This is a genomic window from Aquibaculum sediminis, from assembly GCF_040712085.1.
GTDB classification, from domain to species: Bacteria; Pseudomonadota; Alphaproteobacteria; order Kiloniellales; family DSM-21159; genus Aquibaculum; species Aquibaculum sediminis.
On sequence record NZ_JBFCVK010000010.1, the window covers coordinates 57,672 to 141,521 of the forward strand.

98 protein-coding genes and 1 tRNA gene (1 of these 99 cut by a window edge) are annotated in these 83,850 nt (G+C 67.6%); 73 read left to right on the top strand and 26 right to left on the bottom strand.

Annotated elements, in window-relative coordinates; all coding sequences use genetic code 11:
- The 28 genes from rpsS to ABZ720_RS15330 form a co-directional block, all read left to right on the top strand.
- Positions 1 to 76, top strand: partial view of a 30S ribosomal protein S19 gene (gene rpsS / locus ABZ720_RS15195; protein ID WP_366556377.1) — the 3' end only. Its footprint begins 203 nt before the window's first position; the window shows 76 of its 279 coding nt (coding positions 204-279); the start codon falls outside the window, past its left edge; the stop codon is at positions 74 to 76.
- Between the two features lie 3 nt (positions 77 to 79).
- Positions 80 to 460 (top strand): 50S ribosomal protein L22, encoded by a 381-nt coding sequence (gene rplV / locus ABZ720_RS15200; RefSeq protein ID WP_366556378.1) that lies wholly within the window; start codon positions 80 to 82, stop codon positions 458 to 460.
- Between the two features lies 1 nt (position 461).
- Positions 462 to 1,157: a 30S ribosomal protein S3 gene (gene rpsC / locus ABZ720_RS15205; protein WP_366556379.1), complete on the top strand. Its 696-nt coding sequence runs from the start codon at positions 462 to 464 to the stop codon at positions 1,155 to 1,157.
- Between the two features lie 40 nt (positions 1,158 to 1,197).
- Positions 1,198 to 1,617, top strand: coding sequence for a 50S ribosomal protein L16 (rplP, locus tag ABZ720_RS15210; protein WP_366556380.1), 420 nt, complete (start codon positions 1,198 to 1,200; stop codon positions 1,615 to 1,617).
- Positions 1,618 to 1,621: 4 nt separating this feature from the next.
- Entirely contained in the window at positions 1,622 to 1,822 is a 201-nt protein-coding gene (gene rpmC / locus ABZ720_RS15215) for a 50S ribosomal protein L29 (RefSeq protein WP_275824036.1), read from the top strand.
- A gap of 12 nt (positions 1,823 to 1,834) precedes the next feature.
- Positions 1,835 to 2,092, top strand: a complete 258-nt coding sequence (rpsQ, locus tag ABZ720_RS15220) for a 30S ribosomal protein S17 (protein WP_366556381.1) — start codon at positions 1,835 to 1,837, stop codon at positions 2,090 to 2,092.
- Positions 2,093 to 2,104: 12 nt separating this feature from the next.
- Positions 2,105 to 2,473 carry a 50S ribosomal protein L14 gene (gene rplN / locus ABZ720_RS15225; RefSeq protein ID WP_275824038.1) on the top strand — a complete coding sequence of 123 codons (369 nt, stop codon included), beginning with the start codon at positions 2,105 to 2,107 and terminating at the stop codon, positions 2,471 to 2,473.
- A complete protein-coding gene (gene rplX, locus ABZ720_RS15230) occupies positions 2,473 to 2,793 on the top strand; it encodes a 50S ribosomal protein L24 (RefSeq protein WP_366556382.1) in 321 nt (106 codons plus the stop codon). The genes rplN and rplX overlap by 1 nt, the downstream gene beginning before the upstream one ends.
- A gap of 17 nt (positions 2,794 to 2,810) precedes the next feature.
- On the top strand, positions 2,811 to 3,353 hold the full coding sequence (gene rplE / locus ABZ720_RS15235) for a 50S ribosomal protein L5 (RefSeq protein ID WP_366556468.1): 543 nt from the start codon (positions 2,811 to 2,813) through the stop codon (positions 3,351 to 3,353).
- A 19-nt stretch (positions 3,354 to 3,372) separates the two neighbouring features.
- Positions 3,373 to 3,678, top strand: a complete 306-nt coding sequence (gene rpsN / locus ABZ720_RS15240) for a 30S ribosomal protein S14 (RefSeq protein WP_366556383.1) — start codon at positions 3,373 to 3,375, stop codon at positions 3,676 to 3,678.
- Positions 3,679 to 3,691: 13 nt separating this feature from the next.
- Positions 3,692 to 4,090 (top strand): 30S ribosomal protein S8, encoded by a 399-nt coding sequence (gene rpsH, locus ABZ720_RS15245; protein ID WP_366556384.1) that lies wholly within the window; start codon positions 3,692 to 3,694, stop codon positions 4,088 to 4,090.
- 14 nt (positions 4,091 to 4,104) lie between these two features.
- Entirely contained in the window at positions 4,105 to 4,638 is a 534-nt protein-coding gene (gene rplF / locus ABZ720_RS15250) for a 50S ribosomal protein L6 (protein ID WP_366556385.1), read from the top strand.
- Positions 4,638 to 5,000 (top strand): 50S ribosomal protein L18, encoded by a 363-nt coding sequence (gene rplR, locus ABZ720_RS15255; protein ID WP_366556386.1) that lies wholly within the window; start codon positions 4,638 to 4,640, stop codon positions 4,998 to 5,000. Before rplF ends, rplR begins: the two co-directional genes overlap by 1 nt.
- Before the next feature lie 20 nt (positions 5,001 to 5,020).
- Positions 5,021 to 5,584 (top strand): 30S ribosomal protein S5, encoded by a 564-nt coding sequence (gene rpsE, locus ABZ720_RS15260; RefSeq protein WP_275824045.1) that lies wholly within the window; start codon positions 5,021 to 5,023, stop codon positions 5,582 to 5,584.
- Positions 5,585 to 5,590: 6 nt separating this feature from the next.
- Positions 5,591 to 5,776 carry a 50S ribosomal protein L30 gene (rpmD, locus tag ABZ720_RS15265; protein ID WP_366556387.1) on the top strand — a complete coding sequence of 62 codons (186 nt, stop codon included), beginning with the start codon at positions 5,591 to 5,593 and terminating at the stop codon, positions 5,774 to 5,776.
- Between the two features lie 63 nt (positions 5,777 to 5,839).
- A complete protein-coding gene (gene rplO, locus ABZ720_RS15270) occupies positions 5,840 to 6,337 on the top strand; it encodes a 50S ribosomal protein L15 (RefSeq protein WP_366556388.1) in 498 nt (165 codons plus the stop codon).
- 41 nt (positions 6,338 to 6,378) lie between these two features.
- Positions 6,379 to 7,722 (top strand): preprotein translocase subunit SecY, encoded by a 1,344-nt coding sequence (gene secY, locus ABZ720_RS15275; RefSeq protein ID WP_366556389.1) that lies wholly within the window; start codon positions 6,379 to 6,381, stop codon positions 7,720 to 7,722.
- Entirely contained in the window at positions 7,719 to 8,321 is a 603-nt protein-coding gene (locus tag ABZ720_RS15280; RefSeq protein WP_366556390.1) for an adenylate kinase, read from the top strand. Before secY ends, ABZ720_RS15280 begins: the two co-directional genes overlap by 4 nt.
- Before the next feature lie 126 nt (positions 8,322 to 8,447).
- A complete protein-coding gene (gene rpsM, locus ABZ720_RS15285) occupies positions 8,448 to 8,825 on the top strand; it encodes a 30S ribosomal protein S13 (protein WP_366556391.1) in 378 nt (125 codons plus the stop codon).
- 15 nt (positions 8,826 to 8,840) lie between these two features.
- A complete protein-coding gene (gene rpsK, locus ABZ720_RS15290; RefSeq protein ID WP_275824052.1) occupies positions 8,841 to 9,233 on the top strand; it encodes a 30S ribosomal protein S11 in 393 nt (130 codons plus the stop codon).
- 165 nt (positions 9,234 to 9,398) lie between these two features.
- On the top strand, positions 9,399 to 10,415 hold the full coding sequence (locus ABZ720_RS15295) for a DNA-directed RNA polymerase subunit alpha (protein ID WP_366556392.1): 1,017 nt from the start codon (positions 9,399 to 9,401) through the stop codon (positions 10,413 to 10,415).
- 277 nt (positions 10,416 to 10,692) lie between these two features.
- A complete protein-coding gene (gene rplQ / locus ABZ720_RS15300; RefSeq protein ID WP_366556393.1) occupies positions 10,693 to 11,115 on the top strand; it encodes a 50S ribosomal protein L17 in 423 nt (140 codons plus the stop codon).
- A gap of 137 nt (positions 11,116 to 11,252) precedes the next feature.
- The gene (locus ABZ720_RS15305; RefSeq protein ID WP_366556394.1) at positions 11,253 to 11,669 is read left to right on the top strand and encodes a hypothetical protein; all 417 of its coding nucleotides are present in this window, start codon (positions 11,253 to 11,255) and stop codon (positions 11,667 to 11,669) included.
- Between the two features lie 51 nt (positions 11,670 to 11,720).
- A complete protein-coding gene (locus tag ABZ720_RS15310) occupies positions 11,721 to 12,485 on the top strand; it encodes an SDR family NAD(P)-dependent oxidoreductase (RefSeq protein WP_366556395.1) in 765 nt (254 codons plus the stop codon).
- A complete protein-coding gene (locus ABZ720_RS15315) occupies positions 12,485 to 12,766 on the top strand; it encodes an acylphosphatase (RefSeq protein ID WP_366556396.1) in 282 nt (93 codons plus the stop codon). The genes ABZ720_RS15310 and ABZ720_RS15315 overlap by 1 nt, the downstream gene beginning before the upstream one ends.
- Positions 12,767 to 12,773: 7 nt before the next feature.
- Complete coding sequence (locus ABZ720_RS15320) at positions 12,774 to 13,259, top strand: NUDIX domain-containing protein (protein WP_366556397.1); 486 nt, start codon at positions 12,774 to 12,776, stop codon at positions 13,257 to 13,259.
- A gap of 10 nt (positions 13,260 to 13,269) precedes the next feature.
- Entirely contained in the window at positions 13,270 to 13,578 is a 309-nt protein-coding gene (locus tag ABZ720_RS15325; RefSeq protein ID WP_366556398.1) for an ArsR/SmtB family transcription factor, read from the top strand.
- 51 nt (positions 13,579 to 13,629) lie between these two features.
- Entirely contained in the window at positions 13,630 to 14,697 is a 1,068-nt protein-coding gene (locus tag ABZ720_RS15330; protein ID WP_366556399.1) for a permease, read from the top strand.
- Here ABZ720_RS15330 and lipB read toward each other — a convergent pair.
- Entirely contained in the window at positions 14,674 to 15,384 is a 711-nt protein-coding gene (lipB, locus tag ABZ720_RS15335; protein WP_438264111.1) for a lipoyl(octanoyl) transferase LipB, read from the bottom strand. The two genes, ABZ720_RS15330 and lipB, sit on opposite strands and share 24 nt — an antisense overlap.
- Before the next feature lie 154 nt (positions 15,385 to 15,538).
- On the opposite strand from lipB, the gene ABZ720_RS15340 reads away from it, so the two are divergent.
- On the top strand, positions 15,539 to 17,857 hold the full coding sequence (locus ABZ720_RS15340) for an NADP-dependent malic enzyme (protein ID WP_366556400.1): 2,319 nt from the start codon (positions 15,539 to 15,541) through the stop codon (positions 17,855 to 17,857).
- Positions 17,854 to 19,236: a magnesium transporter gene (gene mgtE, locus ABZ720_RS15345; protein WP_366556401.1), complete on the top strand. Its 1,383-nt coding sequence runs from the start codon at positions 17,854 to 17,856 to the stop codon at positions 19,234 to 19,236. The genes ABZ720_RS15340 and mgtE overlap by 4 nt, the downstream gene beginning before the upstream one ends.
- A gap of 17 nt (positions 19,237 to 19,253) precedes the next feature.
- Here mgtE and ABZ720_RS15350 read toward each other — a convergent pair whose 3' ends face one another.
- The 4 genes from ABZ720_RS15350 to ABZ720_RS15365 all read right to left on the bottom strand — a co-directional run bounded on the left by ABZ720_RS15350 (position 19,254) and on the right by ABZ720_RS15365 (position 24,280).
- Positions 19,254 to 20,183, bottom strand: a complete 930-nt coding sequence (locus tag ABZ720_RS15350) for a DMT family transporter (RefSeq protein WP_366556402.1) — start codon at positions 20,181 to 20,183, stop codon at positions 19,254 to 19,256.
- On the bottom strand, positions 20,180 to 20,422 hold the full coding sequence (locus ABZ720_RS15355; RefSeq protein ID WP_366556403.1) for a DUF1289 domain-containing protein: 243 nt from the start codon (positions 20,420 to 20,422) through the stop codon (positions 20,180 to 20,182). Before ABZ720_RS15355 ends, ABZ720_RS15350 begins: the two co-directional genes overlap by 4 nt.
- Positions 20,423 to 20,450: 28 nt before the next feature.
- Positions 20,451 to 21,576, bottom strand: a protein-coding gene (gene prfB / locus ABZ720_RS15360) for a peptide chain release factor 2 (protein ID WP_366556404.1) whose coding sequence is annotated in 2 segments (ribosomal slippage) — positions 20,451 to 21,506 and positions 21,508 to 21,576 — 1,125 coding nt in all. Because the reading frame shifts where the segments join, the coding sequence is not laid out codon by codon here.
- Between the two features lie 148 nt (positions 21,577 to 21,724).
- Positions 21,725 to 24,280, bottom strand: coding sequence for a penicillin-binding protein 1A (locus ABZ720_RS15365; RefSeq protein WP_366556405.1), 2,556 nt, complete (start codon positions 24,278 to 24,280; stop codon positions 21,725 to 21,727).
- 389 nt (positions 24,281 to 24,669) lie between these two features.
- On the opposite strand from ABZ720_RS15365, the gene ABZ720_RS15370 reads away from it, so the two are divergent.
- Both ABZ720_RS15370 and hspQ read left to right on the top strand, forming a co-directional pair.
- Positions 24,670 to 25,152 (top strand): hypothetical protein, encoded by a 483-nt coding sequence (locus ABZ720_RS15370; RefSeq protein WP_366556406.1) that lies wholly within the window; start codon positions 24,670 to 24,672, stop codon positions 25,150 to 25,152.
- A 27-nt stretch (positions 25,153 to 25,179) separates the two neighbouring features.
- Positions 25,180 to 25,509, top strand: coding sequence for a heat shock protein HspQ (gene hspQ / locus ABZ720_RS15375; protein WP_366556407.1), 330 nt, complete (start codon positions 25,180 to 25,182; stop codon positions 25,507 to 25,509).
- 93 nt (positions 25,510 to 25,602) lie between these two features.
- Here hspQ and ABZ720_RS15380 read toward each other — a convergent pair whose 3' ends face one another.
- Positions 25,603 to 25,908 carry a cupin domain-containing protein gene (locus ABZ720_RS15380; protein WP_366556408.1) on the bottom strand — a complete coding sequence of 102 codons (306 nt, stop codon included), beginning with the start codon at positions 25,906 to 25,908 and terminating at the stop codon, positions 25,603 to 25,605.
- A 125-nt stretch (positions 25,909 to 26,033) separates the two neighbouring features.
- Here ABZ720_RS15380 and ABZ720_RS15385 point away from each other — a divergent pair, with 125 nt between their 5' ends.
- Genes ABZ720_RS15385 through ABZ720_RS15395 form a run of 3 tightly spaced genes read left to right on the top strand, consistent with a single transcriptional unit; the run spans position 26,034 to position 27,923 of the window.
- Positions 26,034 to 26,711: an energy-coupling factor ABC transporter ATP-binding protein gene (locus ABZ720_RS15385; RefSeq protein WP_366556409.1), complete on the top strand. Its 678-nt coding sequence runs from the start codon at positions 26,034 to 26,036 to the stop codon at positions 26,709 to 26,711.
- A gap of 19 nt (positions 26,712 to 26,730) precedes the next feature.
- Positions 26,731 to 27,375 carry an energy-coupling factor transporter transmembrane component T family protein gene (locus ABZ720_RS15390; RefSeq protein WP_366556410.1) on the top strand — a complete coding sequence of 215 codons (645 nt, stop codon included), beginning with the start codon at positions 26,731 to 26,733 and terminating at the stop codon, positions 27,373 to 27,375.
- Positions 27,372 to 27,923: a biotin transporter BioY gene (locus ABZ720_RS15395; protein ID WP_366556411.1), complete on the top strand. Its 552-nt coding sequence runs from the start codon at positions 27,372 to 27,374 to the stop codon at positions 27,921 to 27,923. Before ABZ720_RS15390 ends, ABZ720_RS15395 begins: the two co-directional genes overlap by 4 nt.
- A 16-nt stretch (positions 27,924 to 27,939) precedes the next feature.
- On the opposite strand, the gene ABZ720_RS15400 is transcribed toward ABZ720_RS15395, so the two are convergent.
- A complete protein-coding gene (locus ABZ720_RS15400) occupies positions 27,940 to 29,271 on the bottom strand; it encodes a dihydroorotase (RefSeq protein WP_366556412.1) in 1,332 nt (443 codons plus the stop codon).
- 162 nt (positions 29,272 to 29,433) lie between these two features.
- On the opposite strand from ABZ720_RS15400, the gene ygfZ reads away from it, so the two are divergent.
- Complete coding sequence (ygfZ, locus tag ABZ720_RS15405) at positions 29,434 to 30,330, top strand: CAF17-like 4Fe-4S cluster assembly/insertion protein YgfZ (RefSeq protein ID WP_366556413.1); 897 nt, start codon at positions 29,434 to 29,436, stop codon at positions 30,328 to 30,330.
- A gap of 72 nt (positions 30,331 to 30,402) precedes the next feature.
- On the opposite strand, the gene ABZ720_RS15410 is transcribed toward ygfZ, so the two are convergent.
- From ABZ720_RS15410 to ABZ720_RS15430, 5 genes are all read right to left on the bottom strand, one after another.
- The gene (locus tag ABZ720_RS15410) at positions 30,403 to 32,046 is read right to left on the bottom strand and encodes an ABC transporter ATP-binding protein (RefSeq protein ID WP_366556414.1); all 1,644 of its coding nucleotides are present in this window, start codon (positions 32,044 to 32,046) and stop codon (positions 30,403 to 30,405) included.
- Positions 32,047 to 32,048: 2 nt separating this feature from the next.
- Positions 32,049 to 32,936, bottom strand: a complete 888-nt coding sequence (locus tag ABZ720_RS15415; RefSeq protein ID WP_438264112.1) for an ABC transporter permease — start codon at positions 32,934 to 32,936, stop codon at positions 32,049 to 32,051.
- Positions 32,933 to 33,874, bottom strand: coding sequence for an ABC transporter permease (locus ABZ720_RS15420; RefSeq protein ID WP_366556415.1), 942 nt, complete (start codon positions 33,872 to 33,874; stop codon positions 32,933 to 32,935). The genes ABZ720_RS15415 and ABZ720_RS15420 overlap by 4 nt, the downstream gene beginning before the upstream one ends.
- A 113-nt stretch (positions 33,875 to 33,987) precedes the next feature.
- Positions 33,988 to 35,583 (bottom strand): ABC transporter substrate-binding protein, encoded by a 1,596-nt coding sequence (locus ABZ720_RS15425; protein WP_366556416.1) that lies wholly within the window; start codon positions 35,581 to 35,583, stop codon positions 33,988 to 33,990.
- A gap of 421 nt (positions 35,584 to 36,004) precedes the next feature.
- Complete coding sequence (locus tag ABZ720_RS15430; protein ID WP_366556417.1) at positions 36,005 to 36,715, bottom strand: GntR family transcriptional regulator; 711 nt, start codon at positions 36,713 to 36,715, stop codon at positions 36,005 to 36,007.
- A gap of 247 nt (positions 36,716 to 36,962) precedes the next feature.
- On the opposite strand from ABZ720_RS15430, the gene ABZ720_RS15435 reads away from it, so the two are divergent.
- From ABZ720_RS15435 to ABZ720_RS15540, 22 genes are all read left to right on the top strand, one after another.
- Complete coding sequence (locus tag ABZ720_RS15435) at positions 36,963 to 38,690, top strand: acetolactate synthase catalytic subunit (protein ID WP_366556418.1); 1,728 nt, start codon at positions 36,963 to 36,965, stop codon at positions 38,688 to 38,690.
- Between the two features lie 46 nt (positions 38,691 to 38,736).
- Complete coding sequence (locus ABZ720_RS15440) at positions 38,737 to 39,942, top strand: ABC transporter substrate-binding protein (protein ID WP_366556419.1); 1,206 nt, start codon at positions 38,737 to 38,739, stop codon at positions 39,940 to 39,942.
- Between the two features lie 74 nt (positions 39,943 to 40,016).
- Entirely contained in the window at positions 40,017 to 40,901 is an 885-nt protein-coding gene (locus ABZ720_RS15445) for a branched-chain amino acid ABC transporter permease (protein WP_366556420.1), read from the top strand.
- A gap of 11 nt (positions 40,902 to 40,912) precedes the next feature.
- On the top strand, positions 40,913 to 42,688 hold the full coding sequence (locus ABZ720_RS15450; RefSeq protein ID WP_366556421.1) for a branched-chain amino acid ABC transporter ATP-binding protein/permease: 1,776 nt from the start codon (positions 40,913 to 40,915) through the stop codon (positions 42,686 to 42,688).
- Positions 42,681 to 43,385, top strand: a complete 705-nt coding sequence (locus ABZ720_RS15455) for an ABC transporter ATP-binding protein (protein WP_366556422.1) — start codon at positions 42,681 to 42,683, stop codon at positions 43,383 to 43,385. Before ABZ720_RS15450 ends, ABZ720_RS15455 begins: the two co-directional genes overlap by 8 nt.
- 3 nt (positions 43,386 to 43,388) lie before the next feature.
- Positions 43,389 to 44,195 (top strand): 3-oxoacyl-ACP reductase FabG, encoded by an 807-nt coding sequence (fabG, locus tag ABZ720_RS15460; RefSeq protein WP_366556423.1) that lies wholly within the window; start codon positions 43,389 to 43,391, stop codon positions 44,193 to 44,195.
- Positions 44,196 to 44,212: 17 nt separating this feature from the next.
- Positions 44,213 to 45,004, top strand: a complete 792-nt coding sequence (locus ABZ720_RS15465) for a shikimate dehydrogenase family protein (RefSeq protein WP_366556424.1) — start codon at positions 44,213 to 44,215, stop codon at positions 45,002 to 45,004.
- Between the two features lie 83 nt (positions 45,005 to 45,087).
- Entirely contained in the window at positions 45,088 to 46,695 is a 1,608-nt protein-coding gene (locus tag ABZ720_RS15470) for a GMC family oxidoreductase (protein ID WP_366556425.1), read from the top strand.
- Positions 46,696 to 46,713: 18 nt separating this feature from the next.
- Positions 46,714 to 47,697: a heme-dependent oxidative N-demethylase family protein gene (locus ABZ720_RS15475; RefSeq protein WP_366556426.1), complete on the top strand. Its 984-nt coding sequence runs from the start codon at positions 46,714 to 46,716 to the stop codon at positions 47,695 to 47,697.
- A gap of 121 nt (positions 47,698 to 47,818) precedes the next feature.
- Positions 47,819 to 48,331: a terminase small subunit-like protein gene (locus ABZ720_RS15480; protein WP_366556427.1), complete on the top strand. Its 513-nt coding sequence runs from the start codon at positions 47,819 to 47,821 to the stop codon at positions 48,329 to 48,331.
- Positions 48,332 to 48,345: 14 nt separating this feature from the next.
- On the top strand, positions 48,346 to 49,818 hold the full coding sequence (gene terL / locus ABZ720_RS15485; RefSeq protein WP_366556428.1) for a phage terminase large subunit: 1,473 nt from the start codon (positions 48,346 to 48,348) through the stop codon (positions 49,816 to 49,818).
- A gap of 16 nt (positions 49,819 to 49,834) precedes the next feature.
- Positions 49,835 to 51,049, top strand: a complete 1,215-nt coding sequence (locus tag ABZ720_RS15490) for a phage portal protein (RefSeq protein WP_366556429.1) — start codon at positions 49,835 to 49,837, stop codon at positions 51,047 to 51,049.
- A gap of 108 nt (positions 51,050 to 51,157) precedes the next feature.
- Positions 51,158 to 51,334: a hypothetical protein gene (locus tag ABZ720_RS15495; RefSeq protein ID WP_366556430.1), complete on the top strand. Its 177-nt coding sequence runs from the start codon at positions 51,158 to 51,160 to the stop codon at positions 51,332 to 51,334.
- 20 nt (positions 51,335 to 51,354) lie between these two features.
- Positions 51,355 to 52,038, top strand: a complete 684-nt coding sequence (locus tag ABZ720_RS15500) for a Fic family protein (RefSeq protein WP_366556431.1) — start codon at positions 51,355 to 51,357, stop codon at positions 52,036 to 52,038.
- A 173-nt stretch (positions 52,039 to 52,211) separates the two neighbouring features.
- Positions 52,212 to 52,847, top strand: a complete 636-nt coding sequence (locus ABZ720_RS15505) for an HK97 family phage prohead protease (protein ID WP_366556432.1) — start codon at positions 52,212 to 52,214, stop codon at positions 52,845 to 52,847.
- Positions 52,844 to 54,088, top strand: a complete 1,245-nt coding sequence (locus ABZ720_RS15510; protein WP_366556433.1) for a hypothetical protein — start codon at positions 52,844 to 52,846, stop codon at positions 54,086 to 54,088. The genes ABZ720_RS15505 and ABZ720_RS15510 overlap by 4 nt, the downstream gene beginning before the upstream one ends.
- An 88-nt stretch (positions 54,089 to 54,176) precedes the next feature.
- Positions 54,177 to 54,710: a hypothetical protein gene (locus tag ABZ720_RS15515; protein WP_366556434.1), complete on the top strand. Its 534-nt coding sequence runs from the start codon at positions 54,177 to 54,179 to the stop codon at positions 54,708 to 54,710.
- Complete coding sequence (locus ABZ720_RS15520) at positions 54,707 to 55,033, top strand: head-tail adaptor protein (protein ID WP_366556435.1); 327 nt, start codon at positions 54,707 to 54,709, stop codon at positions 55,031 to 55,033. The genes ABZ720_RS15515 and ABZ720_RS15520 overlap by 4 nt, the downstream gene beginning before the upstream one ends.
- A gap of 37 nt (positions 55,034 to 55,070) precedes the next feature.
- Positions 55,071 to 55,490: a tail completion protein gp17 gene (gene gp17 / locus ABZ720_RS15525; RefSeq protein WP_366556436.1), complete on the top strand. Its 420-nt coding sequence runs from the start codon at positions 55,071 to 55,073 to the stop codon at positions 55,488 to 55,490.
- Between the two features lie 4 nt (positions 55,491 to 55,494).
- Positions 55,495 to 55,926 (top strand): phage tail tube protein, encoded by a 432-nt coding sequence (locus ABZ720_RS15530; RefSeq protein WP_366556437.1) that lies wholly within the window; start codon positions 55,495 to 55,497, stop codon positions 55,924 to 55,926.
- Positions 55,923 to 56,351, top strand: coding sequence for a GTA-gp10 family protein (locus ABZ720_RS15535; protein WP_366556438.1), 429 nt, complete (start codon positions 55,923 to 55,925; stop codon positions 56,349 to 56,351). Before ABZ720_RS15530 ends, ABZ720_RS15535 begins: the two co-directional genes overlap by 4 nt.
- On the top strand, positions 56,351 to 56,536 hold the full coding sequence (locus ABZ720_RS15540) for a phage tail assembly chaperone (protein ID WP_366556439.1): 186 nt from the start codon (positions 56,351 to 56,353) through the stop codon (positions 56,534 to 56,536). Before ABZ720_RS15535 ends, ABZ720_RS15540 begins: the two co-directional genes overlap by 1 nt.
- Positions 56,537 to 56,549: 13 nt before the next feature.
- Here the strand turns inward: ABZ720_RS15540 and ABZ720_RS15545 are convergent, their stop codons facing one another.
- Positions 56,550 to 56,996, bottom strand: coding sequence for a hypothetical protein (locus ABZ720_RS15545; RefSeq protein WP_366556440.1), 447 nt, complete (start codon positions 56,994 to 56,996; stop codon positions 56,550 to 56,552).
- A 94-nt stretch (positions 56,997 to 57,090) separates the two neighbouring features.
- Here ABZ720_RS15545 and ABZ720_RS15550 point away from each other — a divergent pair, with 94 nt between their 5' ends.
- Positions 57,091 to 57,573: a hypothetical protein gene (locus ABZ720_RS15550; RefSeq protein WP_366556441.1), complete on the top strand. Its 483-nt coding sequence runs from the start codon at positions 57,091 to 57,093 to the stop codon at positions 57,571 to 57,573.
- Between the two features lie 168 nt (positions 57,574 to 57,741).
- Here ABZ720_RS15550 and ABZ720_RS15555 read toward each other — a convergent pair whose 3' ends face one another.
- Positions 57,742 to 59,079 carry a glycine cleavage T C-terminal barrel domain-containing protein gene (locus ABZ720_RS15555; protein ID WP_366556442.1) on the bottom strand — a complete coding sequence of 446 codons (1,338 nt, stop codon included), beginning with the start codon at positions 59,077 to 59,079 and terminating at the stop codon, positions 57,742 to 57,744.
- A 267-nt stretch (positions 59,080 to 59,346) separates the two neighbouring features.
- On the opposite strand from ABZ720_RS15555, the gene ABZ720_RS15560 reads away from it, so the two are divergent.
- From ABZ720_RS15560 to ABZ720_RS15570, 3 genes are all read left to right on the top strand, one after another.
- Positions 59,347 to 60,054, top strand: a complete 708-nt coding sequence (locus ABZ720_RS15560; protein ID WP_366556443.1) for a DUF2460 domain-containing protein — start codon at positions 59,347 to 59,349, stop codon at positions 60,052 to 60,054.
- Between the two features lie 369 nt (positions 60,055 to 60,423).
- A complete protein-coding gene (locus ABZ720_RS15565) occupies positions 60,424 to 63,087 on the top strand; it encodes a phage/gene transfer agent baseplate hub protein (protein ID WP_366556444.1) in 2,664 nt (887 codons plus the stop codon).
- Between the two features lie 144 nt (positions 63,088 to 63,231).
- Complete coding sequence (locus tag ABZ720_RS15570; RefSeq protein ID WP_366556445.1) at positions 63,232 to 63,693, top strand: C40 family peptidase; 462 nt, start codon at positions 63,232 to 63,234, stop codon at positions 63,691 to 63,693.
- On the opposite strand, the gene ABZ720_RS15575 is transcribed toward ABZ720_RS15570, so the two are convergent.
- Genes ABZ720_RS15575 through ABZ720_RS15585 form a run of 3 tightly spaced genes read right to left on the bottom strand, consistent with a single transcriptional unit; the run spans position 63,671 to position 65,324 of the window.
- Positions 63,671 to 64,381 (bottom strand): RNA polymerase sigma factor, encoded by a 711-nt coding sequence (locus tag ABZ720_RS15575; protein WP_366556446.1) that lies wholly within the window; start codon positions 64,379 to 64,381, stop codon positions 63,671 to 63,673. The two genes, ABZ720_RS15570 and ABZ720_RS15575, sit on opposite strands and share 23 nt — an antisense overlap.
- Positions 64,378 to 64,908: a cupredoxin domain-containing protein gene (locus ABZ720_RS15580; RefSeq protein ID WP_366556447.1), complete on the bottom strand. Its 531-nt coding sequence runs from the start codon at positions 64,906 to 64,908 to the stop codon at positions 64,378 to 64,380. Before ABZ720_RS15580 ends, ABZ720_RS15575 begins: the two co-directional genes overlap by 4 nt.
- The gene (locus ABZ720_RS15585; protein ID WP_366556448.1) at positions 64,905 to 65,324 is read right to left on the bottom strand and encodes a hypothetical protein; all 420 of its coding nucleotides are present in this window, start codon (positions 65,322 to 65,324) and stop codon (positions 64,905 to 64,907) included. Before ABZ720_RS15585 ends, ABZ720_RS15580 begins: the two co-directional genes overlap by 4 nt.
- Before the next feature lie 189 nt (positions 65,325 to 65,513).
- Here ABZ720_RS15585 and ABZ720_RS15590 point away from each other — a divergent pair, with 189 nt between their 5' ends.
- Both ABZ720_RS15590 and ABZ720_RS15595 read left to right on the top strand, forming a co-directional pair.
- Positions 65,514 to 67,835 carry a phage tail protein gene (locus ABZ720_RS15590; RefSeq protein ID WP_366556449.1) on the top strand — a complete coding sequence of 774 codons (2,322 nt, stop codon included), beginning with the start codon at positions 65,514 to 65,516 and terminating at the stop codon, positions 67,833 to 67,835.
- Entirely contained in the window at positions 67,832 to 68,464 is a 633-nt protein-coding gene (locus ABZ720_RS15595; protein ID WP_366556450.1) for a DUF2793 domain-containing protein, read from the top strand. The genes ABZ720_RS15590 and ABZ720_RS15595 overlap by 4 nt, the downstream gene beginning before the upstream one ends.
- A 9-nt stretch (positions 68,465 to 68,473) precedes the next feature.
- Here the strand turns inward: ABZ720_RS15595 and ABZ720_RS15600 are convergent, their stop codons facing one another.
- Together ABZ720_RS15600 and ABZ720_RS15605 are read right to left on the bottom strand one after the other, a co-directional pair.
- Positions 68,474 to 68,839 (bottom strand): helix-turn-helix domain-containing protein, encoded by a 366-nt coding sequence (locus ABZ720_RS15600; protein WP_366556451.1) that lies wholly within the window; start codon positions 68,837 to 68,839, stop codon positions 68,474 to 68,476.
- 9 nt (positions 68,840 to 68,848) lie between these two features.
- Positions 68,849 to 69,100 (bottom strand): type II toxin-antitoxin system RelE family toxin, encoded by a 252-nt coding sequence (locus ABZ720_RS15605; protein ID WP_366556452.1) that lies wholly within the window; start codon positions 69,098 to 69,100, stop codon positions 68,849 to 68,851.
- Positions 69,101 to 69,190: 90 nt separating this feature from the next.
- Here ABZ720_RS15605 and ABZ720_RS15610 point away from each other — a divergent pair, with 90 nt between their 5' ends.
- Both ABZ720_RS15610 and ABZ720_RS15615 read left to right on the top strand, forming a co-directional pair.
- Positions 69,191 to 69,397, top strand: coding sequence for a hypothetical protein (locus tag ABZ720_RS15610; RefSeq protein ID WP_366556453.1), 207 nt, complete (start codon positions 69,191 to 69,193; stop codon positions 69,395 to 69,397).
- Positions 69,398 to 69,546: 149 nt separating this feature from the next.
- Positions 69,547 to 70,242, top strand: coding sequence for a structural protein (locus tag ABZ720_RS15615; RefSeq protein ID WP_366556454.1), 696 nt, complete (start codon positions 69,547 to 69,549; stop codon positions 70,240 to 70,242).
- A gap of 55 nt (positions 70,243 to 70,297) precedes the next feature.
- On the opposite strand, the gene ABZ720_RS15620 is transcribed toward ABZ720_RS15615, so the two are convergent.
- Both ABZ720_RS15620 and ABZ720_RS15625 read right to left on the bottom strand, forming a co-directional pair.
- A complete protein-coding gene (locus ABZ720_RS15620; RefSeq protein ID WP_366556455.1) occupies positions 70,298 to 71,014 on the bottom strand; it encodes a DUF5765 domain-containing protein in 717 nt (238 codons plus the stop codon).
- Between the two features lie 140 nt (positions 71,015 to 71,154).
- Positions 71,155 to 72,108 carry a pirin family protein gene (locus ABZ720_RS15625; protein ID WP_366556456.1) on the bottom strand — a complete coding sequence of 318 codons (954 nt, stop codon included), beginning with the start codon at positions 72,106 to 72,108 and terminating at the stop codon, positions 71,155 to 71,157.
- Positions 72,109 to 72,269: 161 nt separating this feature from the next.
- On the opposite strand from ABZ720_RS15625, the gene ABZ720_RS15630 reads away from it, so the two are divergent.
- Positions 72,270 to 72,503 (top strand): hypothetical protein, encoded by a 234-nt coding sequence (locus tag ABZ720_RS15630; protein WP_366556457.1) that lies wholly within the window; start codon positions 72,270 to 72,272, stop codon positions 72,501 to 72,503.
- A gap of 1,005 nt (positions 72,504 to 73,508) precedes the next feature.
- Here the strand turns inward: ABZ720_RS15630 and ABZ720_RS15635 are convergent.
- Positions 73,509 to 74,198, bottom strand: a complete 690-nt coding sequence (locus tag ABZ720_RS15635; protein WP_366556458.1) for an SOS response-associated peptidase — start codon at positions 74,196 to 74,198, stop codon at positions 73,509 to 73,511.
- A 145-nt stretch (positions 74,199 to 74,343) separates the two neighbouring features.
- Here ABZ720_RS15635 and ABZ720_RS15640 point away from each other — a divergent pair, with 145 nt between their 5' ends.
- Both ABZ720_RS15640 and ABZ720_RS15645 read left to right on the top strand, forming a co-directional pair.
- Complete coding sequence (locus tag ABZ720_RS15640) at positions 74,344 to 75,327, top strand: calcium/sodium antiporter (RefSeq protein ID WP_366556459.1); 984 nt, start codon at positions 74,344 to 74,346, stop codon at positions 75,325 to 75,327.
- A 92-nt stretch (positions 75,328 to 75,419) separates the two neighbouring features.
- On the top strand, positions 75,420 to 75,593 hold the full coding sequence (locus ABZ720_RS15645) for a hypothetical protein (protein ID WP_366556460.1): 174 nt from the start codon (positions 75,420 to 75,422) through the stop codon (positions 75,591 to 75,593).
- 84 nt (positions 75,594 to 75,677) lie between these two features.
- Here the strand turns inward: ABZ720_RS15645 and nirK are convergent, their stop codons facing one another.
- Positions 75,678 to 76,838, bottom strand: a complete 1,161-nt coding sequence (gene nirK, locus ABZ720_RS15650) for a copper-containing nitrite reductase (RefSeq protein ID WP_366556461.1) — start codon at positions 76,836 to 76,838, stop codon at positions 75,678 to 75,680.
- Positions 76,839 to 77,113: 275 nt separating this feature from the next.
- Between nirK and ABZ720_RS15655 the strand changes: the two genes are divergently transcribed.
- A complete protein-coding gene (locus tag ABZ720_RS15655; protein WP_366556462.1) occupies positions 77,114 to 77,629 on the top strand; it encodes an adenine phosphoribosyltransferase in 516 nt (171 codons plus the stop codon).
- 182 nt (positions 77,630 to 77,811) lie between these two features.
- A complete protein-coding gene (locus tag ABZ720_RS15660) occupies positions 77,812 to 79,854 on the top strand; it encodes a sensor histidine kinase (protein WP_366556463.1) in 2,043 nt (680 codons plus the stop codon).
- A gap of 7 nt (positions 79,855 to 79,861) precedes the next feature.
- Here ABZ720_RS15660 and ABZ720_RS15665 read toward each other — a convergent pair whose 3' ends face one another.
- Both ABZ720_RS15665 and ABZ720_RS15670 read right to left on the bottom strand, forming a co-directional pair.
- Complete coding sequence (locus ABZ720_RS15665) at positions 79,862 to 81,109, bottom strand: amidase (protein WP_366556464.1); 1,248 nt, start codon at positions 81,107 to 81,109, stop codon at positions 79,862 to 79,864.
- Complete coding sequence (locus ABZ720_RS15670; protein ID WP_366556465.1) at positions 81,109 to 81,489, bottom strand: hypothetical protein; 381 nt, start codon at positions 81,487 to 81,489, stop codon at positions 81,109 to 81,111. Before ABZ720_RS15670 ends, ABZ720_RS15665 begins: the two co-directional genes overlap by 1 nt.
- A gap of 235 nt (positions 81,490 to 81,724) precedes the next feature.
- Here ABZ720_RS15670 and ABZ720_RS15675 point away from each other — a divergent pair, with 235 nt between their 5' ends.
- Positions 81,725 to 83,155, top strand: coding sequence for an amidase (locus ABZ720_RS15675; RefSeq protein WP_366556466.1), 1,431 nt, complete (start codon positions 81,725 to 81,727; stop codon positions 83,153 to 83,155).
- 116 nt (positions 83,156 to 83,271) lie between these two features.
- Positions 83,272 to 83,347, top strand: a tRNA-Glu gene (locus ABZ720_RS15680).
- Positions 83,348 to 83,660: 313 nt separating this feature from the next.
- Here ABZ720_RS15680 and ABZ720_RS15685 read toward each other — a convergent pair.
- On the bottom strand, positions 83,661 to 83,850 hold a 190-nt coding region (locus ABZ720_RS15685; protein ID WP_366556467.1), incomplete at its 5' end, for a hypothetical protein.

Genomic DNA, 83,850 nt, shown 5'->3' on the forward strand with positions numbered 1-83,850 from the left:
TCACAAGTTTGGCGAGTTTGCGCCGACTCGGACCTTCTACGGCCACACGGTCGACAAGAAGGCGAAGCGGAGATAAGCGATGGGCAAGCCTAAGAGAGAGCGAGGCCTGGCAGACAACGAGGCGATGGCCTCGGCCAGCATGCTGCGCACCAGCCCGCAGAAGCTGAACCTTGTGGCGGCAATGATTCGCGGCAAGGCGGCTGACAAGGCGCTGGCGGAGCTGACCTTCTCCAAGCGTCGCATCGCACAGGACGTCAGGAAGGTCCTGCAGTCCGCGATCGCGAACGCCGAGAACAATCATCAGCTCGACGTCGACCGGCTCTATGTGGCCGAAGCGACGGTGGGCAAGGCGCTGACGATGAAGCGCTTCCGGCCCCGCGCCCGCGGTCGTGTCGGCAAGATCATCAAGCCCTGGAGCCGTCTGCGCCTGGTGGTTCGTGAGCGCGAGGAGACCGTTTAACATGGGTCACAAAGTCAATCCGATCGGCCTGCGCCTCGGCATCAACCGCACCTGGGATTCGCGGTGGTACGCCGGCAAGGACTACGGCACGCTGCTGCACGACGACCTCAAGCTGCGCGAGTTTCTCTCCAAGCGGCTGAAGCAGGCAGGCGTGTCGCGGGTCGTGATCGAGCGGCCGGCCAAGCGGGCCCGCGTGACGATCCACACGGCGCGGCCGGGGGTTGTTATTGGCAAGAAGGGCGCCGATATTGAGCGTCTGCGCCAGGACCTCGCCCGGATGACCGGCGGGGACGTGAGCCTCAACATCGTCGAAATCCGCAAGCCCGAGGTCGACGCCCAGCTGGTGGCCGATAACATCGCCCAGCAGCTCGAGCGCCGGGTCGCCTTCCGCCGCGCCATGAAGCGCGCAGTGCAGAACGCGATGCGACTGGGTGCCCAGGGCATTCGGATCAACTGCAGCGGCCGTCTTGGCGGTGCCGAGATCGCGCGGCTCGAGTGGTATCGCGAAGGCCGCGTGCCCTTGCACACCCTGCGCGCCGACATCGACTACGGCGAGGCCACGGGTCACACGACCTACGGCACCTGCGGTGTGAAGGTGTGGATCTTCAAGGGCGAAGTCATGGCCCACGATCCCATGGCACAGGACAAGCGTATGGCCGAAGCGCAGCCGGGAAGTTCCGGCGGCGGGCGCCAGTAAGGGCCGAACGGTCGGTCTATCAGGTTAGGGAACGGGAACGATGTTGTCTCCGAAGCGGACCAAGTACCGCAAGCAGCACAAGGGCCGGATCAAGGGCATGGCCAAGGGGGGCACCGAGCTCAACTTCGGTGCCTATGGCCTCAAGGCCACGACTCCGGGTCGGGTCTCGGCTCGCCAGATCGAAGCCGCGCGCCGGGCAATCACCCGCCACATGCGCCGCGTTGGCAAGCTGTGGATCCGCATCTTCCCGGACGTGCCGGTCTCTCAGAAGCCGCAGGAAGTGCGCATGGGCTCCGGCAAGGGTTCCCCGGAATGGTGGGCCGCGCGGGTCAAGCCCGGTCGCGTCATGTTTGAACTCGATGGCGTGAGCCGCGAGATGGCCGAGCAGGCCTTCGTTCTGGCCGCAGCGAAGCTGCCGGTGCAGACGCGCTTCGTCACCCGTATCGGCGAGGAGGGCTGACGCCATGAAGGTCGTCGATTTGCGAGCGAAGACGTCCGACCAGTTGAAGGACGAGCTGCTCAAGCTGCGGCGGGAATCGTTCAATTTGCGGTTCCAGCAGGCCAGCGGCCAGCTCGAGAATACTGCGCGTGTGCGCCAGGTGCGCCGCGACATCGCGCGTATCAAGACAGTTCTGCGCGATAAGACCGCGCAGAGCGCCCAGTAGGAGTAAGGTTCCATGCCGCGTCGCATGCTGCAGGGTGTCGTCGTGTCGAATAAAGCCGACAAGTCGGCCACCGTTCTCGTGGAGCGGCGGGTGATGCACCCGCTGTACAAGAAGTTCATCCGGTTGTCGAAGAAGTACCATGTCCACGATGAGCAGAATCGCTGCCGCGAAGGCGACGTGGTGCGGATCGTGGAGTGTCGCCCGATTTCCAAGACCAAGCGCTGGACGCTGGTCGAGGAAAACGGTGCTGCCGCTTCGACGCAGGCTTAAGGAGCGCGCGCCATGATCCAGATGCAAACCAATCTCGATGTGGCCGATAACTCCGGCGCGCGCCGGGTCCAGTGCATCAAAGTACTGGGCGGCAGCAACCGGCGCACCGCCGGCATCGGCGACGTGATTGTCGTGTCCGTCAAGGAAGCCATTCCGCGCGGACGCGTTAAAAAGGGCGATGTGCTGCGGGCCGTGATCGTACGCACCGCCAAGGATATCCGCCGCGACGACGGAACGGTGATTCGTTTCGACCGAAACGCCGCGGTGTTGATCAACAAGCAGGGTGAGCCGGTCGGTACGCGTATCTTCGGTCCGGTTACCCGCGAATTGCGCGCCAAGAAGTTCATGAAGATCATCTCCTTGGCGCCTGAGGTGTTGTGATGGCGAAGCAGATGAAGATCCGCAAAGGCGACCGGGTGGTCGTCCTGACCGGAAAAGACAAGGGCCGAAGCGGCGAAGTGTTGCGTGCGATTCCGAAAGAGGATCGCGTCGTTGTTCAGGGCGTGAACATGGTGACAAAGCACCAGCGCCCCACTGCGAGCAACCAGGGCGGCATCGTGCAGATCGAGGCGTCGATCCATGTTTCCAACGTGGCGATGGCTGATCCGCGTGACGGTGCAGCGAGCCGCATCGGCGTAAAGATTGACGGTGAGCGCAAGCTGCGCGTGGCCCGTCGCTCCGGCGAAGTGATCGACAGATAATGGGCGAGGCAATGAACATGACAGCCCGCTTCAAGGAGCGCTACGAAAGCGCGGTGAAGCCGAGCATGACCGAGGCGTTCGGCTACAAGAACCCGATGCAGATTCCGCGCCTGGACAAGATTGTCCTCAATATGGGCGTGGGTCAGGCGGTCGCCGACAGCAAGAAGCTCAACACTGCTGTCGAGGAGCTGGGACTCATCACGGGTCAGCGCCCGGTGGTAACGCGGGCCAAGCGGTCGATCGCCGGCTTTAAGCTGCGCGAGGGCATGGCCATTGGCTGCAAGGTGACGCTGCGCGGCGAGCGGATGTACGAGTTCCTCGACCGCCTGGTGACCATTGCGCTGCCGCGGGTGCGAGACTTCCGGGGGCTGAACCCCAAGTCCTTCGATGGTCATGGCAACTATGCCATGGGCCTGAAGGAGCAGCTGGTGTTCCCCGAAATCGACTATGACCGGATCGACGAGATCCGGGGCATGGACATCATCATCTGCACGACGGCGAAAACGGACGCGGAAGCGTTCACGCTGTTGAAGCAGTTCGACATGCCCTTCCGGAACTGACGGGCGCGAGGATTGAACGATGGCTAAGAAGAGCTCTGTCGAGACCAACAAGAATCGCGCACGGCTGGTGAAGCGTTATGCCGCCAAGCGTGCCGAGTTGAAGGCCCAGGCGACCGACCGGACGCTGCCGCCGGAGGAGCGCTTTCAGGCGTACCTCCAGCTGGCCGCGCTGCCACGAAATTCGGCCAGGAACCGCCTGCGCAATCGCTGTGAGCTGACGGGGCGTCCCCGCGGCTACTATCGCAAGCTGCGCTTGTCGCGCATCGCCCTGCGGGAGCTCGCCTCCCATGGGCAGATCCCCGGCATGACCAAAGCGAGCTGGTAAGGAGTACGACGGCATGTCGATGAGCGATCCCCTCGGGGATATGCTGACCCGGATTCGCAACGGGCAGCAGGCGGGCAAGACCCAGATCACCGCCCCGGCCTCCAAGCTGCGCTTCAATGTGCTGGAGGTTCTCAAGCGGGAAGGCTACATTCGCGACTATCGCACGGAGAAGGATGCGAAAGGCTTCGACCTGCTTGTGGTCGAGCTCAAGTATCACGACGGCACCCCCGTCATCCGTGAGATCGCGCGGGTCTCCCGTCCCGGTCGCCGGGTTTATTCGAAGATCAAGGAGCTGCCGCGCTTCTACAACGGCCTCGGCATCATGATCCTGTCGACCCCGCGCGGGGTGATGGCGGACCATGAGGCGCGCGCGGCCAACTTGGGCGGTGAAGTTCTCTGCCGCGTGTTCTGAGGGAGTTTTCGGTTATGTCGCGAGTGGGCAAGAACCCGGTGGCCGTTCCCGACGGCGTCGACGTCAAGATCGACGGCGTGCTGGTGAAGGCCAAGGGCAAGCTGGGCGAACTGCAGTACCGGGCGACCGAAGACGTGCAGATCGCTATGGAAGACGGCAAGGTGACAGTCTCGCCGGTCAACGAGGGCAAGCGGGCCCGGGCCATGTGGGGCACGGCACGTGCGCGCATCCAGAACATGGTGCGCGGGGTGTCCGAGGGCTTCAAGCGTGACCTTGAGATCACCGGCGTCGGCTACCGCGCCGCGGTGCAGGGCTCTACCCTGAACCTGCAGCTCGGCTACAGCCATGATATCAATTATCCGATCCCCGAGGGTCTGAAGGTGGTCTGCGAGCGGCAGAGCGCCATTTCGATCTCCGGCGCGGACAAGCAGCTCGTCGGCCAGTTTGCGGCCGAGGTGCGCGGCATGCGTGCTCCGGAACCCTACAAGGGCAAGGGCGTCCGCTATTCGGACGAGCAGATCATCCGCAAGGAAGGCAAGAAGAAGTAATGCTCACCGCCCGGCAAAAGCTGCGGAATCGCGCCATTCGGGTGCGCAGCGATCTCCGCCGCAAGTCGAATGGTCGGCCGCGTCTGTCGGTTTTCCGTTCGAGCAAGCACATCTACGCCCAGCTGATCGACGACGCCAAGGGTGCCACGCTGGTGGCGGCCTCGACGATCGATCCGGATCTGAAGGGCAAGTTGAAGTCCGGCGCGGACACCGCGGCCGCTGCCGAGGTGGGCAAGCTCATTGCCGAGCGTGCGAAGCAGGCGGGCGTCGCCGAGGTGGTTTTCGACCGCGGCGGCTACATTTACCACGGTCGGGTCAAGGCTCTCGCCGAAGCGGCGCGCGAAGCCGGCCTGTCGTTCTGAGCGTATAGGGACAGCGAAGCATGGCACGTCCGCAGAGAGAAGACCGGTCCCCGCGTGATCGCGAGGACTCGGAAATCGTCGACAAGCTGGTCGGCATCAACCGCGTGGCCAAGGTGGTCAAGGGCGGCCGCCGGTTCGGCTTTGCCGCCCTGGTCGTTGTCGGCGATCAGCGGGGCCGGGTCGGCTTCGGCCACGGCAAGGCCCGCGAGGTGCCTGAAGCGATCCGCAAGGCGACCGAATCGGCCAAGCGCGGCATGCGCCGGGTGCCCCTGCGCGAGGGTCGCACGCTGCATCATGACATCGACGGCCACTTCGGGGCCGGCAAGGTCGTGTTGCGCGCGGCACCGGCAGGTACCGGCATCATCGCCGGCGGCCCGATGCGCGCCATCTTCGAGTGCCTCGGGGTGCAGGACGTGGTCGCCAAGTCGCTGGGCACGCAGAACCCCTACAACATGATCCGCGCCACCTTCGATGCGCTCACTCGCGTGCAGAGCCCGCGGATGGTGGCACAGCGTCGCGGCCGCAAGGTCAGCGACATCCTGGGTCGGCGCGAGGACAGCGCTGGCGCGGCGGGCACGGAGTAAGGGTCGATGAGCGATAAAGCCACCGTCATCGTGCAGCAGGTGCGCAGTCCGCGCGGCCGCACGCAAGATCAGCATGCCACGCTGCGGGGCCTCGGCCTGGGCAAGATCAACCGGGTGCGCGAGCTGGAAGATACGCCAGCCGTGCGCGGGATGATCAACAAGGTCGCGCACCTGGTCAAAGTCGTGGAGTGATTCCGGCTCGCCAAGGCGAACCGGACCGGCGCTGCCGGCGCCGCGGTCAAAGGATGTGATGAGATGAAGCTGAATGAGCTGAGCGACAACCCCGGTGCGCGCCAGGCGCGCAAGCGCCTTGGGCGCGGCATCGGTTCCGGCCTGGGCAAGACCTCGGGCAAGGGCCACAAGGGTCAGAAGGCCCGGCGCGGCGTCGCCATCAAGGGCTTCGAAGGTGGCCAGATGCCACTGCATCGGCGTTTGCCGAAGCGGGGTTTCAACAATATTTTCCGCCGCGACTATGTCGAAGTGAACCTGCAGCGCCTGCAGGCGGCCATCGAATCCGGCAAGCTGGACGCCAGCAAGCCGATCGATGCAGAGACCATGCGCGCCGCCGGTCTGTTCAAGAAGACCCGCGACGGCGTTCGCCTCCTCGCCAGCGGGGAGCTCAGCAGCAAGGTCGAGATCACCGTGGCCGGCGCCACCAAGGGCGCGGTCGAGGCCGTGGAAAAGGCTGGCGGCAAGGTTACCGTGGTTGCGCCGAAGCCGGCCGCCGCGGAAAGCGCCGCCACGACCGAATGACGATCCGTCAGCAACGGGACGTTCCCGGGAAGGCCTGAGGTATGGCATCTGCCGCCGAACAGCTCGCAGCCAACGTGAATTTCGGCGCCTTTGCCAAGGCGACCGAACTGAAGAAGCGCATCTGGTTCACACTGGGTGCGCTCATCATCTACCGGCTGGGCAGCTACATCCCGGTGCCGGGGGTCGATCCGATGATTCTGGATCAGATCTTCGAGCAGCATGCCGGCGGTGTGCTGGGCGTGTTCGATATGTTCGCCGGCGGCGCACTGGGGCGCATGACGATCTTCGCCCTGTCGATCATGCCCTACATCTCCGCCTCCATCATCATGCAGCTGATGACGGCAGTCTCGCCGACGCTCAGCCAGCTGAAGAAGGAAGGCGAAAGCGGCCGGAAGAAGATCAACCAGTACACGCGCTACTTCACGGTGGTGCTGGCAGCCTTCCAGTCCTACGGCATGGCGGTCGGCCTCGAGGCGATGCAGGGCCCCGGCGGCTCGGCGGTCATCGATCCGGGCATGCTGTTCCGGATCACCACGGTCATCACCCTGACCGGCGGCACCATGTTCCTGCTGTGGCTGGGCGAACAGATCACGGCGCGTGGTGTCGGCAACGGCATCTCGCTGATCATCTTCGCCGGCATCGTGGCCAACCTGCCCATGGCGCTGGCCTCGACGCTGGAACTGGGACGCACGGGCGCGCTCTCGACGCTGTTCATCCTCTTCCTGCTGGCGATGGCTGTTGGCGTGATTGCCTTCATCGTTTTCGTCGAGCGGGCGCAGCGCCGCCTGATCGTGCAGTATCCCAAGCGCCAGCAGGGCAATCGCATGATGCAGGGCGAGTCTTCGCACCTGCCACTGAAGCTCAACCCTGCGGGCGTCATTCCGCCGATCTTTGCCTCCTCGCTGCTGCTCATGCCTCTGACCGTCGCCGGTTTCAGCGCCAACGAGGGGCCGGATTGGCTGATCTGGATCACGAGCAACCTGTCGCATGGCCAGCCCATCTACATGTTGCTCTACGTGGGCCTGATCGTGTTCTTCGCCTTCTTCTACACGGCCATTGTCTTCAATCCGGCCGACACGGCGGACAACCTCAAGAAGCACGGCGGCTTCATTCCGGGCATCCGTCCGGGCAAGAACACCGCCGACTACATCGACTATGTCACCACACGGCTTGTGACCGTTGGCGCGATCTACTTGGCGGTGGTCTGCCTGATCCCTGAGATCCTGATCTCGCAGTATTCGGTGCCCTTCTATTTTGGTGGCACGAGCCTGCTGATCGTCGTCAACGTGACCATGGACACTGTGGCCCAGATCCACGCCCATCTCCTGGCGCACCAGTACGAGGGGCTGATCAAGAAGGCGAAGCTGAAGGGGAGGCGCCGGTGAATATCATTCTGCTGGGCCCGCCGGGGGCGGGCAAAGGCACCCAGGCGGCGCGTCTGGAAGAGGTTCATGGGGTCAAGCAGCTCTCGACAGGCGACATGCTGCGTGCAGCGGTCGCGTCGGGCAGCGAGCTGGGCCAGCAGGCCAAGGACATCATGGATCGCGGCGCGCTGATGCCCGATGGGCTGATGATCGACATGATCTCCGAGCGCATCGAGCAGCCGGACTGCACCAAGGGCTTCATTCTGGACGGCTTCCCGCGCACCGTCGCCCAAGCCGAGGCGCTTGATGCGCTGCTGGCGCGCAAGGGCCTGCGACTGGACGCCGTCATCGAGATCAAGGTGGACGAAGAGGCGCTGGTCGGGCGCATCGAAAGCCGCATCGCGGAAGCGGGCGGCAGCAGCACCCGCTCCGACGACAACGTCGAAACGCTGCGCAAACGCCTTGAGGTCTACCGTCAGCAGACGGCGCCGATCCTGCCCTACTATCGGGACAAGGGCGCGCTGAAGACGGTCGACGGCATGCGTTCTATCGAAGAGGTGGCCCAGGCCATTGAGGCGCTGCTCGCCGAGGCGCGCAGCACGGCAAGCACAGGGGCGTGATCGAGGCTTGACCGCGAAGCATCGCCCTCTATAATCCGCGCGTCCTGGCGCGGGAGCGGTCCGGGCGTTTCGGGCTGTCTGAGTTTGAATCCGGTTATTCGGTTTTTGTCTTAAGGAGACCACGGCGTGGCACGTATCGCTGGCGTCAATATCCCGACGGGAAAGCGCGTTTCCATCTCGCTGACCTACATCCACGGGATCGGCCATACCAAGGCCAAGGATATCTGCGGGCGCGTCGGGATTCCCGACGACCGCCGGGTGCATGAGCTGACTGACGACGAGGTGGCGCGCGTTCGCGAGGCCATCGACAAGGACTTCGTCGTGGAAGGCGATCTGCGCCGCGAGGTGGCCATGAACATCAAGCGGCTCATGGATTTGGGCTGCTATCGTGGTCTGCGGCACCGCAAGGGTCTGCCGGTGCGCGGTCAGCGCACCCATACCAATGCGCGGACCCGCAAGGGCCCGGCCAAGCCGATTGCCGGTAAGAAGAAGGCTACGAAGTAAGGGGTTCCCAGAGCCATGGCCAAGGCACAAGCGGGTCGGCTTCGCCGCCGCGAGAAGAAGAACATTACGTCCGGCATCGCGCATGTTGCCGCGACCTTTAACAACACCGTGATCACCATCACCGACGTGCAGGGCAATGCCATCGCCTGGTCCACGGCGGGTGCTCAGGGCTTCAAGGGATCGCGCAAGTCGACCCCCTACGCTGCGCAGATGGCGGCTGAGAATGCCGGCAAGAAGGCGCAGGAGCACGGTATGCGCACCCTCGAGGTGAACGTGAAGGGCCCGGGTTCCGGCCGCGAGTCGGCCCTGCGCGCTCTTCAGGCGGTGGGCTTCCACATCACGGCGATTCGCGATGTGACCCCGATCCCGCACAACGGTTGCCGCCCGCGCAAGCGCCGGCGCGTTTAAGGTCATCATCGCCGTCTTCCGACGGATAGGGTCCGGCGCGGCGAGCGGCGTCGGCAGCCCGGGATAGGAAGACGTGCCGTAGAAGGAAAGGCGGTCCGACGCAGTTTATGCGTGGCCGTCCTTTCGCTTTCACGAAACCAGCTCGAATTCGCGAGGCAAACCACAGTGTTGCACAAAAATTGGACCGACCTGATCAAGCCGAACAAGCTGGATAGCCAGCCCGGCACCGATCCCCGGCGCCTGGCCAAGCTGGTCGCCGAACCGCTGGAGCGTGGCTTCGGCCTGACGCTGGGCAATGCGCTGCGCCGCGTGCTGCTCTCCTCCCTGCAGGGCGCAGCCGTCACCGCCATCCAGATCGATGGCGTTCTGCACGAGTTCTCCTCCGTACCGGGCGTGCGTGAGGATGTGACCGACATCGTGCTCAACGTGAAGGGTCTGGCGCTGCGCATGCACGCCGAGGGGCCGAAGCGGGTGCGCCTGCGCGCCGAAGGCCCGGGCGAAGTCACCGCCGGTCAGATCGAAAGCGGTGCCGACATCGAGGTGATGAACCCCGACCTGGTCATCTGCACCCTGGATGATGGCGCGCGCTTGGACATGGAAATGACCGTGGCGCACGGCAAGGGTTATGTCTCGGGCGCGCAGAACCGCGCCGAGGATGCGCCCATCGGGCTGATCCCGGTCGACTCCATCTTCTCGCCGGTGCGCCGGGTCTCCTACAAGGTGGAGAACACGCGTGTTGGTCAGGTGACGGACTACGACAAGCTCACCATGGAGGTGGAGACCAACGGCTCCATGTCGCCGGATGATGCGATGGCTCTGGCCGCGCGCATCCTGCAGGACCAGTTGCAGCTCTTCATCAACTTCGAGGAGCCGCAGGGCCGCGAGCTGCCGTCCGAGGAGGCCGAGCCGCCGTTCAATCGGAACCTGCTGCGCAAGGTGGACGAGCTGGAGCTCTCCGTGCGCTCGGCCAACTGCCTGAAGAACGACAACATCGTCTACATCGGCGATCTGGTGCAGAAGTCGGAGGGCGAGATGCTGCGCACCCCGAACTTCGGCCGCAAGTCGCTGAACGAGATCAAGGAGGTGCTGGCCAATATGGGTCTGCACCTCGGGATGGAGATTCCGAACTGGCCGCCGGACAACATCGAAGAGCTGTCCAAGCGGCTGGAAGAACCCTTCTGATCTTCTAGAGCGGATCGCGTTTGATCTGTAACGCGCAGCGTTCAGAACAAATGCGTGAATCCGCTCTGAATCAAGGGTGTAGAGCAGATTCACGACTCAAACCGGATCGCTTCGCGAACCCGATTTGAGTCGATCTGCTCTAGTGTTCGGCCGGCGCCTGAACGAGGCGCCGGCCATCCTACGGGTCATGCCGACCCACCTCGACGTACCGCTGCGGTAGGGCGTTGGGCAGACCGATCGGTCTCGCGCGCGAGACCCAGACACCAAGGAGGATGCGATGCGTCACGGAATGGCCATGCGGAAGCTGAATCGGACCAGCCAGCACCGCAAAGCGATGTTCGCCAACATGGCCCACGCGCTGATCAAGCACGAGCAGATCGTCACCACCCTGCCGAAGGCGAAGGAACTGCGGCGCATTGCCGACCGCCTGGTGACTCTGGGCAAGCGCGGCGACCTGCATGCGCGCCGGCAGGCCGCGGCTGTGATCCGCGACAATGTCATGGTGCAGAAGCTCTTCGGTGAACTGGCCGAGCGCTATCAGTCGCGCCCCGGCGGCTATACGCGGGTGCTCAAGGCCGGGTTCCGTCATGGCGACATGGCGCCGATGGCGGTGATCGAACTGGTCGACCGCAACCCCGATGCCAAGGGCCAGGACAGCGGCCCCACTGCCGATCGCGAGCAGGACGAGGACGAGAGCTGATCTCGCCCCTCTCCTGACGAACGTCAAGCAAACCCCCGAGCCGCGCGCCCGGGGGTTTGTTGTTTCTGCGCCTCCTGTACGGCCGATAGGCAGGCCGGCTCTTGCGAGAGGCGCCCCCTTCGGGGCATAGCGAAGTCATGGAGCATCTTGATCCACCCGATCCACTGATCTGGGATGAGCGGCGCCTCTGGTTCGAGGAGCGGCAGGCGGCCTATGCGCGGGCCGGCGCACGGGGCCGCTTGTCGGAACAGGGCACGGCCCTGCTGCTGGATCTGCAATCGGCGTTTTGCGCCGGCGCCTGGGCCGCGGTGGTTATACTGGCCGGCGCCATCGTGGAGATGCAGGCGGAGGCGTCGAAACAGGCCCGCGCCGTACCGGCCCGGGACCTGAGTTGGCTGCGCGGCATGCGCAACAGCCTGCTGCACGAGGATCGCGGACGCCCGGCGCTGACGGTCGAGGATCAGTGGGTTGGGCGCAAGGACTGGGAGCGCTACGCCCGGCGGGCGGTGGAGATTGTCTTTGCGCTCAGCTATGGGGAAAGCGACGATTACTGAGTGTGTCTGAAGGGTTTTGCCCGGCAGCGTTTGCACAGAAGGAGGTTTGGCATGGCGGAGTTACAGGGACAGGTCGCAGTGGTCACCGGGGCGAGCCGCGGTATTGGTGCCGCCGCCGCCCGTGCGCTGGCGGCCGAGGGGGCTGCCGTGGCCCTGTTGGCGCGCGATGAGGCGGCCTGCAAGGAACTGGCCGACAGCATTGTCGCTGAGGGGGGCAAGGCTGCGGCCTTTGCCTGCGACGTGACCTCGGCCAGCCAGGTGGCTGCTGCCTGTCGGGCTCTGCGGGAGGACCTGGGGCGGGTCGATATCCTGGTGAACAATGCCGGCGCCATCGAACCCATCGGCAAGCTGGCCGATTGCGAAACCGATGCCTGGATGACCAACATCGACGTCAATCTGGGCGGTCCCTTGCGTCTGCTGCATGCGCTGTTGCCGGATATGCTGGCCGGGGGCGGAACGGTGATCAACGTCTCGAGCGGTGCGGCGCATCGGCCGATGGAGGGCTGGAGCGCCTACTGCGCCGGCAAGGCCGGGCTGGCGATGGTCACGCGCAGCCTGCACCTGGAGTACGGCGAGGAGGGCCTGCGCGCCTTCGGCTTCATTCCGGGCGTGGTCGACACCGAGATGCAGGTGCTGATCCGCGGATCCGGCATCAATGAGGTCAGCCGCCTGCCGCGCGAGAGCCTGGCCAGCCCGGAGCGTCCAGGCCGGGTGATCGCCTGGCTCTGCAAGGCCGAAGCCGACGATCTCCTGGGGCAGGAGGTATCGATCCGCGAGGAGGAGATCCAGCGGCGGGCGGGCCTGGAGGTTGCCTGATGGCCGAGCGGCAGGTCCGGGTCGTGATTTCCGGCAAGGTCCAGGGCGTCTGGTTCCGAGCCTGGACACGTGAGCAGGCGGTGCAGCTGGGACTCGACGGCTGGGTGCGTAACCGACGCGACGGTTCGGTGGAAGCGGTCTTCTCCGGAGCGCCGGAGGCGGTGGAGTCGATGCTGACAGCCTGCCGCGCGGGGCCGGCGCGCGCGGAGGTGAATGATGTCGCGGTGAGCGCCTGGGACGAGGCGGTGGAGCCGGGGTTCCGGCAGTTGCCAACGGTATGACGCGCCTATGATTTTCTTTGGCGAGCGCGCAAACGGGCAGGCCTATCGCTGCCGGCCCGGCGCCTACGGTCTGGCCTGGCGGGCGCGGGCGGGCCAGGTGTTGCTGGTGGAGACAGCCGACGGACTGGAAATCCCCGGTGGGGGCATCGAGCCCGGCGAGACCGCCGAGGTGGCGCTGGCCCGGGAGTTTCTCGAGGAGACGGGCCACCGGGTGCTGCGCAGCCACGCGCTCTTCGGATTGCGGCAGTATCTGACCCGACCACTGTCGGGAAAGTACTACGACAAACACTGCACCTTCTTCGCTGTTGCCGTGGCGGAAGTGGGCGAGCCGCAGGAGGCGGGGCATCGTCCCTTCTGGTGCGCGCCGGCCCAGGCGCGTGGCCGGATGGCCGAGGAGTGCCAGGAGTGGCTGCTGGAATGCCTGATTGACCCGCAGCAGCATCAATTCGACATTTCCAGAAGAATTGTTGACTCCCTAAAAGAGGAGGTCTAACCTCGCCACCATGGAACTGGATCATGCCGCCCTTTGCCTGGAGAAGCTGGGCAATCCCACCCGGCTGCAGGTGTTCCGTCTGCTGGTGCGGGCGGGGCACGAAGGCTTGCCGGTGGGGGAGATCCAGGCCCAGTTGGGCGTACCGGCCTCGACCCTGTCGCACCATCTGGCGCAGTTGATGCAGGCCGAGCTGATCGCCCAGCAGCGTGAAGGCCGGGTGCTGCGATGTACCGCAAACTTCATGCTGATGGAGCGCCTGCTGGGCTATCTCACGGAAGAATGCTGCCGGGGGATCTCGACCACCCGCATGGCAGAGTAAGCCCTTTTTTTGTCTATATAGTTCGACATTACTGGAATAATGGAGGAAAAGATGACTGCCTGGGTTCGCAATCTTTCCGAACTCGACCTCCTCTGGACCCGGCGGCAGCTTCGCGCCCATGTGGTCTGGCTGGTCAGTCTGGCCCTGTTGCTGGTGCTCGCTGCAACGGTACCGCGGCAGGCCGTGGAGAGCCTTCGATTCACACTCGACTCGCTGCTCTGGATCGCGCCTTTCCTGGCCCTTTCGGTGGGCACGGCCGCCTGGCTCAAGGCGGCCGGCGCCGACAGCCTGATCGCCGGGGTGGTCAGCCGCGCGCCCGTGATCGCGATCGGCTTCGCCGCACTGCTGGGCGCCTTCTCGCCCTTCTGCTCCTGCGGGGTGGTGCCGCTCGTCGCCGCGCTCCTGGCCGCGGGCGTTCCCCTGCCGGCGGTCATGGCCTTCTGGGTGGCCTCGCCGATCATGGACCCGGAGATGTTTCTGCTGACCCTGCCGGTGCTGGGCCTGGATTTCGCGCTGGCCAAGACGGCCGCGGCCCTGCTCTTGGGCTCTCTGGCGGGCTTTGCCACGCTGGGACTGCAGCGCTTCGGCCTCTTCGGCCAGGTCTTGCGTGACGGTGTGGGCGGTGGCTGTGCCGCCAGTCGCCTGCGGCAAGGGCCGCAGGTGCAATGGGCGGTCTGGCGCGAGCCGCAGCGCCGCGCGCAGTTCGGGCGCGAAGCGCTGCGTGTGGGGCTCTTCCTGGCCAAGTGGCTCACCCTGGCCTTCCTGATCGAAAGCCTGATGGTGGCCTGGCTGCCGGCGGACCTGGTGGCGGCGAGCGTGGGCGGCGATCGGCCCTGGACCATCGCGTTGGCGGCAACGGTCGGGGCACCGGCCTACGTCAATGGCTATGCGGCGATCCCGCTTGCCGGAGAGCTGATCAATGCCGGCATGGCCCCCGGTGCGGCACTGGCCTTCATGCTCGCCGGCGGCATGACCTCGATCCCGGCGGCGATGGCGGTCTGGGCCGTGGCGCAGCGCGGCGTCTTTCTCTGGTACCTGCTGATTGCTTTCGCCGGCGCCATGCTAGCCGGCTACAGCTACCAGGGCCTGCTGCTGTTAAACGCCGGAGGAGCCCTCTGATCGCCCCATCGGCCCGCCGGGGCCGAAGATTTCCTCGAAGGTGTCGGCCAGGGCCTGATCCAGGTCGCCGAGCGTGACCGGCAGGCCCAGGTCCACCAGGGACGTCACGCCGTGCTCGCGGATGCCGCAGGGCACGATGCCCTGGAAGTGGGAGAGGTCGGGCTCGACGTTGATGGCAATGCCGTGCAGCGTCACCCAGCGGCGCACCCGCACCCCGATGGCGGCGATCTTGTCTTCCCGGCCGCCGCCGCGCGCCACCCAGATGCCGACCCGCCCCTCTCGGCGCTCGCCCTTCACCTGGAAGCGGGCCAGGCTGCGGATCACCCATTCCTCGAGACAGTGGACGTAGAGCCGGAGGTCCGGACGCCGCGCCTTGAGGTCGAGCTGCAGATAGGCCACCCGCTGGCCGGGACCGTGGTAGGTGTACTGTCCGCCGCGGCCGGCGTCGTAGACGGGAAAGCGCGCGTCCAGCAAGTCCTCGGCCCGTGCGCTGGTGCCCGCGGTGTAGAGCGGCGGGTGCTCCAGCAGCCAGACCAGTTCCGGCGCCGTGCCTGCGCGAATGGCGGCGGCGCGCGCCTCCATGGCTTGCAGCGCGTCGGGGTAGAGCAGCGGGCGCGGTTCGTGACGCCACTCGGGCGCCGCGATGTTCTCTGACTTGCCCGGTGGTGTGGAGGTTGGGCCGCTCACCGATCGATCTCGCTGCCTGCGGGGCGGCTGCTGGCGCGTGCCGAGACCCCTTGTGTTGCCAAGCCGTTAGAGTAGTTTCACCAGACCCCGTGGCGGCTAATCGTCAGCCGCCACGGACTGCCGTTTCAGCACTGCTGCCCAGGGGGAAACCACCATGGTCGACGATACCTTCGCCGCGGCCGCCCTGACCTATCACCGCACGCCGGTCCCCGGCAAGCTGGAGGTGGTTGCCACCAAGCCCCTGGGCAATCAGCGCGACCTGGCGCTCGCCTATTCTCCGGGCGTGGCAGCGGCCTGCCGTGCGATTGTACAGGATCCGGCGGAGGCTTCGACCCTGACCGCGCGGGCCAATCTCGTCGGCGTGGTGACCAATGGCACGGCCGTGCTGGGCCTGGGCGCCATAGGGCCCTTGGCCTCGAAGCCGGTGATGGAAGGCAAGGCGGTTCTCTTCAAGAAGTTCGCCGGCATCGACGTCTTCGACATCGAATTGGCGGAGCTTGATCCGGAACGGCTGATCGAGATCGTGGGCGCACTGGAGCCCACCTTCGGCGGCATCAACCTGGAAGACATCAAGGCGCCGGAATGCTTCATCGTGGAGCGGGAACTGCGCAAGCGCATGAACATCCCAGTCTTCCACGATGATCAGCACGGCACGGCAATCATCGTCAATGCGGCGATCTACAACGCCCTGCATCTGGTGGACAAGAAGCTCGAGGATGTGAAGGTGGTCTGCTCCGGCGCTGGGGCGGCGGCCATCGCCTGCCTCGACTTGCTGGTGGAGCAGGGGGCGCGGCGCGAGAACATTTTTGTCAGCGACATCGAGGGGGTGGTCTACGCCGGGCGCGAGACGCTGATGGACCCCTGGAAGGCGCGCTACGCTCAGGAGACTGAGGCGCGCAGCCTGGGAGACGTGATCGAGGACGCGGATGTTTTCCTCGGCGTCTCGGCGCCCAACGTGTTGAAGGCCGAAATGGTAAAGCGCATGGCACGTGATCCGGTGATCCTGGCCCTGGCCAACCCCGAGCCGGAAATCCTGCCCGAGGAGGCGCGTGCCGCGCGCCCCGACGCCATCATCGCCACCGGTCGCTCGGACTATCCGAACCAGGTCAACAACGTCCTCTGCTTTCCCTTCATCTTCCGCGGCGCGCTGGATGTCGGCGCGACCGAGATCAACGAGGAGATGAAGATCGCCTGCGTGCGCGCGCTGGCCGAACTGGCGCGCAGCGAGGTGTCCGAGGTGGTGATCCAGGCCTACGGCGGCGACAGCGCGCCTTTCGGGCGCGAGTACCTCATCCCCCGGCCCTTCGATCCGCGGCTCATCCTGCAGATCGCGCCGGCCGTGGCCGAGGCGGCGATGAAGAGCGGCGTGGCCACCCGACCTATCGAGGATCTGGGCGCCTATCGCCAGCGGCTGAACGAGTTCGTCTTCCGCTCCGGCCTGGCCATGAAGCCGGTGTTCGAACAGGCAAAGGCCGACCTCCAGCGCGTCTTCTTTGCCGAGGGCGAGGCGGAGCGGGTGCTGCGCGCCGTGCAGGCCGTGGTGGACGAGGGGCTGGCGCGCCCGATCATCTGTGGACGCCCCAAGGTGGTGGAAGACCGCATCGAGCGGCTGGGGCTGCGTATCCGCATCGACGAGGATTTCGAGCTGGTGAACCCGCTGTCGGATCCGCGCTACAATGACTATTGGCGGCTTTATCACAGTCTCATGGAGCGCAACGGCGTGTCGCCAGATCGTGCGCGTACGGTCGTACGCACGGATGCGACGGTGATCGGTGCCTTGGCCGTACGGCTCGGTGATGCCGACGCCCTGATCTGCGGCGTGGAAGGCCGCTACCGTGACCATCTGCGGCATATCGAAAACATCATCGGCAAGGCCGGCGGCGTACACGACTACTCCGCGCTCAGCCTGCTGATCACCGCCAAGGGCACCTTCTTCATCGCCGACACCTACGTCAGCGACAATCCCACCGCCCAAGAGCTCGTGGAGATGACGGTTTACGCTGCCGAGGCGGTGCAGCGCTTCGGCATCACGCCCAAGATCGCGCTGCTTTCCCACTCCAGTTTCGGCAGTCATCAGGACGGCACGGCGGAGAAGATGCGCGAGGCGGTCCGTATGCTGCACGAAACCCGCCCGGACCTGGAGGTCGAAGGCGAGATGCACGCCGACGCCGCGCTGTCCGAGGACATCCGCTCGCGCATCTTCCCCAACTCCCGTCTCAAGGGCGCGGCCAATCTGCTGATCATGCCGACGCTGGATGCGGCCAACATTTCCTTCAATCTGCTGAAGGTGCTGGGCGAAGGGCTGTCCGTGGGGCCGCTGCTCCTGGGCACGGCCTGCCCCGCGCACATTGCGACCCCCTCCATCACCGCGCGCGGCGTCATCAACCTCTGCGCCATCGCGGCAGTCGACGCCCAAAGCCGCACCGAATGCCACCCCCTGCCCAACTTCGCGCCCGGAGCCGATAGCGCATGAGCAATGCCGAGCCGATCCGCCCGGATGAGGGGGATGCGCTCGGCCTGGGTGAGGCTTTCGTGCGCGAGGTGGAGGAGGCGCTGACCGCCCAGGACTCCGAGCGGGTCAATGCGGTTATCGAGAACCTCCACCCCGCTGATGCCGCCGACCTGCTGGAAGCCCTGGGGGCTGAGGAGCGTCGGCTGCTGCTGGAGATGGTCGGCACCAACCTCGAGCCGGAGACGCTGACCTATCTGGAGGCCGGTCTGCGCGAGCCAGTGGCGGCCGCGCTGGGCCCCGGCAAGGTGGCACGCATCCTCGAATTGCTGGAAAGCGACGACGCGCTGGCCTTCTTCGAGGACCTGGATGAGGAGTTGCGGGCGCAGATCCTGGCGCGTGTGCCGGTGACGATCCGTCGCCTGCTGCAGGAGGGACTGACCTACCCCGAGTACTCGGCCGGGCGCTTGATGCAGCGCGAAATGGTCGTGGTGCCCTCAATCTGGACCGTGGGCGAGACCATCGATTACATGCGCGCGCATCGCAAGGAGATGCCCACGGACTTCTACGACCTCTATGTGGTGGATCCCCGCTACCGCCCCATCGGCAAGCTGCCGCTCTCGCGGGTGATGCGTCATACGCGGCCAGTGCGCATCCTCACGCTGATGGACGAGGAGATCCAGAGCGTGCCGGTGACCATGGACCAGGAGGAGGTGGCGTGGCTCTTCAAGCGCTACTCGCTGCTGTCCGCCCCAGTGGTGGATGACGCCGGCCGGCTGGTGGGTGTCATCACCGTCGACGACGTGCTGGAGGTGGTGGAAGAAGAGGCCGAGGACGACCTGCTCAAACTGGGCGGCGTCGGCGAGGCGGACATCAGCGAGGGCGCCATGGCCACGGCCAAGCGGCGCATTCGCTGGCTGGTCGTCACGCTGTTCAACACCATCGTCGCCTCCCTGGTGATCTCTCGCTTCGAGGGCACGATCGAGGAGATCGTCGCGCTGGCGATCCTCATGCCCATCGTCGCCGCCATGGGCGGCAATGCGGGCATGCAGGTGGTGACCGTCACCGTCCGCGCGCTGGCGACGCGCGCCCTCACTTCGCGCAACACCATGAGGATGGTGGGAAAGGAGGTGTTGGTGGGTCTGACCAATGGCCTGGTTTTTGCCACCATCATGGGAACCATTGCCGGCCTCTGGTTCGGTCGCGTCGACCTGGCACTGGTGCTGGCAACGGCGATGATCTTCAACATGGCCTGGGCCGGCCTGGCGGGGACTCTGATCCCCCTGTCGCTGGAGCGCTTCGGCTTCGACCCGGCGGTGGCCGCCGGGCCCTTCCTCACCACGACAACCGACGTGCTGGGCTTCTTCATTTTCCTGGGCCTGGCGACCACCTTCCTGCTGTAGGAGCGATCCGGTCCGACTCAGCCCCTGTCGCGCCGCAGGCCCGGCAGGACCAGAACGCAGAAGAGGCCGCTGATCACCAGGACGAGGGCGATCAGTTCCGCGGGGCCGATGCGCTCGCCCAGCAGCAGCCCGCCGGAGAAGACGCCGACCAGCGGGACCAGCATGGTGCCGATGGCCGCCACCGGCGCCGGAAAGATGCGCACGATCTGAAACCAGGCCCAGTGCCCGAAGGCGATCGCGATGGTGATGGCGTAGACCACGCCGATGAGCTGCCCAGTGCTCCAGTTCTCGGCCCAGGGGGCATCGCTCTGCACCGTGAGCGCGCCCGCCGAGACCACCAGTGCAGCGGTGAGAAGCTGCCAGCCGGAAAGGGTCGCCGCGGAGACCGACCAGGAAAAGCGCTTGGTCAGCACGGTGCCCAGGGCCCAGGACATGGCTGCACTCAGGATCGCAAGCACGCCGTAGGGTGCGGCCAGGATGGCATGCATTTCCGGCATGAGCAGCGCGGCCAGACCGCTCAACCCCAGCGCCAGCCCGGCCACACGGGTGGCGGTCAGGCGCTCGTTCAGCAGGAGTATGGACAAGAGCGATGCCCAGAGCGGCATGGTGAAGGCGATGATGGAGGCCCGGCCCGCATCCATCAGGGTCAGGCCATAGGCCGTCAGCAGCTGCCAGCCCACCATGTTGAAGCAGGCGCAGATGATGAGTGGCAGGATCTCTTTGCGTGGCACCCGAAGACGCGCGCCATAGACCCGCGCCAGGAACAGCGTGGTGAGCGCACCGAAGGTCAGGCAGGCCGCACGGAAGTGCCAGACCGGCAGGACCTCCACCGCGAGTTTCATGGCCGGCCAGTTGAGGCCCCAGCAGAGCCCCAGCGCCAGCAGCAGGCCATAGCCGATGGCTGGGGTCTCGAACCGGCTCCTGCTCTGCTGCCCGACAGCGCTCAAGCCTCTTGCTCCTGGTCTTCCGTCCCTCGGTCGTCGTCTTCAAGGGCGGCAAGGCGCGCCAGCACCGCCTGCTTCTCTTCGACAGTCATGATCGGCCAGTCCCGGATCTCGTCGAGGGTGCGCAGGCAGCCGATGCAGTGGGTGCTGTTGCGGTCGATCTGACAGATCTGGCGACAGGGAGAAGGGATGGAGGTGTCGAAGACCCGTCCCCTGGCCGCCCGCCGTTTCTGTCGTCTCACCTGCCGCTCGTCAGGATTCACATCGACCTCAGCCGGCGTCTGTGCGCTGGCTGCCACGGTCCAGGCGCGAGGCGAGCGAAGCTTCAAGGAAGGGATCGATGTCGCCGTCCAGCACACCATCGGCATTGCCCTTCTCCACGCCGGTACGCAGGTCCTTCACCATCTGATAGGGCTGCAGGACGTAGGAGCGGATCTGGTGGCCCCAGCCGATGTCGGTCTTGCTCTCCTCCTCGGCGGCCGCCGCTTCCTCACGCTTGCGTAACTCGTACTCGTAGAGCCTGGCCTTCAGCATGTTCATGGCATGGGCCCGGTTCTTGTGCTGAGAGCGTTCGTTCTGACACTGCACCACGATGTTGGTGGGCAGGTGAGTGATGCGGATGGCGGAATCGGTCTTGTTGACGTGCTGACCGCCGGCGCCCGAGGCGCGGTAGGTGTCGACCCGCAGATCCTTGTCCTGGATGTCCACCTCAATGGTCTCGTCCACCACCGGATAGACCCACACACTGGCGAAGGAGGTGTGGCGCCGTGCCTGGCTGTCGAAGGGGGAGATGCGCACCAGCCGGTGCACGCCGGCCTCGGCCTTGAGCCAGCCGTAGGCGTTGTGGCCCTTGACCACCAGGGTGGCGGACTTCAGGCCGGCCTCTTCGCCGGCGCTTTCCTCCAGCCACTCCACCTTGTAGCCGTGGGCCTCTGCCCAGCGGGTGTACATGCGCACCAGGATCTCGGCCCAGTCCTGTGCCTCGGTGCCGCCGGCGCCGGCATTGATTTCCAGATAGCAGTCGTTGGCATCGGCCTCCCCAGAGAGCATCGATTCCAGCTGACGCTTCTCCACCTCGGCCTTCAGCGCTGCCAGGCTGGCCTCGGCTTCGCGCACACTGTCTTCGTCACCCTCGGCCTCGCCGAGTTCGATCAGGGTGAGCGAATCCTCCAGTTCCTGCTCCAGCTTGCGGTATCCGCCGATCCCTGATTCCAGCGCACTGCGCTCGCGCATCAGCTTCTGCGCGGCGTCGGCGTTGTTCCAGAGCTCGGGATCCTCGGAAAGCGCGTTCAGCTCTTCCAGGCGCTTGAGGGCATTATCCCAGTCAAAGATGCCTCCTCAGCAGGGTCAACGACTCACGAATGTCGTCAACCGCCGCTTGGGTCTCTGCGCGCATTGGCCGGAACTCCTTGCGTCGTCGTTCGGATGGCGTGCCGTTTTCAGCACGAGCAGCCTTCACGTGGAGTCGCCGAGCGATCCACAGGCAGGCGCGAATCTGGTCTAGCAGAGCCGCCGGTCCGGGTACAGGCCGGCGAGAGGCAGCCTCAGTAGAGGCCGCCGGAGCCGCTGCCGCTGTCGTCCATGCCGCCCACGGCCGGCGGGGCTGCGGCTGCGCTGCCCAAGGGTGCGCCGTCCAGCAAGCCGGGCCCGTCACCCGGGCCGGTGCCCTCCTTGAAGGCCTCCCAGATCACGCCACGGCCCGATCCGCTGGCGGGCTCGCCGGTGTCACGCACCACGCGCACGAGCCGTACGCTGTCGGGCACGCGGAAGGGGGTGGCGGGCTCGTCTTCCAGGGCTGCCGTCATGAAGTCCCGGAAGATGGGCGCCGCCACGGCGCCGCCGGTCTGGCGCGGTCCGAGATAGGCCGGCTGGTCGAAGCCGATGTAGACGCCCACCGCAAGGTCGGGGGAGAAGCCGACGAACCAGGCGTCCTTGTGGTCGTTGGTGGTGCCCGTCTTGCCTGCGACGGGCTTGCCGACCGCGCGCACCGAAGTGGCGGTGCCGCGCTGGACCACGCCTTCCAGCATGGACACGATCTGGTAGGCCGAGGCGGAATCCACAATCTGCTCGCGGGTGTCGGTGAGGACGGGCGGCGGGCTGCCGTCGTAGTCGCCTTCCAGATTGCAGTCATCGCAACTGCGGCTTTCGTGGCGGTAGATCGTCTGGCCGTGACGGTCCTGCACCCGGTCGATCAGCGTCGGCATGATGCGCTTGCCGCCGTTGACCAGCATGGCATAGGCCGCGGTGATCCGCAGCGCCGTGGTCTCTCCGGCGCCCAGCGCCAGAGACAGCACTGGCGGCGGGTTGTCGAGCAGGTTGAAGCGCTCCGATATGTCCACGACCTTGTCCATGCCCACGTTCTGGGCCAGGCGCACGGTCATCAGGTTGCGCGAAAGCTCGACGCCGACGCGCAGCGGCGTCGGACCATAGTACTGGTTCGAATAGTTGGTCGGGCGCCACTGGCCCTGGCCGGGCCCCTGATTGATCACGAAAGGCGCATCGAGGATGATGCTCGACGGCGTGAAGCCATTCTCCAGCGCCGCCAGATAGACGAAGGGCTTGAAGGAGGAACCGGTCTGGCGGTTGGCCTGGGACGCGCGGTTGAACTCGCTGAGCTCGTAGGAGAAGCCGCCGCTCATGGCCAAGACCCGGCCGGTGTGGGGGTCGAGTGCAACCAGCGCCCCGTTGACCTCGGGGATCTGCCGCAGGATATAGCGCGGCGCCGGCGCGTCCTCCGCCGCCTCGCCGTTGTCCGCTTCGCCTGCTTCGGTTTCGCCGCTTTCGGTTTCACCCGCCTCGTCGTCTTCGGACTCCCCGTCGTCTGAGGCTTCGGCGTCCGCTTCCTCGCTTTCCAGGCGTTCCACCAGAATCACATCGCCGAGCGCGAGCACATCGGAGGGGTGGCTGGGCTCGTTGCCGACCCGGCGGTCCTCGAGCTGTGGCCGGGCCCAGCGCAGTTCCTCCATGGGAATACGCCCGCGGCTGCCGTCGGCCAGCCCGATGGGAACCTCCTCGGCGATCTCGTCGTCGAGCACGATGGCCAAGTCCCAGCCTTCGGCGCCTTCCGGGCGATCCACCCGGCGCAGCGGGATGAGCCAGCCTTCATCACCGATTTCGATGTTCTGCAGCGGCCCGCGCCAGCCGAAGCGCCGGTCGTAGGCCAGGACTCCGTTACGCAGCGCGTCGTCGGCGTAGTGTTGGAGCTCCGGCACCAGTGAGGTGCGCACGGACAGCCCGCCCTCGTAGAGGGCATCGGAGCCGAACTGACGCATGATCTCGCGGCGTACGTCTTCGGTGAAGTAGTCGGCGCGCGCCACCTCGGCTTCGGTGCGGCTGCGGGTTTCCAGCGACTGCTCCATGGCCGCGCGCGCTTCGTCCGGCGTGATGAAGCCGTCGTCGCGCATGCGGCCCAGGACCCAGTTGCGTCGGATGATGGCTTGCTCGGTGCGCCGCGTGGGGTGGTAGTTGTTGGGCGCCTTGGGCAGCGCCGCGAGGTAGGCCGCTTCGGCAAGGGTGAGATTGTCGAGCGATTTGTTGAAGTAGAGCAGCGCGGCTGCGGCCACGCCGTAGGCCCCGCCACCCAGATAGATCTCGTTCAGATAGAGCTCGAGAATCTGGTCCTTGTTCAGCGTCTGCTCGATACGGAACGCCAGCAAAGCCTCGCGAACCTTGCGCTCCAGGCTGACCTCGTTGGTCAGCAGGAAGTTCTTCGCCACCTGCTGGGTGATGGTCGAGGCGCCTTCCGGCCGGCGGTTCTGACCCAACTGAGAGAGGTTGGTCAGCGCCGCACGCGCAACGGAGCGGAAGTCGATGCCGGGGTGGCTGTAGAAGTTCTGGTCTTCCGCCGAGATGAAGGCGTTGCGCACGCGCAGGGGAATCGTCTCGATGGGCACGAAGACACGCTGCTGCACCGCGAACTCGGACAGCACCCGCCCGTCGCCTGCGTGAACACGCGTGGTGGTCGACGGCTGGTACTCTGCCAAATGGCTGTAGTCGGGGAGGTCGGCGCTGAAGTGCTGGAAGAGGTAGAATCCCACACCGGCGACGACGACAAGTCCGGCCGCGCCGAGTGTCACGATCCAGGACAGCAAGCGCATCATTCTCGAACAACCTCGATCAGGGGAGCCGCGGGCTCCCGGAACAGTTCATGGTTCTGATGGTGGAATATGGCACAAGCCCGGCAACTGGTAGCCCCTGACGTGTCCATCCTGCGACTTTTTGCAGTCGATCCGTGGCAGGGCACCCCGGAAGCCGTGCTGCGGCGGTGCCTGATCCTGCTGTGGCTGGAGTCCTGCAGAGGGGTGCCTTCCATAACTTGGGCCCGATAAACCCAGGCAAATGTATAATCGCTTCCACCCCTTGCGGCAATGTCGGCCGTGTTTCGCGCCGTCGGGTGCGGGTTTTGCCGCAGGCGGGGTTTTCTGGACCGGGTTGGGGCGGCATAGTAGCGCCGCGTCGGCGGAGGCGCGCGGGAGGAGGGTGATGAGAGATGCCAGTTAAGGGACTTGTTGCGGCCCTGTTGCTCGGGGGCGGTCTGTGGCTGCCGGCCGGCCAGGCGCTGGCCCAGGACGGGGAGTCGAGCGAGGGCGCCGAGGGTGGGCGCCTCGCGGCCGAGATTGCTGCCTGCCGTATGGTTCGGGATTCGACCGAGCGCTTGCGCTGCTACGACGCCGCGGCGGGCCTTGCGGACGAGGAATCGGTGGTCGAGGAAGGCGTCGTGATGCAGCTCGCCGGCGAGGACGATTTCGACAGCGACACCTTCGTCTCCGAGACGCCCTGGCATCTGCGCTGGAACAGCCGCGGCTCGATTTTCACCGTCGAGCTGCAGGACATTACGGGAGAGCTGGTCGCCATCATCGGCAACCAGATCGGCGCCGGCGAGGACCGCTCCGAGGTGCAGCCGCCCGGCGAGTACCAGGTGGCGGTGCGGGCCATCGGGTCCTGGCAGATCTGGGTCATGGAGGAAGATTGAGGTGATGGTGGACCGGAGCCAGGGGCGATGACCATGCGCACGGCCAAGTTCGCGATCGGCCAGATCGTGCGCCACCGCCTCTATCCCTTCCGCGGTGTGATCTTCGACGTCGACCCCGTCTTCGCCAACACCGAGGAATGGTGGCAGTCGATTCCGGAGGACGTGCGCCCGTCCAAGGACCAGCCCTTCTATCATCTCTACGCCGAGAACGAGGAGACCGCCTACGTGGCCTACGTCTCGGAACAGAATCTGGTCCCCGACGACAGCGGCCGACCCATCTCCCATCCCGATGTGCCCCGCCACTTCGAGGGGCCGGCCGACGGGCGCTATCAACTGCGCAATCCTGCCAACCACTGAGTCGGACTCACTGAGCCAGCCCATTGCGCCAACGCGAGGCAGGGCAGGGGACAAGAGGCCCGGGATGAGTCCCGGAGTCTCCGACCCGTGGGGTCAGCCCTTGGCGCGCGGCTCCTTCAGCTCGACCTCGACGAAGGCCACCGGTGCATCGCCTTCGTTGATCACGTTGTGCGAAGTGCCGGCGTCGCGGTTGTACGCGCCGCCCACGGTCAGCTCCGCCTCGTTGCGCTTGCCCTGGTCGTCCACCAGTACCAGGCGCCCGGGCACCACCGGCACCACCACGTAGTCGTATTCATGCACATGGTGACCGGTCTCGCTGTTGGGCGGGAAGTCCCAGCGTGTGACGCGCACGCGGTCGTTCTCCAGCAGTTCGGTCGGTTGGGCAGGGGCGAGGGCCATGGTCGTATTCCTTTTCGTGTCTTGGGTGCGCGCAGGATGCTGCGTCGGCGCATCTTCCGGCACCGGCCGCGCTTTGCAATGGTCACGTTGACAGCCCCGATGCCAGAGCGCAAAGCATGCCCGCCATGCGCATTGAGTTCAGCAACGTCGAGGTAACGAAGGAGGGGCACAGCCTGCTGCGCGCCCTCGATTTGGTCCTGGAGGAGCGGCGGCTGGCGGTGATCGGCGCCAACGGCTCGGGCAAGACCACCTTCGCCCGCCTGCTCAACGCTCTGGTGCTGCCGAGCGGCGGCAGCCTGCGTGTCGGGGGGCTGGACACGCGCCGCGCGGCGCGGGAGGTGCGCCAGCGCGTCGGTATGGTCTTCCAGTTTCCTGAGGCCCAGATCATCCAGCCCATCGTCGTCGAGGACGTGGCCTTCGGCTTGGAACTGCGCGGTGTTGCCAGTGGTGAGGCGCGGCGGCGCGCTCTGGCGCTCCTGGAGCAGCTGGGGCTCGAGGCCCTGGCCGAGCGGCCGGCGCACAGCCTCAGCGGCGGTGAGCGGCAGCTGGTCGCGCTGGCGGCGGTGCTGATCACCGAGCCGGAGCTGATCGTCTTCGACGAGCCCACCAACCAGCTCGACCTGGCCAACCGCAACGCGCTGCGCGCACGCCTGGCGGCGCTGGAGGCGCAGGTGCTGGTGGTGACCCACGACCTCGACTTCGTCGCGGATTTCGACAGGGCGCTGCTGCTCGACGCCGGGCGGCTTGCCTTCGACGGGCCGCCGCAGGCAGCGGCAACGCGCTACGTCGCCGCGGTCGGCTGAGCGGCGGAGTGAGCGACAGGTGATCTCTCTCTATCGGCCCGGCCGCACGCCGCTGCATCGCCTGCCGGCTGGGGCCAAGCTGCTGGGGCTTTTCGCGCTGGGCATCGGGCTGTTCCTGACTCGCGACGGCCTGCTGCTCGGCGTGGCAGCGCTGGCGGCGCTGGCGCTGCTGCTGTCGCTGCGGGTGCCGGCCGGGCTGCTGCTGCGTCAGCTTGGGGTGACCTTGGCGCTGCTGGCCTTTCTGGTGGCGGCCAACGCGTGGCTGGTCACGCCGGAGGAGGGGCTGGTGGTGGGCCTGCGCCTGCTGACCCTGGTGACGGCGGCCACCGCGGTGACCTACGCCACGCGCCCCGGCGCGCTGATCGCCGCCTTCCAGGGCGCGCTCTCGCCCCTCGGGCCCTGGGGACGACGCCTGGCCTTTCATCTCGGCCTGGCGCTGGCCCTGGTCTTGCGTTTCACCCCCGAGGTGCTTTATCGCATCCGCGAACTGCGCGAGGCCATGGCGGCGCGCGGCATCGCCGGGCGGCCGCTGCGCCTCGTGGTGCCGCTCGCGGTGCGGCTGCTGCGCTCCGCCGATGAGGTGGGGCTGGCGCTGGAGGCGCGGGGCTATCCCCCCGCCGAGGTGCCGCCGCCACCGGAACAGAGACAACAGGATCCTCCATGAACCCCCGTGATCTGGTCGCCGTCCCACTTTTTGCCGCGCTGATCGTGGCGCTGGGTGTCATGCCGCCCATCCCGCTCGGTTTTCTGCCGGTGCCGATCACGCTGCAGACCCTGGGCGTGATGCTGGCTGGCGCCATGCTGGGGCCCTGGCGCGGTGCGCTGGCACCGGCGCTGGTGGTGCTGCTGGTGATTCTCGGCCTGCCGGTGCTCTCGGGCGGGCGCGGCGGCCTGGGCGTGCTGGCGGGGCCGACGGCGGGTTTCCTGATCGGCTGGATCCCCGGTGCCCTGGTGACCGGTCTGCTGGCCCGGCCGGTGCTGCGGCGCGGCGGGCAGGACTGGCGGGTCCTGCTGGGCCTGCTGCTGGCCTGCGTGCTGGGCGGCATCGCAGTGATCTACGCGCTGGGCATCGCCTGGCTGGCGCTGGTGGGCGGCGTCGGGTTTGGCGCGGCGGCGCTGGGCTCGCTCGCCTTCCTGCCCGGCGACCTGGTCAAGGCGGTGATCGCCGCCGGCGCCACCCGCGCCGTGCAGCGGGTCTATCCCCTGCAGTGACCCCGGGCAATAAGCCTCAGTCGCCTTCCTGGAAGCGCAGCGGGCGGCCGCGTGGCGGGCCCTGCAGCTCGTCCTCGCGCATCACGATCTCGCCGCGGATCACCGTCATCACCGGCCAGCCGGTCACCTGCATGCCCTCGAAGGGCGACCAGCCGCATTTGGAGGCCAGCCAGGAAGCGGTGATGTCCCGCTTTGCGTCCAGGTCGACGATGGTGATGTCGGCGTCGTAGCCGAGCGCCAGCCGGCCCTTGCCCACCAGACCGAAGACGCGCTGCGGCCCGTGGGCGGTGAGGTCGACCAGCCGCTCCAGGGTGAGGCGCCCGGCGGCCACATGGTCCAGCATCAGCGGCAGCAGGGTCTGCACCCCCGGCATGCCCGAAGGCGTGCGGGGATACTGGCCCTGCTTCTCCGCCAGGGTGTGCGGCGCATGGTCGGAGCCCAGGACGTCGAAGAGACCCTGGCGCACCCCTTCCCAGAGCGCGGCGCGGTGGCGGGCCTCGCGGATCGGCGGGTTCATCTGCGCCAGGGTGCCCAGACGCTCATAACAGTCCGGCGCCTCCAGGGTCAGGTGCTGCGGCGTCACCTCGCAGGTGGCAACCTCGCGGGCATCGGCCAGCAGCGGCAGCTCCTCGGCCGTGGTGACGTGCAGCACGTGCACCCGACGCCGCGCCTCCCGCGCCAGGCGCAGCAGGCGTTCGGTGGCCAGGCGCGCCGTCTCGGCATCGCGCCAGTGCGGATGCTGCTCCGGCCCGGCGTCCTCCTGGATCAGCGCCAGGCGTTCGCGCAGCCGCGTCTCGTCCTCGGCGTGGACCGAGACCCGGCGCCGGCCGCGGCGCAGCACCTCGGCCAGCAGCATCTCGTCGTCCACCAGCAGGCTGCCGGTCGACGACCCCATGAAGACCTTGATGCCGGCGCAGCCGGGCAGGCGCTCCAGCGTGGCCAACTCCTCCAGGTTTTCCGCCGCCGCGCCGATGTAGAAGGCATGGTCGACCCAGGCCCGCTCGCGCGCGCGCTCGAACTTGGCTGCGAGGTCCGCGGCGGTCAGGGTCGAGGGGTTGGTGTTGGGCATCTCGAAGAGCGCCGTCACCCCGCCCAGCGCGGCGGCCCGGGTGCCGCTTTCCAGGTCCTCCTTGTGCTCCAGTCCCGGCTCGCGGAAGTGCACCTGGCTGTCGACCACGCCGGGCAGCAGGGTCAGCCCGCGGCAGTTGATGCTCTCCGCCGCCTGCGCGCCCTCAAGGTCGCCGATGGTGGCGATGCGGCCGTCGCGCAGTCCCAGGTCGGCCGCCTCGCGCCCGTTGGGGGTCATCAGCGTGCCGCCGCGCAGCAGCAAATCGTAAGGCTGGCTCATCTCTTCCCTCCGCTTGCGGTTTCGCTTCTTCTATGCGCTCCCAGAGGTGCTGCGTCGAGAGGGTGCCATGCCGTGGCTTGCAGGCGGCGACATGATCGCCCACCTTCTGGGGCGCCGGCACACCTGCCCATCGCGCCCCTCAGCCCCCGAGGAGTTTCCGCCATGACCGCCCACTACTGCCTTGCCCCCGACCGCGGCGTCCTGCGCGTCGCCGGGCCCGACGCCCGCAGCTTCCTCCAGGGCATCGTGACCAACGATGTGGAGCAGGCCGGCGCGCAGCGGGCCATCTGGTCCGCTTTCCTGACGCCCCAGGGCAAGTACCTGCACGACTTCTTCCTGATCGAGCAGGGGGACGCGCTGCTGCTGGAGATGGCGGCGGAGCGGCGCGAGGACCTGGCCCGGCGCCTCAAGCCCTACAAGCTGCGCACCAAGGTGGAGATCGTGCCGGCCGACGACGACTGGGTGGTGGCGCTGCTCTGGGGCGAAGCGGTGCCGGCGCGCCTGGGGCTGCCGGCGGAAGCCGGCGCGGCCGGACCGCTGGGCGCGGGCCTCGCCTTCATCGACCCGCGGCTGCCGGAAGCCGGCGCCCGGGCGCTGCTGCCCGCGGGCGAGGCGGAAGCAATTCTGGAGGCGGCCGGCTTCCAGGAGGCGCCGCGTGCTGACTGGGACGAGCAGCGCATCGCGCTCGGCCTGCCCGACGGCGCGCGCGACATGGAAGTGGAGAAGGCGATCCTGCTGGAGAACGGCTTCGACGAGCTGGGCGGGGTCGACTGGCGCAAGGGTTGCTTCCTGGGCCAGGAGCTGACCGCGCGCACCAAGTACCGCGGCCTGGTGAAAAAGCGCCTGCTGCCGCTGCGCTTCGACGGCCCGGCCCCCGAATCCGGCGCCACGGTCACGCGAGAGGGCAAAACCGTGGGCGACATCCACAGCGTTGGCCGACACCACGCCCTCGCCCTGCTGCGCCTGGAAGCCTTCGACGGCCCGCTTCAGAGCGGCGACACGGCGCTTACCCCGGCACGCCCCCCCTGGCTGCGCCTGCAGGCCGAGGAGAAGGCCTAGCGGCGGGCGGGGGCGGCCCTCTCCGCAATTGCGCAGGAGAGCCCCTCTCCGCAATTGCGCAGGAGAGCCCCCTCACGCGGCGCGGAAGTTGGCGAAGTCCCAGTGTTTGCCGGGGGCGGCGTCGAAGAGGGATTGGGTGTAGGGGTGCTGGGGGTTGGCGAAGAGGCCGGCGGTGGGGCCGTGCTCGACCACCTCGCCGCGGTGCATCACCGCCACCCGGTCGCAGATCTGGGCGGCCACGCGCAGGTCGTGGGTGATGAAGAGCACGGCAAGATCGAAGCGCTTGCGCACGTCGTCCAGCAGCTTGAGCACCTGGGCCTGCACCGAAACGTCCAGGGCGGAGACCGCCTCGTCGGCGATGAGCACCTCCGGCTCCATGGCCAGCGCCCGGGCGATGGCCACGCGCTGGCGCTGCCCGCCGGAGAACTGGTGCGGGAAGCGGTCCACCGCCGCCGGGTCGAGGCCGACCAGCCCCATGAGCTCGCGCGCCCGGGCCCAGGCCTCCTTGCTTGACAGGCCGAAGTTCATCGGCCCCTCGACGATGGACTGCCCCACCGTGCGGCGCGGGTTGAGGGAGCGGTAAGGGTCCTGGAAGACGATCTGGATGCGCCGGCGGTGCGGGCGGAGCTGCCGGGCCGAAAGCTGGCCGATCTCGTCCCGATCGATGAAGATCTCCCCGGCCGAGGGGTCGATGAGGCGCACGATGCAGCGCGCCACCGTGGACTTGCCGGAACCGGACTCGCCGACGATGCCCAGGGTCTCGCCCCGGCGCACCTCGATGTCCACGTCCCGGGCCGCGCGCACCTCGCGCGCCTTCTGCAGGATGCCGCCACCGCCGTAGATCTTGGCCAGTCCGCGGGTCGAGAGAACCACCGGCTGCTCCGATAAGGGCCTGCCCGCCGGTGGGCGTATGGAGGGGACCGAGGAGATCAGCATGCGGGTGTAGTCGTGCTGCGGCCGACTGAGCAGCTCGCGGGTCGGCCCCTGCTCGACGATCTTGCCCTTCTCCATGACGATCACCCGGTCGGCGATCTCGGCCACCACGCCGAAATCGTGGGTGATGAAGAGCACGCCGGTGTCATGCTCGGCCTGGATCTGCTTGATGAGCCGCAGGATCTGCGCCTGGGTGGTGACGTCGAGCGCCGTGGTGGGCTCGTCGGCGATCAGCAGCGCCGGCTCCAGCGCCAGGGCGGCGGCGATCATGATGCGCTGGCGCTGGCCGCCGGAGAGCTGGTGCGGGTAGGACTTGCGCAGGCGCTCCGGCTCCGGCAGGCGCACCGCGTCCATGACCTCCAGCACCCGGGCCAGGCGCTGGCGCGGGCCCATGTCGGTGTGGATCTGCAACACCTCCTCGATCTGCTCGCCGCAGGGCATGACCGGGTTGAGCGCGGTCATGGGCTCCTGGAAGATCATCGACATCTTGGCCCCGCGCAGGCGGCGAAGCGCGGCCGGGCTCTTGTGCAGGATGTCCTCGCCCTGCAACAGGATTTCGCCGGCGGTGGGCGTGAGCTGCTTGCGCGGCAGCAGGCCCATGACGGTGTGGGCGGTGACCGACTTGCCGGAGCCGGACTCGCCCACCACGCAGAGGATCTCGTTGCGGCCCACGGTGAGCGTCACGTCCTCCACCGCATTGACGCGGTCGCCGGTGGCGGGCAGACGCACGGTGAGGCCGCGCACTTCGAGCACCGGGCGGCTGCGGTCCTTGCTGTCGCTCATGCTCACATCTTCCTCGCAATGCGGGGGTCCAGGGTGTCGCGCAGGCCATCGCCCAGCACGTTGACGGCCAGCACCGTGAGCGCCAGGGCCAGGCCGGGGAAGAAGATGATCCAGGGCGAGATCTGGAAGTAGGTGCGGCCCTCACTCATGATGTTGCCCCACGAGGGGATCTCCGGCGGCGTGCCGACGCCGATGAAGGAGAGGATGGCCTCCGTCAGCATGGCCGAGCCGCAGACATAGGTCGCCTGCACGATCAGCGGCGGGATGGTGTTGGGCAGCACATGGCGGATCAGGATGCGCGGCAGGCGCGTGCCCGCGGCCACCGCCGCCTCGACATAGGGCTCCTCGCGCACCGAGAGCACGATGGAGCGCACCAGGCGCACCACCCGCGGCACCTCCGGCACGGTGATCGCCACGATCACGGTCACCAAGCTGGCGCCGGAGAGCGAGACCAGGGCAATCGCGAGCAGGATGCCGGGAATGGCCATGAGCCCGTCCATCAGCCGCATGATGATGGCGTCGAGCCAGCGGATGTAGCCGCTGATCAGGCCGATCAGCAGCCCGAAGCAGATGGAAAGCACCGCGGCGGAGAGCCCGACGATGAGCGAGACCCGGGCGCCGTAGACCGTGCGGCTGAAGATGTCGCGGCCGTACATGTCGGTGCCGAAAAGGTGCTCGGCCTCCGGCGGGCGCAGCCGCGCCACCGGATTGAGGCGAATCGGGTCCGCCGTGGCGATGTAGGGGGCAAGGATCGCCACCAGCGCCATGAAGACCAGCAGCAGGCCGCCGATCACCATGGTGGGGTAGCGCGCGAAGATGCGCCGCCGGAAGTCGCCGGCCCAGGAGGTCAGCTTGCCGCCCGGCGCGTCGCGATCGAACAGAACACTCAATAGCGAATCCTCGGATCGAGCAGGGTGTAGATGATGTCGACCAGCAGGTTGATCAGGATGTAGACCAAGCTGAACAGCAGGATCAGCGCCTGAATGATCGGGTAGTCGCGCTTGAGGATGGCATCGACCACGAGGCGCCCGAGACCGGGGATGTTGTAGACCGTCTCGGTGATCACCACGCCGCCGATCAGCAGCGCCACGCCGATGCCGATCACGGTGACGATGGGCACCGCCGCGTTGCGCAGGGCGTGTCGGAACAGCACCTTGCGCTCCGTCTGCCCCTTGGCCCGGGCGGTGCGGATGTAGTCCTCCTCCAGCACCTCGAGCACGCTGGCTCGGGTGATGCGGGCGATGAGCGCGATGTAGATGGCGCTCAACGTGATCGCCGGCAGGATGATGTGTTGCAGGAAGCCCACCGGATCCTCGGTGGGACTTCGAAAGCCCTGCACCGGCGCCCACTGCAGTTGCAGCGCGAAGATGTAGATCAGGATGTAGCCGACCACGAAGACCGGGACCGAGAAGCCGAAGACCGCGAAGATCATCACCAGGCGGTCGATCCAGGACCCGGCCTTCCAGGCCGCCAGCACGCCCATGGGCACGGCGAGGCTGACCGAGAGCACGATGCTGACCAAGGCCAGCAGCAGCGTCGGCTCAAGCCTTTGCCCGATCAGGCGCGAGACCGGCAGGTTGGAGAAGATCGAGATGCCGAGATCGCCGCGCAGCAGCGAGCCGAGCCAGGTGAAGAACTGGATGTGCAAGGGCTGATCGAGGCCGAGCTTCTCGCGGATGCGCTGAACATCGGCCGGACTGGCGTAGTCGCCGGCAATCACCGTGGCCGGATCGCCCGGAGAAAGGTGCAGCACGAGGAAGACGAAAAGGGCGACGATGCCCACGACGGGCACTGCGGCCAGGATGCGTTGTACGAGGAAAGCGTACATATGTCCCTTTCGGAAACGCTCTCAATCGGGGCTGAACAGGCGACCGCCCAGGCGATCACCCGCAGGCGGCTCCCGGTGCCGACCGCTGCCGGCGCCGGGAGCCTTGCCCGAGGTTACCGCTCGACCGAGACGTTCCAGAAGAACTGGACCGGCGATTCGATCAGGCCTGACACATAGTCGCGATAGGCCACGGGATTGAACCAGGTCCCGAAGTTGCCGTGCGTGCCGTACTCGATGGCCCGGGCCTGAACGGCGTCGGCGAGCTCGCGCTGCTTCTCCGGGTCGGTCTCCCGGGCGAAGGACCGGCGCAGATCCTCGATCTCCTCGTCCTCAGGCCAGCCAAACCAGGCCGCGTCGCCGCCGGCGCCGATGCCGGTGTGGACCACGGGGTTGGAGATGTCGCCGCCGATCCACCAGGTGTGGAAGATGTTCCAGCCGCCTTCCTCAGGCGGATCCTTCACCGCGCGCCGCGAGGTGATGGAGGCCCAGTCCATGGCCACCAGTTCCACGTTCATGCCGATGTCGCGCAGGGACTCGGCGGTCACCAGGCTGGCGGCATTGGTCACCGGGATGTCCGCCGGCTGCAGGATCACCACCGGGGTGCCGTCATAGCCGGCCTCCTCCAGCAGCGCCCGGGCCGCCTCCGGATCGTAGGTCATGCCCTCGACCCCGGCGTCGGTCTCCAGCGGTGCGCCGCAGGCATAGTAGGACATGCAGACCTGGTAGAACTCCGGATTGCCCACGGCCGCCTGCATGTAGCGTTCCTGGTCCATGGCCTTGAGCGCGGCCTGGCGAACCTGCTGGTTGTCGAAGGGCGGGTGCAGGTGGTTCATGCGCATCATGCCCTGGTTGCCCAGGGGATCGAGCACCTCGACCACCATGCCCTCCGAGCTCTCCAGCACCGGCACGAGGTCGGCCGGCGGCTGCTCGTAGTAGTCCACCTCGCCGCTGATCAGCGCGTTCATCGCCGTCGAGGGGTCGGGGATGTAGAGCCATTCCACGCGGTCGACCTTGGCGATCTTGCCGCCGGCGGCGCCGCTGGGCGGTTCGTCGCGGGGCACGTAGTCCTCGAACTTCTCGTAGACCACCTTGCTGCCCGGCACCCATTCGTCCGGATTGAACTTGAAGGGGCCGGAACCGATGACCTCGGGCACCTGCTCGAAGGGATCGGTCTCCGCCAGGCGCTTGGGCATCATGAAGGGGACGTTGGAGCTGATCTTGCCGATGGACTCCAGCACCAGGCCATAGGGCTCCGAAAGCTGCATCGTGAAAGTCTTCTCGTCGACCGCCTCGAAGGAGTCGATCACGCCCATGAGCTGCTGGCCCATGCCGTCGCGCGCACCCCAGCGCTCCAGCGAGGCGATGCAGTCCTCGGCGGTCACCGGCTCGCCGTCGTGCCACAGCAGGCCGTCGCGCAGGGTGAAGGTCCAGGTGAGATTGTCGTCGCTCACCTCCCAGCTCTCGACCATCTGGGGCTGTACCTCCAGGTTTTCGTCGAGGGCAAAGAGGGTGTCATAGACCATGTAGGCGTGGTTGCGGGTGATGTAGGCCGTGGTCCAGATCGGGTCGATGTTCTGGAGATCGGCATGCGGAATCACCCGCAGCACCGATTGGGCTGCGGCATCGCCGCTGCCTGCAGAAAGCAGAAGGGGCGCCGCCACGATGGCGCTTGCCAAGGCGAGAGTGCCACGCCGGGTTAATTTGATCATTTTTTGGAAACCTCCACTGTCAGCCAGTTGTCGGGTTACGGCCCGCTCTGTGCGGACCCCCGGTTTATGATGCTGCCCTGTGCGCGGCTCTGCGCGATCTTCCTGCCGGCATTGCCGCTGACCCCCGGCCGTCGTTCCGTCGATCGTTTTGGGGGCCGATGGCCTCCCAAGCCGCTCCCCCCAGGAAACGACGCCACGTGAGTCTCGACTATTGAAAGCCGGAACCGATCGAAATGTCGATGCCTGATATTATGGAAGGGCGAACAACTGCGCGCGGTTCTTGTGCCGTTGCGGAAGAGGAGTTTCCTATAGTTGAGTTTTCGGCAATCATAAGATGAGAAGTACGACTGCAGCATAGCCAGAGACTGCAGTGCGGCTCGAACGGGAACTTGCGCCGATGCTCAAATCGCGAATCGGCGACTCAGTCGCTGGAACGGCTTACGTGATCCAGCAGCCCCTGTCCGCCACGCTCGATGTCCTCGCGGATGGCCTTGCGGGCCGCTTCGGGATCGCGCTCCTCGAGCGCACGGATGACCCGCAGGTGCGGATGCGGCTCCCAGTCCGGCACGCCGGCGTCGTAGAGATGGGAGAGGATGGGCCCGCAGCGCACCCAGAGGCCCTCGACCAGTTCATGGACGATGGGCAGGCGGGCAAGCCGGCAGAGTTCCAGGTGGAACCCGGTGTTGAGGTCGACCGCGGTCGCGAAATCCGCGCGCTCGTGACAGGCGGAGATCTGGGCGTGAATCGCAGCAAGGCCCGCGATTTCGGCCGCGCTGGCCAGCCGTGCGGCCGTGGCGGCGCCGCGGCCCTCCAGGTCGACCCGGATTGCCCGGATCTCCAGCAGCTGGTCCAGGGTGAGCCGTGGCACCACCACGGTGCCGCGGCCGTCGAGGGTGAGTGCCTTTTCCGCCACAAGGCGCATCAGGGCTTCACGCATCGGCGTGGCGCTGATGCCGAAGCGCTGCGAGAGCGGGCGCAGGCGCAGCTTGGCGCCCGGGCGGAGCTGGCCGCGCATCAGCGCACTGCGCAGGGCCTGGTAGGCCTGCTCGCCCAGGCTTTCCTTCACCACCGGCTGCAGCCAATCGCCGCTGCCGTTTTCCTGCTGACCAGCGGTACTCAGCGTACTTGACATAACCCTGCCGGCGCTCGTTTATTTGTTATAACAAATTACACGGACAGGGCAGTTTCACCAAAGAAAATGTCGCCGGGTAAGTCTGTTGCGAAGCTTGGAGGACGCAGGATGGAGGACGCATGTTGGCCGGCCAGGGGCTGAACAGGTTGATGAGACTTCGCCGCGGCTTCCACGCTCCCTCGACACTTGCCAACGTCGGTTCCGCAGCCGGACCCTGGCAGGCCACACCACAGGAAGGACTGGCTCCATGACCGCCGCAGCTCCCCGCACCAACATCACCGGCGCTCACCTGCTGGCCGCTGCCCTGCAGCGCCACGGCGTGCGCGAGGTATTCGGGCAGAGCATTCCCTCGGCGCTCTTCCTGGCGGGACCGGACTACGGCATCCGCCAGATCGGCTACCGCACGGAGAACGCCGGGGCCGCCATGGCGGATGCCTATGCGCGCGTGTCCGGCAAGGTGGCCGTGGTGGCGGCCCAGAACGGCCCGGCGGCAACCCTGCTGGTCCCCGGACTGGGCGAGGCCTTGAAGGCCTCGATCCCGGTGGTGGCGATCGTGCAGGACGTGCACCGCAAGTTCACCGACAAGAACGCCTTCCAGGAGCTGGATCACTTCGCGCTGTTCGGCGGTGTGTCCAAGTGGGTGCGCCGGGTCTCCGACCCCGGCCGCCTGGACGACTATGTGGACATGGCCTTTGCGGCGGCTGCCTCGGGACGCTGCGGGCCAGCGGTGCTGCTGGTGCCGGTGGACGTGCTGGACGAGCACCCGCAGTTCGATCCCGACGCGCCGCGGCGCCAGGCCGCGCTGGGGCACTACCCCTTGGACCGCAGCGTTGCCGACCCGGCCCGGGTGCAGGAGGCGGCCGCATTGCTGGCCGAGGCCAAGGCGCCCATCGTGATCGCCGGCGGCGGCATCCATTCCTCCCAGGCCTGGGCCGAGCTGGAGGCGCTGCAGGCCCTGGGCCTGCCGGTGGCCACCACCGTCATGGGCAAGGGCGGCGTCGACGAGACCCACCCGCTCTCGGTGGGGGTGGTCGGCTACTTCATGGCGCCGCGCAGCCGAAGCTCGCATCTGCGCGAACTGGTCACCGAGGCCGACGTGGTGCTGCTGGTGGGCAACCGCACCAACCAGAACGGCACCGACAGCTGGAGTCTCTACCCCGAGGACGCGCGCTATATCCAGATCGACATCGACGGCGCGGAGATCGGGCGCAACTACGAGGCCCTGCGCCTAGCCGGCGATGCCAAGCTGACCTTGGCGGCGCTGGTCGAGGCCCTGAAGGCACAGCAGCCGGCCGGCTTGGACGCGCGCCGCGGGGCGCTGGAGGCGCGCATCGCCGCCGGCAAGGAGGCGCACAGCCAAGAGCTGGCGGAGCTGGTGGACATGCAGGCCGCGCCGCTGCGCCCGGAGCGCCTCATGGCCGACATCGACGCCGTGCTGACGCCGGAGATGCTGGCGATGGCCGATGCCAGCTATGCCTCGATCTGGATCGCCAACTTCCTGACCGCGCGCCGGGCCGGGCAGCGCTTCCTGACGCCACGCGGCCTGGCCGGGCTCGGCTGGGGCCTGCCCTTTGCCATCGGTGCCAAGACCGCCCGGCCCGAGGCGCCGGTGATCTGTGTCACCGGCGACGGCGGCTTCGGCCACGTCTGGGCCGAGCTCGAGACCGCGCGGCGCATGAAGACGCCCATCGTGGTCGTGGTGCTCAACAACCAGGTCCTGGGCTACCAGAAGCACGCCGAACTCAGCCTGTTCGGCGCCCACACCGATGTGTGCCACTTCGAGGCGGTGGACCATGCGGCCATCGCCCGGGCTTGTGGGTGCGAAGGGGTGCGCGTCGACGCCCCGGACGATTTCGCCCCCGCGCTCGCCGCCGCGCTGAAGCACGACGGCGTGACCGTCATCGACGCGATCACCGATCCGCGCGCCTATCCGCCCATCACCAGCTTCATGGGCAAGGACGCGTTGGAGGCCTGAGACCAACACAAGATCAACAAGCAACAAACCCACAGCGGAGGAAGACATGTCCTTTAAGAAGCTTTTGACGGCGACCGCAGCGGCCACCGCGCTGCTCGCGGCCGGCAACGCCGCGGCCGAAGTGAAGTTCGGCGCGCTCTATCCCTTCAGTGGCGATCTCGCGCTGCTGGGCGAGGAAAGCTACCGCGGACTCGAGATCGCGGTGCAGGAGATCAATGCCGACGGCGGCGTGCAGGGCGAAGAGGTGGTGCTGGAACGCGGCGATGCCGTCGACAACAACCAGGCCATCGGCGAGGCCCGGCGCCTGATCTCGCGCGAGAGCGTGGCAGGCATCTTCGGCACCTACGCCTCCTCGCGCTCGATCGCTGCCAGCCAGGTGGCGGAGCTCTCCGGCATTCCCTACTTCGAACTGGGCGGAGTGGCCGACGAGATCACCGGGCGCGGCCTGGAGTGGCTCTGGCGCACCAACCCGACCGCCGAGGACATGGGCAAGCTGATCGTCGAGATGGTGGTCGAGGCCGTCGCCCCGGGCATCGAACGGGATCCCGGCGACCTGCGCATCGGCATCATCCACGAAGACAGCAGCTACGGCACCTCGGTCGCCGGCCATCAGGAGCGCTATGGCGAAGAGGCCGGCCTCAACATCGTGACGGTGCAGGCCTATCCGGCCAACACGGTCGACATGTCCTCGCTGGTGCTCGATCTCCGGGACCGCGAGGTCGACGTGGTCTTCCAGACCTCCTACCAGAACGATTCGGTGCTCTTCCTGCAGCAGGCCAACGAGGCCGACTTCCGTCCGGCTGCCATCGTCGGCGGCGGCGGGGGTTACTCGCTGCAGCCGACCGCCGATGCGGTGGGTCACGACCTGATCGAGGGCGTGCTCAACGCCGACTTTACCCAGTATCTGGTCAACACCGAGTCGACCCCGGGTCTCGAGGCCTTCGTGGACGCCTATGAGGAAGCCTATGGCGAGTTCCCGCGCTCAGGCCATTCCCTGAACAACTACGTCGGCGCCAAGGCCATCCTGCAGGCGCTGGACGAGGCCGACGGCTTCGAGCCGGAGACCATCAAGGAGGCCCTGGCGGCCATCGACACTCCTTTCGGCGAGACCGCGGCCGGCTATGGCGTGAAGTTCGGTGAAAACAACCAGAACGAGCGGGCCTCCATGATGGGCCTACAGTGGCAGGACGGGAAGCTCGTGACCGTCTATCCCGAGGAAGCGGCCTACGCGCCGATGCGCCTCGGCGAGTGAGGCTTTGGGCCGGGGCGCTTCATCGTCCCGGCCTTCTTCTATCTCCCCACTGCACCGGCTGAGCGCGAGGCGTGATGGAAACCTTTCTGCAGGTGGTGACCAACGGTCTGATGCTTGGCGGTCTCTTCGCCATCGTCAGCGTCGGGCTGACCCTGATCTTCGGGATCGTCAAGGTGATCAACTTCGCCCATGGCGAGTATCTGATGATCGGCATGTACCTGACCTTCCTGTTGGCCACCGGACTCGACGTGCACCCCTATCTGACCGTTGCCGCCGTGGCCCCGCTGCTCTTCGTGCTGGGTGCGCTGACTCAGCGCTTCCTGATCCAGCCCTTGATGCACGCCCGAGACGAGCATGTGCAGATCTTCGCGACCGTCGGACTCTCGACCGCGCTGATGAACCTGGCGCTGCTGGTCTTCGGTGCGGACATCGCCTCCACGCCCGCCAGCGGCCTGCGGACGAGCCTGCACATCGGGCCGGTGCGCATCCTGGCGGGGCAGGCGGTGATCTTCTGCGTGTCGATCGCCCTGGTCGTCGGGCTGCACTATTACCTGCAACGCACTCAGACAGGGCGCGCGATCCGTGCCGTGGCCCAGAATCGCGATGCAGCCCAGCTCATGGGCATCAACGTGAACTGGATTTATGTCCTCACGTTTGGCATCGGCGCCGCCTGCGTCGGTCTGGCCGCCTCCCTGGTGGCGCCGCTCTATCCGACGCAGCCGACCAGCGGCACCTACTTCGTGCTGATCGCCTTCGTGGTGGTGGTGCTCGGCGGGCTGGGCTCCATCGGCGGCGCCTTCGTCGGCGCCATGGTCATCGGCCTGATCGACAGCCTCTCCGGCTTCTACATCGGCTCCGACCTGCGTGAGGTCGCGGTCTTCGGGGTCTTCCTGCTGATCCTGATCTTGAAGCCTTCGGGGCTCTTCGGCCGGCGCAGCCTCGCCCACGTGTCGCCTTGACGGAGACGGTCATGACGCAAGACAAGACAGCCTCCGCCCAGCGCCGCGGTGCGATCGCCCTGGCCCTGGTTCTCCTGGGCATCCTGGTGATCCCCATCGCCATGGACGACCAGTTCATCTACCACATCTTCGTGACGATCTGCATTTTCGCCGCGCTTTCCACGGCCTGGAACATCGTGGGCGGCTATGCAGGGCAGCTTTCGCTGGGTCACGCGATCTTCTACGGCATCGGCGCCTATGCGGCGGTGATGCTGACCAACCTCGGTATCACGCCCTGGATCGGCATGTTCGTGGGCGCCTTCTTCGCCGTGATTGCCGCCATCGTGGTCAGCTATCCCTGCTTCCGGCTGCACGGGCCCTTCTTCGCGCTGGCGACCATCGCTTTCCTGGAGGTCTTCCGGGTGCTGGCACTGCACTTCCGCAGCTTCACCGGCGGGGCAACGGGCATGATGATCCCGCTCAACGTCGGCTGGGAGTGGATGGTCTTTCGCGACCGCCTGCCGGCGCTGATCATCGCCTTCGGCCTTCTGCTCCTGGCTCTGGCGGTGGCCTGGTGGATCCGCAACCGGCGGCTTGGCTTCCAGTTGATTGCCACGCGCGAGCGGGAATCCGCTGCCCGGGCGGCCGGTGTCGGGACCGTGCGGGTGCGGCTGGTCGGCGTGTCGATCTCCGCGGCGCTCTGCGCCATGGTGGGGTCATTCCATGCCATGTACCTCACCTTCATCGAGCCGGAAGCGGTCTTCTCCCTGACCTTCTCGATCCAGATCGCGCTCTTCGCGCTCATCGGCGGCATTGGCACGATCTTCGGTCCCCTGCTGGGCGCGGTGATGCTGGTGCCGATCACCGAGTTCGCCCGCGGCTGGCTGGGTTCCGGCGCTCTGGGGCTGCACGGCTTCGTCTATGGCGTGGTGCTGGTCCTGGTGGTGCTCTTCATGCCCAACGGCATCATGGGACTGGTGCAGCGCTTCTTCGAGCCTGACCGCACCCCTCCCGAGGCCGAACCGGCCAGCGTCGCTCCCGAACCGCGCGCGAGCGAGGCCCGTAGCTTCGGCGAGGACGTTCTGCAGGTGGAGGGCCTGGACAAGCATTTCGGCGGCCTGCACGTCACCAACAATGTCAGCTTCAGCCTCAAGGAAGGCGAGGTCCTGGCGTTGATCGGGCCGAACGGGGCCGGGAAGACCACGGTCTTCAACATGATTTCCGGCTTCCTGAAGGCCGATGCCGGCAGCGTCGTCGTGCGCGGCGCCGACGGGCAGTTTCACAGCCCAACGACGCCGGGCGACTATGCGGCGATCGGTGTGGGCCGCACCTTCCAGATCGTGCAGCCCTTCGCCTCCATGACGGTGGAGGAAAACATCATGGTCGGCGCCTTCCACCGGCACCACAATGTCGTCGATGCCCGCGAAGCCGCGCGCGAGACGGCGCATCGCCTGGGACTGGGACGCTGGCTCCACGCCGAGGCCCGCGGCCTGACCATCGGCGGGCTGAAGCGTCTCGAGGTCGCCCGGGTCATGGCCATGGAGCCGCGCATCCTGCTGCTCGACGAGGTGATGGCCGGCATCAACCAGACCGATGTGCGCCGGGCGGTGGATCTCATGCTGTCGATCCGCGACAGCGGTGTCAGCATCATCGCCATCGAGCATGTCATGCAGGCGGTGATGTCGCTCTCCGACCGCGTGATCGTGCTGAACTCCGGGGAGATCATCGCCGAAGGCACGCCGCAGGAGGTGGTGCGCGACGCAACCGTGATCGAGGCCTATCTGGGCAAGGAGTTCGCCAATGCTTGAACTGAAGGCGGTGGATGCCGGATACGGCGCGACGACCATTCTGCATGGCGTGAGCCTGAACGTGCAGGCTGGCGAGTCGGTGACCATCATCGGCGGCAACGGCGCGGGCAAGACCACCACCCTGCGCACGATCATCGGTCTGCTCCGCCCCACCGCCGGCACGATCCACTTCGAAGGGCAGGACATCTCCCGCCTGCCGGCGCATGAGGTGGTGGAACTGGGGATCACCCTGGTGCCGGAGGGTCGCCAGCTCTTCCCCGACATGACGGTGCGCGAGAACCTCTACATGGGCGCCTTCCGGCGCGACGCACGTGCGCAGGCGGAAAAGACCCTGAAGGAGGTGCTGGAGCTCTTCCCCCGGGTTGCGGAACGGCTGGGCCAGCAGGCGGAGTCGCTGTCCGGCGGCGAGCAGCAGATGGTTGCTATCGCCCGCGGTCTGATGGCGCGGCCGCGGCTCTTGATGTTCGACGAGCCCTCGCTGGGCCTGGCGCCGATCATCGTCGAGCAGGTCTTCTCGGTGATCGACAGCATCGTGAAGACCGGCGTCACCGTCCTGATCGTCGAGCAGAACGTGCATCACACCTTGAATGCCGCCGATCGTGGCTATGTGCTGGAAAACGGGGAGGTCGTGCTGGAGGATGCGGCGCAGGCCCTTCTGACCAATGACCATGTTCGCCAAGCCTATCTGGGGATTTGAGCCATGACCTCCGAACTGGAACAGCGCCTGCAACAGGCCACACGGCCGAGCCACGCCGGCCGACGGGTCCTTGTGACCGGTGGCGGCAAGGGCATCGGCGAGGCCATTGCCCGGGGTTTCGGGGCACGCGGGGCAAGCGTGGGGGTGGCGGATATGGACAGTGCGGCGGCCGAAGCGACGGCGGCTGCGATCCGCGAGGCAGGTGGTTCGGCCATTGCCCTGGTGCTGGACGTAGCCGACTGGGCCGCGGTCTCGGCCAGCCTGGAGCGCGCGGCCGGTGAGATGGGCGGGCCCTTCGATACGGTGATCAACAACGCCGGCATCTCCCCCAAGCACGCGGGTGTTGCCCACAAGGTCTGGGAAATGGACCCCGAGGAATGGAACCGGGTGGTGGGCGTGAACCTGACCGGGGCCTTCAACACCATTCGTGCACTTTCGCCCTCCATGCGCGCGGCCGGGCGCGGCTGGATCGTCAACATGTCCTCGGTGGCGGGCAAGACCCACTCGCCGATCGTGGCCTGCCACTATGCAGCGAGCAAGTCGGCACTGATCGGCTTTACCAAGCACCTTGCCGCCGAGCTCGGCCCCTATAACATCCGGGTCAATGCCCTGGCGCCGGGTCGCATCGCCACGCCCATGGTGCGCGGCGTCGCCGAGGAGGTGAATGCCGAGCAGGTGCGCATGACGCCGCTGGGTCGCCTGGGCGAGCCGCTGGAGGTGGCCGACGCCGCGCTCTGGCTGACCGACGCGGAATCGAGCTTCGTCACCGGCCAGACGATCGACGTCGCCGGTGGCCTCTACATGACCTGAGGGACTTTAGGAGAACCATGAACATCACTGGCCGCACACGGGTCTACGGCATCATCGCCGACCCGATCCATCACGTGAAGGCCCCCGAGGTCATGCACCCCGTCTTCGAGCGCCACGGCGTCGACGGCGTGCTGGTGCCGATCCATGTCTCCCCCGAGGGACTGCCCGAGCTGATGCAGGGACTGCGCCGGATGCAGAACTTCGGCGGCTTCGTCGCGACGGTGCCGCACAAGCCGGCGATGGTCGAACTCTGCGACGAAGTGGACGAACAGGCGCGGCTGATCGGCGCGGCCAACATCGTGCGGCGCGAGCCGGACGGCCGCATGGTCGGCGCCATGCTCGATGGTATCGGGTTCGTCACTGGCCTGCGCCAGGCCGGGGTGGAGCCGGCCGGGATGCGGGTGTGGCTCTGCGGCGCCGGCGGCGCGGCCTCGGCGATTGCCTTCGCCCTGGCCAAGGCCGAGGTGGCGCAGATCACCATCGCCAACCGCAGCCGCGACAAGGCCGAGGATCTGGCCCGGCGGGTGCGCGACGCCTATCTGAAGGTGACCGCCAGCGCCGACACGGCGGACTTCGAGGGCCACGACCTGGTGGTGAACGGCACCTCGCTGGGCATGCGTGCCGAGGATCCCGCGCCGGTGGACTTTGCCCGCCTGCACGCCGGCCAGGTGGTGGCGGAGGTCATCATGGAGCCGGCGAAGACACCGCTGCTGCTCGCCGCCGAAGCCGCCGGCTGTCGCATTCAGCCCGGGGCCCCCATGCTCGCCTGTCAGATCGAGCTGATGGCCCGGCACATGGGCGCGATCTGACAGGATCGCGGCCCGAAGCGGCAGGCCAGAGCGGCAAGACAACGCGGCAGAGTAGAACTTCAGGATACCGGGGGTAGGTTAGAGTGACGGCGGCTTTCGACTACATCATCGTCGGCGGCGGAACGGCGGGCTGCGTGCTCGCCAACCGCCTCACCGCGTCCGGCAGGCATCGGGTGCTCTTGCTGGAGGCCGGCGGCGAACCGAGCGGCTTCTGGATCCCGATTCCCGCCGGTTTCAGCAAGCTGCTGGTCAACGATCGCTGGAATTGGCGCTTCTGGAGCGAGCCGGAGGCGGCCACCAACAACCGCACCATCGCCATTCCGCGCGGCCGCGGCCTGGGCGGCTCCACGCTCATCAACGGCATGATCTATGTGCGCGGCCAGCCGCAGGACTATGACGGCTGGGCCCAGCGCGGCTGCCCGGGCTGGAGCTTCGAGCAGGTTCTGCCCTATTTCCGCAAGCTGGAGGATTTCGACGGCCCGGCGCACCCCTTGCGCGCGCGCGGCGGCCCCCTGTCGCTGACCGAGGTGAAGGAGCGCCCGGAGGTGGCCGAGGCCTTCATTGCGGCGGCGGAAGCGGCCGGGCATGTGCGCAATCCCGACTACAACGCCGAAAGCCAGGACGGCTTTGGCTACTACCAGGTCAACCAGCGCGCCGGACGACGGGTCAGTGCCGCGGAAGCCTACCTGAAGCCGGCACGCAATCGCCCGAACCTCGAGGTGCACACCGACACCCAGGTGCTGGGCCTGGAATTGGAAGGCCGGCGCGTGGTGGGCGTGCGGGCGCGCCGCAACGGACAGGAGGAGGTTCTCCGCGCCGAGGGCGAAGTGATCCTCACCGCCGGCGCGGTGCAGAGCCCGCAGCTTCTCGAGCTTTCGGGCATAGGCGATCCGACCGTGCTGGAGGCTGCCGGCGTCCCAGTGCGTCACGCCGTCCCAGGTGTGGGCGCCAATTACATCGATCACTTCTGCACCCGCATGAACTGGCGGGTGAAGCTGCCGATCACCCTGAACGAGCAGTCCCGCGGCTGGCGCCTGGCCCGCTCGGTGGCGCAGTACTTCCTGACCCGCCGCGGCATCCTCACCCTGGGCACCGGGCTGGCGCATGGCTTCGTGCGCACCCGCCCGGGGCTGGAGGGGCCCGATGCCCAGTACTTCTTCATGCACGCCAGCTACGCCAACGCCGCCGAGCGCAAGTTGGACCGCCTGCCGGGCATGACCATCGGGGTGACCCAGTTGCGCCCGGAAAGCCGCGGCAGCATCCATCTGCGCAGCCCCGACCCCGACGCGCCGCCGGTGATCCGGCCCAACTTCCTGGACGCGGCCGAGGACCGGCGCTGCATGGTCGAAGCCATGAAGCTGGCTCGGCACATCGTCGATCAGGCGCCGCTGGACCGCTACCGCGCCGAGGAGATGAGCCCGGGTCCCGCCTGCCAGGAGGACGCCGACTGGCTCGCCTTCGCGCGGGAGAACGGCCAGACCATCTACCACGCCATCGGGACCTGCCGCATGGGCAGCGACGAGTCGGCGGTGGTCGACCCGCGCCTGCGGCTGCGCGGGCTGGAGGGGCTGCGCGTGGCCGATGCCTCGGTCATACCGGCCATGGTCTCCGGCAACACCCAGGCGGCGGTCTTCATGGTGGCGGAGAAGGCCGCGGACCTGATCCTGGAGGACAATCCAGGCGGCCGCTGAGCCGGTGTCTTCCCGGCCTTGGCAGGAGCGCTGCGCCTGGGCATGATCGCCGCCATGACGACGGAATGCCTGACGCAAACGGCGGCGGACCTGCCGCCCTACACCCCCTTCGAAGGCGGGCGCTATCGCATGGCCATGGGCCTGCAGGCGCTCAAGCCGGAGGACTGGATCGAGACCGGCGCGGACCGCCCGGTGCAACTGGCCGAACGCCGGCGCCTGTTGCGCGAGCGGCGCGAGGATGTCTTCGCGGTTCTGCCCGAGGCCGAGACGGCCTGCAGCGAACTGCTGGCCCGCCTGGCGGACTTCCTGCCCGGACGCTTCCCCGACTTCTATGAACGGCAGGGCGCGGAGATTCGATGCCGCGACGACGGTAGCGTCTTCCGCCTCGAACCGCCCGAAGACCATCCGCTGGCTCTGGCCGGCTCGCTGGTTCAGGAGGATTTCTGCCTGATGCAGAGCGACCCGCAGCGTGAGTCCGGGCGTGATGCCGGCGCCTACCGCCTGACTGCCGCGGTGCTCTGCTTTCCCGGACGCTGGCGCCTGGCGGACAAGATCGGCCGCCCAATGCTGGCGATCCATGAGCCGGTGCCGGGCTATGCCGAGAAGCTGGGGCGGCCGGTCGACCGCTTCCTCTCGATCCTCAAGCCGGAAAAGCCGGTCTGGCGGGTGAACTGGAGCCTGACCGAGGACCCGGCGCTCTTCCAGCCGGTGGGCCACGGCAAGGAATCCGAGGACCTCGCAATCACGCCGGAGACGGTGGGTGAGAAGGTCTTCCTGCGCTGCGAACGCCAGACCCTGCTGCGGCTGCCGGAGAGCGGTGCCGTGGTCTTCGGCATCCGCACCTACCAGCACCCGCTGTCCAGCCTGCAGGCCCTGCCGGAGGCCGCAGCCAACCTCGCCGGCGTTCTGCGCAGCGCGCCGCCGGAACTCGCGCGCTACAAGTCCCTGCCGGTCTTCGCTACCGCAGCCTGCACCTACCTGGACCGCATCGCCTCTTCGTAACGAGCCCGCTACCACCCCTTGACAGGCGGGGCATGTTCTGTTTATGTTCTCACATCCTCAAAAGGTGTAACCGAAACCCGCCCGGCAGTGCCGCGGCGGGTTTTGCTTTGCGGCGGAGGGTATGGCAGGGCAGCAGACGACAGGACGGCAGATCACAGGGCGGCCGCGCGGGCTCAATGCGGCGCTGCGTCGCGAGATCTGCGAGCGGGTGGCGGAAGGCGAGACCCTGACGCGCATCTGCCACGATCCGCACCTGCCGCCCAAGGCCGCGGTGCTGAAGGCCCTGGCGGCGGATGCCGGCTTTCGCCGCCGCTACGAGCAGGCGCGGCGCCTGCAGGCGGAGCACTGGGCCGAGGAGATTCTGGAAATCGTCGATGCCGGCGGCGGCAGCGAGGACGCCGAGGGCAAGCCGCTGGCCGAGAAGGACCTGCTGGCCCGGGCGAAGCTGCGCGTCGATGCCCGCAAGTGGCTGCTGGCCCGCCTGGGTGGCGGTGGTGAGGCGTCGCCGGCGGCTGAAGAGGAGGACGAGGAGGCCGATCCCGACCGCCTCTTTGCCCGCGAGGACCTGAGCGAAGAGGAGCGTTCGCTGCTGCGCGGACTGCTCGAACAGCGCCTGGCGCGGCATGAGGATTGACCCGGAACCCCGCGATGCCCTTGCCTTTGCCCCAGGCCCTGAACCGGGCGCTGGCCGACCCGAAGCGGGGCCTGCGCGCCTTGGAGCGGCTGGACTGCGAGGAAAGCCTGCTCGGTTTCATCGGGCATGCCTGGCCGCTGCTGGAGCCGGGGCGGCGCTTCGTGCCGGGCTGGCACCTGGAGGTGCTCTGCGGACACTTGGAGGCGGTGACCCGCGGCGAGATCACCCGCCTGCTGATCAACGTGCCGCCGGGGACCATGAAGAGCCTGACGGTCGCCGTGCTCTGGCCGGCCTGGGAGTGGGGACCGGCCGGGCGGCCGGAGTTGCGCACCATCGCTGCCTCCTATGCGGAGCGACTCTCGCTGCGCGACAACATGAAGTGCCGCCGGCTGGTTGCTTCCGACTGGTACCGCGGCCACTGGGGCAAGAGCGTGCGCCTGGTGGGCGACCAGAACGCCAAGGGCAAGTTCGAGAACGATCGCACCGGCTTCCGCCTGGCCACCTCGGTGGGTGGCCTGGGCACGGGCGAGCGCGGAGACCGCTTCGTGATCGACGATCCGCACAACGTGCAGCAGGCGGAATCGGCCGCGGTGCGCGAGGCGACGCTGCGCTGGTTTTCCGAGACCGTGCCGACCCGGCTCAACGACAGGGAGTCGGCCATCGTGGTGGTGATGCAGCGGGTGCATGAGCGCGACGTCTCGGGGCTGATCCTCTCGAAGGACCTGGGCTATGAGCATCTCATGCTGCCCATGCGCCATGAGCCGGAGCGGCGCTGTGTGACGCGCCTGGGCCCGGCGGACCGGCGGCGCAAGCCCGGCGAACTGCTCTGGCCCGAACGCTTTCCGGCGCCTGCGGTGACGGCGCTGGAATCCGCACTGGGCAGCTACGCGGCCGCCGGCCAGTTGCAGCAGCGCCCGGCACCGCGCGACGGCGGCCTGTTCCGGCGCCACTGGTTCGAGGTGGTGGAGGCGCTGCCGGCCGGCTGCCGCTGCCTGCGCGGCTGGGACCTGGCAGCGAGCCGGGCGCGCGCCGGCAGCGACCCGGACTGGACTGTCGGGCTGAAGCTCGCCCGCTCGCCCGAGGGTATCTTCTACATCGCCGATGTGGTGCGGCTGCGCGGCTCCGGCCTGGAGGTGGAGCGGGCGATCCGCACTTGCGCGCAGCAGGATGGTGCTGCGACCGCCATCTCCCTGCCGCGCGACCCCGGTCAGGCCGGCAAGGTGCAGGCGGACTATTTGCTGCGCCAGCTTGCGGGCTTTGCCGTCAGTGCCACGGCGGAAAGCGGCGACAAGACTACGCGCGCCGCACCGGTGGCGGCCCAGGCCGAAGCCGGCAACATCCGCCTGCTGCGCGGCGTCTGGAACGAGGCCTTCCTGGAGGAGGTCGCGCTCTTTCCCAACGGCGCGCACGACGACCAGATCGATGCCCTCTCCCGGGCCTTCGCCGGCCTGGTTGAGGGAGGCCGCGCCCCGCAGGTCTTTGCGTGAAGGAAGGAACTTGACGATGCTGCAACGCCTGCGCGGACTTTTGCGTGCGCCGCTGCCCCTGCCGCGGCCGGGGAGCGGCTTTACCTGGCGGCTGGAGGGGCCGGCGCCCGATACGCGGCCGGTGCGCAACAAGCGCCAGGCGCTGGAGCGTTACGCCGGCTGGGACTATGCCGCGGCCAGCACGCTGGCCCAAGATGTGCGGGCCGCGCCCTGGGAGCTCTGGCAGCGTGATGGAGCGGCCAAGGCCGGCTGGCGCCGCCTGCCGCCCGAGCGCATTCCCGGCCTGTTGCGCCGGCCCAACGGCCTGCAGTCCTGGCCCGACCTGGTTGAGCTGAGCCAGCTGCACCTGGAACTGACCGGCGAGGCCTATTGGCACCTGCTGCGCCGCGACGGCTGGCTGGAGGGACTTGAACTGCTGCATCCCCACTGGGTGGAAGCGCCGCTGCTGGACGAGGCCGGGCGGCAGCTTCGCGGCTGGCAGGTGCAGGTGCCGGGTCGCAGCCCGCAGGTTCTGCCCGCCGAGGAGGTGGTCTTCCTGCGCTATCCCCACCCGCTGGAGCCGCTGCGCGGCGCCTCGCCGGTGGAGGCCTTCGCGCTGAGCCACGACATGGACCTGCACGCCCGCGCCTATGGGGCGGCGCTGCTCAAGAACCGGGCGACGCCGGAACTGGTGATCACCAGCGAGGAGGAACTGACGCCGGAGCAGGCTGAGGTGCTGCGCGAACGCTGGCTCGAGCGCTATCGCGATCCGGCCCGGGGTCCGGCGGTCCTGGGCCGCGCGGCCAAGGTGCAGCAGCTGGGCTTCAACCTGAAGGATCTGGCCTTCCTGGAACTGGCGGAACTCAGCCGTGACCAGATCTTCGCGGTCTACAAGCTGCCGGCCAGCAAGGTGGGCCTGACCAGCGACGTGAACCGCGCCAATGCCGAGGCGGCGGACGCCACCTACCGCCGCAACGCCATCCTGCCGCGCCTGCGCCGGATTGAGGAGGCGGTCAACCTGCACCTCCTGCCGCAGCTCGGGCCCGGGGTGGCGAACCTCTGGTACGAGTACGAGAACCCGGTGGAGGAAGACCGCAGCTACACCCTGCGCCGGGCCGAGGCCATGCTGAAGGCCGGCGCCATTACCTTGAACCGCTACCGCGACCTGCTGGGCGAGGACCCGCTGCCCGACGGCGAGCTCTACCTGCAACCGCCCGGCGCCCGCTGGCGCCGCAAGGTGGGGGAGGGGTGAGAGGTCCAGGCGGGCTCTCTCGGCAACAAGACACGGTTTTCGTTACTGCCACTCGTCGTTATGGTAGGCTCAATGTCAGCCAGCCGGCGGCTTCCCTGGAGGTAAGTAATGAGCGAAGAGCTGGAAGCCCTGCTTGAAAGGGCACGCAAAGTCGAAATGAGCGCTCACGACTGGGAGCGGCAACGGCGAAGCTTCGCCTATGGCAACAGCAAAATAGAAAATGATCGAGTGACGCGATCCATGGTTGACGAGCAGGCGGAGCTGCTGGACAAGAAGAAAGGCTGAACGTCTGGCGGGGCGCGTCATTGGGGGACGAGTCCGAACGAAAAAGCGTCGCTCGCGATCCGCAACTTATTGCGGATGAGGAGGAGAGGGCGCGCGCAGAGGCGACAAACGCGCTGCGCCAGTTCGACCGTGTGCAAGAACTGATCGAGGTGTGGCTTTCCGCCGAGCAGCGCCGCCGCCTGCGTCCTTCACTGATCCTTGATCTTCAAAGGCTGGCTGTAGAGGGGCTCACCACCTACGCCGGGGTTTATCGGCCTGGCGGCATAGAGATTGGCGGCAGCCGCCATACACCGCCTCCCGCGCATCTCGTGCCTGAATTGGTGGAAGAGCTTTGCGACTACGTTAACGACAACTGGAGCCGACCCGCGGCTCATCTTGCCGCCTACGTCATGTGGCGGCTCAACTGGATCCATCCCTTTGTTGATGGCAATGGGCGAACCTCCCGGGCGCTCGGCTACTTCTTGCTGTGCGCGAAGCTGGAACTGCGCCTGCCTGGGCACAGCTCTCTTCCCGAACTGATCGCAAGAGACAAACGCCCCTATTATGCCGCCCTGGAGGCAGCGGACGAGGCGGCGCGCAAGGGCGACCTCGACGTTTCAGCTATGGAAGCACTCTTGGAGGGTCTGCTGGCACGCCAGTTCACGGAGATTATCGATCGCGCCCGACAAAGCAGCACCGACAGCAACCCAGCCAAGCTCCACTGAGCGGATCACAATTAAGTGTGAACGCTGTTAAGTGTGAACGCTGTCGCTGATGCGCCTGCGATGATGTTGAAACAACAGCGGACAGCCCGGCGACCGTCCGCATAGCTTGACCTTTATTTCCGGTCTCTCAGCCCGCGGCTTTCCCTTCTGCAATCCAATCCAGGAGCATCACCATGCACCGCCTGACTCGCGGCGGCGCGCTTTTGCGTGCCGCGGAGGAGGGGCGTGTGGCGCATTTCCGCGCCGCCACCCCGGCCCTCGACCGCCACGGCAGCCGCATCCGGCCCGAGGGCATCCGCACCGAGGCCTTCGAGCGCAATCCCGTCTTCCTCTGGGGGCACGACGGCTATGCCCGCGCCGGCGTGCCGCCGGATCCGCAGGCGGTGATCGGGCGGGTCGTCGATCACAGCAAGGGGCCGACGGCCTTCGACGTGACGGTGGAGTTCGCGCCCGCGGCGGCTAACCCTCGGGCGGAGCAGGCGCTGCGCCTGGTGCGGGCCGGGTTTCTCAACGCAGTCTCCATCGGTTTCCTGCCGCGCAAGCGCCACGAGGAGCGGCTGTCCGACGGGCGCAGCATTCCTGTCTTCGACGAGGTGGAATTGCTGGAGGTGAGTCTGGTGCCCGTCCCCTCCAATCCGGAAGCCCTGGCGCTGATGCGCGAGGTGGCGGCGCTGGCGGCCAACCACGCGCCGAGCTGCGCCGACGCGGCACGCGCCCTGCGCCACGGCTTTCGCGTCCTGCGCGGCCAGGCGGCCCTGCGCAGGGCCTTTCGAACTTTCAACACTGACAGCGAGGAACAGCAGCCATGAGTGACGACTTTGCCCAGCTCGGCGAGGAGCTGACCGCCGTGGTCCGCCAGGAGGTGGACGGCCTGCACCGCAGCCTGCAGCAGGAACTGCTGGCCGGCAGCGAGCCGACGGCCGCGCGGGTGGCGGACCTCGAGAAGCGCCTGGTCGATGCCGAGGCCCGCCTGGGCGAGAGCGAGGAGCGCCGGCGCCTGGAGCGGGCCGGGCCGACCCTGCCGGCGGCGGGCGGCGGCGAAACCGATTTCCGCGGCGCCTTCGTCAACGATGTGGGCGACCTGCGGCGACGTCTGCGCGAACTGCGCGTCGGCGATCCCGGCACCCGGGCCATCGATTCCTCGCTCTTCACCAGCGGCGGCAAGCTCTCGGCCGAGACGGCGGATCGCTTTCTCGACTTCCTGGTGGCGCAGCAGCCGGCACTCTCCCGGGTGCAGCTGCGGCGCATGGGCAGCCCGGAAGGCCACACCGACGAACTCACCGTGCAGAGCAGGCGGTTGCGCAAGGGTTCGGAAGGCCAGGCGCCCCAGGCCAGCGACGCCCTGGGCACCCGCCGACGCACGCTCTCCACGGTGGAGGTGGTCTGGGCGGAGGACATCACGCTCACCTTCCTGGAGGACAATGTGGAAAAGCGCGATGCGGAAGCGGCCATCGCGCGCCTGCTGGCCACGGCCTTTGGGAACGACCTGGACGACCTGGCCTGGAACGGCGACGAGAGTGAGACCGAGGACGACTTCCTCGCCATCAACGACGGCTGGCTCGCCCTGGCGGCCGCCGACAGCGACGTGAACGATCTCGACCTGTCCGACGAGGGACTGGGACTGGACGAGAGCACCACGGCCCGGGAGGTGCTGGGCCTTGCCCTGCGCCAGATGCCGCAGCGCTTCAAGGGCCGCACCGACCAGGTCTTCTTCGTGCCGGTGGCCTTTGCCGAGCGCTATGCCGAGGAGACGGCGGGCCGCCAGACCGGGCTGGGCGATCAGGTCCTGTTGGGCGGTTTCCCGGCCCTGCGCTACTTCGGCATTCCCGTGGTGCCCGAGCCGCATCTCAGCGGGGACAGCGGCGACAAGCTGCTGCTCAGCCCGAGCGGCAACCTCTTCTTCGGGGTGCAACGCCAACTCACGGTCGACGGCCAGTGGCAGCCACGCAAGCGGGTGGTCGAGTACACCCTGACCGGCCGCATCGACTACGAATATGCCACCGGGGCCGCCCTGGTCCTGGCCGAGGCCCTGCCGGCGCATCTGCGCTGAGGTTCGGACTTCCTGGCGGTGGTGCGGCGGATTGCCCGGCCGCACCACCGCAACCTTCTGCTCTGCTTCCTGATCTCGGAGAAAATCCATGACGCTGCTTGCGCCGGCGGCGCTTGCCGCCTTTGCGGGCGTCGCCCCCGACCATCCGCGCCTTGGCAGCGCGCTGGCGGCTGCCGAAGCCCTGGCCGCGGCGCGGATCGGCACCGCATCGCTGATCCGGCGCAGCGTGAGCTGCGAGGTGAACGTTCCGCACTTCCGGCGACGTATCGAACTACCGGAAGGACCGCTCAGCGACCTCACCGCCGTCGATCTGAATGGCGAGAATGTCGACCCCGCCACATTGGCGCCCGGTCCCTGGTGGCTGGGCCGGGCCGGTGGGTTTCCCGCCGGTGCCGAACTTTCGCTCGACTATGTCGTGGGCTGGGAGGCGGAGGGGACGCCGGCACTGCCGGCCTCGCTGCACCAGGCCCTGCTCCTGATTGCCGCCGACCAGCTGGCCCGCGGGCCCGAGCCGAGCGCGACGCAAAGCCGGCTGGGCGATTACGCCGTCACCTGGAGCGCTTCGGCCGCCGGCCTGCCGCAGGCGGCGGACCTGCTTCTGCAAGGCTGGCGTCGGCCATGATTGCCGCACGGCTCGACACGCCCCTGCGCCTCGAGCGCTCCCAGCCCGTGGCCGATGAGCGCGGCGGCTGGGTCGAGGACTGGGTGCTCCTGGAAGAGACCCACGGCCGGCTGCAGCCCCTGCGCAGCCGCACGCAATATGACGGCGGGCGGCTCCAGGCCGAGGTGACCCATGCCCTCTACCTGCCGCCTGAGACGGGGGCCGTCCCGGGCGACCGTGTGGTGATCGCCGGGCAAGACTATCGCGTGGTGGCCGCCGGCCTGGGCCGGGCCGGACGCTACGACAAGCTGCTGCTCCGGGAGCTGGAATCGGCAGCCGGCTGACGGCCTTCCCGCCCCCTTCGAGACAAGGACTTTGCCCATGGACGTGGTTGCCCAGCTCTACGACCGCCTGAGCGCCGATCTGCCGCTTGCCGCCCTGCTGTCGAACTATCGCGGCCAGCCGGCGGTCTTCTCCGAGAGCGTGCCCCCGGATGCCGAACCGCCCTGGATCCTGATCGAGGGGGTGACCGCCGATGCGCCGCAGGATGCCCGTGGCCTGCGCGTCCGGGAGCTGCGGCTGGCCCTGCGCTGCCTCGATACGACCGGCGCCGGCAGCGGGCGGCTGGAGGCGGTGGCGGCCCGGGCGCGGGCGCTGCTCCATGAGGATGATCTGGAGGCGGCCGGAGCTGTGCTCTTGGCCCAGTCCTGCCACGGGCCGATCCGGGCGCCGTCCGAGCGGGGCTTCCTGGAACGGCGCCTGGAACTACGCTTGCTGCTGAACGAAACCGAGGAGGCCTGACGCGATGCCAGCACAGGGATACAGCGGACGACTTCTGCGCCTTGCCATCGGCGATGGCGGCGAGCCCGAGAGCTTCCAGTTGATCGCCGGTTTGCGCACCACGGCGTTCCTCCTCGACAACGCGCCGCTGGACGTGACCACCGTGGCGAGCGAGGGCTTTCGCATGTTGATGTCCGACGGCGGGCTCCAGTCCCTGAGTGTCAGCGGCGAGGGACTGGTGACCGACGCCGCTGCCGACCGCCTGCTCTATCTGCAGGCGGTGAACCGGACGCTGGAGCGCTACCGCCTGACCTTCGGCAACGGTGACGTTTTCGAGGGGCCATTCGCCGTCAGTCGCTTTCAGCGCAGCGGCGCCCAGGCCGAGGCGGAGAGCTTTTCCATCACCCTGGAGAGCGCCGGCGCCGTCGACTTCACGGCGGGAGGAGAGGGCCCATGAGCAATCCGCAGCGCGGTGAGGTGAGCTTGCGCTTGGACGGCCGCGACCTGGCCCTGGCGCCGAGCTTTGCGCTCCTTGCCGAAGTAGAGGCCGAGCTGGGGCCGCTGCCGGGCCTGCTGCGCCGCCTGGCCGCCGAGGACTGGCCGGCGACAGAGCTTGCTCGGGTGCTGCGTCTGGCGGTGGCGCATGCCCCGGGCGCGCCGGCGGACGAGCGGGTCGAGTGCCTGCTGCTTGCCGCGGGCCTGGCCCGGCTGCGGCCGCTGGCGGTCGAGCTGCTGCTCAATGCCCTCGATGGGGTCGAGGGAGCGGCCGCGCCCGAATCCCGAGCCGAAGCCTCCTGGTCGGAGGATGTTGCCCAGGGAAAGCCGGTGAGAAATCCGGTGGGAAAGCCGGGGCGGGCGGCGGCTTCGACTGGCCGTGCCTGATGCAGGTCGGGCTCGGCTGGCTGCGCCTTCCGCCCGCCGCCTTCTGGCAGTTGACCCCACGGGAGTTCGCCGCTGCCCTGGAAGGCTGGATGGCGCTCAAGGGCCTGGGCGGGCAATCGGCCGGTCTGTCCCGCTCCGAAAGCGAGGCTGTGCGCGCCTTCCTGGCTGAGGATCCCTCAGCGTGACGCCCTGTCCGGGTCAGCGGTCGGCGCGCAGCACCGGGCCGCGGGCCGGACGGGGTTGCGCCGGGGCCGGGTCGGGGTCTGCCGGCTGGCTCTCGGTGGCCAGCCGCGGCTCGAAGCGTGGCTCGGGCGCGGGGCGACGTGGCGGCGGTTCGGCGGGCCGGCGTGGCGTCGCCTCGGCGCTGTCCAGTTTGCGGTCGAGCTGGCGGTAGAGTCGCAGCAGACGGCTCTGCTGGTCCAGGGCCGCTGCTGCCGCAATGCAGAGCAGGGCCAGGGTCACCCAGCCGGCGGCCCAGAAAGCCGAAACCACGAAATTGTTGTCCAGCAGCACCCGCGGCCCTTCGGCGCCGACGCCGCTGGCGCCGGGCGGGCTCATCAGGCGCACGCCGGCCAGGTCGCCGGCCAGCGGGATCATGGCAACGCCGAGCAGGGCCAGCGCGCAGAGCAGCAGCAGGGGTCGCATGATGACCTCTCCGGAAGTGGCTTCTCTTTCGGATCATAACGTGCTGCCCCTTTCGGTCCAGTGGCGGCCTTGTGTGAGCAGGAGGAGGAAAGCGATGCCCCAAGATAGCGAGGAGAGGATGGCGCTGCTGCAGCAAGAGTTGCCCGAGGACCTGGAAGCACGCCTACAGAACCTGGAGCGGCAAAGCGCTTTGACTGCCCGCGGGATGGAGGACATGGGGCGCCGCGGTGCGCGGGCGCTGGAACGCATCCTGTTGCAGGGCGCCGATGCCGAACGGCAGATGCAGCGCCTGGCCGCCTCGTTGCGCGACCAGGTCCTGCGGGAAACCCTGGTGCGGCCCCTGGGCGGTCTGGTTCAGCAGGCCACCGGCCGCCTGCTGCCCGGCGGCTCGATGGTGGAGCGGGCGGGGACGCAGGTGACGAGCGGTGTAGATGCGCCGGCCGGGTCAGCCGCGGCCTCGAACATCACCATCAACGTCTCGGCCCCCGGCGGCGATCCGGCGCAGGTGCGGCGCTCGATGGGCCGGGCGGCCTCGGAGCTGGCGCGGGTCGTGGCGCGGGGGCAGCGGCAGCTATGAGCGACAGCTTCTCGACCACAGCTCGGCTCTACCGGGTGCAGTGGACGGCACCTGCACGCCCGCCACGCCTGCGTCAGCGCCGGCTTCCGGGATGCAGGCGAGGCCGTGACTTCCGAGGGAAAGGTGCGGCTGCTGGTTTTCGACGGCTGACCGGTCGAGCGGGCTGGGCTAGTAAGCCCAGTCCCGGCCGTCGGCCGTCGCCCGCTCCCGTGCACTGGGATTCTTCGAGGTCCGGAAGGGCACCTCGGTCACGACCGCCTCGACTGGCTGACCGGAAATCTCCGTATAGGACTCGGGCAACTCGACCTTCAGCTCGCTGCCCAGTTCGGACAGCTCCCAAGGCACGTAGCCCAGCGCGATGTTGGTCTCCAGCTCCGGCGACCACCAGGGCGAGGTGACATAGCCGACGCGTTCACCATTACTCTTCTGGATCAACCAAAAGTCCGGGGCGTAGTCGATGATTGCCTGACCGCCCAGTTTCATGCCCACCATCTTCAGCGCGAAGGGATAGCGGCCCGCATCGATCTCGGCACGCTGGCGCTCCAGCTCGGTCTTGCCGATATACTCGGCGGTTTTCTTGCGCGGCACCTGATAGGCCAGGTTCACCTGGAAGGGCGAGGTTTCCGCGTCCATGTCCTGGCCCCACGACAGAATGCCGGCCGCAACACGCCGGTGGTGGGCCGGTGCGATCACCCGCAAGCCATAGCTGGCGCCGGTGCCGCGAATGGCGTACCAGACGGCTTCGGCCGCTTCCGTGGCATGGCGGACGTAGATCTCATAGCCCTTCTCGCCCGTGAAACCCGTCTGGCTGACCACCACGGGACAGCCGGCCAGGTCCGCTTCCATCAGGCCGTAGTAGGGCAGTTGACCGATGGAGCTGCCGAACAGCTCTGTCATCAGTTCCTCGGACAGGGGTCCCTGCACCTGCAGCGGCGCCACGTCGAGCTCAGCAATGTCCACATCCCAACGCCGGCCGATATTCACTCCCTGCAGCCAGAGCAGCAGGTCGGAGTCCGAGATGGAGAACCAGAACTCGTCCTCGGCCAGGCGCAACAGCACCGGATCGTTCAGGATACCGCCCTTCTCGTTGCACAGGATGCAGTACTTGCCCCGCATGGGCTGGATCTTGGTGGCATCGCGGGTGATGACGAAGTTGACGAAAGCCTCGGCGTCGGGCCCCTTGACCTGGATCTGGCGCTCCACGGCCACGTTCCACAGAGTGACCCGGTTGACCAGGGCGTCGTACTCCGCCATGGCGCCACCGTCTTCCGGCCGCACATAGCCGCGGGGATGGTACATGCGGTTGTATACGGTGGCCCGCCAGGCTCCGGCCTCGATGGACAGGTGCCAGAAGGGCGACTTGCGGACCCTTGTCGAGATCAGCATCTGCACCGGGGTCGGTCCGGACTGGCGCAGATTGCAGGGCACCACCCGGTCGGATTGGTCGACGGCCGGCACGTTCGGGTGGGTGCGATCCTTGTGGGTGGCGGGTGTGGTCGGAGACATGGGCTGCGCTCCTTATCATGTCCGCAATGACGCCGTTCGGCGCAAGAGGGCCCTCACTTCAAGGTCCTGCAGAACGGACTACCACCTCCACAACCGAAAAGGTGCCTGTGGAACGCCGCCCGAATGCTCAGGGGCGACGGAAAGTCAGGAAGCGATGCAGGACTGGGTCAAGACGGCAGAGTTTCCGATCGCATGATTGCAGTCCCCTGCAGCAAGCTCCCCCTTTTGGTCCAGTGGTGGCCTTGTGTGAGCATGAGGAGGAAAGCGATGCCCCAAGACGGCGTAGCGAGGATGGCGCTGCTGCAGCCCGAGGACAGTGGCGCGGGGACAGCGGCAGCTATGAGCGACAGCTTCGACGACGTGGCCTTCCCGCATCCGCTGTCGCGGCGCTCGGCCGGGGGGCCGGAGTTTCGCACGGCGATCGTGGAGACGGCCTCGGGGCGGGAGTACAGGAACCAGGAGTGGGCGGCGGCGCGGCTGCGCTTCGATGCGGCGCGGGGCTTGCGCTCGGTCGCCGAGCGCGACGCGCTGCTGGCCTTCTTCTATGCCAGGCGCGGCCGGGCGCGGTCTTTCCCGCTGCGCGACTTCTCGGATCACAGCTCCTCCGGCGGCACCGGCACGCCGGACCCGGGCGACCAGGGCCTGGGCGAGGGCGACGGGCAGACCACGGCCTTCCAGCTGGTCAAGTGGTACGGAGCAGGATCGGGCGCCTATGCCCGGACCATCCTGCTGCCGGTGACCGACAGCGTCCGGGTGGCGCTGGACGGGGTGGAGCAGGCCGGCGGCTGGTCGGTCTCGCGGCCGGGCGGGGTGGTGAGCTTCGAGACGCCGCCGGCGAACGGCGTTCTGGTCTCGGCCGGGTTTCTCTTCGAGGTGCCGGTGCGCTTCGATGCCGATCGCATCGAGATGCAGTGGATCTCGCCGGCGGCCCAGGAGCTGGGCGAGGTGCCGCTGGTGGAGGTGCGCGATCTTTAAGGGCCTTGGGTGCTTTTGCCCTTTCATTCACGCTTCGGGCAACGAGATTAGCTTCAGGCGAAATTGACCGGAGACGAGTGATGAACTTGCACAGACTCGCCCCCCTGCTCGGAGACAATCTCCAGACCGCGAGCGGCAGGATGGTCGGCGGCCTCCTCCTACTCACCCTGGTGGGCGGAACCCTGGCGTGGCTGTTTGTGGGCCTTTGAGGTAGGCCGTCCCGCCGCCACGCGCGGCGGTCAGCTGCACTAGCAGCCACACTCCACTTTCACGAACCCTGAACGGTGCGAAACACAGTCTTTCGCGCCGCCATTGGCGTTTGCCCCGCGCAGTCGCGAGGCCCATTCCCACCCGCGGGAGGAGACTGGCATGCCCCCTGGTTCCGCAGTCACCGAGACCTACGGCGGCCTGCTGCGCTGGACCCCGAGTGAGCGGCCGGGCACTCTCAACCGCTTCGACGCGCGCTACTGGAACGTCGACTTCTCCATCGACCCGCCGATCGCCGCCGCCGTGATCAGCGACGGATCTTCCAAGATGACGGTGCACGCCGTGGCGCGGCAGGACCGGGACTTCGTCGGCCTGATCTGGGAGAGCGAGGACCGCTGGAGCCACCCGCTGCACCGCTACGAGGCCCAGCCCTCCTATCGCAATGTGACCCTGCGCTTCCGCTGGATCGGCAGCGCGGAGTCCAAGGCGCTCGACGGCGACGACGGGCCGGTGATCACGCTGGAGACCTATGGCGGCCCGGCGCACTACATTCGGCTGTGGAACCACCGGGTGCTGCCCAACCCGAATTCTACCGACGACGACCCGCGCGACCAGGTGATCGAGATCACCTTCGACGAGGCGCTGCTGACCGGCTTCAACCCGCCGGACCCGAGCGACCCGGACGTGGACCCGGATCTGGTGGAGGCGGCCCGCGCGCCGCTGGACCAGATCAAGCGGCTCTTCTTCTCCATCGTGCCGCAGGGCTACGTCGATGATCCCGAGCACGAGCCGGAGCCGCTGGCCTCGGAGGTCGACTTCTGGGTGACCATCGAGGACATCGCCTGCACGAGTGCTGGGCCCGGCGGCGTGACCCAGCTTGCGCGGGTGACGGCCAACGAGCCGGCGCATGATCTGCGCATGACCGACGGCTACGACAACGCCTACCACCTGACCCCGGCGCGGGTCGTGCAGCAGGCCTGGCAGCTGGGCTACCGAGCGGAGTGGGTGCTCTACATGGGCATCAGTCACTTCCACAACCTGACCCTGGTGGGCGACGACTGGCGGGTGGACCCGGCAGCGCCCGGCCTGAATGCGCCGACGGTGGCCTGGCTGGAGGCCTTCTGCGCCGAACTGGAGGATCGCGGCTACGCCCTCTGGCTCTCGGTCTCCTTCGAGGTGCTGGCGAGCTACATGCCCCAGGCCTGGGCGCAGCGGAACCACGCCGACGAACTGGCGGTCACCGGCTGGTCGCCGCCCTCGGCCCTGATCGCACCCACCTCTGCACCCGGCCTCGCCTGGCTGGGCAAGGTGGCGATCCACTGCCTGGATATCGCCGTGGCTGCCGGGCTCGCGCCGCGCTTCCAGATCGGCGAGCCCTGGTGGTGGGACGGCTCCTTCACCGACCAGGCGCCGCACATCTACGACTTCGGCACGCTGCAGTCCTACAACGACGACACCGGGCTCTTTGCCCCGACGCCCCGGCGGGAGAGCGTCTTTGAGCCGGTCGGGCCGCACGGGCCCTATCTCGACTGGTGCCGCGAACAGCTCGGCGCGGCCACCCAGACGCTGCTCTCGGCGGTGCGCGCCGAGCACGCCAACGTGGAGACCGCGCTGCTGCTCTTCACGCCGCAGGTCTTCCGGCCCGACAGCGCCATCCTCACCCGGCTCAACTTCCCGGCGGATGCCTGGGCATACCCGGCCTTCGACGTGCTGCAAATCGAGGACTACGACTGGGTCTTCGAGGGGCGCTTCGATCTGACGCCGATCACCTGGCGGGTGGCGCGCGACGATCTGGGCTATCCCTTGAGCGCCATCCACTACTTCGCCGGCTTCGTGCTGAACGAACGCGACGCCTACCAGTGGCGCCACATCGAGCGCGCCATCCGCGACGCCTTCGACGAGGGACCAACCGAGGTCTTCGTCTGGTCGCGCGAGCAGGTCTTGCGCGACGGCTGGACCGTGGGGGCGGAGCGCCCGTGGGTCGAAACGCAAGCACCGCGGCTCACCCGCCTGGCGACCTGCTGGCGGGTGGCCCGGCGCGACGGCGTGGTGTTGGGCTTCACCACCCACGACCGGGCGCTCACCTTCGGGGGCCTGACTTACGTGCCCGCGGTCAGCTTCCAGCCGACCGAGGTGCGTGCGCGCAGCGATCTTTCTCCCGGTGCCCTGGAGGCGCTGGGCGGCTTCTCGGCCGAGGAGATCACCGAGGCCGACCTGCGCGCCGGGCTCTACGACGGGGCCGAGGTCACCATCTGGCAGGTGGACTGGGCAGAGCCTGCGGCCGACCGGCGCCTGCTGGCGCGCGGCACCATCGGCGAGGTCTCGGCCGACACCGCCGAGGGCGGCTTCCGGGCCGAGCTGCGCGGCATGGCCGGCCAGCTGGCCCAGCCGATCGGCGAGGTCTACCAGCCGCTCTGCCGCGCCGATCTCGGCGACGGGCGCTGCGGGGTGGACCTGGGGCCGCTCACCGTGGCGACCACGGTCACGGCGCTGGGCGGCGGCGGTCCCTTCGAGACGGCGGACCCGCGCTCCCTGGAGCTGGCGGCTGGCGTGGCGGATGAGGCCTACAACTACGGCCTGCTCACCTTCACCGGCGGGGCGAACGACGGCCAGGCCTTCGAGATCGCCGAGAGCGACGGCGGCCGGGTGCATCTTTTCGAGCGGCCGCCGCATGCCGTCGAACTTGGCGATGCGGTCACCATCGTGCCCGGCTGCGACAAGACGCCGGAGACCTGCCGGGAGCGCTACGCCAACCTGGTCAACTTTCGCGGCGAACCCTTCCTGCCCGGCGGCGATGCGGTCCTGCGGCCGGTGCGGGGCTCATGAGCGAACGCCCTCCCGGTCGTCATTGCGAGCGACCGCAGGGAGAGAAGCAATCCAGGGCGGCAGCCTGTGGCCCTGGATTGCCGCGTCGGCCTGTCGGCCTCCTCGCAATGACGAGGTAGGGGGCGAGAGAAGGGACAGAGGGCGATGACGGAAGGGGAACTCGCCGCGGCCATCGTGGCCGAGGCGCGGGGCTGGATCGGGACGCGCTACCGCCACCAGGGGCGGCTCAAGGTGAGCGGGGTGGACTGCGTCGGCCTGGCGGTGGGGGTGGCCCGTGCGCTGGGCCTGGCGGTGGCCGACCGGCTCGACTATCCGCGCCGGCCGGACCCGGAGACCCTGCGTGCCGGCCTGGCGGGGCAACTGGCGGAGATCGATCCCGCGGCGGCGCTGCCGGGTGACCTGCTGCGGCTCGCGCCTGGCGGCAAGGCGACGCACGTGGGGATCCTGACGAGGCTGGCAGATGGGCGGCCGGGGCTGATCCATGCCTATGCGCCCTGCCGCCGGGTGGTGGAGCACGGCTGGGACGGCCGCTGGCCGGGCCCGGCGGTCGATGCCTGGCGGTTTCCGGTGACCGGTGGCCATTCTAGAGGTGGCCAGCCTTCTTGAGGGCTGTAACGACCCGATCGGCCATGCCCGCGCAGCGCAGGCCGTCGAAAGGAAAGATCGCGTCAAAGCCGCCCAGGATCTCAGCTTCGATCACTGCGCGAAGACGACGACGTGCACGAAAGAGACGGGTTTTCACGGTAATGGGGTTCAGCGAGAGGTCGCCAGCGATCTTCTGGATGCTCATGCCCTCGACTTCATACAGAAGAAAGGGCAGGCGAAGATCACTCGGGAGTTGGGCCACCGCCTGTTCCATCAGTGCCCGCAACTGGGCTCGGCCCAGAGCCGCCTCCGGCCGCTCTTGCTCGCTGCCTGGGAAGGGCAGAACGGAGGTGGTGTCAATCTGCTCTTCGGTCACCGTGTCATAGCTTTCCTGAAGGTAGGCACGACGCAGACGCATACGCGCGGCGTTGATTGCGATGCGGGTGATCCAGGTGGAAAAGGAAGCCTCACCCCTAAACTGTTCCAGCTTACCGAAAGCGGCCAGATAGGCCTCCTGCACCACATCCTCCGCCTCCGCATCGCTCTCGACGATGCCGCGAGCAACCCGGAAGAGGCGCGGATTGTTTCGACGTACGAGCTCGCGCACCGCCGCCTCGCGGCCATCGCGGGCGGCAGCGATCAGATCGGCTTCACTTGTGTCGGGGCCGATGTCGGGTAGCAGGACTGCATGAGGGCGGAGCGGTATCATCTGACCTCCTCCGGGGCGATGCGTCCCTTCGAAAGGATGCTCTCCACTGAGGCGAAGCCCTCCAAGGCAGTGTCGGGCAGGTCGCTCGTGTCAGTGGAGGCATCCTGCCAGCCGGCGTCAGAGGGTTGCCCGACCACGATGCGTCCGACCATCCCGGCCATCTCGTGGGGCAGGCAGTAGTAATCATACACACCCGGCTCGCTCAGCGTTATCTCGAAGCTCTCATCAGGCAGCAGGAAATCGCTGTTCCAGGGGGCTGCCGCGTCCGGGATGCGGGCAGCACGGCCGAAGAGATCCGGATGATAAGCCGTGGCGGTGTGACTGTTTACCGGATCGCGATTGACGAAGCGAAGCTTCGTGCCAGGGGATATGGCGATGCCGATTGGCGAGAACCAGATGCGCTCGCCACGAGAGGTTCCGCGCATCTCGATCACCTCGACGCTCTGCGCACGCAAGTGCGACGGGATGGCGAGGGTGGCAAACAAGCCACCCCCGACTGCCAGAATGTGGCGGCGCGCCAGCATCATTCGGCCAGACGCCCTTTGGCCTCATCGTCGTGGAAGAGCACGACGTGAGCGTGTGGCATCTCAACGCCGGGATGACCGGCGTTGTAATAGATGTCGACGCTGGAAACCTGTTGGTCGCCGATGGCCAGATCGTTGAAGGATACCCCGTTCTCCAGTTCCTCGAGCGGGGTCATGTACACGGTCGCGGACAGCTGGCCTTCGCGATCATAGGCCAGAAACGGCCCGGCAGGCAGCGTATCGGAAGCGACAAAGAGAGAGCCGAGCCCGGGAATGAACTCGGGCAGCGGCAGCGCTTCGCTGACCTGAATGTAGGGTGCTGGCGGCGGCGACTGGCGCAACGCTTCAGCATCATGGGCAAGCGACGGCAGTGCGCTGGCGATCAACAGGCCAGCGGCGAGAGTGAAAATCTTCGTCATGGTTGGTCCTTTCACGGTGCGTTTCACGGCCGAGCTTCGGCCGTTTCGCTGCCTTGGATGCGGCGGTGCGCGAAAGGTTCCCGGCAAACAGGTGTTTGTCGTCATCGCGCAAAAGCGGAGAAGAGAATGCACGACGCAATGCGGATGATCTTGTCCGGTCACCGGCCACTGGTCTTCGGTCTCTGAGCCATGGCAACCCTCGCACTTTCCATCGGCGGCGGCCTGGTCGGGGCCTCGCTGTTCCCGGCCGGGGTGACGCTTTTAGGGTCCACGCTGGGCGGAGCGGCGGTGGGCCAAGCGGTGGGCGGACTGGCCGGGGCGGCGATCGATGCGCTCTGGCTGTCGCCCAGCCTGCCGCGCCAGCGCATGGAGGGGCCGCGGCTGCAGGAGCTGCGGGTGACCGGCGGCGACTATGGCACCGGCATCCCCCGGGCCTACGGCGGGGCGGTGCGCCTGGCCGGCACGGTGATCTGGCTCTCGCCCGTGGTCGAGACCCGGGAGGAGAAGTCGGAGGACATGGGCGGCAAGGGAGGCGGCGGCGGCGAGGTCGAGACGGTGGAGTACAAGTACCACGTCGACGTGGCCCTGGCGCTGGCCGCCGGGCCGATCGCCGATGTGCGCCGCGTCTGGGCCGACGGCCATGTGATCTGGCAGAACGGCAAGGACAAGCCCTCCACCGCCGAGGCCATCACGATCCATCGCGGCGACGAGAGCCAGCAGCCCGACCCCCTGATCGAGGCGCACGAGGGCGCGGGCCAGGTGCCCGGTTTCCGGGGGCTGGCCTACATCGTGCTGGAGCGCCTCGCCCTGCACCGCCACGGCGGGCGCCTGCCGAACCTGGTGGCCGAGGTGGTGCTGCCGCCCGAGCGCGCGCGCCTGGCCGATGCGGTCACCGACCTCTGCCGGCGCGCCGGGGTCGAGGATGTCAACGCCACTGCGCTGGAGGGCCAGGCGCTGCAGGGTTACATCGTGCCCCGGGTGATGAGCCCGCGCGAGGCGATCGAGCCGCTGCAGCGCGCCGGGTTCTTCGATGCGCGCCTCGAGGAGGAGGGGCTGGTCTTTCAGTTGCTCGACCAGCCGGTGATGCACGAGATCGAGGCCGAGGACCTGGGCGCCGGGCCGCAAGGGCAACCGGGCCCGCGGCTGCCCACGGTGCGCGCCGACGCGCGCTCCCTGCCGCGGGCGATCGCCGTGCAGTACGCCGACGCCCAGCGCGATCGCCAACCCGGCGTGCAGCAGGCCCGGCGCCAGGCCAGCGGCAGCCACGTGGAGACCGAGCTGCAGCTGCCCCAGGTGCTCTATGCCGACGAGGCCCGGGCGGTGGCCGAGCGCAGCCTGGAGCTGGCCTGGCACCAGCGCGAGACCATCGAGCTGGCGCTGCCCTCGGCCGCGCGGCGCCTGGCCGCCGGCGACCTGCTGCGCCTTACCCACCAGGGGCAGCGCTATGACCTGCGGGTGCTGGAGCGCAATGTGACGCCCGAGGGGGTCTGGCAGTTCTCGACGGTGAGCGACGAGGCCCACCGCCTGCCGCTGCGCCCCGGTGCCGTGGCGCCGATTCCCACCAGCCCCTATCCGCGCCCGCCGTCGGCGAGCGAGCTCCACGTCCTCGACCTGCCGGCCTTGCGCGCGCAAGACAATGACGCCGGGGTCTATCTGGCGGCTGTGCCCGAGACGCCGCAGCGGCCCTGGCCCGGAGCGGCGCTCTATGAGATCCGCGACGGCGAGTTGCTGGAGCAGACCCGGCTCGGCATCGCGGCGATCACCGGGCGCAGCCTCGAGGCCCTGCCGGCGGCAAACCCGCACCTCTGGGATGAGGTGAACGATCTGCGCCTGCAACTCGACGATTCCGCGCGCATCCTCACCAGCCACTCGGCCGCGGCCGTGCTGGCCGGGAGCAACGCCCTGCTGCTGGGCGAGGAGGTGCTGCAGTTCCGCCAGGCCGTGGCCCTGGGAGATGGCGCGTGGCGGCTCTCCGGCCTGCTGCGCGGGCGCCTCGGCACGGAAGGCGCGATCGAGGGTCATGCCAGCGACGAGCGGGCGGTGCTGCTGGCGCCGCGCGGGATCACGCGGCTGCCGCTGCCGGTGAGCGCGCTGGGCGTCACGCGCAGCTACAAGGCGGTGACGCTGGGCACCGATCCGGACCTGGTGGCGGCGGAGAGCCATACACCGGCCGGCCGCGCCTTGCGGCCCTGGGCGCCGGTGCAGCTCAAGGGCGTGCGCCAGGCGAACGGCGACTGGGACCTCAGCTGGGTGCGCCGCGCGCGGCTCGACCGCGGCTGGCGCGATGGCGTCGACGTGGCCCTGGACGAGGCGCAGGAGCGCTACCGGCTGCAGGTGCTCGATGCCGGCGGCGCGGTGCTGCGCCAGGTCGAGACCACGGAGCCGGCCTTTACTTACACGGCGGCGCAGCAGAGCGCCGACCACGGCGACCCCGTCGACCACCCGCGCATCCGGGTGGCGCAGCTTTCGGCGGCGGTGGGCGCCGGCGACTTTACGGAGAAGACCCTATGAGCGAGACCCCGCGCCTTGGCCTGCCCTATCTCGACATGGGCCAGGCCCAGAAGGAGATGACCCACAACGCGGCCCTGGCCCGGCTCGACGGCCTGGTGCAGGTGACCTGCCTCGAAGTCCGCAGCGACCCGCCGGCAGAGCCGGCCGAGGGCGCGGTCTATCTGGTGGGCGACAGCGCCAGCGGCGCCTGGGAAGGCCAGGAGGACAGCCTGGCGGCCTGGCACCAGGGCTGGCACTTCACGGCGCCCGAAGCCGGCTGGCGGGTCTGCGACCAGGACCGCGAGCGGATCCTGACCCACGACGGCAGCCAGTGGCGCGCGGTGCCGGAGCTGCAGGTGCCGAGCCTGGACAACGACTGGATCGGCTATGGCAGCGGCTATGCCGGCATCCGCTACTTCCGCGACGCGGAGGGCCGCGTGACCATCGAAGGGGTGATGCAGGCCGGCAGCGACGGCGTGGTCTTCACGCTGCTGGAAGGCTACCGCCCGGCCGACACTCTCATGTTCTGCTGCTGGTCCGGCGGCGGGCCCTACCGCGTCGACGTGCGCGCCAACGGCGAGGTGGAGGTGCATGCCTCGAACACGGTCTTCTCCTCGTTGGCCGGGATCAGCTTTATCGCGGCGGGGTGAGGGTAACGCTCAGATCAGGTCGTCCAGCTCCAGGTTCAGGGCGTCGGCGAGGCGCTTCATGACCGAAAGGCTACCCTCCTTGCGGCCGCTCTCGATCTCGCTGAGATAGCCGGGGCTGATGCCGGCCGCCTGGGCCAGCGCTCGTGCGCTCAGGCCACGATGTTGACGCCAGACCCGCAGGGGCGCTTCCCCGGCCAGCAGCCGGTCCACCACCGTGGCCGGAATCTGTTCTTCCCGCCCGGCCGCCAGGTCCGCCTCCACCTCGCGGGCCAGGGCGATATCCATGCGGTCTTCCGCGGCGGCGATCAGTTCTTCGTATTCGGCCAGGGGCAGGACCACGAGGGTTTCGCCCTGGGGCGTTTTGATCTTCTGCATGCGACCCTCCTAGTCGTAGACGCTGCCGCGTGGGCCGATCCTCAGGATGTCCAGAACGCAGCCCCGATCGTTCATGATCACCCGCCAGTCACCGACGCGCAAACGCATGTAGGGCGAGCCCTTCAGCGCCTTGACGTTGTTGCCCTGGCTCGCCGGGTCCGCGGCGTAACCGGTCACCTTGTCGCGGATGCGCCGAGCCTGATCGGCCGGCATCCGTCGCAGCGCCCTCACAGCCTGCTTGCTGTAAGCCACCGCTTTCATTCAGTCATCATGGCTGTAAGCGAATATTGGCGCAAGCCGCGGCTTTGCCAAGGGCAGGTGGCGGCGCGCGCCGCGAAAGGGAGTCCGACCATGTACCGAGAGAAAGTCGACCTGATGCTGGGCTCCGCCGCCACGGCTTTCGGCACCTCCGGCGTGGCGCTGCAGTGGTGGGGCCAACTCGGCAGCCTGTTGCTGGTGGGGCTCAACGTGATCCTGGCCTGCGCCGGCCTCTACCTGATCTGGCTGCGGATACGAAAGGCGCGGCTGGAGTTGGAGGCGGTGAGCCGGGACCGGTGAGGGGGGCGGGGCGTACGCGCGCCCGGGCGTCATTGCGAGGAGGCGAAGCCGACGCGGCAATCCAGAGCCAGGAGCGGCCGCCCTGGATTGCCGCGCTCCCTGCGGTCGCTCGCAATGACGGGGGAAAGAACAATGGGAAGGAGAGGGCGATGAGCAGGCAGCCGCGGGGGATCCGCAATCACAATCCGGGGAACATCGAGAAGGGTGACCCCTGGCAGGGGCTGGCGGCGGACCAGTCGGGCGATGATCGCTTTGCGGTCTTCGAGGCGCCGGAGTGGGGCATCCGGGCGATCGCCCGGGTGCTGATCACCTACCAGGATCGCCACGGCCTGGAAACGCCCTACGAAATCGCGCAGCGCTGGGCGCCGCCGCCGGAGAATGATTCGCGGGCCTATGCCACGAACATCGCCGGGCAGCTCGGCGTGGGGCTGCACCAGGCGGTGTCGGTGCACGACTATGCAGTCATGTGGTCGTTGGTGGAGGCGATCATTCGGCACGAGAACGGGGTGCAGCCCTATGACGCCGCGACGATCAACGAGGGGCTGCGCCTGGCCGGGGTGAAACCGCCGGCGAAAGCGCAGCGCCAGGCGCTGGAGGAGAGCCGGCCGCTGGGGCGTACCCGCACGCTCAGGGGCGGCCGGGTCGCGGCCGGCGCCGGGGGCGTGGCGCTGGTCTCCGGCGCGATCGCCGAGGCGGCGCCGGCGCTGCCGGTGCTGGGCCAGGCCGCCGCGCAGATCCGCGAACACGGTGGCGTGATGCTGCTGGCCCTGGGGGCGGTGGCGCTCGCCGGGGTGGCCTGGGTGGTTTACGCGCGCTGGGACGATCGGCGTCAGGGCTATCGGTGAGCGGTGACCGTGGAGGGGTGACTGGACGCGTGCATGTCCTCCTCGCTCGCCATGGTCATGACGCGATCGCCGGCTTGGCCGAGAAGCGGCGCCAGAGCCATGGGCTCAGGCTCACAAGCAGGATGCCGATCGAGAACAGGCACCAGATCGCCGGCATCTCGTTGGGATTGTCCGTCAGCAGCATCGCAAGAATCGGCCCGACCAGCGCGTGGAAAATGACGAACCGCCAGGCGCCGTAAAGCAGTGGCACGACGAATGCCGCCAGGACGTAGGTTGGGAAGGGGGCGGGGAGGCCCAGGGCCTGTTCCAAGGGGACCGCCAGGCCATTGAACGGGACTTCCCACCCGATGTGCCACTCGCCCGAAATGGTGCAGAGCGCCGGACCGCAGAGCACGCTGCCCGGCCGGCAGACCCCGGCCCAATCGAAGGGGTAGAGCTGCATGAGCATGGCTGCGGCCGACAGGGCGCAGGCACCATAGACCGCGGCCCGAACGCGCAGGCGCACCGGCTCCGGCACGAGTTCCATCGCGAATGCGTTGATGAAGAAGGGCTGGAAGATGATGTGAAGCACCGAGAGGAAGGCGACCGACTGGTTCAGCGGACTCCCGCAACGGTCGACGACGGGATAGCCGAGGGCCTGCAGCGCTTCCATCACGGTGAAGTAGCCGATGGTCACGGGGATGGCGGTGGGGCGGCCTTGCGCAATCGTGACGGCCATGGCCACCGCGCCGGCACCGACCATGGCAACCGAGACTGAAAACCCCCAGCACATCGGCAACCCTCCTTGCAGTTACGACAGGCGATAAACCGCAGGCGCTTTGCTCACCCATGCCTCGAGCAAAGCCTAACCTTCATATCGCAAGCTGTGAAGTTTCGCGGCCCGATCGCTCGCTCCTTCCGCTGCGATCCGGTTTAGCGGGCCTGTCTGTTTTGCCCCGGAAAGGGAATGTGCTCCTGGTCGTCTCCCACGGGCAGTCTGAAGGGGCCGTTCACGAAATCCGCCGCGATCCAGGCGGCCTTGGCGGCCTCGATTTGCTCCTTGTCCGAGGCGACGAAGTTCCAGGTGATGTAGCGAGGGCCATCGAGGGTTGCGCCGCCCAGCAGGATCAGCCGTGCCCCCTCTGCGCCTGCACTGACACACAGGGGGTCTCCGGGCCGGAAGATCACCATTTCTCCCGTCACGAAACGGTCCGGGCCGATCGCCACCGAACCGGCAACCACATAGAGGCCGCGATCCTCGTGCTCCTCGGGCAGGGGCAGCCTTGCGCCCGGCTCCAGTTTGGCATCGGCATAGAAGAGCTCCGAGTGGGTCGCGACCGGCGCCGTCTCGCCCCAGGCCGTGCCCAGGATCAGCCGCACCTCCGTTCCTTCATCGCGCAGCAGCGGCAGCGTCTTGCCTGGGTGATGCTCGAAGTGTGGCGGAGCCTCCTCCTGCGCGTGCGGCAAGGCGACCCAGGTCTGGATGCCGAAGAGGCTGTGCGGCGCGTTTCGGGCGGCCGGACTGCTGCGCTCGGAATGGGTGACGCCCCGGCCGGCCACCATCCAGTTGACCTCGCCGGGATAGATGACCTGGTCGCTGCCAATGCTGTCGCGATGCCAGAGCTCGCCCTGGAAAAGATAGGTGACCGTCGCAAGGCCGATGTGCGGATGCGGACGCACGTCGATACCCGCGCCGGTGATGAATTCGGCCGGCCCCATCTGATCGAAGAAGATGAAGGGGCCGACCATCTGCCGCTTGGGTGCGGGCAGGGCACGGCGCACCTCGAAGCCGCCAATGTCGCGGGCCCGAGGAACGATCACGGTTTCGACGAGGTCGGAGTGGGGCGCTTCGGGGCATTTCGGCTCGCTGTCCGGCAAGCGGCTCATGATGAGTCTCCCTGTGACACATGGGCCCGATGGTTCGCCGCTCGCACTGTAATGCGGTCCGACCCCGTGAGTCTCGCCGTTCCTGGTCACTCCCCATCGGGGCCGCAGCGGCTCTGGGTGAGGGGGGAAGGGGCGCGGCCCTACGAGCGAAGGAGGTGGCGATGATGGCGTGGATCATGGCGCGGCTGTCGGGGATCTGGCCGGTGGTGCTGGCGCTGCTGGCCGGGCTGGCGCTGGCCTTCGGGCTCAGGCGCAGCGGTGAGCGGGCCGGACGGCGCGCGGCCCAGGCGGAGCAGGCGACACGGGAGAGAGACAATGCGCGAGCGCAGGCGCGGGCGGCTGCCCGCTATCGCCGTGACGGCGCTGCTGAGCGGCTGCGCCGGGGCGACTTCTGAGGGCGGCAGCATCGCCCGGCCGGCGCTGGTGGACTACCCGCCGGCCTTCCAGGCGCGGGCGGCCGCGGAGCTGGAGCGGCTGGGGCCGGGGTGTGCGCTGCATGCGCGGAGCGCAGGCTGTTCGGCGCTGGTGCGGATGATCGAGGATTATGGGGAGCTGCGGGCAATGGTGCGAGAATAGACCCTTTAGTCATTTAGTTTCTCGTCCGCATTCTGAGAAGCAGGCGCTTGCGAGAACTTTGGGTTAACGCGCTGGTAGGTGTGTGATAGTTGTGTTCTACGAACATGGCTAGAAACACTCACATCATGGATTGCTCTGTATCCTTCAGAGGTCAATTGGAGTTCGGCGTAGGGTATTGCTGGGTGGTTCGACCGATGCCTTCCCCGATGGAGTCTCTGCTTAGAGAAGTCGAGTGCGCTCTTGAGCGCGAGATGTATTATCTCGCAATAATTACGGCACTTACACTGCCAGATATTTGTGCGGCCTTGGAATCGGAGACGGGTGATACAAACAGAGAGCGGTATAGGAAATGGTATAGTCAGAACCTTGCTGAAAAATACCCAAACCTGACCGACTACGATTGCTGGCGGCTTAGGTGTGGAGTCGTTCATCAAGGCCGCTTCGGTCATCCAAACATGCAGTATTCAAGGGTGATTTTTACTCTTCCCAATCCGCAAAACAACGTGTTTCACAACAATGTTGTTAATGATGCTCTGAATTTAGACGCGGTCAGATTCTGCAGTGATATTATCCAGAGCGTTCGTGATTGGTACAAGGCGAACGAGGATTCAGCGCATGTGCGGGCTAACATCCCGCATTTAGTCCAGTTCAGGCCGAACGGTCTTGCCCCCTACATGATAGGAATGCCGTTAATCTCATAATTGCCGATCTGGCAACGGGGGTGGATGACGCCGGCTGTTGGACGCTGGTGACGATGATCGAGGACTATGGGGAGCTGCGGGCGCGGGTGCGGGAGTAGGGGGGCTTTGCCGTCGCCCCCGTCGCTACGAACTCTGCGCCAGCGGCACGATCAGTTCCGCGCCCTGGGCTTTCGGAGAGCCCACCTGGCGGTCGACGGGGTGGTAGGTGAGGGTCCCAGCCGGTGCCGGTTGCAGGAGGTCTTGCAGCAGCGGGAGCGGGGCCTGGGGGTCGAGCCAGGTGTCCCAGGCCTCGTCAGCCAAAACCACCGGCATCCGCTCGTGCAGGTCTGCCACGTCGGGCGAGGCCGCGGTGGTGATGATGGTGCAGGTCTCGAGCGGAGGCGCATCGGGTTCGGTGCGGTCGCGCCAGCTCTCCCAGAGGCCGGCGAAGGTGAGCGGACGGCCGTCGTGCGCCTGGATGTAATGCGGCTGGCGCGCCGCGCGGGGACCGCTCCATTCATAGAAGCCGCTGGCCGGGATCAGGCAGCGCCGCGCCTTGAAGGCGGCGCGGAAGGAGGGCTTGTCGGCCACGCCCTCGGCCCGGGCGTTGATCATGCGGTTGCCGATGGAAAGCTCCTTGGCCCAGGAGGGCACCAGGCCCCAGCGCGGCAGGAAGGCCTCGCGCTCGTCCGGCGCCGTCTGCCGGATCGCCAGCACCTGCTGGGTCGGGGCGACATTGTAGCGCGGCTCCAGCGGCAGTTCCGCCTGCTCGTGAATCCGGTAGAGGTCGACCAGCTGTCGCCAGGTCATGGCCTGGGTGAAACGGCCGCACATGGTGCGCTCCTTCGCTGCTTTTCGCAGGGATACAGTCTGGGCCAGAGGCTTCGGTCGCACCAGCCCCGACCCCGCAAAGAGCCATAGCCCGCAACGGGCATCGGCGGCATGATCAGGGATCTGCGCGAACCACGAGGGTGCCGCCATGGTCGAGATCTGGTTGCCTTTGCTCGGAGGGCTGATCCTCCTCCTTGCCGGTGGCGAGCTGCTGGTCCGCGGCTCGGTGCAGGTCGCAGCCGCTCTGGGCGTATCACCGCTGGTGATCGGCCTGACCCTGGTCGGCTTCGGCACCTCGACACCGGAACTCGTCACCTCGGTGCAGGCGGCGCTCATTGCCGCCCCCGGTATCGCCTATGGTAACATCGTCGGCTCGAACATCGCCAACATCCTGCTGATCGTCGGCATCGCGTCGCTGATCAGTCCGATTGCCGTCGCTTCCATGGCGCTCAAGCGCGATGCGCTCTTCATGGTGCTGGTTGCGGTCGTTTTTGCGGGGGTGGCGGCGGCCGTTCCGATGAGCCGGGCGATCGGCGCCGGGCTGGTGGTCGCCCTGGTCACCTATGTCTACCTGGCATTTCGTCAGGAGCGGAACCTGGCGGCCGCCGGCCACACGGCCGTCTACGACAAGAGCCAGGCGTTGCAGGAGGTGGATACCGCCTTGGCGCCGCCCGCGCATGCCCGCAGCTCGCTGCCGCTCTCGATTCTCATTGCCCTGGCGGGGCTGGCCCTGGTGGTTCTGGGCGGCATCTTTCTCGTCGATGGCGCGGTCTCGCTCGCGCGGGGCTTCGCCATTTCCGAGACGATCATCGGTTTGACCATTGTCGCCGTCGGCACCTCCATGCCGGAGCTTGTCACCTCCGTGGTGGCCGGCCTGAAGCGCCAGGGGGACGTGGCCTTCGGGAACATCGTCGGTTCGAACATCTACAATCTACTGGGAATCGGCGGGGCGACGGCACTTATCGCGCCCAGCCGGGTCCCGGCCGAGATCGTCGTCTTCGACAACTTGGTGATGGTGGGCGTCACCCTGGCGCTGGTCCTCTTTGCCTGGAGCGGGCGGCGGATCGCGCGCTGGGAAGGGGCACTGCTGCTCGCCGGCTATGGCCTCTATCTCTACGTCCTCTGGCCGTGAAGCGGCGCATCCCTGGCAGGGGTCGGGGCGCAAACGTGGTAGGGTCCGGGCGAATCGAGTCTCAAGCTGGTGACCTTGCCCGTGATCCTGCCATGCAGCAGCTGAACCGCATCCTGCAGATTTTCCTGTTTCACCTGACGCGCCGGATCGTCAATCGGCTGCCCATGGCGCTGGTGATTGTTCTGACCGTTCTGGTGATCGCTGTGATGCTGGCGCTGCCCCATCTTTCCGACTGGGGCATCTCGCTGGGGCCCTTGGCCCAGTAGAACACGGGTAGAAGACGGGTAGAAGACGGGTAGACGAGGGGGCGCCAGTCCGACGCCCCCTCGCACCCCTTCATCTCGAGGGCTCTATTCCAGTTCGGCGAAGACTTCCGGGTTCTCCTCGCCCTCCACATCGAGCCAGCCGGCCAGGCCGCGCTCGACGCGGGAGAGGGAGTGGTCCACCAGGACGTAGCGCCCGGGCACTTCAAGCTTCATCTCGACGATGGTGGCGCCGCCGGCCGGCACCAGCACGGTCTGCACGTCCTCCTGCGGCGGCGAGGTGACCGAGCCGTTGACGTAGACCCGATCGAAGATCTCGCCGATCACGTGGAACGAGGAGACGAAGTTCGGTCCGCCCACGCCGAAGTAGATGCGCACCGTCTCGCCCACCTTGGCCTTCATCGGGAAGTGCTCGGTGAGCGCTCCGACGTGACCGTTGAGCACAAAGTACTCCGGGCGCTCATTGATCATCTTCTCGTAGTCCTCGGTGAGCAGGCCACTGGTGCCGAAGCGCTCGTGGGTATAGATCTCTCCCTGCATCACGTAGAATTCGCGATCCACCGGCGGCAGCCCTTCCTCCGGTTCCACCAGAATGAGACCAAACATGCCGTTGGCGATGTGCAGGGCCACTGGTGGCACCGCGCAGTGGTAGACATAGAGCCCGGGCTTCAGCGCCTTGAAGCGGAAGGACTTTTCCTCACCCGGGAAGGCCGTCGTCGCCTCTGCGCCGCCGCCGGGGCCGGTGCAGGCGTGGAAGTCCACGTTGTGGGGCATCCAGCTGTCCTCGGCGTTGCGCAGCGTCACCTCGACCGTGTCGCCGACCCGCACCCGCACGAAGGGCCCCGGCACCGTGCCGTTGAAGGTCCAGTAGCGGAAGGTGGCGCGCTCATCGAGCATGGCCTCCTTTTCGATGGTCTCCAGTTCCACGCGCACCGTTTGCGGTTCGCGCCGGGTCAGCGGCGGCGGCAGGCTGGCGGGGTCGTGGGCGACATCATCGGCAACGCTCGGCGGCAGGGAATAGGCCCGCTGACTGAGACTGCCGCTCGGGCCTGGCATCGACGTTGATCCCGCCGCGCCGGTGCCGTGGTCGTGTTCGGCCCGGACCTTGCCCGCCAGGGCGAGCGAGCCGAGCGTCAGGCCGGCGGAGCCAGCCAGCAATCCACGGCGGCTGATGCGGCCGGTTTCTGCGGGCATCTCCCCTGCCATCTCGTTCGCGTCCGGGTTAGGGCGTTTCGGTGCGTCGGTCATGGGACACTCGCCTTGCTGCTGTGAAGAATTGCGGCTTCGAGCTGGGCATCGCGTTAAGCGTCATTCCGGCAGGAACGGACTGTGGGGAGGCGAATGCCCAAAAATTACTTGCATTTATGGGTCGAAGCACATGCAGTAGGATAGCGTACTGCTGCATCCACGCAAGCTTTCCTCAGATCCCGCGCGTTCTTCTCGTGCCACGTTGTTCCCGCCTGCCGCTGCCGCTATAGAAGGCGCCCGGCGCAGCACCTGCTCCCAGAGGAAAGGGCAACCCCATGGATCTGAAGGATCACATCCGCACGATACCGGACTTCCCGAAGCCGGGGATCCTTTTCTACGACATCTCGACCCTGTTGATGCACCCTCAGGCCTGGCGCACCACCGTCGAACGACTTGGGGAGGTGATTGCGCCCTACAAGCCCGACCTGCTGGTGGGCATCGAATCCCGCGGCTTCCTGACCGCCGCCCCCCTGGCGCTGCACCTGGACCTGGGCTTCTTCATGGTGCGCAAGCGGGGCAAGCTGCCGGGCGATACGCTGAGCTACTCCTATGGCCTGGAGTATGGCAGCGATACCATCGAGATCCAGGCCGATGCGGTGCAGCCCGGACAGCGGGTGGTGGTGCTGGATGATCTGCTCGCCACGGGCGGGACCATGGCGGCTGCGGTCCACCTGCTGCAGCGTGCCGGCGCGGAGGTCTGCGCCGCGGCCTGCATTGTTGAGTTGAGCTTCCTCGGCGGCCGCGACAAGCTGACGGTGCCGGCCCATTCCCTCCTGACCTATGACGCCTGAGCCCTCCCGATCCCTGCGGGCTCGTTAAAATACCACTAAAGTATAACCATAATCCTCTGGCATGTCGGCCCATGCAAAGGCTAGAATGCCCCAATTGGGGGTGAGTCGGACGTTGGGCCGCGCGTACGCTGTCGGCCGCAGTTTCGGCTGCGCCGCGAGCCGGCAGATGAGGGTAGAGGACCTTGCCGCATTCACCGGAAGAAGCCGAGCGCAGGGAACGCGCCCTGGCACTGCTTTTGTGCGACGCCAACGGGGCGCGCTCGCCATATGAAATCGTCTGCGAGGCCCTGGGCCAGTTGCTCGGCTATCGCTGGGTCGGCGTGGCGCGGCTCAAGCCGTCGAGCCGGACGGTTCAAGTGGTCGCACTTCGAGCGGATGGCGTAGAAGCCGCGCCCTTCGACACGTTTCTGGAGGGCAAGCCCTGTGCAGAGGTCTATGGCGGCAGGACCAACTGCTACTGGCCTGAAGGTGTGACGGCTGCCTTTCCGGAATGTTCGCAGTTGGCAGAGTGCGGGGCGGAAGCCTTCGTAGCCCATGCCTTGCGCCGCCATGATGGCCGGCAGATCGGACATATCTTTGCGGTCGATGACCGGCCCGACAGTCCGCAACTGCGCCATCGCGACCTGCTGGAGTTGATGGCGAAGTGGTTGGGCACGGAGATCCAGCGTCGCGAGGCGGTCGAGGCGCGCGACTCCTCCGATCGGCTGTTGCAGGTCTTCTTCGACCACATGGCCGAGGCGGTGCTGGTGGTGAATGCTGCGGCGCGCATCGTGGCCTACAACCGGCGCCTGCAAGAACTTTTCGAGTTGCCAGCCAGCCTGCTCGACGGCGGTGATCTCCCAGCGCTGCTGGAGTTCCGCGCGCGCCGCGGCGACTACGGGCCGGGCGACCCCGAGGTGCAGGTGCGCAAGCGCTACAGCCTGCTGATGCGTGGCGGTCCGATTGTTTACGAACGGTCGCTTCCGAACGGCCGCCTCTTCGAGGTGCGCATCAATCCCCTGCCCGATGGCGGCTTTGTCGGCAGCATAGCCGAGGTGAGCGACCGCCGCCGGGTGGAGGCGGCCCTGCGCGAGAGCGAACACCGTTACCGCCTGATCACCGAGATGACCTCGGACCTGGTCTTTTCTTACGTGCTCAGGGATGGGCGACTTGACCCGGAGTGGATGGTCGGTTCGCTGCTGGCGCGCCGGCTTGGTGGAGGCCCGCGGCTCAACCTGGAAGAGCTGGTGCATGATGAGGACCTGCCCCTGCTGCACGCGGTGCGCCGGCGCCTGCTGGCAGGCCAGGGCAGCACCGAGGAACTGCGCCTGCGTGTGGCCAAGGGCAGCGAGGTGATGTGGGCGCGGCTCATCGTCCGTCCGCAGGTGGATCCCCTCACCGGAGAGACGGAGCGCGTCTTCGGGGCCCTGCAGGAAATCACCGAGCGCAAGCTCGCCGAGGTGGAACTGCTCCAGGCCATGCATGCGACCGAACTGGCCAACCGCACCAAGAGCGAATTCCTGGCCAACATGAGCCACGAGCTGCGCACACCCCTGAACGCCATCATCGGCTTTGCCGAACTCATGGCGGCCGAGATCGCCGGCCCTCTGGGAGCGGCGCGCTATCAGGAGTACGTCCAGGACATCCGCCAGAGCGGCGTGCATCTGCTGGGCATCATCAACGACATCCTCGATGTCTCCAAGGCCGAAGCGGGCAAGCTCACCCTTGATGTGAAGTCCGTCTCGCTGCTTCCTCTTGCAGAGGCCTCGCTGCGATTGGTCCGCCCGCGCGCCGAGGCTGCGGGCGTGGAGGTCCTCGCCGACCTGCCGGAACGCGTGCCGCTGGTGTTGGTCGATCCCCTGCGCCTGCAGCAGGTCCTGCTCAACCTGTTGAGCAACGGGGTCAAGTTCACGCCGCGCAGCGGGCGGGTGACCTTGAGCATCAATGTCGGGCGCAAGACCGGTGCCATCCTGGAAATCCGTGACACCGGTATAGGGATGGACACCGGCGACATTCAGCAGGCGATGCAGCCCTTCATCCAGCTGCATCCCGGCTTCGGATTCGGTCAGCAGGGCACGGGCCTCGGCCTGCCCCTGACCAGCACCCTGGTGGAACTGCATGGCGGTCGCCTGACCCTGCAAAGTGCGCGCGGGCAGGGCACCCTGGCCCGCGTGTGGCTGCCCCCGGATCGGGTCCACCACGCAGAGCCGGCCGAGCAAGCGGAGGTCGAAACCGAAGTGGAGTGAGGGGCCTCTATTCCGGTGTCGCCATCACTTTCCGGCCGAAGGCCAGCAGCGCCCGGTCGGCGCCGGCCGGAGCAATCAGCCCGATGCCGAGCGGGCAGCCGTCGACGCGACCCAGGGGCAGGCTGATCTGCGGCAGGCCGGCGTGACCGGCAAGGCTGGTGATGGCCAGGACCGCGGCGCGATGGGCGCGCAGGGCCGGCAGGTCGGCGTTCAGGAAGGGCGCCGCGTCAGGGGCGCTGGGCAGGAGCAGCAGGCCGTCGTCGCCCAGCATGGTCGTCAGGCGCTCCGTCAGTCGGGCGCGCGCGGCTGCCGCCTCGGCCTCCTCTTCGGCGGTCAGGGTGGCGGTCCAGGCCAGGCGCTCGGCGATCTCAATCTCGAAGTCCGGCTGCTCCGCCGCCAGCCAGGCCCCGTGATGCTTGTGGATCTCGCGGCCCTGCAGCACGCGGAAGCAGTCCCCCCAGAAGGTCAGTCCCTCCGGGTCGCCGGGGCGCAGGCGCTCTGGCGGCGACAGCAGGCGCGCCAGACGGGTCTCGGCCTCGCGCAGGCAGGCCTGGCCCGCGGGCACTGCCCGTTCCACGGCGTCCTCGGCCAGCAGCAGGCGGCGGAATGCGAAGGATTGGCTGTCTTCGCCCAGCAGCACGCTGCCGACCCGCTCCAGGGTCTCGGCGTCGCGAGTGAACCAGCCCACCGTGTCGAAGCTGGGCGCCAGCGGCGTCACCCCGGTGAGCGGAATGCGGTCGTGAGTCGGGCGCAGGCCAAAGAGGCCGCAGTAAGAGGCCGGCACACGGATCGACCCGCCGGTGTCGCTGCCCAGCGCCGCATCGCAGAGCCCGCCGGCCACGGCCGAGGCCGAGCCGCAGGAGGAGCCGCCGCAGGTGCGACCGGGCGCCTCGGGGTTGGCGGGGGCACCGTAGTGCTTGTTGCGGCCACTGAGGCTGTAGGCCAGTTCGTCGCTGATCGTCTTGCCCACCACCTCGGCCCCGGCGCGCAGCAGGCGGGTCAGCGCTTCGGCATGGGCTTCGGCCGGCGGGTGGCTGCGGGCCCAGTCGGGATTGCCGCTGCCGGTCACCAGTCCCTCAGTGTCGAAGATGTCCTTTACTGCGACGGTGAGACCGTTGAGCGGGCCGATGCCCAGCGGTGGCAGGTGCAGCCGCGGGCCGGGCAGGAAGGCGCCCAGCGGGTCACGGGCCTGGTTGAAGCCGCTGCCGGCCTCACGCGATGACTGGGGCGGTGTCTGGGAGGGTGTCTCGGACATCAGGTGCGGATCTCCTCGGGGCTGTCGTCTGAGCTGTCCGTGCCGTCTGAGTTGTCGCTGTCGTTCCGGTCTTCGTCCCTGGGCCCGTCTTCGTCCGTGTCCCCGTCTTCCTCGTTCTGCTCGCCGCGATTTAGGCGGGGGATGACGATGTCACCGTTCTCCTCGATCCGAGGCAAGCCGTACTGCGGCACCGAACTCAGAAAACCGCGCAGGGCACGCAGCAGCAGTTCCACGCCTTCGCGCGCCATTTCCTCCGGGGCGCTCTCGGGCGGCGTGCTTTCAGGTGCGTTGTCGCCCGGGGGCCCCCCGTTCTGTGCCAGGGCCGGGACCGTGGCCAAGCTGCTCGTGAGCAGCACCGCCACCAGCACCGCAACGCGCATTGGGGCAAACTGAGACGGCCCGTTCCGAAGTGCTTTGCGCCGGGACTGCCTGCCGTGCCGTTTCATGCCGGGTCCTTTCCTCCTGCTCTCGCGCATTCTGCCCCCCTGGCGCCCGGCGTGCCAGGGTGTTGGCCGTACGGCGATCATCCATGTCCAGGCAATCCATGACTTTTGCCTTGCCCTCATCCGCTATAGTCTGGCCGGCAAACAAGACCAAGCAGGGAAAATTCGCCTCATGTCGGATGCCGCTCGCACCCAGGATCCCGCACTTCTCTCGGCCACGGAACTGCTCACCCACTACGCTGCCGGCACGCTCTCGCCGGTCGAGGCCACCGAGGCTGCGTTCAAGGCTATCGAACGCCACGACGGTACACTCAATGCTTTCTGTCTGGTCGACCGCGAGGGCGCGCTGGCCGCCGCGCGCGAGAGCGAGGCGCGCTGGCAGGCCGGCAGCCCGCAGGGGCGTCTGGACGGGGTGCCGACCACGGTGAAAGATCTGCTGGTGGCCAAGGGCTGGCCGACCCGGCGCGGCTCGCGCACCACCGACGACACCCCCTCGCAGGAGGATGCGCCCAGTGTGGGCAATCTGCGCCGCCACGGCGCCGTGCTGATCGGCAAGACCACCACGCCGGAGTTCGGCTGGAAGGGGGTGACCGACAATCCGCTGACCGGCATCACTCGCAACCCTTGGAACCCGGCCATGACGCCCGGCGGCTCCAGCGGCGGCGCCGGGGCGGCCGCCGCCATGGGAATGGGCGCGCTGCACATCGGCACCGACGGCGGCGGCTCGATCCGCATGCCCTGCGGCTTCTGCGGCATTCCCGGTATCAAGCAGAGCTTCGGCCGGGTCTCGGCCCATCCGCTCAGTCCCTTTGCCTCGGTGTCGCACGTGGGCCCCATGACCCGCACGGTGGCGGACAGTGCGCTGATGCTCTCCGTCATGGCGGGCCCCGACCCGCGCGACCCCTACAGCCTGCCGGCCAGCGATGAGGATTTCACCCAGGGCCTGGAGGGCGGGGTGAAGGGCCTGCGCATCGCCTACAGCCCCGATCTGGGCATGAACACCAAGGTGAAGGTGGATCCGGAGATCGCCGCCCTGGTGGCGGCGGCGGTGCAGCGCTTCAGTGACCTGGGGGCGCAGGTGGAGGAAGTGGACCTCGCCAGCCTGCCGGATCCGACCTGGGCCTTCCGGGTGATCTGGTACTCGGGCGCGGGACGTCTGCTCTCGAAGATTCCGGCGGAGAAGCAGGAGCTCATGGACCCCGGCCTGCGCGAGATCGCCGCCGAGGGCGACAGCTACTCCCTGCGCGAGTTCCAGGAATCGGTCAGCCAGCGCGAGGCCTATTCCATCGCCATGGCGAGGTTCCATCAGGACTACGATCTTCTGCTGACCCCGGGGCTGCCGATCCCGGCCTTCGAGGCCGGCCGCGAGTGGCCCGAGGGCGCGGACATCGAGCGCTGGTGCGACTGGTCGCCCTTCACCTGGCCGTTCAATCTGACCGGCCAGCCCGCGGCCAGCGTGCCCTGTGGTCTCACGGCCGCCGGGTTGCCGGCCGCCTTGCAGATCGTCGGGCCACGCCACGCCGACGCGCTGGTCCTGGGCGCCGCCCACGCCTTCGAGCAGGCCGCACCCTTCGCGCTGCCGCCCGGTGCCGGCAGCCTCTGAACCGCATCTTTGGGGCAGGAGAAAAACGACAACCGCAGCAGAAATGCGGGCCGCTACCCCTTGTGCAGCGGCCCGCCATTGGTTATATCCCGGCCCTGGCCACGCCAAGCGCTTGCGTCCCCTTCGTCTAGTGGCCTAGGACGCCGGCCTCTCACGCCGGTAACAGGGGTTCAAATCCCCTAGGGGACGCCATTCTACAAGCCAGGGCTTTCGGCTTTTCCGCAATAATCCGCCCTCGCGTGATTTCGTACACTTCAGTGTATCCCTGCGCGGCAGGTCTATGTCGCAGAGGCTCTCGGCCTACCTTCCAGAAAACGCATTTCCGCTGCTCTCGTGTCCTGCCTGTGGCTTCGCCACCGCGCCCTGATCCGCTCTAGGAATTCGGCTGGCGTCATCGTCGCGTCATCGTCGCGTCATCGCCACGCCTGGCCGTGCCTTCTCTTGCAGCGAACACCATGATCGGCCTCTATAAACTGGATCGCATTTAATCTGAACCACCCCGGGTTCAGATAAATGCATGAATTCGGTCTACATCAAAGAGATAGAGACGATTCACGTCTCTGTTCGGATCGCTTCGTGAATCCGACTGAGACGATCGGCTTGTCTTATGAAGATGGCGGTTCATCGGTAGAAGATGAACCATCGCCGGTGCCTGACCCGCACCGGCGATGGCGGGGGACGGATCGTCGATCGGC

Excerpts from the sequence above, each read along its gene's own strand:
- ABZ720_RS15490 (WP_366556429.1), top strand. The coding sequence starts at position 49,835 with ATGCTGCAACGCCTGCGCGGACTTTTGCGTGCGCCGCTGCCCCTGCCG.
- ABZ720_RS15320 (WP_366556397.1), top strand. The coding sequence starts at position 12,774 with ATGATTTTCTTTGGCGAGCGCGCAAACGGGCAGGCCTATCGCTGCCGG.
- ABZ720_RS15645 (WP_366556460.1), top strand. The coding sequence starts at position 75,420 with ATGCAGCAGCTGAACCGCATCCTGCAGATTTTCCTGTTTCACCTGACG.
- ABZ720_RS15550 (WP_366556441.1), top strand. The coding sequence starts at position 57,091 with ATGCCCCAAGATAGCGAGGAGAGGATGGCGCTGCTGCAGCAAGAGTTG.
- ABZ720_RS15590 (WP_366556449.1), top strand. The coding sequence starts at position 65,514 with ATGGCAACCCTCGCACTTTCCATCGGCGGCGGCCTGGTCGGGGCCTCG.
- ABZ720_RS15520 (WP_366556435.1), top strand. The coding sequence starts at position 54,707 with ATGATTGCCGCACGGCTCGACACGCCCCTGCGCCTCGAGCGCTCCCAG.
- ABZ720_RS15400 (WP_366556412.1), bottom strand. The coding sequence starts at position 29,271 with ATGAGCCAGCCTTACGATTTGCTGCTGCGCGGCGGCACGCTGATGACC.
- ABZ720_RS15630 (WP_366556457.1), top strand. The coding sequence starts at position 72,270 with ATGATGGCGTGGATCATGGCGCGGCTGTCGGGGATCTGGCCGGTGGTG.
- ABZ720_RS15665 (WP_366556464.1), bottom strand. The coding sequence starts at position 81,109 with ATGTCCGAGACACCCTCCCAGACACCGCCCCAGTCATCGCGTGAGGCC.
- ABZ720_RS15340 (WP_366556400.1), top strand. The coding sequence starts at position 15,539 with ATGGTCGACGATACCTTCGCCGCGGCCGCCCTGACCTATCACCGCACG.
- rpsN (WP_366556383.1), top strand. The coding sequence starts at position 3,373 with ATGGCTAAGAAGAGCTCTGTCGAGACCAACAAGAATCGCGCACGGCTG.
- rplV (WP_366556378.1), top strand. The coding sequence starts at position 80 with ATGGGCAAGCCTAAGAGAGAGCGAGGCCTGGCAGACAACGAGGCGATG.
- ABZ720_RS15570 (WP_366556445.1), top strand. The coding sequence starts at position 63,232 with ATGACGGAAGGGGAACTCGCCGCGGCCATCGTGGCCGAGGCGCGGGGC.
- ABZ720_RS15560 (WP_366556443.1), top strand. The coding sequence starts at position 59,347 with ATGCCCCAAGACGGCGTAGCGAGGATGGCGCTGCTGCAGCCCGAGGAC.
- terL (WP_366556428.1), top strand. The coding sequence starts at position 48,346 with ATGCCCTTGCCTTTGCCCCAGGCCCTGAACCGGGCGCTGGCCGACCCG.
- rplR (WP_366556386.1), top strand. The coding sequence starts at position 4,638 with ATGCTCACCGCCCGGCAAAAGCTGCGGAATCGCGCCATTCGGGTGCGC.
- rpsC (WP_366556379.1), top strand. The coding sequence starts at position 462 with ATGGGTCACAAAGTCAATCCGATCGGCCTGCGCCTCGGCATCAACCGC.
- ABZ720_RS15450 (WP_366556421.1), top strand. The coding sequence starts at position 40,913 with ATGACGCAAGACAAGACAGCCTCCGCCCAGCGCCGCGGTGCGATCGCC.
- ABZ720_RS15580 (WP_366556447.1), bottom strand. The coding sequence starts at position 64,908 with ATGATGCTGGCGCGCCGCCACATTCTGGCAGTCGGGGGTGGCTTGTTT.
- ABZ720_RS15595 (WP_366556450.1), top strand. The coding sequence starts at position 67,832 with ATGAGCGAGACCCCGCGCCTTGGCCTGCCCTATCTCGACATGGGCCAG.
- ABZ720_RS15605 (WP_366556452.1), bottom strand. The coding sequence starts at position 69,100 with ATGAAAGCGGTGGCTTACAGCAAGCAGGCTGTGAGGGCGCTGCGACGG.
- ABZ720_RS15325 (WP_366556398.1), top strand. The coding sequence starts at position 13,270 with ATGGAACTGGATCATGCCGCCCTTTGCCTGGAGAAGCTGGGCAATCCC.
- ABZ720_RS15600 (WP_366556451.1), bottom strand. The coding sequence starts at position 68,839 with ATGCAGAAGATCAAAACGCCCCAGGGCGAAACCCTCGTGGTCCTGCCC.
- rpmC (WP_275824036.1), top strand. The coding sequence starts at position 1,622 with ATGAAGGTCGTCGATTTGCGAGCGAAGACGTCCGACCAGTTGAAGGAC.
- rplF (WP_366556385.1), top strand. The coding sequence starts at position 4,105 with ATGTCGCGAGTGGGCAAGAACCCGGTGGCCGTTCCCGACGGCGTCGAC.
- rpsK (WP_275824052.1), top strand. The coding sequence starts at position 8,841 with ATGGCCAAGGCACAAGCGGGTCGGCTTCGCCGCCGCGAGAAGAAGAAC.
- ABZ720_RS15370 (WP_366556406.1), top strand. The coding sequence starts at position 24,670 with ATGCCAGTTAAGGGACTTGTTGCGGCCCTGTTGCTCGGGGGCGGTCTG.
- ABZ720_RS15330 (WP_366556399.1), top strand. The coding sequence starts at position 13,630 with ATGACTGCCTGGGTTCGCAATCTTTCCGAACTCGACCTCCTCTGGACC.
- rplQ (WP_366556393.1), top strand. The coding sequence starts at position 10,693 with ATGCGTCACGGAATGGCCATGCGGAAGCTGAATCGGACCAGCCAGCAC.
- ABZ720_RS15440 (WP_366556419.1), top strand. The coding sequence starts at position 38,737 with ATGTCCTTTAAGAAGCTTTTGACGGCGACCGCAGCGGCCACCGCGCTG.
- rpsQ (WP_366556381.1), top strand. The coding sequence starts at position 1,835 with ATGCCGCGTCGCATGCTGCAGGGTGTCGTCGTGTCGAATAAAGCCGAC.
- ABZ720_RS15435 (WP_366556418.1), top strand. The coding sequence starts at position 36,963 with ATGACCGCCGCAGCTCCCCGCACCAACATCACCGGCGCTCACCTGCTG.
- mgtE (WP_366556401.1), top strand. The coding sequence starts at position 17,854 with ATGAGCAATGCCGAGCCGATCCGCCCGGATGAGGGGGATGCGCTCGGC.
- ABZ720_RS15510 (WP_366556433.1), top strand. The coding sequence starts at position 52,844 with ATGAGTGACGACTTTGCCCAGCTCGGCGAGGAGCTGACCGCCGTGGTC.
- rplE (WP_366556468.1), top strand. The coding sequence starts at position 2,811 with ATGACAGCCCGCTTCAAGGAGCGCTACGAAAGCGCGGTGAAGCCGAGC.
- ABZ720_RS15410 (WP_366556414.1), bottom strand. The coding sequence starts at position 32,046 with ATGAGCGACAGCAAGGACCGCAGCCGCCCGGTGCTCGAAGTGCGCGGC.
- ABZ720_RS15530 (WP_366556437.1), top strand. The coding sequence starts at position 55,495 with ATGCCAGCACAGGGATACAGCGGACGACTTCTGCGCCTTGCCATCGGC.
- ABZ720_RS15620 (WP_366556455.1), bottom strand. The coding sequence starts at position 71,014 with ATGTGCTGGGGGTTTTCAGTCTCGGTTGCCATGGTCGGTGCCGGCGCG.
- ABZ720_RS15535 (WP_366556438.1), top strand. The coding sequence starts at position 55,923 with ATGAGCAATCCGCAGCGCGGTGAGGTGAGCTTGCGCTTGGACGGCCGC.
- rplN (WP_275824038.1), top strand. The coding sequence starts at position 2,105 with ATGATCCAGATGCAAACCAATCTCGATGTGGCCGATAACTCCGGCGCG.
- ABZ720_RS15495 (WP_366556430.1), top strand. The coding sequence starts at position 51,158 with ATGAGCGAAGAGCTGGAAGCCCTGCTTGAAAGGGCACGCAAAGTCGAA.
- ABZ720_RS15305 (WP_366556394.1), top strand. The coding sequence starts at position 11,253 with ATGGAGCATCTTGATCCACCCGATCCACTGATCTGGGATGAGCGGCGC.
- ABZ720_RS15380 (WP_366556408.1), bottom strand. The coding sequence starts at position 25,908 with ATGGCCCTCGCCCCTGCCCAACCGACCGAACTGCTGGAGAACGACCGC.
- ABZ720_RS15395 (WP_366556411.1), top strand. The coding sequence starts at position 27,372 with ATGAACCCCCGTGATCTGGTCGCCGTCCCACTTTTTGCCGCGCTGATC.
- ygfZ (WP_366556413.1), top strand. The coding sequence starts at position 29,434 with ATGACCGCCCACTACTGCCTTGCCCCCGACCGCGGCGTCCTGCGCGTC.
- ABZ720_RS15640 (WP_366556459.1), top strand. The coding sequence starts at position 74,344 with ATGGTCGAGATCTGGTTGCCTTTGCTCGGAGGGCTGATCCTCCTCCTT.
- ABZ720_RS15585 (WP_366556448.1), bottom strand. The coding sequence starts at position 65,324 with ATGACGAAGATTTTCACTCTCGCCGCTGGCCTGTTGATCGCCAGCGCA.
- ABZ720_RS15540 (WP_366556439.1), top strand. The coding sequence starts at position 56,351 with ATGCAGGTCGGGCTCGGCTGGCTGCGCCTTCCGCCCGCCGCCTTCTGG.
- ABZ720_RS15515 (WP_366556434.1), top strand. The coding sequence starts at position 54,177 with ATGACGCTGCTTGCGCCGGCGGCGCTTGCCGCCTTTGCGGGCGTCGCC.
- ABZ720_RS15385 (WP_366556409.1), top strand. The coding sequence starts at position 26,034 with ATGCGCATTGAGTTCAGCAACGTCGAGGTAACGAAGGAGGGGCACAGC.
- ABZ720_RS15425 (WP_366556416.1), bottom strand. The coding sequence starts at position 35,583 with ATGATCAAATTAACCCGGCGTGGCACTCTCGCCTTGGCAAGCGCCATC.
- rplX (WP_366556382.1), top strand. The coding sequence starts at position 2,473 with ATGGCGAAGCAGATGAAGATCCGCAAAGGCGACCGGGTGGTCGTCCTG.
- gp17 (WP_366556436.1), top strand. The coding sequence starts at position 55,071 with ATGGACGTGGTTGCCCAGCTCTACGACCGCCTGAGCGCCGATCTGCCG.
- ABZ720_RS15545 (WP_366556440.1), bottom strand. The coding sequence starts at position 56,996 with ATGCGACCCCTGCTGCTGCTCTGCGCGCTGGCCCTGCTCGGCGTTGCC.
- rplO (WP_366556388.1), top strand. The coding sequence starts at position 5,840 with ATGAAGCTGAATGAGCTGAGCGACAACCCCGGTGCGCGCCAGGCGCGC.
- ABZ720_RS15430 (WP_366556417.1), bottom strand. The coding sequence starts at position 36,715 with ATGTCAAGTACGCTGAGTACCGCTGGTCAGCAGGAAAACGGCAGCGGC.
- nirK (WP_366556461.1), bottom strand. The coding sequence starts at position 76,838 with ATGACCGACGCACCGAAACGCCCTAACCCGGACGCGAACGAGATGGCA.
- ABZ720_RS15310 (WP_366556395.1), top strand. The coding sequence starts at position 11,721 with ATGGCGGAGTTACAGGGACAGGTCGCAGTGGTCACCGGGGCGAGCCGC.
- ABZ720_RS15575 (WP_366556446.1), bottom strand. The coding sequence starts at position 64,381 with ATGATACCGCTCCGCCCTCATGCAGTCCTGCTACCCGACATCGGCCCC.
- rplP (WP_366556380.1), top strand. The coding sequence starts at position 1,198 with ATGTTGTCTCCGAAGCGGACCAAGTACCGCAAGCAGCACAAGGGCCGG.
- ABZ720_RS15655 (WP_366556462.1), top strand. The coding sequence starts at position 77,114 with ATGGATCTGAAGGATCACATCCGCACGATACCGGACTTCCCGAAGCCG.
- fabG (WP_366556423.1), top strand. The coding sequence starts at position 43,389 with ATGACCTCCGAACTGGAACAGCGCCTGCAACAGGCCACACGGCCGAGC.
- rpmD (WP_366556387.1), top strand. The coding sequence starts at position 5,591 with ATGAGCGATAAAGCCACCGTCATCGTGCAGCAGGTGCGCAGTCCGCGC.
- ABZ720_RS15365 (WP_366556405.1), bottom strand. The coding sequence starts at position 24,280 with ATGATGCGCTTGCTGTCCTGGATCGTGACACTCGGCGCGGCCGGACTT.
- ABZ720_RS15555 (WP_366556442.1), bottom strand. The coding sequence starts at position 59,079 with ATGTCTCCGACCACACCCGCCACCCACAAGGATCGCACCCACCCGAAC.
- rpsH (WP_366556384.1), top strand. The coding sequence starts at position 3,692 with ATGTCGATGAGCGATCCCCTCGGGGATATGCTGACCCGGATTCGCAAC.
- ABZ720_RS15455 (WP_366556422.1), top strand. The coding sequence starts at position 42,681 with ATGCTTGAACTGAAGGCGGTGGATGCCGGATACGGCGCGACGACCATT.
- ABZ720_RS15615 (WP_366556454.1), top strand. The coding sequence starts at position 69,547 with ATGAGCAGGCAGCCGCGGGGGATCCGCAATCACAATCCGGGGAACATC.
- hspQ (WP_366556407.1), top strand. The coding sequence starts at position 25,180 with ATGACCATGCGCACGGCCAAGTTCGCGATCGGCCAGATCGTGCGCCAC.
- ABZ720_RS15610 (WP_366556453.1), top strand. The coding sequence starts at position 69,191 with ATGTACCGAGAGAAAGTCGACCTGATGCTGGGCTCCGCCGCCACGGCT.
- rpsE (WP_275824045.1), top strand. The coding sequence starts at position 5,021 with ATGGCACGTCCGCAGAGAGAAGACCGGTCCCCGCGTGATCGCGAGGAC.
- ABZ720_RS15420 (WP_366556415.1), bottom strand. The coding sequence starts at position 33,874 with ATGTACGCTTTCCTCGTACAACGCATCCTGGCCGCAGTGCCCGTCGTG.
- secY (WP_366556389.1), top strand. The coding sequence starts at position 6,379 with ATGGCATCTGCCGCCGAACAGCTCGCAGCCAACGTGAATTTCGGCGCC.
- ABZ720_RS15465 (WP_366556424.1), top strand. The coding sequence starts at position 44,213 with ATGAACATCACTGGCCGCACACGGGTCTACGGCATCATCGCCGACCCG.
- ABZ720_RS15315 (WP_366556396.1), top strand. The coding sequence starts at position 12,485 with ATGGCCGAGCGGCAGGTCCGGGTCGTGATTTCCGGCAAGGTCCAGGGC.
- ABZ720_RS15635 (WP_366556458.1), bottom strand. The coding sequence starts at position 74,198 with ATGTGCGGCCGTTTCACCCAGGCCATGACCTGGCGACAGCTGGTCGAC.
- ABZ720_RS15505 (WP_366556432.1), top strand. The coding sequence starts at position 52,212 with ATGCACCGCCTGACTCGCGGCGGCGCGCTTTTGCGTGCCGCGGAGGAG.
- ABZ720_RS15480 (WP_366556427.1), top strand. The coding sequence starts at position 47,819 with ATGGCAGGGCAGCAGACGACAGGACGGCAGATCACAGGGCGGCCGCGC.
- ABZ720_RS15445 (WP_366556420.1), top strand. The coding sequence starts at position 40,017 with ATGGAAACCTTTCTGCAGGTGGTGACCAACGGTCTGATGCTTGGCGGT.
- ABZ720_RS15670 (WP_366556465.1), bottom strand. The coding sequence starts at position 81,489 with ATGCGCGTTGCGGTGCTGGTGGCGGTGCTGCTCACGAGCAGCTTGGCC.
- ABZ720_RS15625 (WP_366556456.1), bottom strand. The coding sequence starts at position 72,108 with ATGAGCCGCTTGCCGGACAGCGAGCCGAAATGCCCCGAAGCGCCCCAC.
- ABZ720_RS15675 (WP_366556466.1), top strand. The coding sequence starts at position 81,725 with ATGTCGGATGCCGCTCGCACCCAGGATCCCGCACTTCTCTCGGCCACG.
- ABZ720_RS15565 (WP_366556444.1), top strand. The coding sequence starts at position 60,424 with ATGCCCCCTGGTTCCGCAGTCACCGAGACCTACGGCGGCCTGCTGCGC.